The organism is Bifidobacterium choerinum (assembly GCF_000741135.1).
GTDB lineage: Bacteria > Actinomycetota > Actinomycetes > Actinomycetales > Bifidobacteriaceae > Bifidobacterium > Bifidobacterium choerinum.
The window spans coordinates 57,672-157,191 of record NZ_JGYU01000003.1 but is presented as its reverse complement, the minus strand read 5'-3'; the positions used below and the strand labels follow the sequence as shown (position 1 = coordinate 157,191).

Below are 99,520 nucleotides of genomic sequence, written 5' to 3'. Positions count from 1 at the left end.
CCGATCATCACATCGGTGAAATCCAAACGGTCTGTTTCATGTGAAACACGCATGGTATACGGTCCGCTTGCCGGCAGGGATGGCAGGATCGCGAGCCACGGAGCCTCGGTCTCATGCTCACCGCCTGTCTGGGCCGTGGCCATCGTCTGCGCGACGGTCACACCCTGCGCGTCCGTCAGGTCGATCACGACGCGCTCGCCGGCCGGCGCCGTGCCGAACACGGCGATTGGCGTCTCGCGCTGCAGCACCATATGGTCACTGAACACAGCGGCCACGTGCAGCAAGCCATTGTGCGTGCGGTCCGCCGCCCCGGCGAGCGGGCCGCCGCCCGTGACCCCGCTCGCTCCCGGCGCGCTCACTGCTCCCACAGTTCTTCGCCGAACGACTCGAGATACGCGCACAGCTCACGCGCCATCTCCTCGTCCTCGGCGATGCGCGGGTGGCCGGGCGTGCCGGTGCCCGCGCGCGAATACGCGAAATGTGTGACCTGCGGGTCGTTGCACTCCGCCACCACTGCGTCGATCGCGCGGTCCCAGTTCGCGTCATGCTCAAGCACCGTCGTCGGCACCGCGGCGCCGCGCATCACGCGCGGGCTGTGCGACGTCTATCAGGACGCCGACGGCGCCGCCTACGCGATCGTGCGCGACCATCTGCGCGCGCTCGCGCTGCCGTGCTGAACACGGCCCGCACACGTCGGCGCGGACGATGTCCATATTCCCGGCATCGCACGGGACGCACGACCTTCGACTGTCTACAATGTTGCCATGCAACTGCCCGAACTTCATCGTTACGCGACGCGCCCAGGACTGTTCTTCACCGACGACGACGGCGCCGACGGCGCCTGGGACCCGCGCCACGGCCTGCGCTTCAATCCGTACAAGTTCCTGCTCGACCCCTACGCGAAAGGCATCGAAGGCTCGATGACGCTCGACCCGGCCGCCTTCGCCTATGACTGCACGCTGAAGAACGGCCTGATCAAAGGCTCGGCATGGGGCGCGATGAACCGCCTCGACTCGTTGGGCAAAGTGCCGATCTCGGTCGCGATCGACGATCGCGACGTGACGAAGCACGACGCCGATCCGTCGCATCCGCATGTGCCGTGGAGCCGCACCGTCATCTACGAGCCGCACGTCAAAGGCTTCACGGCGTAGGTGCCGCGCAGCTCCTCGGGCAGCCACGGCGCCTACGCGGGACTCGCGCATCCGACGACGCTCGCGTATCTGCAAGGCCTCGGCGTCACGTCGATCGAACTGATGCCGATCATGGCGAAGCAGTCGGAGATCTTCCTGCAGGAACGCGGACGCACGAACTACTGGGGATATTCGACGCTGAGCTTCTTCTCCTCCGAGCCGTCGTACGCGACGCGGGACGCGCAGCGGCGCGGCGCCCATGCGGTGCGCCACGAGGTCATCGAAATGGTGCGCGCACTGCACGGCGCCGGCTCCGAAGTGATCATGGACGTCGTCTTCAACCACACCTGCGAAGGCGGCAACGCCGGGCCGTCGGTATGTTGGCGAGGCCTCGACAACCTCACGTTCTACCGCCAGCAGCAACACGGCGAGCTCGAGGACACGACCGGCTGCGGCAACACGATCGACTTCACCGACACGCATAACATCACCTTCGCCGTCGACGCGCTCAGCTACTGGGCGAAGCGATCGGCATAGACGGCTCCTGCTTCGACCTCGGCGTGAGCCTCGCGCGGCTCAACGGGTCGTTCACACCGTACCATCCGTTCCTGTACGCGCTGCGTTCGGAGCCGCTGCTCGGCAACCTCAAACTTATCATGGAACCGTGGGACCTGGGAGACCAGGGTTGGCGCACCGGCCAGTTCCTCTCCCCCTTCGCCGAATGGAACGACCGCTTCCGCGACGCGGCACGCAGGTTCTGAGTGCACGAAGTCAACGACGGCGTACGCGAAGGCGTCGGCATGCAGGAGATGGCGACGCGGTTGTGCGGATCGGCGGATCTGTTTGCGACCGACCCTGGACGCGGCGCGACGTCATCGATCAACTATGTGACGGCACACGACGGCTTCACGCTCGCCGACCTCACGCAGTACTCGACGAAGCACAACGAGGCGAACGGCGAACACAACAACGACGGCGCGAACATCAACCACTGCGCGAACTTCGGCGTCGAAGGGCCTTGCGACGACCCGCATGTGGCGATGCTGCGCGAACGCGCGCGCATGAACATGCTCGGCACGCTCGTGCTGTCGCTCGGCACGCCGATGATGCTCGCCGGTGACGAATTCAACAATTCGCAAGGCGGCAACAACAACGCGTACTGCCAGGACAACGACATCACATGGCTCGATTGGGATTGGATCCTGCCCGAGACGAAGACGCCCGAATACATGCGCATGGAGTCGATCTCCCGGCTCATCGCGGTGCGCAAATCGCTTGACATCCACAACCACGAGGACTTCTTCACGCGCCTCAGTCAGCTGGGGCTGCTCAAGCCATCGAGTCGCATCCAATGGCTGCTGCCGGACGGCACGACGCCGATGGAACGCGACTGGTTCGACACGTCGATCCGCTCGTTCACGATGCGCCTGCTGAGCAAGGACGAACTCGACGTCGCGATCGTCGTCAACGGCGGCGACAAACCGCTGCACTTCCACATGCTCCCGGACGCGCATTGGGACGTGCTGTGGTCGTCGGCGGAGACGACCGGCGAGCGGCCGTGCCCGGGCATGCATGAGGAACGATTCACAGTCCCGCTCGAGAAGTCTTTCTGGGTCGACCGCGCGATGCGCCGACAATGCGACGCCGACGAGACCTTCACGCAGATGATGGAGCATGCGCAACGCAACGCCGCCGAGCGGGACGGCGCCACCGTGGTGAGCGGCGGGGCCAGGTCGGGCCGCTACGTGCCGAAGTCGACGCGTGCGGGCGCCTCAAGATGGGCGATGTGCGCGACCGAACGCAAGGGCACCGACCTGATGGCGCTCGGGCTGCCACGGATCGAGCAGGCGATCCGCAAGAACGTGGCCGATTCGGCGACGCCTTCATCGCCGATCGACCACGTCATCGAGGCGCCCGCTACGGCGCTCCGATGGCCGCCGACGGCACCGAGCCCCACATCTGGACCTTCCCCGCGCTGAGCATCAGCATCCTGCTGCAGCGTTCCAAGGGCGACGAGGGCTGAGCGCGGGCCTCAACGTGCCGGCGAAAGCCCCTGACGAAACGCACGGGGAAACAGAACAGGCCATCCGCTGCGGCGGATGGCCTGTTCGATGCAGTAAACGAAAATCAGCGCTTCGAGAACTGCGGCGCACGACGAGCCTTGTGCAGACCCGCCTTCTTGCGCTCGACGACGCGCGCGTCGCGCGTCAGGAAGCCGGCCTTCTTCAGGGCCGGACGGTTCGCGTCACGGTCGATCGCGTTGAGCGCGCGTGCGACGCCGAGGCGGATCGCGCCGGCCTGACCGGTGGTGCCGCCGCCGTCGACGAGGACGATGACGTCGAACTTGTTCTCAAGCTTGAGCAGGACGATCGGCGAGTTGACTTCACGCTGCTGCAGCTTCGACGGGAAGTACTCCTCGAGCGTACGGCCGTTGATCGTCCACTTGCCGGTGCCCGGAACCAGACGCACGCGGGCGACGGCTTCCTTGCGACGGCCGGTGCCGTAACCCGGGGCGATCGCGGAGGTGCCGGTGCCGGCGCCGGAGTTGGTCTCGGTCGTGAAGGCGACGGTGTTCTCAGCCTCGGTTTCCTGAACCGGGGAGTTGTTGGTGTTCTCAGCCATGATATCTATCTCCTAACGGTTCACTTTGCCTGCTGCGAGACCTGTTCGATCTCGAAGACCTGCGGCTGCTGGCCGGCGTACGGATGCTCCTCGCCAGCGAAGACGCGCAGACGGGTCAGCTGGACCTTGGCGAGCTTGTTCTTCGGCAGCATGCCCTTGACGGCGTGCATGATGATGCGCTCCGGCTTGTTCTTGAGCAGCTCGGCATAGCTGTCGCGGCGCAGACCGCCGGGACGACCGGAGTGGGAGTAGAGTTCCTTGTCCATCTTGTCACCGGTCAGCGCGATCTTGTCGGCGTTGATGATGATGACGTAGTTGCCGGAATCGGCGTGCGGAGCGAAGGACGGCTTGTTCTTGCCGCGCAGCAGGTTCGCCGCGGCGACGGAGAGACGGCCAAGCACGACGTCGGAGGCGTCGATGATGTACCAGTCATGAGTCAGATCAGCTGGCTTCGGTGTGAAAGTTTTCACGATATACCTTTTCTTTGTATTGTGTTCCGGACTTCCCGGACATGCTTGGTTAGGGCGTCGTCCGTTCGGTCTCATTACCGTGGGCTCCCTGAAAGTCCTTATGGCGAGTGGGAAAGCGCTTTGAAGGACCCCGTAGGGAAACACAACAATCCTCTAGTATATCGGCTGTCTTGACAATGCCGGCCCCGCGACGCGCCGCGGATATGCGACGAAACACCGACGACGGGACAAAACCGCGATGTTGAGTGATCATGGATCTGAACCATGTTGGGGACATCGATCAATGGAGGTCGTCATGAACATAGATTCAACCAGTCTGGCTCTCTCAAAGATTCTGACGATGGAGAGCCGGGAGTACTACCATATTCCGCCATATCAGCGGCCATACTCATGGAAGAAGGAACAGATCGATCAGCTGTTCCAGGATATCTATGAGGAGGCGAGCGGATACTATATCGGCAACGTCCTCGTCACCGAGCATAAGTCAAAGGACGATGCCTCCGAGATAGTCTACGAGGTCATCGATGGGCAACAGCGCCTCACGACCTTGTCCCTGCTCCTGCTGGCGCTCTGGGAGATCTGCATCGAACGCAGGGATGACGCCGAACTTCCGGTAGAGGACCAGCATATCGCATCGGATCTGCTCAACGACATCAAGCGACGTATCATCGTGAACCGCAAGGTATCGGATCCGCGCCTGCAACTGCTCAGCGACGATGCGACGATCTACAAGGAACTCATCCGTGCCATCGACAGCAGCACCTCGGCTAAGAAAGAGGAGCCTCACGTCAAAAAGAACCGCGTATTCGTGAAACGATACAACCATATCCTCGATACGTTGAAGGATGCGGAGACGTTCCCCGACATGCAGTCGTTGTCCGACTTCTACGACAAGCTCATCAACGTGATGATCCTGCGAATCACGGCGGAGAGTATCGGGGACGCCTTCAGCATCTTCTCCTCGCTCAACTCGAAGGGCCTGCCGCTGACGCTCGTGGATCTGCTCAAGAGTGAGTTCCTGAGCATGGACAGCAACCAAAGCGACGCAGCACAGGAATCCACGCTGGGGAACGACTGGGAGAAACTTGCCAAGATCTTCACGAACGCCGACGGCGATGTGGATACGAAGGCGTTTACGCAGTTCTTCCTCAACAATTACGACGCCTTCGAAAGCAGCGCGAGGGGATCGATCACGAAAAGCAAAGCGCTGTACCGGTATCAGGATGTGCTCAAGCGCAAGCAGACCGCATCCCGCTTGGGCGGATACGACTATATGCAGGAGATGATCAACCGTGCATGCGCATACACCGTCATCATCCAACTCTCCAGCAAGTCCGGCGAATCGAGCGGCAACGCGCTGCTCGACGATCAGGAGATCCGTCAGCTACTGCAGGGTCTCAAGCAGCTGGAATCGACGCAGGCCTATCCGCTGCTGCTGTTCCTGTTCGTCAAGGCCGATGAACTGCAGCTCGATAAGGACCAGCTCGCCGAGATCCTGCGCGCGTTCGTGACGTTCTATGTGCGCCGCAACATCGTGGAGTATCCGAAATCGTCGAACATTCGTTCCAGGCTCATCGGCGTCATCCGCACCATCGACGGCACGGACGACGCGTTGCGCGGCGAGGACATCGTGCACACCCTCGTACTCGCGCTGAAGAAGATGAGTGCGGACGACGAGACCTTCGGCAAGGAGATCCTCAAGCGCCCGATCTACGATCAGAACGCGAAGACCACGCGTTTCGTGCTCATCGATCTGGAACTCGGACTGCAGCAGCGCAACCACGCCAGCTTCTCCACGAAGGCACGGCCCCTCGATCTCGACGACAGGCTCGACAATGGCAAGCCTCGCTGGACGATCGAGCACATTCTCCCCGAAGGCAAAAACCTGCCCGAATATTGGAAGAAGCAGATCTCTCCGAACAATCCGTCCGCCGCAGGCGAGCTCCAGACAGAGTACATGCACCGTTTCGGCAACCTGACGCTTACGCCGTACAACGAGAATCTGCAGCAGAAGCCCTTCGCCGTCCCCGAACATCCGGTCTCCGACAACGACGCGCATTACGACCTGTCGAAGCGCGATTACAAGGACAACGGTGAATTCGTCGGCATACGTCTGCCGCTGCAGATCAACGCGAGCATCCCGGAGGAAGGCGAATCCATCGAGGACAAGGAATCCTGGACGATCGACGATATCAAGCGTCGTTCTGAATGGTTCCGCGACGAAATGCTCAAGCGCTACCAGTTCCCAGACGTCCCAGACGCCAACTGAGCATCGCCTGAGTCATAACGACGCGACGCGTCCCGCCTACTCGGCAGGGCGCGTCGCGTCGTATCAGCGTTCCTCCAGCATGATCCCGATCCGATCGCAGCGGCGGCCGCTTAGCTGACCACGACGGACGACATATGGACGGGAACGAAAAAAATGTTCGGCGAACTCGACGAAATCGAATTCGGCGTCATCATCCGGCACATACTGCGCATCGCACGCGGCAGCGAAAGCCACACATGGTTCGTCGAGAAGGACGATTTCGCGTCGGACGCGTTCGACGACGGCGACTGGGTGCAGCTGCTGCACGACGTGGCACGGATGGCCACGCGACATCATGTGGCGAATCTCGGTCATCTCATCGAGATTCCAGCACTCGACTGGCGCGACTCCCCGGACTATGCGGCCGCATTCTACGGCGATTTCGTGCTGCTGTTCGACCTACTGACGCCAATCGACCCGTTCAATGACGAGGACGGCGATGACTTGTCATGGGCACAGCGCGCGCGTCATCATCAGCTGGTCGTGCCGCAGACGGCGGTCACACTGACGTATCAGCAGCGGAGGGAGCACTGAGACCGCCGTAAATCGAATCAACGACGAGACGGCGCTCCTCTACGGCAAGGGGCCCGACGCTTGTATCAAGCGTCGGGCCCCTATGCACGCAACGGCGGAAATCAGGCATTCATGATCTTCGTGATGCTCTGCAGCAGGTCGCCGCGGAACAGATCCTCGAGCATGACCGCATCGCCGGCCGCGTCAGCGAGCGGAACGCGCCAGTTCGGATACTCGTTGTCGGTGCCCGGCTGGTTCTGTGCGCGCTTCTCGCCGACGGCGTCGACGATGGACGCGGCGAGCAGCTTGCACGGCGATCCCTTGAGGCCGCGGTACAGCGCCTCGACGATCTCGGTCTCGTGCGCGGTTTCGTCCTGCAGCACCGACGGATCCAGATACCCCTCGTCGGTGAGCATCTGCAGCATCGCGTTGTGCTCCGCGCGGGCGCTCGCCTCGAAGGCCTCGGCACCCTCCTCGAGCAGGCCGAGACGTTCGCGGATCTTGACGTGCTCGTACTCGAGGTAGCCGGCCGCCGGCGGCATGTCGTGCGTGTTGACCGACGCGAGCGCGTACGGACGCCAATGCTTCGGCGGCGTGAAGACGCCGTCCATCTGCTCGAACCATTCGACGGCGCATCCGAGGATGCCGTGGTCGGACAGCGACTTCTGCACATAGTCGGGCACGACGCCGAGGTCCTCGCCGACGATGATGCCGCCGACGCGGCTCGCCTCAATCGCGAGGATGCCGAGCATGACGTCGTGGTCGTAGTAGACGTAGGTGCCGTCGACGGCCGTGTGGCCCTCCGGGATCCACCACAGACGGAACAGGCCGAGGATGTGGTCGATGCGCACGGCGCCTGCGCAGTCGAACATGCCGCGCACCATCTCACGGTAGGACAGGTACCCGGTGTTCCTGAGCGCGAGCGGGCTGAGCGGCGGCTGGCTCCAGTTCTGGCCCTGCTGGTTGAACATGTCCGGCGGCGCGCCGACGGTGGCGCCCTTCGCAAAGCGCTCCGGGTTCCACCACACCTCGGAGCCGAGCGGATGCACGCCCACGGCCATGTCGGACATGATGCCGATCTTCATGCCGGCGGTGCGCGCCGCCTCCTGGGCGAGGTGCAGCTGCTGCGTCGCCGTCCACTCGAGCCAACGGTAGAACTCGAGCACGTCGGCGTGCTTCTCGCGCAGTTCGATGACCTCCGGCGACTGCTTGTCCATCGCACGCACCCAGTTGTCCGGCTTGTCCTCCGGCGCGCCCCACATCTCGTAGCACAGGCACCAGGTGGCGTAGGCCTCGAGGTCCTCGCCGCAGCGGGCCTTGTACTCGTCGAACTCACGCTGGCGTTCCTGGGACAGGCCCGCATTGAAGATCTCGCGCAGCGCCGACTTCTTCTCGAGCCACATCGCGTCACGGTCGATGAGCTTCGGATCGTTGTTGAACCCCTCTACCTTCGCGTGCGCGGCCTTGACGGCCGCCTTCGCGTCGTCGTCGAGCGTGTTGTATTCGGGGATGTCCTCGGGACGGATGTAGGTGAAGTTCACGAAGCGGCGCGACACCGGCAGATACGGCGACGGCGTGAGCGGCACGACCGGCTCGGCGGCGTGCAGCGGATTCACGAGCAGGAAATCGGCGTCCGTGTAGCGCTTGCCGTCGGTGAGCAGCGTGCGCAGGTCGGTGTAGTCGCCGACGCCCCACGAATCGGCCGAACGGATCGAGTACAGCTGCGCCATCCAGCCCCACAGCGATCCGTTCTTCATCGGATCGAGCATCTCGATGCGTTCCGGCGCGCTGATCAGCGTCGCGTCCTCGGAACGCTCGCCGCTCTCGACGTGCAGCGTGTGGTAGCCGACCGGGAGCTCGGCGGGGAGGACGAGTTCGGATTCGGCGATGAACTTGCCGTCGATCTCATGCACCTTGGCTTCCGGCATCGCGTTGAGCCTGAGCTCGCCTTCGAAATGCTCGCCGTTCTCGAGGATCAGCGTGACCTGCGCCGGCTCGGTGATGCCGGTGCGCAGCGTGACATGCGTCTCCTTGCCGACCGTGTGCAGCACGGTCGGATCGATGAGACGCAGATGGCGCTCACGCGTGATGTCGGCGATCGCCTTCTCAATCGCCTCGTCGGAGGTCGCGTCGATGCCGAGCGCACCAAGGATCGCGACGAGCGTCTCGTCGGAGATCTCATGGAAATCGCGCGACAGACCGGTGTAACTAGTTGCAACGCCCATCATGGACGCCAGACACACGAGAGGGCGTGCGAGGCGCTCCGGGCTTTCTTCCATTTGCTCTGCCATAGTTCCCTAGTGTAGGGCAACAAACGTTGTCAAAACACCGCGACGCGCGCATTTCCCACAGTTTTGCCACAGAACGCGGATTCATTGGCCGAGGCGGCGACGCGCGGCATGCACGACCTCGTCGCTCGAATCGGCGCTCAGTCTTTCGAGAATCTCCTGTGACGCGTTAGGGTTAAGCGCTACAGCGCGGCGCACCATCGACGACAATACAACGTTCGCATCCGGCTCGAGCTCCGCACCGAGACGGGAGAGGAAATCGAGCGTCTCGACATCCATATCCGGGTCCTGCGCACCCTCGAGACGCATCTTCCACGACGTGCGCTTGTTGTGCAGCGCCTTGTCGCGCACGGCGGGCACGTCGTCCTTCGTGAGCCTGCCGACGAGCCAGTTCTTGTCGTCGGCGTTCGCGGCGACGGCCTCGCGCACCGTCGGCGACGCATCCTCGGACAGCTTGACGAGCACGTTCGGGAACGGCATCGTGCTCGCGAGGAACACACGGTCCTCCTCGGGCGTGTGCGGATTGCCGGCGACCGCCTCGAGCAACGCCGTCGCTCGCGAGAACGCCGCCTGCTCGCCGCGGTCCGGCAGCGGACGGCGCGCGAACTCGTGCAGCTCGGCCGCGTCCGTCGAATGCCGCAGCCGCTCGTAGGTCGCCGTCAGCGGCTCGATATGGGGCGCGTCGGCGCCGTCGGACTCGTCTGTATCGTTGGTGTCGATTGCGTCGGCGGCTTCCGTTGCCGCCGCATGCGCCGCGGCGTCGGCGTCCGCCGGCATGGTCGCGTCCGTCGCATCCCCCATGTTCGCGACGTTCGTCGCGTTCTGAGCATCCGTCTGCGCGTCCGCCACAGGCTGGTCGTTCGTCGTCGACGTGGCGTCGTCGCCCATCGTTCCGCCATTCATCGTCTCATCGGTCATCGTCCCACCTCTGTCCGTAGATCGCTCCGCCGCATATGTGCGCGGTCGCATGCACATGCCCGTCCACTCTAGCAACGGCCGTTGCGCGCGACGTCCGCCGCGCACGCCGCGGCCGCGCGTCGGCGCGCGTGTCGCCGCGCGTCGCGCATACGCCACGGCCGGCGCTCGTACGCGCCCGGCTATCGTTCCTCGACGGGCCGTGCGACGAGGCCGAGCGGTTCCGGCACGACGGTCGCGTTGAAGGTCTCGCGCACGCGGTCGGCGAATCGGCCCTCCATATCGGTCGGCACGGCGCAGTCGACCTCGACGTGGTCGGTGAACGCGGCGTCGAGCTGCGCGCCGTCGACGGTCGCGAGCAGCTGCTGGAAGCCGCCGAGCTGCGCGTAGTCGAGGCGGACGTGGAAGCGTCGGCACTGCACGATGCGCGCCTTGCGCGCCGCCTTCACGGCGAGCGACGCGCCGGTCGAATACGCGCGGATCAGACCGCCCGAACCAAGCAGGATGCCGCCGAAGTATCTGGTGACGGCGACGACGCAGTCGGTCAGGTCGTTCGCGCGCAGCACATCGAGGATCGGTTTGCCGGCGGTGCCCGACGGTTCGCCGTCGTCGCTCATGCGTTCCATGACGCGCCCCGTCCCGTCGGTGACGATCGCCGCGTATGCGACGTGCCGCGACTTCGGATGCATCTCGCGGATCGTCTCGACGAAGGCGAGCGCGGCGTCGAGGTCGTCGATGTGGCACGCGTCGCCGATGAACTCGGATTTCTTCTCGACGAACGCGTCATGCGCCGGGTTCGCGGCGTCGGCGAGGATCGTGCGCGTCGTCATTTCGTCTCCGGATCGACGACGACGTTCATCTTGCCGCCGGAGAGGAAGGCGACGACGTCTTCGACGCATTGCCGTGTGAGATTGCGGTTCGCGCCGTCGGAGCGCCATGCGACGTGCGGCGTGAGCACGAGGCCGTCGATCGCGAGCAGCGGACTGTCCATAGGCAGCGGCTCCTGGTAGTAGACGTCGAGCGCCGCCGGGATGTCGCCGCGTTCGAGACGCCTGACGAGCGCGCCGGGGGCGATGATCTCCGCGCGCGCCGTGTTGATGAACATCGTACCCGGGCGCAGCGCATCGAGTTCGGCATCGCCGATCATGCCGCGCGTGCCATCGACGAGCGGCATGTGGATCGACACGACATCGGCGCCGGCGAACAGCGCCTTCATGTCCGCGACCGGCGTCACACCATGTTCGGCATAGCGTTCGCGCGGACCACGTCCCGAATCCCAGACGGTCACCTGCATACCGAAGCCGTGGGCGATGCGCGCGACCGTCTGTCCGATGCCGCCGAAACCGACGATCGCGAGCGTCTTGCCGGCGAGTTCGACGCTGCTCATGCCGTCCCAATCGCCGGCGCGCAGTTCGCGGTCGAGCTCGCCGACGCGGCGGGCGAGCTCCAGAATCAACGCGAAGGTGAACTCGGCGACGGCCGCGTCGCCGTAGTGGCGCACGTTGCAGATGCGCACGCCGAGTTCGCGCGCCAGATCGAAGTTCACGTAGCTCGCGACGCCGGTGCCGCCGAATGCGAGGCAGCGCGCCGTCTTCGCAAGGCGACGCAGCATGTCGTCGGAGATGTGCACGCCGATGACGATGACGGCGTCGGCACCCTGCGCGCGCTCGACGAAGAGGTCCTCGTCGAACGTGTAGTCCTCGAACAGACGCACCCGCGCGATGCCGTCAAGCATCGGCAGCGCGGCCTTGAGCGGGGCGATCATGTCCTCGAACACGCATGGGATGGCCACGAGCGGAAGATCGGCGCGGTCGGGCTGGGGGTGGGAGGAGTGCGGTCGGGAGGAGTGCGGTCGGGAAGAGTGCGGTCGGGAAGAGTGCGGTCGGGAAGAGTGAGCGGAGGTGGGGATGACGGGAGTCGCGTCCGCCCGGGTGACTTCGTCCGCAGGTGTCGTGTCTGCGGGTGTGGTGGGTGCAGGCGTGGTGGGTGCGGACGGGGTGGGTGTGGTTGGTGCAGGCGTCGTGTCTGCAGGCGTGGTGGAAGCTGATGTGAAGCTCATGGAAGCGGCAACGGTCGGGCTGGCCGGAGTGGTCGGGATGGCCGAGTGGTTTGGACTGGCCGGGCTGGCTGAACTGGTCGAGTGGGACGGGATAGCCAAGTTGGTCGGATCAAAGGGGCCGGCGGGCAGCGTTTCGGGCGTGCGCATGGTCGCCGGTTCACCGTGTGAGACAGTCGTCGCCGGTTCCGTAGGTTCGATGTGTTCCGTCATGGGTTCCACTGTAGCGCCGCTTCTGTTTCCACCGCACATCGAGCGTCCTGCGTCCCCATCCATCGACCAGTTCGACGGAACGGGACGCAACAAGGCCGGTCTCCGGGTGGGCTCATCGAACCGGCCGACGGGTTGGGACGAAGCGGGCGAGACCATCGACCAGTTCGACGGAACGGGACGCAACGGGACCGGTTTCCGGGAGCTTCCATCGACAGGCCCGACGGGTCGGGACGCAACCGGGCCTATCCGCGGGTGCTTTCATCGACAGGCCCGACGGAACGGGACGAAGCGGGCGGTTCTGTCGACCGGCCCGACGGGTCGGGACGCAACCGGACCCGTCCGCGGGCGCTTCCATCGACAGGCCCGACGAAACGGGATGCCAGCAGGCTGGTTTCCGGGCGGAACCATCAGCCAGTCCGACGGAACGGGACACAACCGGACCCGTCCGCGGGCGCCTCCATCGACCGGCCCGGCAAAACGGGACGCAACCGGCGGATACGTCAATCGCCCGATATGAAGCCATATCAGGCGACACATCAGACTTGGATCAGCCGATGAACATGCTTGCAGGCATGTGAGCGAATCGTTGCATACATGTCTCATCAATGCATACATGTCTCATGAAACTGTCCATGAAAACGTTTCATGATTTGCAGGGATTTGCAGAACGTACTACAGTGATGCATCGAGGCTGTGGACAAAGGCGTACCGCGGCTTCACCTTTCAGCAAACCAACCATTCGCCCCAATCCAGCAATCCGCGGCAATGAGAAAGCCGGAACCGCAATGCGATTCCGTCTTAAGCTGGCGGAGTCAGAGGGATTCGAACCCTCGAGCCGCTAACGCGACTAACACCTTAGCAGGGTGCCCCTTTCGGCCACTCAGGCATGACTCCACGCCGCACTTCATAAGTGCAACAGGTTGTAAGCATAGCAGCCATCCCCGACCAGCACAAATCGTCATCACCGTGCGTGTCCCGCACCCTCCCGAATCCCCTACGCGCCACCCATTCGTCAGCTTTCATGCCCCTACCCTCAGATAAGCTCCCATTGCGTCCCGATTCGTCGGCCGGTTCGACAATCCCACCCGCTCCGTCCCGCCTCATCGACCAGTCCGACGAAACCACCCGCAGACAGGCCCCATTGCGTCCCATTCCATCGACCGGTTCGACAATCCCACCCGCTCCGTCCCGTTTCATCGGGCCGGCCGACGAAACCACCCGCAGACAGGCCCCATTGCGTCCCATTCCATCGACCATGCCGACGAATCGGGACGCGGATCAGGCCACCAGCGGCCCGTTCCATCGAACCAGTCGATGCCCTACCCGTAAACAGCCCCCAGCCGCGCCCAGATCCACCGCACCCACTTCCATTCGAACAAATGTTCCACTAGACTATCGGTTATGAGCACCGCACCACGCATCGCCGCCGCCAAACGCGACTGGGGCCACGACGAACGTGGCTGCACGGTGCTGCACATCGACATGGACGCGTTCTTCGCGTCACTCGAAATCGCGCGGCATCCCGAACTCGCGAACAAGCCGGTCATCATCGGCACCGGCAACCGCGCCGTCGTGTCGGCGGCGAACTACGAGGCACGCAAATACGGCATCAACTCGGCGATGCCGGCGTCACGCGCGCATCAGCTATGCCCGGGCGGCGTCTTCCTGCCCGTCGACCACCACTACTACAGCCAAATCTCGCGTGACATCTTCGGCACGATCTTCAGTCGCGTGACCGACCAGATCGAACAGGTCTCGGTCGACGAATGCTATATGGACGTCGCCGGCGCGCTGCTCGAATGGGGTTCGCCGCTGCGCATCGGCGCATGGCTGCGCGAACAGGTCCGTGCACGCCACGGCATCACCTGCTCAGTCGGCATTGCCTCGAACAAGCTCGTCGCGAAGATGGCGTCGACGAACGCGAAACCCGACGGCATGCTGCTCATCCCGGTCGCCAGACAGGCCGAATTCGTGCAGATGATGCCGTTGCGCGGCATCCCCGGCATCGGTCCGGCGCTCGAACGCCGTCTGGACGAGCACGGCATCGACTCGGTGAAGGCGCTCGCCGAGATCGATCTGCCGCTGCTCGAAAGCATCGCGGGCTCACGCATCACCGCCGAACGCCTCTACAATGTGGCGCGCGGACTCGACGCACGGCCAATCGTCACGCATGCGCCGGAGAAGTCGATCGGCGCCGAGCACACGTTCCCGCAGGACGTAAGCGACGCGGCGAGCGTGTGCGGACTGTTGCGGCGCTGCTGCGACGACGTCGCGTCGACGCTGCGACGCAAAGGGTTCGTCGCGCGCACCGTCACCGTGAAACTGCGATTCCCCGACCTGAGCGTCACGACGAAATCGCTGACGATCGAACAGCCGGCCGATTCCGCGAGCGCACTGCTGCCGGTGACGCTCCGACTGCTGCGCGCGATGCTCGACATTCCGGCCGACGCGACGCCGGCGCGACTGCCGCGCGCGATCCGCCTCGCCGGCATGTCGGTGAGCGGCCTGAGCGACCGTGCGACGACGGTCATCCAGCCGACGCTCGACGACGTGCTCGCCGAAAGCGGCGCCGACGGACACGTCTCGACGACGCAGACGCGGCTGCGCGGCGCCGAGGAGGCGCTCGACGCGATCCGCGGCCGTTTCGGTTCCGGCAGCGCGCAGCTCGGCATCTGAATAATTGCGCGGATGCTCATGCGTGCCCGCGCGACGGCGCGCATACGACGGCTATGCGATTACGAAACCGCGGCCGCCGCATCATCGCATCCGACCATCGCCGCACGATGCACCATGCGGCCGTGCACTCGCTGCGCGCATCGAAGGGTGTCACCGCATTCGGCCATCGCCGCGCGACGCGCCGCCGTGGCCGCGGCGCGTCGCAACCGCAGCCACGGCGGCACGCACACTCATACAGTCACCGTCGCACAACCGTCACGCAGTCGTCACTCGCCGACCGCGGCCGCCGCGCGCAGTCGGCCGACGGCGGCCGCGATGTCCTCGTCGCTCACCGTCGACGAGAAGCGCAGATGGGAGCCGTCGCCGTAGAACTCGCCGGGGCTCGCGATGACGCCGATCGACGCGAGATCTTCCATGTCCTGCCAGCAGTCGCCGGACTTCGCCTTCACCCACACGTACAGCGCGCCCTGCGGCATCGACGCGTTGTATCCATAGGCGCGCAGTCCTTCGACGAGCGCCTTGAGCCGCGCATGGTAGCGGTTGTGCTGCAGGCGCACCACGTCGGTCGAGCGCAGTCCCGCCGTCATCGCCGCCTGCACCGGACCGGGGACGATGAGACCGAGCTGCTTGCGCAGGTTCGTCATGTCGTGCACGATCGCGGCGTCGCCGGCGATGCACGCGGTGCGGTAGCCGGCCATGTTCGACTGTTTGCTCAGCGAGTACAGCACGAGGATGCCGCGGGCGTCGCCGTCGCAGACGTCGGCACGCAGCATGCACGGCGATCCCTCGAGATCCTGCTCGAGCATGCCTTCGCCGTCGTTGTCGTCGTTCCACGCCATCATCGCGTAGCATTCGTCGGACAGCACGACGGCATCGATCGCGCGCGCCGCCTCCACGATGCGCCGCAGCTGCTCCGCGTCGAGCGTCGCGCCGGTCGGATTGTTCGGCGAGTTCACCCACACGGCCTTGACGCCGGGCACGTCCTTCCACGACGCGACGTCGGCGACGTCGTCCACCTTGTGCACGGTGGCGCCGGCGACCTGCGTGCCGATTTCGTAGGTCGGATAGGACACGCGCGGCTGGACAACAACGTCGCCGGCGCCGAGGTGCAGCAGCGACGCCATCATCGCGACGGCCTCCTTCGAGCCGACCGTCGGCACGACGTCGGCGCCGATCTGCGCAAGTTCGACGTCGCGGCAGTCGCGGAACCATTCGTGCAATGCGGCGCGCAGTTCGGCGGTGCCGACCGTCGCCGGATAGCCGTAGCCGTTCGCGGCGCTCGCGGCGTCGGCGAGCGCGACGCGCACGGCCTCGGGCACATCGTCCACCGGCGAGCCGATCGACAGGTCGATCATGCCCCCGGCGAACTCACGCGCGCGATCCTTGTACTGCGCGATGCGCGACCAGTCGTACGGCGACGAAAAATCATGGAATCCCATCTCATGCTCCTTCTGTCTGCACGATGCATGCGTTATGCGATACATGTGCCTTATCCGATGCATTGTTGTTCCTGCTCGGTGACTCGGCTACTGCTGACGATTATCGTTTCCCGCATTGACCGGCGTCGCCCGGCGCGTATGCGTACGCAGCGCGAGACGCCAGAACACGCGCCAGCGTCACAGCCAGCGCATGCATACGCAGTGCGGGACGCCAGATCCTGCCGCAACGTCACAGCCAGCGTACGCATACGCAGTGCGGGACGCCAGATCCTGCCACAGCATCACAACCAGCGCACACATACGCAGTGTGAGACGCCAGAACACGCGCCGGCGTCGCCCGGCGCGTATGCGTACGCAGCGCGAGACGCGCACAGTGCACGGAACAACGCGGATGGCCCGTGCACACCCCGGATAGGGGCATGCACGGGCCATTCCGACGCGGATCGCGCAGACACAATCACACGTGGCAATCACGTGGCGATCACGTGGCGGTCACGCGCCGTTCTGCGGCGGCAGTTCGGCGACGCGCTTCGGGTCCTTGCCGATCGGGCCGGCGGCCTGTGCGCCGCCGAGGTCGCCGACTTCGGCGAAGAATTCGATCGCCGCGTCCTTGTACCACTCCCACTGCGGCGGCAGATCGTCCTCGTAGAAGATCGCCTCGGTCGGGCAGACCGGCTCGCAGGCGCCGCAGTCGACGCACTCGTTCGGGTTGATGTACAGCGAACGCTTGCCTTCGTAGATGCAGTCGACCGGGCATTCGTCGACGCATGCCTTGTCCTTGACGTCCACGCAGGGCTGGGCAATCACATAGGCCATCTGTGTCCTCCTTAAGACTCCGTTCCAGACTACCGCGCGCCCGCCGCCGAGCAAAGTCGACGCGCGCGGCGATGCGGCGTCGAGTCAGCGTTCCTCGCGCCGGCGTTCGTCCTTCGCGGCGGCCTTCGCCTTCGCTTCGGCCGTCTCGCGCGCCGTCTCCTTGAGCTGGCTGATGCGCTGCTCCTTGTCGAACCGCTCGAGTTCGGCGTCGAGCTCGCCGGTGCCGAGCCGCGCATGGTTGTAGCTGTAGGAGAAGTAGATGGCGAAGCCGACGACGAGCCACACGAGGAAGCGAATCCACGTGAGCACGGTCAGGTTGAGCATGAGCCAGAAGTTCGCGAGCGCGACGAGGATCGGCACCCACGGGTTGCCGGGGATGCGGAAGGTGCGCGGCAGGTCGGGGCGCTTCTTGCGCATGATCGGGATCGCGAGCGCGACGAGCGTGAACGCCGAGAGTGTGCCGATGTTCACCATGTCGGACAATACGTCGATGTTGAAGCAGGCGGCGACGAGCGCGACGACGACGCCGACGACGATCTGCAGCCTCGCCGGCGTGCCGTGTTTGCCGGTGCGCGAGATGCCGCGCGGCAGCAGGCCGTCGCGGCTCATCGCGAAGACGACGCGCGTCAGGCCGAGCAGCAGCACCATGACGACGGTCGCGAGTCCGAGCACGATCGCGAAGCTGATGATCTTGGCCGCCCAGTCGGCGCCGACGAGTTCGAACGCGGTCGCGAGCGACGGGCTGTCGACCTGCGCGAGCTTCTTGTAGGAGACCATGCCGGTCGTGACGATCGCGACGAGCACGTACATGACGATGACGAGCAGCATGCCGACGCCGATGCCGAGCGGCACGTTGCGCTTCGGGTTCTTCGTCTCCTCGGAGGCGGTGGCGACGACGTCGAATCCGATGAAAGCGAAGAACACGAGCGCGGCGCCGGAGAGGACGCCCGACCATCCGTAGACGGTCGGCTGCATGTGCGTGAGCCACTGCCACAGCGGCTGCGCCATGCTGCCGCCGAGCTCGCCGTGCCGCACGACGTCCGCCGGTTCGCTCGGCGGCACGAACGGCGTGTAGTTCGCGGCTTTCACGTAGAAGAAGCCGACGACGACGACGAAGACGACGATTGCGATCTTGAGGATCGTCATCGCGCCGTCGACGCGCGCGCCGATCTTCGTGCCGAAGACGAGCAGCACCGTGAAGAATCCGACGATGATGATCGGCGCGATATCGAGGTGGAAGGAGCCGAAGGTGAGGTTCGTATTCCAGTTCAGGCCCATCAGCCGCATGAAGTCGTTGAGGTAGACGCCCCAGTATTTGGAGATGACGGAGCCGGCCATCAGCATCTCGAGGATGAGGTCCCATCCGATGATCCACGCCATGATCTCGCCGATCGTCGCGTAGGTGAAGGTGTATGCGGAGCCGGCGACCGGCATGATCGACGCGAATTCGGCGTAGCACATGACGGCCGCGCCGCAGACGATGCCGGCGATGATGAAGCTGATGATGACGGCGGGGCCGGCGTGGAAGGCCGCCGCCTGCGCGCCCACCGAGAAGATGCCGGCGCCGACGGCCACGGCGACGCCCATGACGGCGAGGTCCCACCATCCGAGGCTGCGTTTGAGTGAATGGCCGGTTTCGTTCGTTTCGGCTATGGTTTGTTCGACTGATTTCGTCCTGAATATCTGCACGTTGCCACCTGGTCCGCGTTCTTACTCTCTTATATGCAGCTGGCGCTCATGAGCTTTTGGCGTGACCTGCGAACAGGCGATGTGCCAGATACGCAGCCCAAGTGTAGGACGTACCCCGGCGCATCGTTCACTGTGAGCAAGATTGCGCCGTCGCGCGCCGCGCATCCCCGTGTTTTTCCGTGCAGATATGCGCGATGTGAGGGAAAAGGATCCGCCGGCCGCGATTGTGCGGCCGGCGGATCGGGGTCGTCTTCTGTGCGACCGTCGTGCGATCGCCGTCAGGACAGCCTCGTGTTGACCATGACCGGCTCGGGCACGAGCGTCACGTTGAACTGCTTGCGCACGCCGTCGCGGATCGCCGACGCGAGCGCGACGATGTCGTCGCAGGCCGCGCCGCCGCGGTTCGTGATCGCGAGCGTGTGCATGTCGGACAGCGCGGCGCGCGCATCCGGCGACACGCGGTAGCCCTTGTGGAAGCCGGCGTGGTCGATGAGCCACGCCGCGGACAGCTTGACGCCGGTCGAGCCGTCGGGCAGCGTCGCCGGGTACTTCGGCGAGTCGTCGGGCAGTGCGGCGGCCACCGTCGAGTCGACGATCGGGTTCATGAAGAAGCTGCCGCAGCTGTGGCGGTTGTAGTCCTCGTTCTCGCCGACCGTCGCCTGTATATGCTCGTCGACGACGTCGGCGGGCGCGTCGTGCCGCGTCACGAAGCGCTGCTGGTCGCGAATCGCACGTTCGACCGCGTCCGGCCGCTTCTCGTCGACCATGACGGGCAGACGGTAGCGCGTCGCGTCCTCGAGCATCGCCTTCGACGCGCGCACGTCGAGCACGGCATCGCGCAGACGGGCGATCGGGATGCGGTCGGAGAGGTTGACGTGCAGCGCCTGCGCGAGCTGCGGATAGTTGACGGTGCCGCTTTCGGTGTGCGTGAGCGCGAAAGTCACCGACAACACGATGTAGCGCGGCGACGGATAGTATTCCTCGTTCGGCACGCCCGGCGCCTTGTACATGCTTGTCTTGAGCAGGCTCGAACGGTAGCCGAACTGCATTTCGACGTTCGACAACGTCTTCGTCTTGCGGTCCTCGCGGTCCCACACCTCGACCGATTCGACGCTCGTCGCGACCTCCTGGCCGTAGGCGCCGATGTTCTGCACGACGCTCGCGCCGACGTTGCCGGGGATGCCGGAGAGCCCCTCGATGCCCTCGAGGCCGCGTTCGACGCAGAACTCGACGAGGTCGTCCCAGTTGCAGCCGGCTTCGGCGGTCACATGCACGGTGTTGTCGCCGTTCTCGACCGGGTCGGCTTCGTCGGGCACGGTGATCAGGCGGCGCGCGTCGCGCAGCACGAGGCCGTGGAAGTCGTCGTCGGAGGCGAGCAGGTTCGAGCCACCGCCGATGACGCACACGGGGATGCCGTGCGTGTCCGCGTGTTCGATCTCTTCGATGATGCTCGCGCGTGTCGTCGGTTCCATGAAATGATCGATATTGCCACCTACGCCGATGGTGGTGAGCTCTGCAAAAGTTGTCATAGCTTCCACAGTAACAAAAATCGTCGGCGCCGGGCCGGGTTCAGCTGCCACAATATCGACTGCGCGCGGACGGAACGATGGATGGCTGGCGTGGCGACGCAGCGGAGGCGGCAGCGACGATAGCGCCGTGGCGGTGCGGCGCGCGTACGTGGCGACGATGCACGGCGGCACGGCGGAAAACGAAAGGAGCCCGACCTTTCGGTCGGGCTCCTGCAAAGAATCTATGCTCAGCGGGTCTCGCGATGAAGCGTCTGCTTGCCGCAGCGCGGGCAGAACTTCTTCAGTTCGAGACGATCGGGCGTGTTACGACGATTCTTCGTCGTGATGTAGTTACGCTCTTTGCACTCGGTGCATGCCAGCGTGATGCCCGGACGAATGTCTGCGCTCTTGCTTGCCATTTGGTTCACCTCTTGTTGTCGAATATGTGGGCCGGTTTCCCGGCCCTTATAGTAGCGAGAAAGAGACTCGAACTCTTGACCTTACGATTATGAGTCGTACGCTCTAGCCAGCTGAGCTATCCCGCCAGAGAGCCTCGAGTGAGAATCGGACTCACGACCTCTTCCTTACCAAGGAAGTGCTCTACCACTGAGCTATCGAGGCGTGGCGGATAGTGGATTCGAACCACTGAAGCACGAAGCGCCTGATTTACAGTCAGGTCCCTTTGACCGCTTGGGAAATCCGCCATCGTTTTCGGTTGAGGTTCAACCGGCAACTTGGCTAGTATGCCACGGGAGGGTAACTTTCCGCAAATCTCGGCGTGTCGCGTTGCCGTTCCTCGATTTTCACCCATCGGCGCAACAGCCTTCTCGCGTGCGGCCGCCGGCCGCACATACGGGTCAACAGCAATCCGCCGCCGCTATTCCCGCCCCACGCACAGGCGTGCCGCGGCGTGCGCGACGCCAGACCGCACTCCGGTCGTAGGCGCTCCGCGACCCATGCACAGCGTCCCGCATTGCGCATCAGCACGCAGATCAGGACGCCTAGCACACTCCACCGGCGTCGCACACTGCGCACCCATACGCCGGATGAGACGCTTAGCACCCCGCCAGCGTCCCGCACCGCGCACGCGTACGCACACCGAGGCGGCCTGCGCCCAGATCACGACCCACGCTGCGCACGCATACGCAGATCGAGACGCTTAGCCCGCCAGCCGCGACCCACACTGCGCGCATATACGCCAGCCACGTCATCCCCGCACGCCGGATATGCGAAGGCCCCGCGTGTCGGGATGACACGCGGGGCCTTCGTCAACGTGTGGTGCGTGATTCACGCGCCGAATCGAGAATCAGGCGAGGATCGCGAGCACGTCGCGCGCGGCCACGATGAGGTAGTCCTCACCCTGGTAGTGCACTTCGGTACCGCCGTACTTCGAGTACAGGATCTTGTCGCCGACCTTGACATCCATCGGGATGCGCTCTCCCTTCTCATCGCGGCGGCCCGGGCCGACGGCGAGGACTTCGCCCTGCTGCGGCTTCTCCTTGGCGTTGTCCGGGATGAACAGGCCCGAAGCGGTCTGCGTCTCGGCCTCAGCCTGCTTGACGATGATCTTGTCTTCCAGTGGAATGAGTGGGAACGACACGACGTACCTCCTCTTTCTGCATTGCTGCATGCGAACAATCGTTACGGTTTCGCTCGGGAACGAATACGTCAGGCGGCTGACGATTCACTTGCCGCACCCTTTCCGTCGCGCTAGTTGCCTATCCTAGCGCGACCGGTAGCACTCTGCCAACTCGAGTGCTAACGCTGTGAGAGAAAACGTTGCGAATCAACGAAAAACGCCGACCGAAAGAATCGGTCGGCGTCTCAAAACGTGGCATGTCGCGGAGCGGAAACGCCCTGCGACGGCGATGGTCAGTTGCCGCGGCGCGCGAGAATCGATTCGAGGTTCGTTCCGAGCGAATCGCTCGTCTCGTCGGGCGCCTCGACAGCGGCGTTCCGTTCGCTCTCGTGGAACGCGACGGAATCGTTGATCGGCGACGGAGCGGCGGTCTCCGCGTTCGGCGTATCGTCCGCGGAGGATTCGGCGTCCGCAGGCGCGTCACCGGATGCATCCGCTGCGGCGGAGTCGTCGGCGACTGCCTTCGGCTCGGCCTTCGCGACCTGCTTCGTCGACTTGATCTCACGGCTTTCGGGAGCCTGCTGCGGATGGTCGACGCCGTTGCGCGGCGCACCGAGCGAGAAGGAGATCAGATCCTGGTTGATCGCCATGTCGAAGGCGTCGACGGCGGACGCCGGCGAGATCTCGGACAGTTCGTTCGTCTCGTCCGGCGGATAGGCGTTCGCCTCCTCGCGTACGACGAGCTGTGCGTGCACACGCTCGTCCTCGCCGGACGCGGCCGCCTCGATCTGCTCTGCAGCCTCCCCCGGCTGCGGCTCGGCCGTCTCTTGCTGCGCGGCCTGACGGCGCGCGAGCGCCTGCGCCTGCTCGACGCGCGCCTGATGCAGCGCTCGGCGAATCTCACGCTGTTCCATGACGTCGGTGCGCGTCTCCTCGGGCGCCTGCTGCGCCGCGTCGGCGTGCGTCGACGGGGACTGTGCGGCGGCGACGGCCGCGTCGGCCTGACGCTTGACGACCTTCGGGCGCATCCGCTGCCTGCGACGATGCTCCTGTTCCTTCGCGGCGACCTTCGCCTCCCATGCGCGCGCCTGCTTGGACGCGTGGATGCCGAGGCCGCAGACGAGCGCGAGCAGTCCCGCCGGGATGAGCGTGTACCACGGGCTGAAGTGCAGCACGAAGGCGAGGACGAGGACGACGACGGTCGCGGTGAGCAGCGCGCCGGCGATCAGCTTGCGGCGATGCGCGGCGGCACGGCGAAGCTTACGTACGTTGGCCACATACTCGCGGTATTCGCGGTACGCACCGTGTTCCTTCTGCGTCGCTGGCATTATCGCCCCTTTCGTCTTCGGCGAATCGACATCGTTGAACGTCGTGCCGCTTTGCTCATCCACCAGATGCAGCGAAGTGGAGTATCGGTCCGAACGATGCTTCATCACTGTTTTCATGCCGTCGACCGTCTTGCGTGGCAGCCATATCGCCATGATGATTCCGACCATCACCAAGACCACGATCGTGCTCAGTGATTCGTAACCCATAGTTCCTAAGAATAAAAGAATTTAGGACAATGAGGAAACGCGTTCGCCGGGCGTGTCGCCAATCAGACGGCGGGTGAAGCCGTCGGGGGCGTCCTCGGCGAGCAGGCTGTACGATTCGTGGTCGCGCCAGTGCCCATTAATGTACATATATTTTCGTCGGATTCCCTCATATTTCGCACCGATCTTCTGCACGACGCGCCGCGAACGCTCGTTCTGCGGCACGAGGTCGATCTCCACGCGATGCAGCCGCGGTCCGTCCGGATCGAGCATCGCCCAGTCGGCGAGCATCGTCACGGCGAGCGGCGTGAATCCCCTGCCAGCGTAATCCTGATCGATCCAATAGCCGATGATGCCGCTGCGCATCGCCCCGAACATGACCGCGCCGAGCGAGATCTGCCCGACGATGCGGCCGTCGTATTCGATGACGAAGACGATCGCCGACCCCGAGCGTTCGTCACGCCGCTGCATATGTATCCATTGCGGGAACGTGACCGAGCGATGACGCTCGGGGTCGTTGGAATCCCACGGTTCGAGCCATGCCGCGTTGCGTATGCGCACCTGATCCCATTCGTCCTCGTCGGCCGCCGTCATCGTGCGCAGACGGATCGCCGGCGCATCCGCGGGCGCGAGCAGCGTCAGCGGCGTATGGAAGGCGTTCGGGTCGTCGCGTCGCATCCGGTCGCGCAGGGTTCGCAAAATCGTCACGCCCCCATTGTTGCACGCAGCGGCGCGCACGCCGTCTGCATGCAGCCCACGCACGGCCCGCACGGCACATGACGATCTCCATGCCCGGATCATATGCATCCCGCCGAAACCATGGGCAGCTCGCATGCGGTCAGACGCATCCCGCGCACAATCCACATGCAGCCCATACGCAACGCGACCACGCGCGCGATCCATATGCAGTCATACGCGTCCCGTGGGCCATCGCGCAACCGCGCGCCGTCCATCCAAGACCGTATGCAAGCATGTGCAGATCCGCACGCCGTCCCATCCCGCGGTCGGCGCAGCGCCGCCGAGGCCGCGGCGTGGTAGAACCGTGACCATGTCTACGAACCAGCCGAATCCGAACCCGCCGATCGATGCACGCAAACGCGAGCTCCGCCATGAGCTGCTCGCGCAGCGCCGCCACACGACGGACGCCGAACGCGCCGCCGCCGGCGAACGCTGCGCCGCCTCGCTGTTCGCGCTTCCGCTGTTCTCCAAACCGCGCACGACGCCGCTGACGATGGCCTGCCATGTGTCGATGGGCACCGAGATCAGCACATTGCCGATCCTCAACGAGGCGGCGTCGCGCGGCATCGAACTGCTCGTGCCGCGGCTCGGTTCGGGCAGGGAGATCGGCTGGTCCCGGCTGACGTCGCCCGACGAGGTCACCGCGCTGCACCACGAACATGCCGCCGGCGACGGGCATATGCCGCGTCCCGACGAGCCCGACACCGGGACGCTGCCGGCCGAGGCGCTCGCCGACGCCGACATCATCGTGCTGCCGGCGCTCGCCGTCGACCACGGCGGCGGCCGACTCGGACGCGGCGCCGGATGGTACGACCACGCGCTCGAATACGCACGTCCCGCCGCGCCGCGCATCGCGATGTGCTGGAGCTGCGAATTCGTCGTCACGCCGCTGCCGACGCAGCCGCACGACATGCCGGTCGACGCCGTGCTCACGCCGCAACATCTCGTCTTCATCCAGTGACTGCGGCAGTCACCCAGTGACCGCCGCAACCATCCGGCCGCCGCCGCATGATCTTCGCGATCCGACGACGCGCATGCGACGATGCCCAGACCGCGGCGCCGTCACGGCGCGACCGCACCGCGACCACATCGCCGACGGCCTACGCCCACGGTGGATGACCGTAGCCGCTCATGCACACATGTGAGTAGTCTCTGGGGATTAGAACAAGTATGCGCTCGCGCGAACGCGCCCACCCGAAAGGAGCATCATGCCCGTCTACCATTACCGCTGCAAGAACTGCGGCTACGACTTCACCGAACACCAGTCCTTCGACGACGAACCGATCACCGTCTGCCCCAAGTGCGGCGAGCCGACCGTCCACAAGGTGTATTCGGCCGTCCCGATCACCTTCAAGGGCAGCGGCTTCTACCGCACCGACAAAGGCTCGAAGTAAGAGGTTTCCGCGTTCTCCGCATCGGCAAAGGCCACCGCGCGGCCCATCAGGGTCCGGTGGCCTTTGCGCTGTCCACAGTCGTCTGATGGACGTTGTGGATAGGCTATTCGTTCATCCACATCGATGTGGATACGATGTGGACTGAGAGCGAACAATCTTCACAATCCACAGCTTTTCACGGCGTGTCGTCCACATTTGGCCGACGACACACCCTTCCGGTCACATACCCCGCCCGGGCTGGACTCAGCCGACCGCCGGGACGCATTATGCTGCCATGATGCATTTGTTCGACTTTGGTTCCCGCTCCAGACGCGGCGACTCGGCACAGTCCGGCCATCCGCGCACGCCGTGCGGCCGCCGGCTCGACCGCCGCGCGCGCAAATTGCTCGCGGCCTGCTGTGCCGCGCTCGCCGTGCTGTGCACGCTCGAATGCGTCGTCACGGCGACGGCGACGCGCAGAGTGCTCACCGCCGCGCATCAGATCCAGGCCGGCGACGCCGTCGTCACCGCCGATTTCACGATGACGGCGCTGCCGGCGAGCGATGCGTTGTCCGACGCCGTCGACGCGCTCGATGACGAGACGGCCTACGCGCTCATCGACATCCGCGAAGGCGACGTGCTGCTGCCGACGATGCTCGGCCGCGTACCGGCCGTCGCGCCGGGGCACACCGTCATCGACGTGCGTCTCGGCGAGCTCAGCCGCCCCTTCTCCCCCGGCACGCATATCAGACTGACGGCGGCGACCGGCTGCTCCCCTCCTGCAGCGGAGACGGCCGGCAACGGTGACGCCGCCGATGCGGCAGGTGCGGCAAACGAGTCGGGTGCGGACGATGCAGCCGGCACGGACAGCGGAGGTGCATCCGGCAGAGGTGCAGCCAGCAAAGATGCAGCCGGCAGAACGGACACTGGCGGCAGAACGGACACGGTCAGCAGAACGACGGACGCAGACGGCAGATCAGGTGCAGTCGGCAAACAGGCAGGTGCACACGGCAAGCCGGACACGGACGGCACCGACGACGCAACAGCCGTCGGCGCAACGGCGGATGTGAATGCCGGAGCAGCCGTCGGCGCAAACGCACGCGCAGCAGCCGACACCAATCCGGAAGCCGATGCGGCCGCCGATGCCACGATCGTCGCGGACGGGCTGTGCACGGTCAGCGACGACGCGATCATCATGGGGCCGCCGCGCGACGACGTGGCGGGTGACGGCCATCTGACGCCGGTCGCGATGAGCGCGGCCGACGCGATGCGCACGTTGCAGGCGCAGACGAACGGGCCGATCCTCGCCGTACGCGCCGACGACTAGCGGCCGCGCTCCTGGAAGACGCCCCAATGCGGCGGCAGCTCGCCGAGGATGCGGCGGTCGTCGTCGGCCGCCTGCTGCTCGCGCGTGCGCATGTCGCCGGCCTCAAGCTTGACGCCGTCGGCGTCGAAACGCTCGGTGCCCTTCATGACGACGCGACGATGGCGCCGCGGCGTGCGTCGCTCGGCGCTGTACGCCGGCGCATGTGCAGCATTCGCGGCGGGCGCATCGTCCACGGCGGCGGCGTCCGCGCCGGCATTGCCGGCAGCGTCCACGGAGGCATCGCCGGCAGCGGCGGCGGCAGAGCTATCGACGGCAGTGACGTCGGCAGCGGCGACGGCGACCGTGTCATCGGCGCCGTCGCCGCTGCCGTCGAAGACGCGGATGACGGCGGCGCTCATCGCTGCGACTCCCGGTACAGCGAGTCGAGCTGCGCGACGACGCGGTCGACCTCCTTGTCCGGATTGACGAAGGCGGCGACGCTCCAGATCGTCATGACCGACCAGCCGAGGCCCTCGGTGTCCTGTTCGAGGATGCGATGGCGCTCGCGCGTCGACTGGATGCCCATGAACTGGGCGTCGTCGGTGAACACGGCGAGTGCATACGGCTTGTCCTTGCGACCGACGACCATCGGCAGCCGCACGCCGCCGTCATAGCCGTAGTCGACGGCCACGTCGAGACCGCGCTCGCGGATGCGGGCGGCCAGATCGGTGAGCAGCACATTGTCTGCGTCGGGCCTACCGGCCGCCTCGACCGGCGTCTCGTTGCCAAGCCGCTGCGCCCAGACAAGCAGCGTCTTGAGCATCTTCGGGCCGGCGTGGTGCAGACGGTCGTCCTCGAGGTCGTCGGCGTTGAACGCGCTGACGATGTCGATGTTGTGGTCGGCGAGCGCGAGCGCATCGAGCAGCATGCCCCTGCCGCCGTCGCTCTCGAGCGCGCCGAACTGCTGCAGCAGACGGCCGTGCGACGTCTTCGCGTAGCTCATCGACAGGATGACGTCGGTCGCGTGCGCGCCGGCGACGTCGGTGATGTCGATGATACGCACGTGCCGCAGGAAGCGTCCCATCGGCTCGTTGCGCGTCGCGAGCGCCTTGAGTTCGGCGCCCAGACGGGTGCGGAAGGTCGGCGTCATGCACACGACGGTCAGGATGTAGCTCGCCGGCACGGCGGTGAAGGTCTGCGCGCGGCGGGTGATGAGGGAGACGATCTCGTCGATCTCGCCCTGGCTGCTTTCGACGAGGCCGCTTGCCATGATCGGCACGCCGGTCGCTTCGATCTGGTGGAAGACGAGGTTCCCCTGCACGCCGTCGCGCGCCACGTCGTGGCTGACCTTGCCGTAGCCCTGCGCTTCGAGGAAGCGGTTGACGCGCGGGTCGCGGCGAGTCGGATGCGGCGCGACGGTGACGTGCGGTAGCAGCGAGACGAGCGTGCGCACGCTGTCGGAGGTGATCGTCTGCTCGTGGGCGAGGACGACGACCTGACGGGCGCGGCACAGGATGTTGAGCAGCAGGATCGACGGCAGATGCGCGGCCGCGTCGACGATGACGACGTCGGCGATCGGCGTCGGCTTCGTGACCGACGCGAGCGTCGCCGGCGTGCTCATGATGACCGGCTTCGCGGCGGCGAGGATCTCGGGATGGTCATGGTGGATGCGGCTCAGCGAGATGCCGTTCGAGCCGGCGAGCACCGTGTGCAGCATGTTCGCCTCCTGCGTGCGGGCGAACAGCAGGTCGCACAGCCGGTGCATCGACTCCTGCATGATCATCGGGCCGACCGAGCGCACATGCTCGGTGTCGACCTGCACGAAGCGGTCGGAGGCGCTCTGCAGCGCCGAGCCGTCCTGATTCGAGATGATCGCCGACGAATGCACGATGTCGTCGAAGACGGTCGTCCACCAGGCGAGGCGCAGCTCGTCGCACACGGCGTCGACGGCCACGTGGCGGTTGTGCAGGTCTTCGACGAGCTCGCTCAGGCCGGCGGCGTCGAGCTCACGTTCGAGCGTAGCGCGTTCGGGCAATGTGTCGAGCGCCTTGCGGTCGTCGAGCAGCGCCTTGAGCCGCTCCTCGACGGCGTTGAAGTCGGTCGACTGCAGGTCGCCTCCGTCGGGCGTCGTCGCGAGCACCGTGCCAAGCGCCGTCATGTTGGAGACGAGTTCGTCCTGCGTCGTGATGATGTCGTCGAGCTTCGGCGGCAGCACCGGCCAGCCGCCGTGCGGCACGAACAGGCGCCACTGTTCGGCCTGACGCTGCACGACGCATAGCGCGTCGTGCAGGTTCTCGACCTGCGCGCCGACGCGCAGCAGGCTCTTCGCCTCCTTGACGTGACGGCGGCGTTCCCAGAAGCCCATCGTCGAGCCGTCGGACTTACGGTCCTGCTTCGGCTTCGTCGCCTCGATCATCAGGTCGATGTCGCGTTCGAAGATCTCCGGCTGGAACACGTCGAGTACGCGCCGCAGGTTCTTGAGCACGGTGACCTGGCGTCCCCATTCCTGCGCCGTCGTCGGCACCGAGAATCCGCAGGTCTTCACGGTGTTCGTCACCTGCTCTCGTGTCGCCGGCAGCAACGTGCGCAGCATCGTGACGACGCGCTGGTAGGCGCCGATCGCCTCGTCCTCGCTGTAGAGGGAGGCCTTGTACCACGCGGTGTCCTTCGCGTCGATCGTGTATTCGCCGAGTTCGCCGGCGCGGTCGAGCTTGGCCGCCCAGTCGTCGAGTGACGGGCCGATCGCCTGCGCGACCTCCTTCGACAGGCGCACATGCGTCGACGGATGCGTCGGCAGTTCGGCGATGCTCGCGAGATTCTGGATCGTCTGGTAGGCGGAGACGCCCCACGTCTTGTTGACGCCGTGCAGGTCGCCGAGGTAGCGTGTCAGCCTTGAGCGCACGCCGACGAGTTCGTCGGCGAGCTGTTCGAAGCGCGACGTCGCGACGCCCTGCTGGTATCCGACGGCGCGGATGAGCTGATGGTCGATTGCCGCGTTCGCGTTCGGGTCGGCCACGTCGAGCACCTGGCCGCCGAGTTCGTTCGCGCGCATGATCGACAGGAAACGACGCTTCTGATCGGTCACGCACGGCACATACAGCACGGAACGACCAGCCATGATGCAGCGCGAGGCGATCGCCGCGGCCTGTTCGGCCGTGTCGGTGTCCTCGGTGCCGTCGACGAACAGCGAATGCCCAGCGGCGGCCATGTTCGCGGCGTAGCGCACGGTGTTGTCGACGTCGCCGATCTCGTATTCGGAATGCGGGTCGCCGTCGAACGGGCTGAAGGCGGGCATCTGCTCGTTGCTCAGCGATCCGCGCGCCTCCGGGTAGCCAGCGAGCGCGTCGAGCATGACATTGCCGCTCGGCCCCTTCGCGAGGTGGTCGATGATCATCTGGCTTTCGACGAGGATCTGCGTCGACGGGTCCATGAAGCAGCCGAGGATGATCTGACGCTCGATCAAGAAGTCGGGGAAGACCTGCTGCGCGGCCTTCGAGATCGCGGCGAAGACGGCGGCCGTCTCCGGCGTGCCGGACGCGTAGTTCGAGCCGTCGAACAGCTGGCGTTCATCGAGGCGCACGCCGTGTTCGCGCATCGCGGCGAGGAAGGACGCGTTGAGCCGCACATGGCCGGTGAAGCTGATCGTCGTGTGGTGTTCGACCGGATTGCCGTCGCGCACCACCTCGACCGGGTAGAGCAGCACCGGCATCATGTTGCCCTTCCATGTGGCCACGCCGACGACGAGCGACAGTTCGGCGACGCCGCTGATGCGCCGCTTCGCGCCCTGGTCGTCGAGCACGCGTTCGACGCGGCGCGCGGCCGTGCGCAGCATGCCGCTGTCGCGGAACAGCGAATGCAGCGGCGCGCTGCCGCGGGCGAACAGCTGGGAGATGCCCGACGGGTGCGCGTGCGTGAGGTCGACCTGCGCGGTCAGCTGCGCCACGTCCTCGAGCGGCGAAGGCACAAGGTTCGCCTTGAACTCCTCTCGCCACCGGCGCAACTCGTTGAGCGCACCGCTCGTCTGGGTGGAATTGTCCGTCATCTGCTCGCTCACTTTCCTACTGCCTTGCGGTAGTCCTCATATCCCGGATTGCGGCTCAGCGCCTCGTCGATGTCCGCGTTCGACTGCGCGGCGAGCCATTCGTACAGGTCATCGTACAGCGTCGGGTTCATCGCGAGGAACGGCAGCAGCTCCGCATGGCGCGCCATCTCGAACTGTTCGGTGAAGTCGTCGGAACGGCGTGCGTCGTCGGAGGTGTAGCCGCCGACCTCGATGATTTCCTTCGGCTTGTCGAAGTCGCCGTTCGCGACGCGTTCGAACACCGATCCCGGCTCGAACGCCGGCGTGAAGGTCTGCGTCGCATCGAGCGGCTGCTCGTCGTCGTCATCGTGACGGCGGAAGCGGCTGTAGTCGTCGTCCTCGCGCTGTGCGGCGGCATCGGTAGGCGACGCCGATGCGGCGTCCTGCCCGGCCGGCTGCGCTGTCGTCTGACCGACCGTCGATTCGGTCGTTTCGGCGACGAAGTTCGTCTGATGGGTCGGCGCGGCGACCTCGATCGGCACGGTCGTGTCGGCCGTCGCATGCGCCGCCGCGTCCGGTCCCTGCAGCGTCGATTCGATGACGTCGAAATGCAGCGCGTTGCGCTGTTCGGCGAAGGCATCGGAAGACGTCGGCTGCTGCATCGCCGGCTGCGGCTGCATCGGCTGCTGCGACGGCGACGCGCCACGTGGCATCTCGACGTTGGCGAGCGGCTGCTGCGCCGCAGCCGACTGCACGGCCGGCTGCGGCGACTGCGTGTTCATCGGCTGCCGCATATTCGGCTGCTGCATCGCCGGCTGCGACGACTGCGCCGCCGCATCGTACTGCGCGCCGACGCTCGGCTGCATCGGCTGCTGCATGTCCTGCATCGACGGCTGCTGCATGTTCGGCTGCATCGGCTGTGCCGACGCATCGTACTGCGGCTGCGCCATCGGCTGCCGCACCGGCTGTGCGGACTGCTCGGATGGCTGCTGCTCGGCCGGCTTCGGCTGCATCGCGACGCCCGTATGCATCGACGTCTGCCACACGCTCGGCTGCTTCGGACGCGACGGCTGCGTCGGATTCTGCGCCGACGCATCGGCGTTCTGCTGCGGGCGCATCGTCGTCGAGATCGACGGCTCGCCGTTTGCGGACGACGTCGGCGATATGGTCGGCGAAATCGGCTCGCGCGTCGCGCCGACGACCGGCTCCTGCGCGACGTTGAGGGATGGGATCGGACGATGCTGCTGCGCGAGTTCGGAGACGCTGACGAGACTGTCGGCGTTGCGATGGTCGGCGTGACGCGGACCGTCGTGCATGCGCGGCACGAACTCCTCCTTCTTCGCGGCCGGTTCGTCGATCTTGCCGGCGGCGACGTCGTGCGCGTCGGCGAACAGGTCGCGCGGCGCCGCGTCCTGCGCGTCATCGTCGTTCGCGTCGTTCACGGCGAGCGGATTGAGCGGCGACGAGAACGGCGCGAAGGTCTGCCGTTCCGCCTGACGTAGCTCCTTCGCGCGCGAGCGCACCTGACCGGCGTTGAAGATGTCGGTCGGCTCGCCGGCGCGCAGGTTGAGGATGTCGTCGATCGACATGTCGGCGACCTCCGGTTCGCTCGGCTGGTTGTCGAGCGCGTAGTCGAAGAGGTTGGCGACGTCATCGTCGTCCTTCGTCGTCGTATCGTCGTCGATGAAGCGCACGAAATCGACGGGCACGTCGCCGAACTGCAGACGCACCGTATCATCGTTCATCGCGAAGTCGGAGCCGCCAGGCAGACGCACGAGTTCGTTGCCGGGACGCACGAGAAAGGTGCCGTTCGTCGAGTTGAGGTCGCGCAGGATCGCATTGCCGTCCGACTTCACCGAGAATTCCGCATGCCGCTTCGACATCGAACGGGTGTCGTCGAGGATCTCGATGCGGCGCATGCCTCCGCTCGGCACCGGACGCAGCGGCTTGCGGCCGATTTCCACGGTTTGCCCTGCTTCGACGCTGGCCAGATCCGAACCATCAACACGTATCATCCATTTCGTTGTCGTTCGTTGATCTCCGCTCACCGTGGGACCTTCCTTTCGCCGTTGTCCGCTCGATGCGCCGCGCGCGCGACGGTGCTTCACCGAGAAGTACGCATACTGAACAACATTTTACGCGGTAGTTCAACAAATCGCCCGATTCCCGCCCAACTCGCCACCATTATCGCACAGAGCTGCAACCGCATCCCGTCTATCTGACTCGCAGCGTCCCATTCCATCGGCCAACTCGACAACCCCACCCGCAAACCAGCCCGTTTGCGTCCCGATTCATCGAACCCGCCGACGATCCCACCCGCAGCGTCCCAATCCATCGCCCAGCTCGACAACCCCACCCGCAAACCGGACCGTTTACGTCCCACCCCATCGAACCCGCCGACAATCCCACCCGCAAGCACCCGTATCCAGTCCGCACAGCCGTACTCCTACGCGGCCGGCTGCATCATCGGCACGCCGGCGTCGGCGAGCTTCTGCGTCAGCGCCCAGCGATCGGCGAGGTCCTCCATCCTGATACGGATCACCGTCGTCACCCCCGCGCGCAGCAATCCTTCCGTTCGTTCGCGCTCATCGTCGATGACACCGGCCAGCGTACGCCCCAGCATCATCGCCGGATCCGTATACTTCACCAACCCGTCGAGCTCTACGACGATGAGCCTGCCGTCGGCCGTCCGCCACAGATAATCGACGCGATATCGGCGCCCCGTCTGCGGATCGACGAACTCCACCTGCTGCGCAGGCGGCACGAACCCGCATTCGATGAACACCGCCAGGGTCTTCGCCTCCCCTCCGTTCTCCGCATTCGCGTTCGCATACTGCAGCACCTTGCGCAGGACGTCGTTCATCAGGCTGTTCTCCACCGCGCACATCATGATCATCTCCGCGCGTATTCCTTTGCGCAGTGCGCAGCATGCCAGCGTCATGCCGTCGACGAACGACATCGAGGCGGTGCATTCGGCGACCGTCTGCGCAAGCGACGTCACCCGAACGCCGTCGACGACCACGCTGTGTACTCCCGAACGACATCGCCTATCGATATAGGTACTGCTGCAATGGGTGCCCTCCGGCTTGCTGATGACGGTGACCGAAAGCGCATGCAACGCCTGACGTACAACCCGGTATTCGATCCACAATCCATGCATGCATGCCGCGGCCACGCCGCCAAAGACCCAATCCGGATGCCAATGTGCAAGTGCGCGCACTATATATTTGAACTGGTCGACCAGACCGAGCGATCTCCATAATTGAGCGCGAATGAACAACCCTGGCATCGGCGTTTCGATTTCACCTGTTCGTACTCGTCGCAGCAACGCCTTGCGCACGGGATCGCCCGACGGATGCAGGCATCGGCGTTCCCGTTCGGCTTCATCCAGTTGACGGCTCATTTCGGCGTGATCTCGCATGGGCCAACTCCTTTGTTTGTCTTGTAACGATTCCCGACCCAACCCACGCTACATATGTCGTCTGCGCCTGCACCAGCCTTGATGACCTCTGTGTACGGACGCCCCGGTTATCCACATTTCGCAGTCAGCCGACATTGGCCACTGCCTTGTGGCGTCATAGCAGGCGAAATCCGCCATCCCCCAGTGCCTTGCACCCTGATTCGTTACTCCCGCCGCTGAAATTCCCCATACGCATCGGCGTTTCCGTCCCAATCCGTCGATCATTTCGACGATCCCACCCGCATCTGCCCATGTTTGCGTCCCGACCCATCGACACCACCGACAACCCCACCCGCTACGTCCCAACCCATCGGGCGACTCGACGAACCCACCCGCAAACCGACCCATTTGCGTCCCGAACCATCGACACCACCGATGAGCCCACCCGCAAGCGGGTACTTCCGCGCGCAATCTGGCAGGCCGCCGGCCTGCCCGCCCGCCCAGCCAACCCCCGCCTACAGCCAGCCACGGGTTAGACCTGCGGTCCATCCCTCCAGTCCATCATCCCCGACCATCCCTCGAACGCAGGAATCCCCTGCAGTCCGCGGACTGCAGGGGATTCCCACAAAGCGTTCGTGATGTACGGCTTGAAGCCGCGCGAATCACTTGAGCTCGACGGTGGCGCCAGCTTCTTCGAGCTGAGCCTTGGCCTTCTCGGCATCTTCCTTCTTGGCGTGCTCGAGAACCGGCTTCGGAGCGCCGTCAACGAGAGCCTTCGCCTCAGCCAGGCCGAGGTTGGTGATGGCGCGGACAGCCTTGATGACCTGGATCTTCTTGTCGCCAACGGCGGAGAGGATGACGTCGAACTCATCCTTCTCTTCCTCGGCCGGGGCAGCGCCCGGAGCGGCGGCGGCAGCAACGGCGACCGGAGCGGTGGCTTCGACGTCGAACTTCTCTTCGAAGGCCTTGACGAACTCGGAGAGCTCGACGAGGGTCATTTCACCGAAAGCTTCGAGGAGCTCATCCTGGGTGAACTTAGCCATTATGGCTTCCTTTCAATCGTGGCACGCAGTGTTGTTGGTCGTGTTCCGCGCACCTGAAATTTATTGTTTTCCGTTTTTCCGAACCGATTGCTATGCGGCGAACCGCAGGGCGATCAGGCGGCCTTCTCCTGCTTCTCGCGCAGGGCGTCGATCGTACGAACGACCTTCGTCGGCAGCGCGTTGAACAGGCGGGCGGCCTTGGACATCGTGCCCTTGAGCGCGCCGGCCATTTCGGCAAGCAGTTCCGGACGAGACTTGAGGTCTGCGAGCTGCTTGGCACCCTCGGCGTCGTACACGGTTCCGTCTGCGTAACCGCCCTTGACGATGAGGGCCTTGTTGGTCTTGGCGAAGTCACGCAGCGTCTTCGCAGCCTCGATGAAGTCTCCCTGAACGAAGACAACCGCGGAAGGACCCTTGAGCATCTCGTCGAGACCCTCAATGCCCGCTTCCTTGGCGGCGATGCGGAACAGCGTGTTCTTAGCCACAGTGTAGGAAGTATCGCGGCCTAGCTTTTCGCGCAGATCGGAGATCTGCGGAACGGTAAGCCCGCGGTACTCGGTCAGGTAGACCGCGTCAGCGTTACGGAAAGCTTCCGTAAGCTCGGCGACCACCACTTCCTTTTCGGGCCTCTTCATGGCGTTCCTTCCTAAGTCGGCCGTCGATTGTGAGGCGGAATGCCAAGTCGGGCAATAAAAAAGCCCTGCACACAGGCAGAGCAGCATCCATCCTTGAATACTCAAGGAACTATGTTTCTCAACCTGCGCTGGCCTGGCGAACCAAACTTCGTGAAGCCGTGAACGACTTCCAACCAACGGTCTGTGGTTTACAAGAGCGATAATCTACCGACCCCTCGCGACACGCCCCTCCCTCCGGCGTGTCGCAATCATCCCAACCCATCGACCACGCCGACAACCCCGCCCGCAAACAGGCCCGCCTCCGTCCCGAACCATCGACCACGCCGACAACCCCACCCGCTCCGGCCCAACCCATCGACCAACACGACGAATCCACCCGCAAAACAGCCCGTTTCCGGCCCATCCCATCGACCACGCCGACAACCCCACCCGCGTTCGCCAGCGCGCGTTCGCGCGCCACACCGAACAGACCCCTTATTGCGAATGATTCTCAATTGATGCTACAGTGGACACCAACCAACCATCAATCCGGCCGTTAATGTACGCCGGCGCCCATGTCCGTCATAGGCCTCCGCGGTCTTGGCCCCGGCCGGTCCCGGCCGGCACCAGCGGCAACCAGCGTCATCCGACGCCAGCCGCAGCCAACGGCACAGCGGACGGCAAGTAAAGCCCCGGCGCGACCGAGGGCAACCACACCGACCAACAGAAACGAGGACCCATATGAAGAAACTGATGCGCGCCGTGATCGCGACGTTCGCCGGCGTCATGACCATCGCCGCCGTGAGCGCCTGCTCGACCACCGGCGGCGCGAACGCCGACAATGCCAACAGCGAAGGCGGCAACGGCAGCGCCGTCATCACCGTCATCGCGTCGAGCAACCAGTGGGGTTCGCTCGCGAAGGACCTCGGCGGCAAATACGTCGACGTGACGAGCATCCTCAACAACACCGGCACCGACGCGCACGACTACGAGCCGACGACGAACGACATCTCGAAGATCCAGAACGCGCAGATCGCGATCGTCAACGGCGCCGGATACGACGACTGGGCGCTCAAGGCCGCGCAGCAGTCGTCGAAGACGCTCGTCGTCGACGCCGCCGACGCCAGCGGCGCCAAGACCGGCGACAATCCGCATATCTGGTTCTCCGCGAACGCGCGCATCAAAACAGCCGACGCGATCACGAAGGACTACATCAAGCTGCAGCCGGAGCACAAGGCGCAGTTCGAGCAGCTGCACAAGACGTGGCTCGAAGAGGAGCAGCAGCTCGACAAGGACCTCAAGGAACTCGCGAAGGACAAGGGCAGCAAGAACTACGCGGCCGTCGAATCGGTCGCGCAGTACCTCGCCGAGGACATGGGACTGACCGACGTGACGCCGAAGGGCTACAAGCAGGCGGCGGCGAACGAGTCGGAGCCGACTCCGGCGGACATCAAGGCCTTCACCGACCTGCTCAAGAAGGGCGACATGCGCATGCTCATCACGAATTCGCAGGAGCCGAGCAAGATGAACGACCAGCTCGTCGCCGCCGCCGATTCCGGCAATGTGCCGGTCGTCGACGTGACCGAGCAGATGCCCGAGCAGTACAAGTCGCTGCACGAGTGGATGCGTGCGCTCGCCAAGCAGATCCAGGAGACGGACGGCGGCTCGAAGAGCGATAAGTAGTCGCCGTCGCGATCATCGCGAGAATTCCTGATGATCGTGCGGATCGACGGCATCGCATACGGCAGGGCCCGCGCCACCGAACAACGGTGGCGCGGGCGGCCTGCCGTATGTAATTCATATGTGTGACTGTGTGTGCGAACCTGTCCGCGCGACTGCGCGTCCAGCCGCGTATGCGATGCTGCGATTCCGCGCACATGCGGCATCCGCACACGCGCGTGCCGTACGCATCCGCGCGATGCATACGCGACCGCGGCTCACGCGGTCATCGCGCTACAGGATCGCCATGCATGCGAAGTCGAGGATGAACAGCGCGGAGACGATCCAGACGATCGGATGGACCTCGGACGCCTTCTTCTTGCAGACCTTGACGATGCAGTAGGTGATGAAGCCCGCGGCGATGCCGTAGGAGATCGAGTACGCGAAGGCCATGAACACCGACGCGAAGAACGCCGGGATCGCCTCGGAGATGTCGTCCCAGCGCACCTCCTTGAGGGAGGCCGCCATCATGCAGCCGACGATGACGAGGACGCCCGCCGTCGCCGCGCTCGGCACGGCCGAGATGACCGGCGCGAAGAAGATCGACAGCGCGAAGCAGCAGGCGACGACGACCGAGGTCAGGCCGGTGCGGCCGCCCGCGGCGATGCCGGCCGAGGATTCGACGTAGGTCGTCGTGTTCGACGTGCCGAAGATCGAGCCGATCGACGTCGCGATCGAATCTGCGAACAGCGCCTTGTCCATCTTCGACGAGAAGCCGTGGCCGTTCTCGAGCGATTCTTCGTCGGCCTTCGAGAAGATGCCGGTGCGGCGGCCGGTGCCGATGAAGGTGCCGAGCGTGTCGAAGGTGTCGGACATCGAGAACGCGAAGATCGTCACGAGGACTAGCGGCAGCTTCGCCGGGTCGGAGAACAATGTGCCGAAGCCCTCATGGGAGAACAGCGCGCCGAAGGTCTGCGGAAGCTGACCGAAGGCGTCACCGATCGAAATGCTGTTGTTCATCGTCGTCAGTCCCATCGGGATGCCGATGACGGCGGTCAGCACGATCGCAAGCAGCATGCCTCCCTTGACCTTGAGGATCGTGAAGACGATGACGAGCAGCAGACCGATCAGGAACAGCCACAGCGTCGGCGTGTTGAGCGTCGCCATGCCCGGCACGGCGGAGACGGCGCCGCCCTGCGCGGCTGCCTTCGGGTCGTTTGGCGTGAACGTGACGGCGGCCACGTTGAGCAGGCCGACGTAGGCGACGAACAGGCCGATGCCGCCGCCGATCGCATGCTGCAGCGATTCCGGGATCGCCTTGATGATCATCTTGCGCACCTTGGTGACGGTGATCAGGATGTTGATCAGGCCGCACAGGAAGACCATGCACAGCGCCTGCTGCCAGGTGAAGCCGAGGCCGAAGCACACGGTGTAGGTGAAGAACGCGTTGAGGCCCATGCCCGGCGCCTGCGCGTACGGGACGTTCGCGAACAGGCCCATGACGAGCGTGCCGATGATCGCGGCGATGATCGTCGCGAGGAAGACGCCGCCCCATGGCATGCCGGTCTGCTGCAGGATCTGCGGATTGACGATGATGATATAGGACATTGCGAAGAACGTCGTCAGACCGGCCATGCATTCCCTGCCGACCGTCGTGCCGCTCTCCTTGAGGTGGAAGAACTTCTCCATGTAATACCCTGATTCTTCTCGTGGACTCTTGACTGCCGCCCCGTCCCGAAAGACAGGACAGCCCTCAAGCTAGCACGGCCATGTAAAACCGTTCCGTTACATGGCGTTCGCCCACCGAGGAATCGTGCGGGAAACGTCCGGGAATCGCCGACGCCTTCCGCTCCCCCGTTTCCGCATGCTCCCGCGTGCTCCCCGCTCAGCCGAAGCGGCCGGAGACGTAGCGTTCCGCCTCCTCGTTCTGCGGGTTGTTGAACATCGTCGACGTGTCGGCGAAATACTCGAGATGCCCCGGCTGGCCGACGGCCTTGAGGTTGAAGAACGCCGTGTAGTCCGCCACGCGCGCCGCCTGCTGCATGTTGTGCGTGACGATGACGATCGTGTAGTCGCTCTTGAGCTCCTCGATGAGGTCCTCGACGGCGAGCGTCGAGATCGGGTCGAGCGCCGAGCACGGCTCGTCCATCAGCAGCACCTGCGGATGCACGGCGACGGTGCGCGCGATGCACAGACGCTGCTGCTGACCGCCCGACAGGCCGATGCCGGGGTTGTCGAGGCGGTCCTTGACCTCGTTCCACAGATTCGCGCCGCGCAACGCCCACTCCACCAGATCGTCGGCGTCCGACTTCGCAATCTTCTTGTTGTTGAGCCGCACGCCGGCGAGCACGTTCTGCCGGATCGACATCGTCGGGAACGGGTTCGGCCGCTGGAACACCATGCCCACATCGCGACGCACGGCGACCGGGTCGACGTCCTTCGCATAGAGGTTCTTGCCTTCGAGCAGGACCTCGCCGGTCACATGCGCGCCCGGCGTGATCTCGTGCATGCGGTCGAGTGTGCGCAGCACCGTCGACTTGCCGCAGCCCGACGGCCCGATGAACGCCGTGACCTTGTTCGCCGCGATGTGCAGGTTGACGTCCTCGACGGCGAGGAAGCTGCCGTAGTAGATGTTGAGATGGTTGACGTCGATTTGCTGTCCCATGCGTTCCTTCCTTAGCTGTACGTACGTTGCCGAGCGCACCCGCGGCGCGCGCCGGGTCATTTCTTCTTCGGAGCGAAGACCTTCGCGACGATCCTGCCGATGAGATTGAGGATGAGCACGACGATGATGAGCACGAGCGCCGCCGACCACGCGCGCTCCATCGGGATGCCGGTGACGCAGCCGCTGCCGGCGTCGGCCGGACAGTTCGCATGGTACTTCGAGTACTCCTGGTAGACGTACACCGGCAGCGTCGTCATCTCGCCCGAGAATAGGTTCGCGTTCGTCGAGACGATGTAGCCGGCCGTCATCAGCAGCGGCGCCGTCTCACCGATGACGCGCGCGATCGCGAGGATCGACCCCGACACGATGCCGGAGAGCGCCGTGCGCAGTACGACCTTCGTGATCGTGCGCTGCTTCGTGACGCCGAGCGCGAGCGACGCCTCGCGCAGGTCGTTCGGCACGATCTTGAGCATTTCCTCGGTCGTCTTGACGACGGTCGGGATCATCAGCAGCGACAATGCGACCGAGCCTTCGAAGCCGCTGAGCGTGCCGGGGCCGACGAGGATCGCGAACATCGAATAGGCGAACAGGCCGGCGACGATCGACGGGATGCCGCTCATGACGTCGACGAGCAGATGGATCGTGCGCGCGAGCTTCGAACCGCCGGCGTATTCGATCAGATAGACGGCGCACATGATGCCGATCGGAATCGAGATGACCATCGCGCCGAGCGTGATCTCCAACGTGCCGATGATTGCGTGCAGGATGCCGCCGTAGCCGCCCGACGGCGTCTGGTTGCCGCCGATGACGTTCGTCATGTTGTGCGACAGGAAGTCCCAGTTGAGGCGGCGCGCGCCGTGCACGAGCGTCGTCCACAGCACCGAGATCAGCGGGATCAATGCGACGACGAAGGCGAGGATGATGAGCACGCGCATCGCGATGTCCTTGCGCTTGCGCGCCGCCGTGTACGAACGGGTCGGGCTGAACTTGTCGAAATCGATGGCCGGCGCCTGGTCGGCCTTCGGCGAGGACTGCGGTTGGTCCATCACTTGCTCGCTTTCTCGGTGATGCGGCGCGCCAGCAGGTTCACGAGGAACGTGATGACGAACAGCACGAGGCCGGTGCCGATGAGCACCGAGACGCCGATGCTGTCCGCCTCCGGATACTGGGCGGCGATGTTCGCGGCGATCGTCTGGTTCTGCGACGCCTGCAGCAGGCGGAACGAGTACTTGAGTCCGGGCGACAGGATCATCAGCACGGCCATCGTCTCGCCGAGCGCGCGGCCCAGGCCGAGCATCGACGCCGAGATGATGCCCGAACGCGCGAAGGGCAGCACCGACAGCCTGATCATCTCCCATTTCGTCGCGCCGAGGCCGAGCGCGGCCTCCTCGAGCAGCTTCGGCGTCTGCAGGAAGATGTCGCGCGTGATCGACGTGATGATCGGCAGGATCATGATCGCGAGCACGAGCGCGACGGTCGCGACGGTGCGCGGCGGGTTCGCGGCGGGGCCTGCGAACAGCGGGATCCAGCCCAGATGCTCGGCGACCCAGTTCCAGAACGGGTAGATCGCCGGCACGAGCACGAGGCCGCCCCACAGGCCGTAGATGACCGACGGGATCGCGGCGAGAATGTCGACGATGTAGCTGAGCACGGCGGCGAGGCGCTTGGGCGCGTAATGCGAGATGAACAGCGCGATGCCGATCGAGACGAAGAACGCGATGACGAGCGCGAGCGCGGCGACGAGCACGGTGCCGAACAGCAGCGGGCCGACGTAGCTCCAGAAGTTCGTCGCCTTGCCGCCGGTGAAGTTCGCGATGATCGCGTTGTTCGCCTGCTGGTTGCCGCCGATGAGCGGCCATGCGCGGAACAGCAGGAACAGCGCGACGGCGGCGAGGACGACGAGGATCAGGATGCCGCAGGCGTAGGCGACGCCGCGGAAGACGCGGTCGGCCTTCTCGCCGCTGACCGGCTTCGTCAGCGACGAAGCGGAGGTTGAGGAGGGTTTCGATGCCGATGTCATGGGACTCATTTCACTTCCATCGCGTCCACGGAGGCGCGCACGTATGCGGCGATGTTGTCGGGCAGCGGCGCCGAGCCGGTCGCCTTCATCGCCTGGTCCTGGCCCTTCGCGCTCGTGACGTAGCCGAGCCACGACTTCGCGAAGCGAGCCGTGTTCTCGTCGCGGTAGGCGGGGCAGGCGATGTCATAGGAGACGAGCACGATCGGGTACGCCCCTTCGGCGCTCGTCGTGTGGTTGATGTCGAGGACGACGCGGTGCTCGCCGGCGGCGGATTCGTCGAGCGCCGAGTCGGCGACGGCCTTCGAGGCCGCCTCTGCCGAGATCTCGGTGTAGCCGTCGCCGACCTTGATCGCGACGGTGCCCATGCCGCCGGCCTGCGAGAAGTCGGCGTAGCCGATCGTGCCGTTCGCCTGGTCGATCGTCGAGATGACGCCCGACGTGCCCTTGGCGCCCTGGCCGACGTCGTTCGGCCAGTTCTCGGAAAGCTCGTACTTCCAGTCCTTCGGCGCGGCCGCCTTGACGTATTCGAGGAAGTTGAGCGTCGTGCCGGACTTGTCGGAGCGGTGCACGACGGTGATCGGCAGGTCGGGCAGCTCGAGGTCCGGGTTCTGCCGGGCAAGCGCGGCGTCGTTCCAGCGCGTGATCTTCCCGTCGAAGATCCTTGCGACCGTCGCCGCATCCATGTTGATGTGCTTGCCGGCGTCGGAGACGCCGTGCAGGTTGAAGACGATCGCCAGCGGCGAGATGTACACCGGCACGTCGAAGGCCGTCTGCCCGGCGCACACCTGCTTCGACTCCTCGATCTGGCGGTCGTCGAGCGGCTTGTCGGAGCCGGCCCAGACGGTCGCGCCGGTCAGGAAGGTGACGACGCCCGCGCCGGAGCCGGACGGGTTGTAGGAGATCTTCGCGTCCGGATTCGTCTTCTGGTAGCCGGCGATCCACGCCTCGACGGCGGTCTGCTGCGAGGACGCGCCGGCGCCGGCGAAGCTGCCCGAGATCGATGCGGCGTTCGTCGACGGACGATGTCCCGGATCGACGTTGTCGCCGCACGCCGCGCCTGCGACGACGACGATGATGCCGCACAACGCCGCGAGCGCGCGCCGGGCAAGATTGCTACGCATGTGGTGTCCTTTGGTCACGATGCCATTCTATCCAACCAATCCAGTGTAGGTGACGGCGCCGATGCGCCGGCGCCGGAAAAGTGAATTTAGCGTGAACGATCATGCGCCGATGCGGTAGCCGACGCCGCGCACCGTCGTCAGCAGCGTCGGATGCGCCGGGTCGTCCTCGATCTTCGCGCGGATGCGTTTGACATGCACGTCGAGCGTCTTCGTGTCGCCGACGTAGTCGCTGCCCCAGACGCGCGCGATGAGCTGATGGCGCGTGAGCACATGCCCCTTGTTGCGCAGCAGGTATTCGAGGACCTCGAACTCCTTGAGCGGGAACGCCGTCAGCTCGCCGTGCACATGCACCTCGTGCGCGGCGACCGACATCTCGACCGGGCCGCAGCTGAGCGTGCGGACGGCGTCGGCGCGCGCGCCCGCGTCCTGGCCTTCGAGGCTGCGGCGCAGCACCGCGTGGATGCGCGCGAGCAGCTCGCGGAACGAATACGGCTTCGTCACATAGTCGTCGGCGCCGATCTCGAGTCCGACGATGACGTCGTTCTCGGTCGACTTCGCCGTCACCATGATGATCGGCACGCGGCGCAGCTCGCGCATGCGCCGGCACAGCGTCATCCCGGAGACGCCGGGCAGCATCAGGTCGAGCAGCACGAGGTCGAACTCCATCTCCTCGTAGATCGACCACGCCTCCTCGCCGGTCGCCGCACCGTAGGCCTCATAGCCTTCGCGCGTGAGCTGGTAGAGCAGCGGGTCGAGATACGACGGCTCGTCCTCGACGATCAGTATGCGGGTCATCGCCCGTCCTCCTTCCTGTTGCCGGTCGAAACGTCCGCATCGACGCCAGCGGTGGCCGGCGATGCGAGCGGCAGCGTCACCGTGAACGTCGACCCCTCCCCCGGTCGCGACCACAGATCGATATGCCCATGATTGGCCCGCACATGGTGGTTCGCGATCGACAGGCCGAGGCCGGTGCCGCCGGTCAGCCGCGAACGCGCCGGGTCGACGCGGTAGAAGCGTTCGAAGACGCGCCCCTGCAGCGGTTGCGGGATGCCGACGCCGTGGTCGACGACGCGGATGCGCGCCTCGTCGCCGGCGCGCGCGAGCTCGACGGCGACGACGGCGCCCTCGGGCGAATAGTTGATCGCGTTCTCGACGATGTTCTTGAGCGCGATGTGCACGCCGACGGCGTCGACCTCGACCGGCAGCGGCATGCCGTCGGCGTCGTCGCGCAGCTGCACGTCGGCGTGGCGCGCCGCCGCCGTGACCTCGGTGTCGGCGATTGCGTGCGCGACGAGGTCATGCACGTCGACGACCCGCACCGTCCGCTCGCCGCCGGCGCCCATGCGTCCCAGTTCGATGAGGCGGCGCACAAGCCCGTCGAGCCGCTTCGCCTCGACGCCGATGCGCACGGCGAAATGGCGGATCATGTCGACGTCGTCTCCGGCATCGTCAATCGTCTCGGCGAGCAGCATGATCGCGCCGACCGGCGTCTTGAGCTCATGGGAGACGTTCGTCACGAAGTCGCGGCGTACACGGTCGACGCTGCGCCGGTAGTCGGTGTCGGCGCACACGAGCGCGATCCGCCCCGGCGCGAGCGGCTGCGCATGCGCGGCGACATGCGCGCGCCGCCCGTCGCGGTCGAGCGTCAGCTCGCGGTCGATGGGACGCTGCGACGCCTCATGCACAAGCGCGCGCACGGCGTCGTCGGCGAGCATGCCGTCGTGGACGAGGCCGTGTTCGCGCGCCTCTTCGTTCGCGACGAGCACGGTGCCGGCGGCATCGACGATGACGACGGCCTCCTCGAGCATCGCGAGCATGCGGCGCTCGGCGTCGACGGCGGCGACGTCGGCGAGGCCGCCGAACAGCGCGCGCGTCCGCGGAGCGCGGTCGCGTGCATGCGCCGCGCCCGCACGGTAGGCGACGACGGCCACGGCGGCGATGACGAGCACGGCGGCGACGGCGAGCGTCGCCGCGAGCGACGGCGTCGTCATCTCACATCCTGCACAGGATCTCGACGGCGAGCTTCGCGGCCGTGTCCGCGTAGGCGCTCACGTCGAAGGTCCTGAAGTCCTCGTAGTCGGTGTCGGCGTTGTCGCTCATCGCGCGGATGACGAGCGCGGGCACATCGTTGCGGGCGGCGACATGCGCGACGGCGGCGCCCTCCATCTCGACGGCGTCGGCGTGCGTCTCGCGGATGACGCGTTCGACCTGTTCGGGCGAGTCGACGAAGTAGTTGCCGGAGGCGATGACGCCGTTGACGTGGTGGATGCCCATGTCGTCGAGCGCAGACTCGGCGAGCGCGATGAGCCTGGGGTCGGAGTGGAACTCCTCGGTCTGCGGCTTCCACTGGCCGACGAGGCGCATGTCGGTGTCGAGGTAGCGCAGCGTCTCACCGAGGACGATGTCGTTGATGTGCAGGTCGGGGTTGAGGTTGCCGGCGATGCCGGAGAACAGCACGGCGTCGGGCTGCGCGACGTCGATGAGGCACTGCGTCGTCGCGGCCGCGTTGACGAGTCCCATGCCGCCGACGGTCACCGAGACGGCGAGTTCGCGTCCGTCGTGCGTCGGCAATGTGCCGTGCGTGATCGTCAGGCTCGCGCGTCGCTCCTCGGTGACGTCGTTGAGCGACGCGGCGATGTGCGCGGCCTCCTCCTCGAGCGCGCTGATGATGGCGACGGTGCTGAAGCTGGCCATGGCTGTCCTTCCGGTTGTTCGATTGATGTTGGCGCGCGCGTTCAGCGCCAGCGGCGGGCGCTGACGGCGTCGGCGAGTTCGTGCAGCAGACGGTCGGTCTCGGGCCAGCCGATGCAGCGGTCGGTGATCGACTGTCCGTAGACGAGTTGGTCGAGCGGCGCCTCCGGCTGGTTGCCGCCGACGAGGAAGCTTTCCATCATGACGCCGGTGATGCCCTGCTCGCCGTCGGCGATGCGCGCGGCGATGTCGCGTACGACGGCGGCCTGACGCACCTCGTCCTTGCCGGAGTTGCCGTGCGAGCAGTCGATGATCAGACCGTGCGCGGCGGCCGTGTCGGCGCCCATCAACGAGCGGATCATCGCCATCGCGTCGGCCACCGACGCGGCGTCGTAGTTCGGGCCGTGGCTCGAGCCGCGCAGCACGACGTGACAGTCGGGGTTGCCGAGCGTCTCGACGGCGCAGGCGCGCCCCATATGGTCGATGCCGAAGAAGGTGTGCTGCCCGGCGGCCGTGATGCAGCTGTTCATCGCCGCCTTGACCGAGCCGTCGGTCGCGTTCTTGAAGCCGATCGGCATGCTCAGGCCGCTCGCGAGCTGGCGGTGGACCTGGCTTTCGGTGTTGCGCGCGCCGATCGCGCCCCAGCTGATCGCGTCGGCGATGTACTGCGGGCTTGTCGGTTCGAGGAATTCGGTCGCGGCGGCGAGGCCGGCGCCGAGCACGTCGAGCAGCGTTTTGCGGGCGAGCAGCAGGCCCTTCTGGATGTTGTGGCTGCCATCGATGTCCGGATCGTTGATCAGGCCCTTCCAGCCGACGGTGCTGCGCGGCTTCTCGAAGTAGACGCGCATGACGATGAGCAGCTCACCCTCGAGCTCCTGCTTGACCTCATGGAGCCGGCGCGCATAGTCGAGCGCGGCCTTCGGATCGTGCACCGAGCACGGGCCGACGATGACGAGCAGACGGTCGTCCTGACCATACAGGCAGGCGCGAATCTCGTCGCGCGAATAGGCGACGATGTCCTGCGCGGCCGTGCCGAGCGGCAGCGCGGACAGCACCTGCGCCGGCGTCGGCAGCGGATCGAGTTCCATGACGCGGCGGTTGATGATGCGGTCGATGCCGACGGCGTCCTCCCAATGCGGCAGGTCGGGGATCGCCGTGAGCGGATTGCCGCCGGCGGCCATGACGGCGTGCACCTCGTCGAGCTTGGCCGACGTGTAGGTCATCGGCTCGCCGTTCTCGATCGCACGGCGATGGTCCTCGGAGAACGTATGCCTGGGCGTGTCGCCGTGGCGCGGATCCTGATCACTGATGGCCATGATGCTCCTTCTTGTTCCGGCCTCAGCTTAGCAAGGGGCGCCGCACGACGCGACCATCCGTATCGTCCCCGCGCATCACTGCGGGCAGACGGCGCGCATCAGCATCTGCTCGTAGGCCTGCGTGCCCAGTTCGTTCGGATGCGTGCCGTCGTCGTACAGGTATTCGGGATGCGCGCCGGAGAGCGCCGACCAGTCGATGACGCCGACGTTCGGATGCGCCTTCGCGGCGTCGACGAACAGCTGGTTCGTCTGGTCGATCCACGCGACGGGCGCCCGCGTCGTCAGGAAGTACAGCGGCCTTCCGTTCGCCAGACGGATGACCTCGTCGACGCTCTCCTGCGTCGGCGGACCGTTCGTGCCGAGCGCGAAGACGATGAGCTGCGGATCCTCGCTCGTCAGGTACTGGCGCAGCAGGTCGACGCCGGTGCCGAACTGGCGGCTGACCTTGCCGTCGACGTGCGCGTTCGGGAAATACTGCATGAGCGCCGGCGCGACGCCTTCGGTCACCGAATCGCCGACGACGAGCATGCGCACGTCGCAGGTCCCGGCGGCCCTGTCGCAGTGCCAGCGCGACGGGTCGAGGTTGTCGGGGGCCTTGAGTGCCTCGACCTTCGGCTTCGGCGGCGCGGGTTTCGAGGTCGGTGTCGCCGGAGCGGCCGGCGTCGACGCGGTCGGCGACGGTTTCGGTCGGCGTTGCGCGTCGAGCTCCTTCCTCGCCTGCTCGGCCGTCATGCCGAGCTCGGGGCGCAGCGCGACGGCGCGTTCGTGCGTGAGCTGACGCCACGGCAGCGGCAGCAGCAGGATGACGATGATGACGACGCCGGTCACCGCGCCGATGAAGGCGCCTGGACGCTGCGTGCGCTCCGGGTTGTCACGCCGGCGGCGCGTCCACGGCAGCCACGGTGCGCCGCGCAGCGCCTCGACGCACTGGTAGAAGACCTCGCCGACGGCGAGGATGACGAGGAACTGCCCGACCACGAGCCACCACGGCGTATGCGCGCGCGTCGCCGGATTCATGACGAGCAGCAGCGGATAGTGCACGAGGTACAGCGAGAACGAGCGTGAACTCAGATAGGCGAGCGCCTTGACGCCCATCGCATGGCCGAAGACGCCGGGCAGCATGCCCGCCCACAGCATCGTCGCCGTCAGCAGCGCGTAGAGCAGGAAGCCGCCGCGGTACAGCCACGAGGCCGAGGCGTCGACGACGAACATCGAGACGACGAGCACGGCCAGGCACAGGAACACGCCGCCGGCAACGATGCGCCGCATGGTGACCGGCAGCACGTACGAGCCGATATGCAGGTCGCGGCGCCAGCCGTCCCACGGCACGAGCGTCGGCATGTCGTCGCCGTCGGCGCGGTGCACGAGGACGGCGAGCAGCGCGCCGACGAGCAGCTCGGCGGCGCGCGTGTCGAGGCCGTAGTACATGCGCGACGTGTCATGCCCCGGCATGTACAGCATCGCCATTTCTATGCTCGACGCGGCGATGAGCGCGGCGATCGCGCATGCTCGCGCCCATCTGCGGCGCATGAGGCGCACGATGAGCGCGAGCAGCAGCGGCCACAGCAGATAGAACTGCATGATCAGGCTCGTGTACCACAGATGCGTCAGCGGCGACGGCAGACCGGCGGCGTCGAAATACGAGACGTGGCGGAAGATGTACGACCAGTTGCTGTAGAACAGCGCGCTCGGCACGGCGTCGGCGCGCAGCTTGAGCAGCAGCGACGGCGCCCACAGATAGACGACGACGGCTGCGAACGCGATTGTCGTGAGCACCGGCGGCCAGATGCGGCGCGCGCGGCGCACGACGAACTTCGGATACGAGCAGCGTCCCGACTCGAGCAGCCCGAGCAGGCCGCGCGTGATCAGGAAACCGGACAGCACGAGGAAGACGGTGACGCCGAGGAAGCCGCCGACGGCGAGCGACGGGCGCGCGTGGTAGAGCAGCACGCCGCCGATCGCGAGCGCGCGCAGACCGTCGATGACGCGGATGTGACCGCGCGGCGCCGATTCGCGGCGCGCGATGGGACGCGGTGGTGTCGACTCGGCAGGTGCGGCAGGCGTGGGGGCGCCGTCACGCAGCTGCGACGCATTGCTGCTGGCGATGATGCGTTGCATCGTGCGATGCGCCCGCTCAGTTGCCGCGCCGTGCGGCGACGGCGTCGGCGAGTTCACGCAGCACCTGCTCGGTGCGGCCCCACGGCACGCAGGCGTCGGTTACCGACTGGCCGTAGACGAGCTGGTCGAGCGGCGCCGGCTTCTGGTGGCCGCCCTTGAGGAAGCTTTCCATCATGATGCCGAGGATGCCGCGTTCGCCGGCGGCGATGCGCGACGCGATGTCCTCGACGACGCGCGCCTCGACGACCTCGTCCTTGCCGCAGTTGCCGTGCGCGGCGTCGATGACGAGGCCGTGGTCGCTCGGGCCGCTCGCCTTCGACGCCCTGAGCGCCGCGAGCGCGCCGGCCACGGAGACCGGGTCGTAGTTCGGGCCGCTGCTCGAACCGCGCAGCACGAGATGGCAGTCGGGGTTGCCCTTCGTCTCGGCGGAGATGACCTGGCCGTCGAGGTTGACGGACAGGAAGTGGTGTTCGAAGGCGGCCGTGTAGCACGAGTCGGCGGCCGGCTTGATCGAGCCGTCGGTCGCGTTCTTGAAGCCGATCGGCATGCTCATGCCGCTCGCCAGTTCGCGGTGCACCTGGCTTTCGGTGTTGCGCGCGCCGATCGCGCCCCAGCTGACGAGGTCGCACAGATACTGCGGCGTGATCGGGTCGAGCCATTCGGTCGCCGCCGGCAGGCCGAGCGACAGGACGTCGGTGAGCACCTTGCGCGCGAGCCACATGCCCTTGCGGATGTCGAAGCGGCCGTTGAGGTCGGGGTCGTTGATCAGGCCCTTCCAGCCGATCGTCGTGCGCGGCTTCTCGAAGTAGACGCGCATGACGATCATCAGGCGGTCCTTGAGCTCCTCGTTGAGCGCGGCGAGCCTCGTCGCATACTCGTGCGCGGCCTTCGGATCGTGGATCGAGCAGGGGCCGACGATCGCGAGGACACGGTCGTCGCGGCCGTGCAGGATGTCGCGGATCTGACGGCGCGAGGACAGGACGAGCTCGCTCATCGCGTCGGTGAGCGGCAGCTCCTTGATGAAGTAGCGCGGGGCCGGAATCGGGTCGAGCTGACGGATGTTGACGTCGACGGTCTCGGGGACCACGGCGCGCGCGTCGAGCACATTGTCCTGCGAACTGTCCGGACCACGAAGGGCTGCCATCGTTCGTTCCTCTTCCTCTCATCGATCCTTGTGCATGTTCTTGAACGTTCCCGAGCGGGAAATCGGATACCCATACTAGGACACATCCCCTGACGTATCGCCGGCATGTATCGCAAAGCGGCGCGCAGGCCGTAAAGCCTGCGCGCCGCATGACAGGAATCAGCGGGAATCGTCCGGCGTGCCGTTCGCGCCGAGCGGACGCGGACGTGCCGGACGCGTCTTACGCGAGCGCACCCATCGGGTCCCATGCCGGCAGCATCGTCGCCGGCTCGTCGAGCGCCTTGAGGTACTCGTCGGGCAGCATCGCCTTCGGCACGGCCACCTCGAAGACGTACTGGTCGAACCAGTCGTCGCCCATCGTGAAGTAGCCCTTGTCGGCGATCTTCGTGCCCCACGAGTTCTCGACGCGCCAGCGGCGGGTCGTCTTGCCGTCGTCCTCGACGTCGACGCCGACGAAGGCCATCGCGTGGTTCATCGCCGAGTCGCCGAAGCGCACGCGCTGCTCCTTTGTCATGTCGAAGTCGACACGGTACACCTTGTCGTACTCGAATAGGTCGGTCGCCCATGCGCCGTCGGTGCGGTCCATCATCGGATGGCAGTCGGCGCCGAACCACACCGGGATGCCCTGCTCGACGAGGATGTCGCGCACGCAGTCCTTCATGAACCGCACCGGCACGTTGAGGTATTCGGTCGGGTCGCCGCCGGCCACATTGCCCAGATGCTCGATGCCGATCTTCCGGCCCTTCGCGTGCTCATGGCGCGGGTCGTCGACGAGGCAGACGTAGCTTTCGAGGTCGGCGGAGCCGACGTACTTGTTCCAGAACTCCTGCGGCGTGATCTCGCCGTCGCGGTGGAAGATGCCGTCAGCGTCGGTCCACTCCCAGTGGAAGCGCTTCGGCGGCTCGCCCAGATGAATCGTGAGCATGCGGTGGCCGGCCTCGACGGTGCGGCGCACGATGTCGTCGATCCGGCTCGGATCGTCGACCATATGCGCGACGGCCGTGTGCAGCAGGCGGCGCAGCTGCGTGTTCATCTCGCCGGTGTTCTTCGACGACTCGGTCTCCGGATACAGGTCCTTCGGCACGGCGCCGTACTTCTTGTAGACGTTGAGCGCCATCGTCCACTGGCCGCCGTCGCCCATGACGTCGGCGAGCATGTGCTGGAACAGGCGCGAGTCGACCGGCTCGCCGCCGCGGATCAGGTCGGCCATGTCGCCCATGAAGTAGTTGATGCGCTCGAGCTTGTCGTAGTACATCGCGTAGTTCTGCGAGAACTCGAACTCCTTGAGGTTCATGTTCTTCTTCGCGACGAAGCGCGCCACGTTGAGCGAGCTGAACAGCCAGCAGCGGCCGGAACGGTCCTGATGGGTCGCCTCGCCGTTGTCGACGACCGTCGAGAAGCGGCGCTGCAGCAGGCGCGCGCGGTCGTAGTTGCGCGCGACCTTGTCGATGCCGGCGCTCGTGACGGCGTTCATCGCCATGCGGTTGACGGGGTCGGAGTCGAAGTCGGCGGTCAGCTGGTTGAGTTCGTCGGCGGACAATGGGGTGATTGCGGTCAAGGTCTCTCCTTGCTCCTTTGTTGTTCTGTTGTTCTCTGATTGTTGGTTGGTCGGCACGTGGTACGTCCGGTGGTATGTGAACGCTCGGAACGCGTGTGGGCACGGCCGTTCCGGGCGGTCGCGGGATGCGGCGTCAGTCGGTCAGCTGCGTGGCGTCGGGGTCGTTGTCGCTCGCGTCGAAGGCCGTCGTCGGCGCATCGTCGCGTCGTCGGCCGTGTCGGTCTCGGTCACGTCGATGACCTCGGTCGCGCTCTCCTCGGCGTGCGGCGCGGCGGCATCGGCGGCGTCGTCATGCTCGGACATCGTCGGCGCCGGCGGCACGGTCGGCGCGTGCTGCGCGTGGTCGTCGATGAGCACCGTCGAATCGGCGTCGTCGACGTCGGTGTCGGCGTCGGCGTCGTTGTCGGATTCGACGAAGGCGTTGACGACGGACATGTTGTCGGTCGAATGCGCGTTGTCGACGCCGAGGCCGAAGCCGGCGAAGGCGTTCGCGAACATCGAACGCAGCTCGGAGACGCGCTGCGTGATGTCGGCCTCGCGGCGCTGCAGGTCGCCGATGCGCTTCGTCAGGCCGTCGAGTTCGGACTGCGCGGCGCGGCGGCGCTGCTCGATCTGGTTGCTCGCCTCCTCGCTCGCCTTGCGCACGATCTTCGCGGACTCCTCATCCGCCTCCTTGCGCTTGTGCGCGGCATAGGCGTCAGCCTCCTCGCGGATCTGCTTCGCCTCGGCGATCTGCGTCTCGGCCTCCTCCTTCGCCTGCTGGCGGCGCTCCTCGAGGCTCTTGAGCAGCTCGGCGACCTTCTTCGTCGCCTCGTCCTGCTGCGCGGCGATGTCGGCGCGGATCTGCTCGACCTCGGCGTTGACCTGGCTCATCGTCTTCGTGCGGTTGACCTCGGCCGTGTCGGTGATCTCCTGCGCGTGCGACTTCGCGGAGTCGGTGATCTCGCCGGCCTTGCGCTGCGCCTCGGTCATCAGCTTCGACACCTGCTCGCGCACGTCGGCGAGCTTCTTGTTCGCGTCAGCGAGCGCCGTCTCGATCTGGTCGTTCGTCTCGCTCTTGAGGCGCGCGATCTCCTCGTTCGCGCTGCGGCGCTGGTCGCTGATCTGCTGCGTCGCCTGCGCGCGCAGCTCGGCGAGTTCGCGCTCCTGCGACGCCTTCTCGGCCTCGAGGCGCTTGACGTGCTCCTCGCGCGAGTTCGTCAGCTCGAGGTCGAGAGTCTGACGCTGCTCGCTGACGGTCTTCGCCGTCTGCGCCTTGAGCTGGCTCGCCTCCTGCTGCGCGTTCGTGATGATCGTCGTCGCCTCGTTCTGCGCGTTCTTGAGCATCGTGTCCGCCTTGGCCTGGGCGTCGTCGACGAGATGCTGCGCATCGAGCTTCGCGTTGTTGATCAATGTCTGCGACTGCGACTGCGCTTCGACGCGCGCGCTCGCCGCATCCTTCTTCGCGCGTTCGAGCAGCTCGGTGCTCGTCTGTTCGGCGGAGGCGAGCATCTGCTGCGCGTTCGCGCCGAGCGATGCGAAGGAGTTGTCCGAGGTGGCCTTGCGGTTCTTCTCCTCCTGCAGCTGCGCCTGCAGCTGCAGCACGGTGTCGTCCCCGGCCTTCACCTGTTCGCGCAGACGGTCGATCGTCGTCTGCGCCGCAATCATCGCCTCATCCACACGTTCTTTGTCGTAGCCACGCAGCACGACCGGGAATCGCTCAACCATTAGTCATTCCTTTCGCGAAAGGGTGTTCGCAGGACCTTCGCGTGCGTCCGCGACGCACATCTACAGCTTGCACTCTAGTCTATGCATATCGCCGGCCGCTGTCGCAACACGCGGAAACTCACATTGAGCGCAAAACACGCCCCGCGGCGTCTTCGCCGCGGACCGGCGCGCAGCCGTCTACAGCAGGATGTCCTCGCTCGTCGGCTGCAGATAGTAGCGCGCGCAGGCGCGCACGACGTCCTTGCCGGCCTGGATCTGCTGGCGCAGCGACAGGCCGTGCTGCGGATGCGGCTGCTCGTTGACGAGCGGCAGGTTGACGAAGCCGCCCATCGTGTCGCCGCGCTGCGCCGCCCACTCCTGCAGATGATAGAACAGCGCGTTGCAGACGAAGGTGCCGGCGTCCGAGCTCAGCGTCGCCGGGATGTCGTCCTTCGCGAAGGCGTTGAGGATCGCGCGCAGCGGCAGTCCGGTCCAGTAGGCCGCCGGGCCGTGTTCGTTGATGACACGGTGGCCGGGGATGACGTTCTCGGCATCGGGACGCGTCGTGTCCTTGAGGTTGATCGCGCAACGTTCGAGCAGGATGCCGCGCGCCGCCCGCTTGAGGCCGGTCGCGATGACGATGTTCGGCTGCACCTGCTCGAGCGTGTCGTGCAGCTTCGCCCAGCCGTTGCGGAAGCTGACCGGCACATGCACGGCGTGCACATCGATCGCGACATCGTGCAGCGGGTCCTCGATGTTGTTCCGGTCGACGTCGACGCCTTCGTTCGCGAGCGCGTCCGGCACGACAAGCGACGGGTTCACGCTGACGCCCTCATAGGGGTCGAATCCAGAAATCACGACGGTAAGTTGCTCCATGCCTCCCCAGTGTAGACGCGCGACGCCACCGTGGCGGGAATCGGCGGCGGCGCGCGTGCAATATAATCGTCATACCGACGCATCAGCGGGCATGGGCGCGGATGGCGTGCGCACGCAGGCCGCGCGATGTTCTCCGAGCGCCGAATGCGCGACGGCGCATCAATGACGGATGGGACGGAACGCCCGCACGACGTACGCGGCACCGGCGGGGCTCCACGACGGAGGCGGACACGATGACGAACTCAATACCCCAACAGTATCTCCATTTCCTCTATCTGATCATCGGCGTCATCGTCGCGGCCGCATTGGTGGCGCTGCTCGTCAAGCTGGTGCAGCTGCTCGTGCAGGAGGTCCGGCGCGACCGTTTCTTCAAGGAATACGGCGTGGCCGTGCCGAAATCCATACGGATGCGCAAGGCGAAGCATCCGCATGCGACGGGATCGTTCGCTCTGGGATATCCGGCATGGGCGGCGGCCAAACGTGACGGCACCCGCGACCGCCGTTCCAACAACACGGCCGTCATCCATCGTCTGAGCGTCATATTCGTCGGCCGATGGAAGATGCTGGGCAGCGACCCCTTCGCCGCCTACGCCTTCGTGCAGCAGCTGCGCGCCGCCGGGATACCGGTCGACTACTGCGCGGAGGAGCGGGCCAAGCGGGACGCCGTCCTCGGGCAGCTGCGCGCGCGGCGCACCGCCACGAGCATCGACGCCATCATCCAGAGCTTCAGCGGCAATCCGACGGATTTCGAAGGCTTCTGCGCCGACCTGCTGCGTCAGTTCGGATGGCAGGCGCAGGTGACGCCGCCGAGCCGGGACGGCGGCTTCGACCTCAGGCTCCACGGCCCGACCGGGACGAGCTACATCGCCGAATGCAAATGCTACAGCCGCAATCACCATATCGGCCGCCCGATGCTGCAGAAGCTGCAGGGCGCCAACATGACGGAACACGCGCAGGGTCTGCTCTTCATCACGACGAGCCGGTTCACGTCCGACGCGCTCGAGTACGCGCGACAGGTCGGCATGCAGCTCATCGACGGCGCGCAGCTCGTGCGCCTCTGCCAGGAGGCGGCGCAGTCGCAGGGCGATGTGCAGCCGCCCGAATCGGCCTTCGCCCTCACCCGGGCGGACCTCATGCAGCACATCCCCGCCGACATGCGCGGACAGGCTTGGTGATGCCCCTGAACGGCGCCGCGTCCACACCGGCGTCGGCGTCCTCCACCGCCCCCGTCCCGCAGCGTTCGTCTGAACTGGTTCCGGCGTGGATACCGGCGGGAACGCCGGAAAATGCTCCTCCTCAGCCCAGATGCATCCGGATGAACCCCGGAGACACACAGACCGGCAAGGGCGCGCCCATGCAAACGCGGCGCACGGGGCCGTAACCCCGTGCATCGCGTTTCGTGTTGCGCCGACGGCGCGGACGGTTCAGCTCAGCGCCTGACGGAACATCGCATGCACCTGCTGCTTGGCGGCGGCCTTCGTGATCTCGCCGGCGATGAGCGTCGCGAACGGCATGTCGTCGCGCGTCGTGACCTTCATGTTGAGCGGCGAGCCGCCGACGATCGCCACCGGCGTATCGGGCAGGTAGTCGACGACGACGCGCGTGTCGTCGGTCGGACGGAAGTCGGGGTCGTCGGACGCGAGCTCGTAGGCCTCGTGGATCGTCGCGAAGCGGAAGGCCTGCGGCGTCTGCGCACGGTACGAATGGCGCCGTTCGGGCACCGACTTGACGACCTGACGGTCGCCGAGGTCCTCGGTGAGCAACACCGTGTCCGTCGACGGGCATGCGACGGTGGCCGCGTCGAACTCCTCGAGCGCGTCGATGCAGCCGTCGATCTGCGCCTGCGTGACGAAGGGCCGCACCGAGTCGTGGATGAGGATCTTCGCGCCGCCGGGCACGCCGGCGGCCGACAGCGTCTCGAGCGCCGCGGCCGTGCTGTCCGCGCGTTCGGCGCCGCCGTCGATGACGGCACGCACCTTCGTGTCGCCGCAGTCGGCGATGAGCTGTTCGATCGCGGCACGCACCTGCGCGTTGACGACGACGACGATGTCGCTGACGCGCGCGTTACGCTCGAAGGCGTCGATGCTCCAACCGACGATCGGTTTGCCTCCGACCGTGACGAGCTGCTTGGGGTTGTCCGGGTCGAAGCGCAGCCCCGAGCCAGCGGCGAGCACGACGGCGACGACCGGCACGTCCTTATGTTCCTGCGTCCGCGCGTCGGCGGCCGTGGTCATGTCCTGTTGTTCCATGATTGGTCCTTTGCGAAAAATCCAACGGTGGTCCGGCCGCGTCTCACTGACGCACGATGAGCGCGAGCATGCGACCCTCGCGGCTCTTGTGCGCGAGCTGCGCGCGGCGGTGCGAGAACCACAGCGGGTTCTCGAGCGTGCACATGCTGTGGCGGATGCCCTTGATGCGTTCGTCGAGTTCGGGGTCGCCCTCGTTGTCCTCGCGGCACAGCTGCTGCAGTTCCGCGTCCTGCGACAGGTACTGCGTGGCCGCGTTGACGCGCGGCTGCGACGAGAAGATGTGCTTCGGGGAGACGCCGGCCTCTTCGAGCGACTGCAGCGCCGCCTTGTTGATGTCGATGCCGGGGCCGCCGAAGCGCGTGAGCGTGAAAGTGCCGGGGAAGCGCGCGTCGAAGGCGTCGGCGATCTCGTCGCCGACCTCGTAGCAGTCGCCGCAGATCGCGGGTCCGAGCGTCGCGAGGATGTGCGCGGGGTCGGCGCCCTTGTGCTTCATCATCTCGACCGTCTCGGCGACGACGCCGGCCATCAGGCCCTTGCGTCCGCAGTGCGCGGCGGCGATGACTCCGGCGACCGGGTCGGCGAGCAGCACCGGCAGGCAGTCGGCGGCGAATACGCCGAGCGCGATGCCGGTCTTCGTCGTCACCTGCGCGTCGCCTTCGATGATCTGCACGGCGCCGTCGACCGATTCGACATCGTCGACGCCGTCGCTCGGCCGCTGCACGGCGATCGCGCCGTCCTCCTCGCGCACGGCGGTGCGCTGCGTGCCGGAGGCGTCGAAACCGAAGGTCGCGTTCTCGGTGAACACGTCGTCAGTGTCGATCGCCTTCGCCGAATGCACCTGATTGATGATCGATAGTTTCGCGTGCAGTTCGTTCGCGAGCGCGTCGCGGTTCGCGCGCACATGCGCCGGATCGTCGCCGGACTTGCCGCCGAGGTTGAAGTGCGCCCATTCGTCGGTGCTCACGCCGCCGAGCCGCGTCGTGTAGACGACGTTGATGCCGGGGGCGAGCACGATCGGGATCGTCACCGGGATCGGGTTGCCTTCGTCGTCGGTCGGTTCGATCGCCGAGCTGTCGAGGATCGCGTCGTCGTACTGTTTGCCGTCGGCGTCCTTGGCGTCGTGCTCGCACGCCGCCTTGTCCTGCTCCTCCATCGTCTTCTTGCCGTGCGCCTGCACCGCCTGCAGCAGATCATCGAGGTTGATCTGCTGCAGATGGTGCTGGCGTTCTGCGTGCTGTGCGTCGTGCTGTGCGCTCGTCTCTTCGGGCTGCGCGTCGTGTGCTGTTGCTTCACTCATACCGCTCACTTTAGCGCCTGCCGCACGCCGGTGGCCGCCGTCCTATGCTCACGCAATAACGGATGCGGTCATTCCGCTTTGAGCGTCGGCTTCTTCGTGCGTGAACGCAGCGCCGCGTTGACCGGCACTTCGACGTCGAGCGGCAGCGAGAACACGTGCGCCGGATTGTTGACCATCGGCACGTCGTCGCCGTCGGCGTCGCGGATGCCGTGGTCGGGCACGATGTATTCGAGCGGCGCGCGTCCCGGCAGCAGGAACTCGACGAGCTGTCCCGGCTCGATCTTGTTGCGGCTCATGATCGTCACGCGGCCTCCTTCGTCGGGGCTCCAGCCGAGCGTCTCGCCGACGACGAGCCATTCGCGGAAGTACGCGCTGCGGTCGGTGTTCTGCGTCACCTTCTGCTCCGGGTAGTAGAAGCCGGTGCTGTAGTCGCGGTGCGCGACCTTGTACGGCTCCTCCATCAGCCAGTCGGGCAGTTCGACGTGCGGCGCCGGACGCACGGCGGCGTGCCGCCATCCGTCGGCTGTCTCCTCGGCGTACGCGCGCTGGCGGTCGAGGCCGCTGCGGCGCGCCGCGCGGTTCGAGATCTCGGCGTCGGCGGCTGCGTCGGTCGCGGCGGCGGCCGTCTCCTCGCCTTCGTCGTTCGCGCTGTCCCAGTTCGGCATGCCGCAGAACGCGGCGTCGGCGTTCGCCATGATCGAGTCGACGCCGGCCGCGTCGTCCGCCGTCTCCCCCGCGCGCATGACGCGGTCGCGGAACGGCTTGAGCTCGTTGCCGTCCTCGTCCTCGAAGCCGCGCTGCACCATGTATGCGTTGACGGCGGTCTTGTACGCGTTCGTCATCGCGGCCACGTAGTACGCCGACTTCGAACGCCCCTCGATCTTGAGCGACGTGGCGCCCGAGTCGATCAGATCGTCGATGTGCGCCATCATGTTCATGTCCTGCGAGTTGAACAGATAGGTGCCCTGCGCGGTCTCCTCGACCGGGAACACCTGCCCGGGGCGTTTCTCCTCGACGAGCGAGTACTTCCAGCGGCACGGCTGCGCGCATTCGCCGTGGTTGCCGTCGCGGCCGGTGAGGTAGTTCGAGATGAGGCAGCGTCCGGAGAAGGCCATGCACATCGATCCGTGGACGAAGGTCTCGATGTCGAGGTCGTCGGGGATGTTCGCGCGGATGTCGCGCACGGCCTGCAGATCCATCTCGCGCGCGAGCACGACGCGGCGCGCGCCGAGCTCGTACAATGCGTTCGCGGCGAGGTAGTTCGTGACGCCGGCCTGCGTCGACACATGCAGTTCGAGTTCCGGCGCGATCCTGCGCGCGAGCATCATGACGCCGATGTCGGTGACGATGAGCGCGTCGACGCCGGTCGTCTTCAGGTCGTTGATGTACGCCTCGATCGCCGTGATCTCGTTGTTCCTCGGCAGGATGTTGAGCGTGACGTAGACGCGCGCGCCGCGCTCATGCGCGTAGCGTGCGCCCTCGGCGAAGTCCTCGATGCTCAGGTTGCGCGGCGCCGAGCGCATGCCGAAGGCCTTGCCGCCGCAGTACACGGCGTCGGCGCCGTAGTCGACGGCCGTCTTCAGTCCGCGCAGATTGCCTGCCGGCGCGAGCACCTCTGGTTTCACACGACGTTTCATGCCCGATTCCTCCTGTCGTCGTCACGCCGGACGTTGCTCCGCCATCCGCGCGACCCCGTTTTTGCCGCACCCCAGTCTAGCCGCAACGCCGCCCCGTACCGTGCCCGCCCGATTCCTTCCACATTCCTTCCACGCCCCGGTTCCTCTTCCCCATTCCTTCTCCCTTCCATCCCAGATTTCCTCCCGCATAGCGTCCCGGTCCGTCGATCAGCCCGACGGCCCCACCCGCAAAACGGGCCATTTCCGTCCCGACCCGTCAACCAGCCCGATGAACCCGACCGCTCCGTCCCGATCCATCGATCAGCCCGACGGCCCCACCCGCAAAACGGACCGATTGTGGGACGAACCGTCGAGCCAGTCGATAAAACCGACTGCAATCAGCACCGCGACCGGACCCCGGCCACCTCCTGCGACCAAGCCCCAGCCGTCCACCGGCCCAGTATGTGCGGGGCCGGCCCCGCACATGGCTGAACCATGCGGCGGGACCGGCCCAGACGCAGCTTCCGGAGCGAATCCCGGAGGCAAATCTCCCTCGACAGCCGTCAGCCGAGCGTCGCGAGCTCCTCCGGCGTCAGTTCAAGGTCGCCGGCCTTGAGCGAATCGAGGATCGTCGCCGGACGGTGCGCACCCGGAATGACGAACACGTGGTCGCCCTTGGCGAGCTCCCATGCGAGCACGATCTGCTGGTAGCTGACGCCGCGCCGTTCGGCGATCGCGCGGAACGGATCGAACTTCGATTCGTCCTTCGGTTTGCGGAAGCCGCCGAGCGGACTCCAGCACACGAAGCTGATGCCGATCCTAGCCGCATGCTCGAGCGTGTCCGCCGTCTCGGTGTAGATCGGCGAATACTGGTTCTGCACGGCGATCAGCTTATCGCCGAGGATCTCCTGCGCGATGTCCATCTGTTCGATCGACGCGTTCGACACGCCCGCCTCGCGCGCCACGCCCTCGTCGACGAGCTGCTTGATCGCCTCGATCGACTCGCCGTACGGGATGCTCGGATCCGGCCGGTGGAAGTACAGCAGGTCGATCGTGTCCACGCCGAGCGCGAGCGCGCTTTCCTTCGCGCGTCGTATCAGGTTCTCCGGCGACCCGTCGACGTCCCAGGTCGGCTTGCCGTCGGTGAAGTTGCGGTAGTGCCCGACCTTCGTCGCGATGAGCACCTCGTCCTTCGGACCGTCCCAGCTGGCCATCGCCTCACGCACGAGCTTCTCGCCGGTCTGCTCCTCGCCGCCCGAGCAGTAGTACGCCCACGCCGTGTCGATCTGGCGGCAGCCGGCGTCGAGCGCCGCATGGATCGTCTCGACGCCCATGTTCGGCCCCAGATTGTTCTCAATGGTCAGCGGCATTTCGCCAAGACCGATCGCCGTCGTGTCGAACGGCCCCATGTTCCTGTGCAGTACCATCGCTGCTCCTTCGCGGTTGTTGACGATTCGGCGCGGCGCACCGTGCGGCGCGCCCCGTCACCATCATAGAAATCGCCCGGTAATTCCCGGCGCCGCAAGCGCGGCGCACATGGGGCCAGGCACGCCACGCAACGGCCCCGAGCGTCGCACCGCACGCCGCACGACCGCGCGCCGCACAGCCCCCGCGCGGGGCCCAGCGTCCGCCGCCTCAGCCCGCGCCCGGACGGCTGTTCCAACCGCCCGATCCGCCGCTGAACGCGCCGGACGCCGCCGAGAGCACCTGCGCGACGTCGCCGAAGCCGACCGCGAACCGTGCGCCGAGATCGACGAAATCCCCGACCATCGGCACGCCGTCGCGCAATCCGCCGCCATGCGCGTGTCCGCGGCGGAACGAACGGTCCATCCAGTAGACGAGCGAGTAGTCGTCGCCGCCGGCGGACGCCCATGCGGGGTCGGTCAGCTGCGCCATCGCCTTGTCGGCGATGCCGAACGCGGTCGCGTACACCATGTAGCGTCCCCACAGTTTCACGTCAAGCACACCGCGGTCGGCGAAATGGCTGAAGTCCTCGAGATATCTGCCGAGGCCGCGCACCTGCGCCGCGAGCCGCATGCCTCGCTCGTCGACGTCGTACTGCGTCTGCCTCATCAGCTGCACGCCGGCGACGGCGGCGGCCACGACGACGATGACGATCGGCAGCAGCGCGCCTCCGGCCCTCCACAGCCATATCAGCGCCGCGAGGAACGCGCAGGCGTAGGAGAGGATGGCAGACGCGCGCACCCATCGCCCGCTTCGGGCACACGCCGAGCTCGCCCATCTCGGCGATGCAGCGTTCGTGGAACGAGCGCGACAGCTCGCGCGCGTCGTCGCCGTCGCCGAGACACTGCGCGCACTGCCGCGTGTCGAAGACGACCGATCCTAGCCGCTGGCCGGTCGCGCGCAGCATGTCGCGCGCCGCGCGTTCCGACATGCACAGCTGCCGTTGGCACGACGCCATGTCGAAGGCGCGCGGCAGCAGCACGATCGTGCTCGTCGTATCGTCGTCGCCCGCGCCGCGCGCCGAGGCCATCCGCGCGAGCGTCGTCGCGTCGGTCCTGAGCATGTCGATGCCGCGGTACCGCTCACCGGCCCGGATACATGCGCGCGAATCCCTTCGTCACGAGCGACAGCATCGTCGCGCCCAGCTGGCGGCCGCCGAGCCGCTTGTCGGCGGTCACGCCGTTGGCGATGTCGTAGACGAGCGCCGCCGCGCCCGGACTGATCGGCGGCAGGCCGCGCCAGTACGGCATGATCGCCTCGAGCCGTCCGCGCAGCCGACGCTGTCCGAGCACGAGACGCATGCCGATCGCGGCGATGACGGCGGCGATGAGCAGCAGCAGGCCGCTGACGACGAGCAGTCCGCGCGCCGACGACTGCTGCTCGTACCGCCATCGCGCCTCGCGTTGCCGTTCCTCGTCGTTGAGCTGCCGTCCGCTCACTGTGTCCGTCCACGCCGGCCGTGCCACGCTGCCCTCCGGCAGCATCGCCGTCAGCTGGACGTATGATCGCGCGCGCACGTCGTCGATGCCGAACGTGAACATGCCGTCGCGGTACGCCGTCGTCGACGTGCCGTCGTAGTGCACCCACATCGTCGAGTTCGCCTCGTCGACGGCCTGCGGGAAGCGCACCGTCGCCGAGAACCTGCGGATCGGCGACTCATTCGTCTCGTCGACCGGCTGCCAGTTGAAGACGTCGTTGCCCGGGCAGGCGGTGACCATGCCGGCGAGCGTCATCGTTACCTCGAAGCGCATGCTCTTCGCCGTCTTCGTCGGCGGGATGTTCCAGCCGATCTCGACGTTCTTCACGATCGACTGCGATGAGCCAGCGCGGATGCCGTTGGTGTGCGGATCGTATGGGCGCAGCATGTCGCCCTGCGTCGCGATGTACCACTGCCGCGCGTGCCGGATGTCCCAGCCGCCGTCATCGTACAGGCTCGCGTCCACCGGGTCGCCCTGCCGGTACGTCTCGCCGGTGCTCAGATTGCGCACCTGTTCGACGGCGACGTTCGTCACGCCGGACGCGGACAGCGGAATCGTGCGGTGCAACTGCTTCCATGACTTCGACGAGTCGCGTCTGCCCAGCCGGTAGTCGAGCGTCATCGTCACGCGCGTGTTGCCGTTGTCGAGCACCTCGATGTCGTAGGACGTCTCGTTGTACGACAGCGGCGCGAACGGCTGCCCGCGCACGGCGACGGCGAGCACGAGCAGCACGCCAGGCGCCACGAGCAGCACGCTCGCCAGCACGATGTTCTTCGTCCGTTTGGTCATCCGTGTCCCCCGCCATGTCGACTATGCCGTTGCGCCGTCGTGTCGCCTGCGCCGGCCGCCGCATATGCGCCGCCGAACCGTCAACGGCCGCCGAAGGAGCCGCCGCCGGAACCGCCCGACGAGCCGCCGAACCCGCCGCCGGAGAACGAGCCGCCGGAACCGCCCGACGACGAGGACGACGGCGCCGCCGCCGAGATCGTCGACTGCACCGACGCCATGCCCGAACTCAGCTGTGTGCCGAAGTCGACGAAGCCGCCGGAGAACGCGCCGAAGCTGCCGCCGGCGAGCGCCGAACCGAGCGACGCGCCGACGATCGTGCTCGGCCTGGCCGACCAGAACAGCACGCCGGAGGCGGCTGCGTTGTCGTCGAGCCATGCGGCGTCGTTGACCTGCGGATAGGCGGCGGCGAGCTGCTGCAGCACCTTACGCGACACGCCGAGCGCGGCCGCGTACACGAGATACCGGCCCCACAGCGTCACATCGAGCACCTCACGGTCGGAGAACTCGCTGAAGTCCTCGAGGTAGCGGTCGAAGCCGACGAGTTCGCCGATCGTGCGCTGCCCGGATTCGGTGATGCGGAAGTCCTTGTTCGCGATGCATGCGAACAAGCCGCAGAAGACGGCGGGCAGGCTCAGACAGCAGGTGAGCAGCACGTTGCCGTCGGACGCCATGAAGTAGATGCCGGCGAGCACGCCGACGAGGATGTCGAGGATGCCGAGCGTGACGGCGGCCGGCGACGCGTGCTGCGTCGCGCCGAGCGCGGCGCATTCGTCATCGCAGGCGTCGGTGAACAGCTCGACCGACAGATGACCGTCCTCCCACTGGCGGAACGCCTTGTTCATCTGTTTGATGTCGAACACCGGCGTGTGCAGCCGTTCGTACGCCTCGCGCAGGATGCTCAACAGCCGCTGCTCCGAGCGGCACAGTTCAGGCGCCGCGCCGCCGCCGTCGACGACCATCGTGCCGAACACGCGCGGCAGCAGCACGATCGTGCTCGTCTTGCCGAGCTTCTTCGGATTCGTCTCGCCCGACGCGATCAGCCGCGCGACGTCGGCGGAGGTGACGCGGCTCAGGTCGATGCCGGCGTAGCGTTTCGCCTCCCCCGGATACACGGCGATGTACTTCTTGTCGATCAGCGACATCATCGTCGCCGCCATCTCGCGCGACGTGCGCGTCGCGGCCGGCGCGCGGCCGATCTTCGTCCACAGCACGGCGGCCGCGCCCGGCGTCATCGCCGGCACATCGCGCCAGTAGTCGATGTCGCTTGTCAGACGTGCGGCGCGCCGCGAGCGCAGCGCCGCGCGGATGCCGAAGAAGCTCAGCAGCACGACGGTGATCGCGACGGCGATCCAGATGCACAGCCGGATAACGGCGCGGCGGTGCTGCTGGTCGTGCCATGCGCGCTCCTGACGCGTCTCGTCGTCGATCGTCCACTGCTTCGCGTCGCCGTCGACGTGGCGTTCGACGCCGGCGACGTGCGCGTTCGTCATCATCGCGACGAGGTCGAGGTGCTGCCTGGAGCGCACGTTGTAGGCGGTGAATTCGAGGCCGCCGGGGACGCGCTTCGTGAGCGAGTTGCCCGCGTAGTGCAGCCATGCCCACGAATCGCGTTCACCGGTGCCCTTCGGGAAGGTCACCGTGCCGCGTACGACGCCGATCGGCACCATGTTCTCCGGGCCGAAGGGCTCCCATTGGAACTTCGTGACGTCGTTGTACTCGGTCGCGACGCCCTCCCACGTCATCGCGATCTCGAAGCGCATGCTTTTCGCCGCGTTCGTCGCCGGGATGTTCCAGCCGATTTCGATGTCCTTGTCGCGCGGCCATTCGGGGCTTTCGTCGGCGTCGGCGTCGCTGTCGGCGTCCGTCGTCTTCGAGGCCATCGTGGCCTGCTCGTCAAGCCCCATCTGCGCGCGCGTGCGCGATTCGAGGCCGTCCACGGCAGGATCGTAGGCCTTGGGCGACGACGCGCCGGAGGTTACGTCGGCGATGTACCAGTGCCTCGCATATTCCCGGTTCCATGCGCTCGTCGACAGGTATTTCGGGTTCTTCGGTTCGGTCTGCGCGTACTCCTCGCCGGTGTCGAGGTTCTTCACGCTGACGTCGGTGATGTTCGTCAGCTGCGACGCCTTGAGCGTGTAGGTCTGGTACAGCTGCTTCCACGGGATCACGTCGTCGTCCGAGTCCTCGCGTTCGTGCAGTCGCACGTCGACGATCTGCCTGATGCGCAGGTCGCCGTCGTCGAGCACCTGCACGTCGTAGTCGAGCGAGTTGTATTCGAGGTCGGACGAATCCGACTCCTTCGCGATCAGGAATCCGATGCCGAACACGAGCGCGCAGATGACGACGGTCCAGATCACCGAGCTCAGCATCGAAAGCCATACACGTTTCTTCATGATTCTCCCTGCACGTGAGTTTTCCTCCGATCCCTTCGATTATCCCGGCCGTAGCGCCCCGCCCGCTCGCTTTTCTCAAAATCGGCTCCGTCGCCGGCATGACGGCCGTCGACCCGTCGCGCCGTCAGGCCTTTGCCAGGTCGCGCCGGTGGCCCGTAAGAAGCTCCCGACACGGCATCCCCCACCGTATCCGCGCTGAGGAGGAGCATTTTCTTCGCCCACCCCGGGTATCCGCGCCGGAAATCGCATGCTGCCGGACCGAATACCGGCGCCTATCCGAGAAAATGCTCCTCCTCAGCGCAGATACCCTCGCACGCCGTGCGATTTTGCCCCTTTGGCCTCCCACCGCGCCCCTCCCGGCTCGATGTCCGCGCCCCATTCTCCTCTCATGTGCGCCATACGGATCCGAAAACGACGGGGCGGTGGCGGCGCGCATCGTGCACGCTGCCACCGCCCCGAAGATGCGGACCGGATTGTCCGGTCAGTACTGCGGATAGCCGCCCGTCTGCGAGCCGTCCGCGGTCGGATACTGCGGATATCCGTTGTTCGCCGGCGGCTGCTGCACCGGCTGGGTCGGCATCGTCGGCTGCTGCACCGGCTGGGTCGGCATCGTCGGCTGCGGCTGCGCCGGCATGCCCGGCTGCGTCGGCTGGGTCGGCTGGGTCGGCGCCGGCGAAGGCATCGGCATGCCCGGCTGCGCCGTCGGCGGCTGCTGCGGCTGCGCGAAGTTCACCTGCGGCACCTGGCGGTCGGCGTCGTCGACGTTGAAGTACGCGGCTTCGACGAAGTGGCACATGCCGGCGACGATGTTCGACGGGATCGTCTGGATCTTGTTGTTGTACTTGAGCACGACGTCGTTGTAGAACTGGCGTCCGTAGGCGATCTGCTCCTCGATCTGCGCGAGCTGCCGCTGCAGATCCATGAAGTTGACGTTCGCCTTGAGGTCGGGGTAGGCCTCGACGACGGCGCGGAGGTTGAACATCGCGCGCGACAGCTGGTTCTCGGCGTTGATGCGGGTCGCGAGCGACGCGTTCGGCTGGCTCGCGGCGCTCACGGCGTTGGCGCGCGCCTGCGTGACCTGCGTGAGCACGGCGTTCTCGTGCCCGGCGTATCCCTTGACCGTTTCGACGATGTTCGGGATGAGGTCGGCGCGTTTCTTGAGCAGCACGTCGACCTGCGCCCAGCCGTTCGTCACGCGGTTGCGCAGCTGCACGAGCGAGTTGTAGGTCGTGACGAACCAGACCACGAGCACGAGGATGACCGCCAGGATGACGATCAACGCGATGACGGGGCCGTTCATAAGCGGTTCTCCTTGATTGGCTGAGGGTGTGACGGCTTCATGCATCGCCGTCCGCCGTCCCGGTATTGTCCCGATTATCGCACGGTCAGCCAACAATGCCGGCCCGCATCCCAGATCCGTGGGCACGCCCGCACGTCCGGGGCGTCCCACCCGACGCGCCCGTCGGGCGTATCCCCGTCCGCCGACGGCGCGGCGGCGCGCCCGTCGGCGGCATGTCCTGTGAACAACGTCACAGCCTCTGCCGTCGCCGTCGTCCGCACGTCGCCGACGCGACCCATACGGACGTCTGCCGACATGCGGATACTGTGGCCTTCCTCACATCCGCAACCACTACATCTAGTGTTTAACAACCACTAGAAACACCATGTATTGTTGTTCGGGCAGCGGCGCCACGCCCGCCGGCGACGGCCCCGCATATGCCGCCCGACCGGGATGCACGTCGCAGCGCGCCGCACCGAACCGCCAACCGCATACGACCGTCCGGAACCATGCCGGCCACGGCCGCCGGACGAAAGGAGCACTGATGTCCACCACGATCTACACGAAGCCGGGATGCCCGCAATGCACGGCGACGCGCCGCGCCTTCGACCGTCTCGGCCTTGACTACCGCACCGTCGACATCACGCACGACCCGACGGCGGCGCAGACGCTGCGCGACGCCGGGTTCCTGCAGGCACCGGTCGTCGTCACCGACGCCGGCTCCTGGTCCGGCTACCGTCCCGACCGCATCCGCCTCCTCCTCCGGCAGGGCGACGCGTCATGACCGGCACCATCGTCTACTTCTCGTCGGCGTCGCGCAACACCGAACGCTTCGTCGAACGCTGCGACTTCCCATCGCGCGGCATCGACGTGCGGCGCATCCCGCTCGCGCCGGCGGACGGCGCGCTGCACGTCGACGCCCCGTACATCCTGATCGTGCCGACCTACGGCGGCGGCGACGCGCGCAAGGCCGTGCCGCCCCAGGTGAAGCGCTTCCTCAACGACCCCGCGAACCGTTCGTGGATCCGCGGCGTCATCGCCTCGGGCAACACGAACTTCGGCGAGGCGTATGCGGCCGCCGGCCCGATCATCGCCGGCAAATGCCATGTCCCGCTGATGTACCGCTTCGAACTGATGGGCACGGCGCGCGACGTCGCGACGGTGACCGACGGCGTGACGCGCTTCTTCGGCGCCCTGCCGCACTGACCCGTCCGCGCTCCATAACCCCGACCATTGCAGACCAACCGTTTCCAGGACCACCGATGACCCAGACCACACAGACCGCACAGCCCACCCACTCCCCCATCGTCGATCCGGGCGCCGACCCCCATGCGCTCAACGCGATGCTCAACCTCTACGACGAGGACGGCCGTATCCAGTTCGACAAGGACCACGAGGCCGTCGACGCCTTCCTCGACGGCCATGTACGCCCGCGCATGCGCCGCTTCGCGAGCACCGCCGCACGCCTTGACTATCTGATCGCCCACGATTACTACGACCCGGCCGTCTTCGCCGCCTACACGCCGGCCTTCCTCGACGAGATCCACATGCGCGCCGCGAACGCCGGCCACCGTTTCGAGACCTTCCTCGGCGCGTTCAAGTTCTACCGTTCGTATGCGCTGAAGAGCTTCGACGGCGAGGAGTACCTCGAGGACTTCCCGCAACGCGCCGCCGCCGTCGCGCTCGCGCTCGCCGACGGTGACGAGGACGCGGCGCGCGACGTCCTCGACGAGATCGTCTCCGGCCGCTTCCAGCCGGCGACGCCGACCTTCCTCAACCTCGGTAAGGCGCAGCGCGGCGAGCCGGTCAGCTGCTTCCTCGTACGCATCGAGGACAACATGGAATCGATCTCGCGCGGCATCAACGCGGCGCTGCAGCTGAGCAAACGCGGCGGAGGCGTCGCGCTGCTGCTGAGCAACCTGCGCGAGGCGGGCGCGCCGATCAAGCACATCGAACATCAGTCGAGCGGCGTCGTGCCGGTCATGAAGCTGCTCGAGGACTCGTTCAGCTACGCGAACCAGCTCGGCGCCAGGCAGGGCGCCGGCGCCGTCTATCTGCACGCCCACCATCCGGACATCATGCGTTTCCTCGACACGAAACGCGAGAACGCCGACGAGAAGATCCGCATCAAGTCGCTCGCGCTCGGCGTCGTCATCCCGGACATCACCTTCGAACTGGCGAAACGGCGAGAGCCGATGGCGCTGTTCAGCCCCTACGACGTGGAACGCGAATACGGCGTGCCGTTCGCCGACCTCGGCATCAGCGCGCACTACGACGAACTGCTCGCGAATCCGAGGATCCGGCGCACCGAGATCGACGCGCGCGGGTTCTTCACGACGCTCGCGCAGATCCAGTTCGAATCCGGCTACCCGTACATCCTGTTCGAGGACACGGCGAACCGCGCGAACCCGATCGCCGGCCATATCACGATGAGCAACCTGTGCTCGGAGATCCTGCAGGTGCAGGAGCCGAGCACCTACCGCGAGGACCTCGCCTACGACCACGTCGGGCGCGACGTCAGCTGCAACCTCGGCTCGCTCAACATCGCGCGCGCGATGGACGCGGGGCTCGCGCGTCCGGTGCGCACGGCGATCCGCGCGCTCACCGCCGTCGCCGAACACACGCGCATCGACGCGGTGCCGTCGATCCGCCGCGCGAACGACGAAGGCCACGCGATCGGACTGGGGCAGATGAACCTGCACGGCTTCCTTGCGCGCGAAGGCATCCGCTACGGCTCGCCGGAGGCGCTCGACTTCACGAACCTGTACTTCATGACGGTCGCCTACCACGCCTACACGGCCTCACACGAGCTCGCCGTCGAACACGGCCGCGCATTCGCCGGCTTCGAGGATTCCGCCTATGCGAAGCCGGCCGGCGCCGGCAACCATTTCGACAAGTATCTCGACGGATCGGTCGACATCGCGCCGCGCACCGAACGTGTGGCCGAGCTGTTCGCCGGCTGCGGCGTGGAGGTTCCGACCGCCGACGACTGGCGCGCGCTGCAGCGCGCGATCATGCGCGACGGCATCTACAACCAGTATCTGCAGGCGGTGCCGCCGACCGGCTCGATCTCGTACATCAACCACGCCACGAGCTCGATCCACCCGATCGCCGCAAAGATCGAGATACGCAAGGAGGGCAAGACCGGCCGCATGTACTACCCGGCCCCGTACATGACGAACGACAACCTCGAACTGTACGCCGACGCCTACGAGATCGGCTGGAAGGCAATCGTCGACACCTATGCCGAGGCGACGCGGCACATCGACCAGGGACTCTCGCTGACGCTGTTCTTCCCGGACACGGCGACGACGCGAGAGCTCAACCAGGCGCAGATCTACGCGTGGCGCAAAGGCATCAAGACGCTCTACTACATCCGCATCCGCCAGCGTGCGCTCGAAGGCACCGCCGTCGACGGCTGCGTCAGCTGCACGTTGTGAGCGCACGCCACAACCGGCCGATCCGTCCGATGCGACCGACCCAACCAATCCGACCAACACCAACCGAACCATCCGATTCCGAAGGAGCATCCATGGCACCGCACACCGCACTCATCGACCGCGTCACCGCAATCAACTGGAACCGTCTCGAGGACGACAAGGACCTCGAGGTCTGGGACCGTCTCACCGGCAACTTCTGGCTGCCGGAGAAGGTGCCGGTCTCGAACGACATCCCCGATTGGCGCACGATGAGCGATGCCGAACGCACGCTGACGATGCGCGTGTTCACCGGACTCACGTTGCTCGACACGATCCAGGGCACCGTCGGCGCCGTCAGCCTGATCCCGGACGCGCTCACGCCGCACGAGGAGGCCGTGTACACGAACATCGCGTTCATGGAAAGCGTGCATGCGAAAAGCTATTCGTCGATCTTCTCGACGCTGTGCTCGACGGCGCAGATCGACGAGGCCTTCTCATGGAGCGAACGCAACCCGCATCTGCAGCGCAAGGCGCAAATCGTGCTCGACTATTACGAGGGCGACGACCCGCTCAAGCGCAAGGTCGCCTCGACGCTGCTCGAATCGTTCCTGTTCTATTCGGGCTTCTATCTGCCGATGTACTTCTCGGCGCACGCGAAGCTGACGAACACGGCCGACGTGATCCGTCTGATCATCCGCGACGAGGCCGTGCACGGCTACTACATCGGCTACAAGTACCAGCGGGGCCTCGAACTGGCCGACGACGCGAAGCGCGCCGAAATGGAACGCTACACCTACGATCTGCTCGACGAGCTCTACGAGAACGAGGTCGCGTACACGCATTCGCTGTACGACGAGGTCGGTCTGGCGGACGACGTCGAGAAGTTCCTGCACTACAACGCGAACAAGGCGCTGATGAACCTCGGCTACCCGGCGCTGTTCCCCGCCGAGATCTGCGACGTGAACCCGGCGATCCTCGCCGCGCTCGCACCCGACGCCGACGAGAACCACGATTTCTTCTCCGGTTCCGGCAGCTCCTATGTGATGGGCAAGGCCGAGCAGACCGACGACGACGATTGGGATTTCTGATTCCGGGCCGCCGCGGGCAACGGCAACGATGAGGGCCCCGCCGTCCATCAGGACGGCGGGGCCCTCATCGTTCAGCGGCCGGACTCAGCCGGCGCCCATCGATCAGTCCTCGAAGGGATCGAAATCGCGACGCACACGGCGGCGCGGACGCTCGTGACGCTCCTCGCGTCCCGCACGGTACTCGTCGTAGTTCTCGTCGGCGGCGTAGCGCGGGTTGCGGTCGTCGGAACGGCGGCGGCGCGGACGATCATCGCGGTCGCGATCGTCGTCATGGCGGCGAGAACGGCGCGGACGGTCGTCATAGTCGCGGTCACGGTCGTCGGAACGGCGGCCGGCGCGGGACGGTCGTCAATAGTCATCGTCGTCATAGTCGCGGCGGCGCGGACGGTCGTCATAGTCACGGTCGGCACGGCGGTCGTCGCGGTCATCGCGGCGGCGGCGCGGACGATCGTCACGATCGTCGTCGTCACGGCGGCGCGGACGGCGCGGACGGTCGTCGCGGTCGTCGCGGCGGCGGTCGTCGCGGCGGGCGGCGCCGGCGTTGCTCTCCTGGTTCTCATACCCCGGGATCGCGAGCGAGATCTTGCCGCGGTCGTCGACGCCCTGGACGACGACCTCGACGGTGTCGCCCTCCTTGAGCACATCCTCGACCGAGTCGATGCGCTCGCCGTCGGCGAGGTTGCGGATCTGCGAGATGTGCAGCAGGCCGTCAGTGCCCGGCGTCAGGTTGACGAAGGCGCCGAAGCTCGTCGTCTTGACGACCTTGCCGTTGTAGGTCTCGCCGGCCTGGGGCACGTGCGGGTTGGCGATCTGGTCGATGATCTCCTTCGCCTTCTGCGCGGCCTCGCCGCCTTCGGAGGCGATGTAGACGGTGCCGTCGTCCTCGATCGTGATCTCGGCGCCGGTGTCCTCCTGAATCTGGTTGATCATCTTGCCCTTCGGGCCGATGACCTCGCCGATCTTGTCGACCGGGACCGTCGTCGTGATGATGCGCGGCGCGAACGGGCTCATCTCGGCCGGGCCGTCGATGCACTCGTTGATGACCTCGAGGATCGTCGTGCGCGCCTCGTGCGCCTGCTTGAGCGCGCCGGCGAGCACGTCGGCCGGAATGCCGTCGAGCTTCGTGTCGAGCTGCAGCGCGGTGATGAAGTCGGCGGTGCCGGCGACCTTGAAGTCCATGTCGCCGAAGGCGTCCTCGGCGCCGAGGATGTCGGTGAGCGTCTTGTAGACGTGCTGACCGTCCACGTCACCGGAGACGAGGCCCATTGCGATGCCCGCGACCGGGGCCTTGAGCGGGACGCCTGCGTCAAGCAGCGACAGCGTGCTCGCACACACCGAACCCATCGACGTCGAACCGTTCGAACCGATGGCCTCGGAGACCTGACGGATCGCGTAGGGGAACTCCTCTCGGCTCGGCAGCACCGGCACGATCGCCTTCTCGGCGAGCGCGCCGTGGCCGATCTCGCGGCGCTTCGGCGAACCGACGCGACCGGTTTCGCCGGTCGAATACGGCGGCATCTCGTAGTTGTGCATGTAGCGCTTCGTCTGCGGGCCGCTCAGCGCGTCGATCTGCTGCTCCATCTTGAGCATGTTGAGCGTCGTGACGCCGAGGATCTGCGTCTCGCCACGCTGGAACAGCGCCGAGCCGTGCACGCGCGGCACGATGCCCACTTCGGCGGACAGCGTGCGGATGTCGCGCAGGCCACGGCCGTCGATGCGGTAGTCCTGCGTGAGGATGCGGCGGCGCACGATCTGGCGCTGCAGCTCCTTGAACGCGTTGCCGAGTTCCTTTTCCTTCTCGGCGTCGTCCATGTCGGTGAACTCAAGCGCGAGCGTGTCGCGGACCTTCTGCTTGATCTCGGAGATACGCTCCTGACGCGGCAGCTTCTCGGCGATCGACAGGGCCTCGTCGAGGTCGGCGTGCGCGATCTCGACGATGCGGTTGTAGAGCTCCTCGGTGTACTCCGGGAAGAGCGGGAAGTCGCGCGTCTCCTTCGCGGCGATCTTCTTGAGCTCGTTCTGCGCATCGCACAGAACCTTGATGAACGGCTTGGCGGCCTCGAGGCCACCGGCGACGACCTCCTCGTCCGGCTTCGTCTGGCCCTCGTCGTAGATGAGGTTCCATGCGTTCTTGCCGGCACCCGCCTCGATCATCGCGATCGCGACGTCGCCGTTGTCGACGACACGGCCGGCGACGACGATCTCGAAGACGGCGCGCTCGCGTTCGCTCCAGCGCGGGAACGCGACCCACTGGCCGTCGATGAGCGCGAGGCGCACGCCGCCGACCGGGCCTTCGAACGGCAGGCCGGAGATCAGCGTCGACGCCGATGCGGCGTTGAGCGCGATCATGTCATACGAATCCTCCGGGTTCACCGCGAGGATCGTCTCGACGACCTGCACCTCGTTGCGCAGCGTGTGCGGGAACAACGGGCGCAGCGGGCGGTCGATGATGCGGCACGCCAGGATCGCCTCGGAGCTCGGGCGGCCTTCGCGACGGAAGAACGAGCCCGGGATCTTGCCCGCGGCGTACATCTTCTCCTCAACGTCAACGGTGAGCGGGAAGAAGTCGTAGTTCTCCTTCGGGCTGCTGCCCGCGGTGGTGGTGGACAGGACCATCGAATCGTCGTCCAGATACGCGGCGACGGCGCCGTCCGCCTGCTGGGCGAGACGGCCGGTTTCGAAGCGCACCGTGCGCTTGCCATACGAACCGTTGTCGATGACGGCTTCTACCGCCTTGATTTCGGGACCCTCCATAGGGTTCCTCCTTTTTCTTTTCTGTTGTTACTACTGTTCTGCAAACATCCTCGTCGGGCCATCGATGGCTTCCGATGACCGTGATTGATTATGTTGTCCGCGGGTGTTTCGTCCCACGCGCCCCGCGATTCATCAGCCTGACGAATCCCCCGGGCCTCTTTGGGATCCGGACCTCTCCTGGTCCGGTCTCCGCCAGTGTCTCATTGTAATACCGCCGGCCTGTGCTCATCCCTCTATGCCACCGGCTATATCGTCGCGCGCCTGCATCGGCTCCCGTCACGCGCGCCATACAAAAAACCCGAGCCGGTCTTGGACCGGACTCGGGCGGACGCTTGGATTATCGGCGCAGACCCAGACGCTCGATGAGCGAGCGGTAGCGGTTGATGTCCACGTTCTTGAGATAGTCAAGCAGACGACGACGGTCACCGACCATCAGCAGCAGACCACGACGGGAGTGGTGATCGTGCTTGTGCTCCTTGAGGTGCTCGGTCAGATCGGCGATGCGCTTGGTGAGCAGTGCGATCTGGACCTCCGGAGAGCCGGTGTCACCTTCATGGGTAGCGTACTTAGCGATGATGTCCTGCTTTTCTTCAGCCGTCAGTGCCACGGCATCCTCCTTGTAGACTGCGCGGTGCTGCCGGCCCGATGCCGGTGCGCTCTCTATCCGCGGGCGAAACACGCCAATCGGCAACTATACAGGCTCCCCGCGACGGCGTGTCGTCCCCGTGTCCGAGCACCCGCGCGCCGTATGTGCCCCACACAGCGCACGCATACGCAATACGAGTCGCACACTGCTCCGTCAGCGTCCCATACCGCGCACGCATACGCGCCCCGAGTCGCCGCGCCCCATCCCAGCGTTCCGAACAGCGTACGCATACGCACCACAAGTCGCCCGCGTCCACGATGCGACCCTTTTGTTCGCCCAACGTGGAAGCGAACCGACTCATCAACGGCGGCGCAACAACGGCGCCCCACAATGTTCGGCGAACGACAGCGCAACAGGCGCGGACAGACGCGGACACAGGGAGGAAGCAGATATGGGCACGGTCACGAAGGTCGGCATCATCGGCATGGGACATGTGGGCGCGCACGTCGCGAACAGCCTCGTGCTGCAGGGCATCGCCGACGAGCTGTATATGACGGAGCAATGCTCCGGCGACGAGGACCGCAGCGCCAAACTCGCCGCGGAGGTCCAGGACCTCGGCGACTCGCTCGCGTTCTGCCCGCACAACGTCGCCCTCTTCAACTGCGGCGACGACTATGCGCGGCTCGCCGACTGCGACGTCATCGTCAACGCGGCCGGCAAGGTCAGCCTCGCGAGCAAGGATCGCGACGGCGAACTGTTCTACACGACCGACACGGCGAAGAAGTTCATCAAGCCGATCGCCGACGCCGGATTCGACGGTGTGTGGGTGACGATCGCCAATCCGTGCGACGTCGTCGCCACCGAGATCTGGAAACTCTCCGGCATCGACCCGCGCCACGTCATCGGCACCGGCACCGCACTCGACTCAAGCCGTCTCAAATACGCGCTGTCGCGCGCGACCGGCTATGACCAGCATTCGATCTGCGCCTACATGCTCGGCGAGCACGGCAGCAGCATGTTCGCGGCGTGGAGCGCCGTGAACTTCGGCGGCAAACCGCTCGCCCAGCTCAGACGGGAACAGCCGGAACGCTTCGGCTTCGACGAGCGCGAAATCGAAGAGGAGGCACGGCACGGCGGCTACGTGACCTACGCCGGCAAGCAATGCACCGAGTTCGCCGTCGCCGACGCCGCATGCCGCCTCGTGCGCGCCGTCGTCTCAAACGAGCATTACATCACGCCGTGCTCGACGCTGATGACCGGCGACTACGGCGAGGAGGGATTCTTCACGTCACTGCCGTGCGTCGTCGGCGCCGACGGCGTCGAGGAGGTCATGCACTTCGATCTGTCGGACGCCGAGCTCGCCGAGTTCCACGCGAGCTGCGCGCACGTCAAGGAGAACCTCGAGCGCATCGGCCTGCGCTGAACTGAGCGTTCACGCAGTCGCACGTGCGAAAAAACGGCCGTCTCCGCCATGTGCGGCGGGGACGGCCGTTTGTTGCTTATGCGGATGACTGATTGCGGTCAGACGATCGTCAGCATGCCGCCGAACAGCACGATGAGCAGTGCGACCACTTCGAAGACGAACCACAGCAGCAGCGACGTCCACACATGCGTGAGCACGTTGAGCGGCGAATCCTTCCTGATGATGACGAGCAGCCCCACCCAGACGACGGCGAAGACGGCGAGCGCAAGCGACGCGGCGATGATGCCGAGGTTCGCGGCGTTCGCGATGCGCGCGGAGTCGCCGTACATGACGTAGGTCGAATGCCAGAAATCGAACCTGAGCAGCGACACGCCCGAAATGAACTGTTCGGCGCACAGGAAGACGAGGAAAGACGTGAACCACGGGATCTTGCGTCGGTCGACGATCATCATCGCGAGTGAGACGAACGCGAATACGGTGACCGCCCAGGCCACAAGCGCGATGCCGCGCGGGTCGACGTTCGCGAAACGGTGCACGATCTGCGCCGTGTGCCGCACCGCGAGCGAACGGCCGGCCCAATACGGGAACACGAGCGCGGCGAGTGCGAGGATGCAGCCGAATGCCCAGCGCACCGGATGCGAGCGGCTGCGTTCGATGTCGGCGAGTGACACGTCCGATTCGGGGATCGTGGCCTCGGGGTGCTTCGAGACGAGGTTCTCCTCCATCTCCTGACCGCTTTCCGGCTCGGTGGGTGTCGGGCGCGGCTCGGCCTCGAGCTTCGCGACCTCACGTTCGTCGGCGTCCGCCATCGGTGACCTCCCTTACGATGCCCGCGCCCGAAACGCGCGCCGTCCTGTTATGCGTATGCTGCGTATGCGTGACGCGTGTTGCGCACCCGACGCGGATCCGCACGTGTGACGCGTGTTACGCATATACGCCTGCCAGCTTCAGCATACGAACCGCGCCCTACCGTCCCAGGCTGAACCGTCGACCACGGCGACCAGTCGACGCGCAACGTCCCATTCCGTCGACCACGCCGACGAACCGACCCGCTCACCGGCCTCTTTCCGTCCCACTTCGTCAGCCACATCGACGAACCAACCCGCTGAGCGGTCTCGTCAGAGGTCGCGGTGTAGCATCCGCGGTATGCAGACGTTGTATCACACGCTCGCCGCCCTGCACATCGACACCGACGAGGTCGAGCATGATCCGGTGACGACGGTCGAGGCCGCACAGTTCGTCAAAACGCTCATCGATGGCTTCGGCGTCAAGAACCTGTTGTTGCGCAACTCGCGCGACGACTACTATCTCGCCATGCTCGACGAGAGCAAACGCGCCGATCTCAAGGAGCTCGCACGCATCCTGCGCAGCGGGCGACTGAGTTTCGCAAACGCCGAACAACTGCATGACACGCTTGGACTCGAACCTGGCAGCGTCACGCCGCTCGCCGTCATCAACGACGCCGACCACGCGGTGACCGTCCTCATCGACCGCACGCTCATCGGCAAGCGTCTACTCGTGCACCCACTGACGAATACGAAGACGATGGCGATCAACTATGACGATCTGATCCGTTTCCTCGACGCCACCAACCACCCGCCAACCCTGTTCTGACCCATTCCGTCGCCCCCATCGACGAACCGACCCGCAAGCAGGCCTGTTTCCGATACAACCGGTCGACCACGGCGACGAACCGCCCCGCTAACAGGCTCCATTCCGTCCCGAACCGTTGACCTCATCGACGAACCAACCCGCAACGGAATCGCTACGGGCAGTCAGCCTCCCCTGTACCGCTCTTGTACCTTCTCACCCCCGCCAACGATATGCGAAAGGCCGCGGATTCGTTGGAATCCACGGCCTTTCTGATGGAGCGGATGACGGGAATCGAACCCGCGTAATCAGTTTGGAAGACTGAGGCTCTACCATTGAGCTACATCCGCGTGCCGTCTGGAACAGCGTTCCGGACAACGTGTGCCATTATACACAACGCCGTGCCAACCGCAAATCCGCAGCCGCACAACCCACACAGACCAGCCCGCGCGACCTCCCTACTGCGCGCAGAGCATGACGACGGCCGAAGCGATCCCGCCGTCGTGAGAGATCGACACGAACCAATGCAGATCCGGCTCCGGCTCGGCGTCGCTGAACACGTGTGCACCGACCGATTTGCGCAGTCGGCTTTCCACATCGCCGCCAAGCACGATGCGCGGGCAGCCGTCGGCCTCGCTGAGCACCTCGATGGCCGCCCACGGCGTATCGTCGAGCGTGTAGGGGCTCGTCGCCGTCCCGAGCGCCTCGCACCACGCCTTGATGACCGATTCCTTGGCCGCCCACCGCCCGGCGAGGTGCACGGCCTGCCCGTCGTGCTTCTGCTCGGCGCGCAGCCGTGCCTGCCGCAGCTCGCGCGCCGAGAACAGCGCGCGCATATGCGACCCGGGCGCCTCAAGCTGTTCCTCGAACGCGCGCACGTCCACCACATCATGTCCGACACCGAGCATCGTCATCGCCGCAACCTCCCTACGCCAACGTTTGCCGTCATCCCCACGATAGCCGCCGCACCCGCGTCCTCCCCACGGCGCAACGCAATCGACACGCGCACCCTCCGCAAAAACGCGCGCAGGGCGCGCCGAACGCCGTATGCCTTACGCATACGCCATCCCACGCGCCCCACACAACGCCCGCACAAATCTCAGCGAGCGCACGCCGCGAAGAACCCGTCCGCGCCGAGTCGCGCATCCGGATCGAGCAGCATCGCCTTCTCGACCTCATGTGCGTCGTAGCCGTGGCCGTCCTCGTGGAAACGACGGTTGTCGATCGGCTCGTAGAGTGCCGCGCGCCCCATCATGCCTTCCTCGAGCCTGCGCCGTCCGGCCGCGAGCCGCTCGTTCGCACGTGCACGCCATGCATCAAGCGCGTCGGCGCCATGCGTATGCTCGACGGCCGCCTCGAAGGCGCCCGGATGCACGATCGCCGCGAATCCGGAGACGTGACCGAAGCCGAGCGATGTCGCGAGCGCCGCCTTCACCGTCCGCCGCGTACCGATTGCGAGCGGCCGGCGCAGCCACACCATGTAGTCGTCGCGCGCGAGCTTCGGGTCGACGCATTCGAGCGCCGCGTTCGCCGGCACGATGCCGGAGCGGAACAGCTGCGTGATGCCGTTGATCTGGAACACGCACGCGCCGCCCTTCGCATGTCCGGTGAGCGATTTCTGCGAGATCACGAACAGCGGGTTGCCTTCTTCGCGTCCGATCGCGTGGGCGAGCGTGTTGTGCAGTTCCGACTCGTTCGGGTCGTTCGCGTTCGTCGACGTGTCGTGCTTGGAGACCACGGCGATGTCGTCCGGCGTGACGCCGAGCGTCGCGAGGTCGCGCACGAGCTTCGACGAGCGGCCGCCGAGCCCTGCGGCGAGTGCGCCGAGGCCGGGCGCCGGGATCGACGTGTGTGCGCCGTCGGCGTAGGAGTGCACGAAGCCGATGACGCCGGCGACCGGAAGGCCGAGGCGCAGCGCGATGTCGCCGCGAGTGAGCAGCACGGTGCCGCCGCCCTGCGATTCGACGAAGCCTCCGCGGCGGCGGTCATTCGCGCGTGAGAAGAACCGCGCTTCGATGCCCTTGTCGTACATCTCCTGCGAGTTCGCGGTCGCGTTCATGTTGCCGAATCCGATAACCGATTCGACGCCGATGTCGTCGATGGCGCCAGTGACGACGAAGTCGGCTTTGCCGAGCGCGATCTTGTCGGCGCCTTCCTCGAGCGAGACGGCGGCCGTCGCGCATGCGGACACCGGCTGCACCATGTTGCCGTAGCCGCCGATGTAGCTTTGCATGACGTGCGCGGCGACGACGTTCGGCAGCGCCTCCTGCAGGATGTCGGTCGGGATTTCGTGGCCGAGGAAGCGGTCGAGGTACAGCTTGCGCATCGAGGCCATGCCGCCGAAGCCGGTTCCCTGCGTGCTTGCGACCATCGACGGATGCACGGCCGTGAGGATCTCGGTCGGCGTGAAGCCGGCGGACAGGTACGCGTCGACGGTCGTCACGATGTTCCACAGTGCGATCGGGTCGACGTCGCCGACCATCGAGGCGGGGATGCCCCACTTCGTCGGGTCGAAGCCGTCGGGGAACTGGCCGCCGACGGTGCGTGTCATCGTCGCGCGCCGCGGCACGCGGATCATCGATCCGGCGTGGCGCGTCACGATCCATTCGCCGCTGTCGTCGTCGGGCATGATTGACGTGTGCTCGGCGTCCATTGCGATGTATTCGTCGGCGATCGCGCGCGTCGGCACGCTGAAGCTCACGTCGTGGTCGAGGTAGACCTCGGCCTCCTCCTCGTCGGTGCCGTCGCGGTAGTCGGAGCCCATGCCGGGCGCGAACGGGCGCACGCCGGATTTGGCGACGACCTCGTCGTGGTAGCGTTCGGCGATGTCCGATTCCGGCACGAGGTTGCCGTCGACGTCGTACCAGCCGGGCTTGGGCGAGTCCGCCCAGCTGAGCAGTCCCATGTTCCACGCGAGTTCGAGCACGGCGCCGGCGGAGAGGTCGACGTCGCCGTCCGCGTGGATGCCGAGTTCGGCTTCGGCGCGCGTGCGTCCCGACCCCCACGGGCCGAGTTCGCCGATCGAGACGATGACGATTTCATCCTCCGGCCGTGCGCTCACCCGTTCCCATTCGGCGAGGTTGACCGCCGCCTGCTTCGGCACGTGCGGGCTCGGCAGTGCCTTGACCTGCATGGCGTCGGCGTCGGCGTCCGCCTCCGCCTCGTCGAGCGCGGCGTCGGCGAGCGCTTCGGCGCGCAATGCGCGGATGTCGATCGGCTCGGCGCCGAGGCCGCCGGTCAGGTCGACGTCGAGCGGCGCGACGGCCGCCCGCTCACGCGCCTCGTCCGTCGTCAGCTTGAGCAGTTCGGCGGCGATCTGTTCGGTGGAGTACGTCGTCAGGCCGTGCTTTTCGACGACGGCGACGAGCGGGTCGTTGCCCCCCATCAGTCCGGTGCCGCGCACCCAGCCGATCTTCGGATGCGCGAAGGTGACGCGGTCCGACCATGCGTGTTCGCTGCGGGCGCGGTTGATGATCGCGTCGAACGCGCTCTTGACTTCGCCGTATGCGCCGTCGCCGCCGAAGACGCCGCGGTTCGGTGAGCCTGGCAGCACGACGTGCAGTTTGTGGCGCACGTCCGTGTCGGCGCCGAGAGCCGCGAACCCGGCGATCGCGCGTTCGACGCCCCACAGCATCAGGCGCGCCTGCGATTCGAACAATGCGCCGGAGTCGGCGAGCGAACCGTGCACCGGCGGCGCCGCGAACGGGAAGAACAGGTCCGGCTCATAGGCCGGCTTGAGCACCGTCGTCGTCGCACCGTTCGTCTTCTTCTGCACATGGCCGACCCAGTCGACGAGCGCGTCGACGTCGCGGTACGACGACAGGTTCGCCGGCATGAGCCACAGTTTCGCGTCGCCGCGCGCGTGTTCGCGGTAGCTGCGCTGCGCCCATGTCTTGACGGACGGCTTGAAGCTGTGCGACGTCGCGATGACGGTCGCGCCGCCTTCGAGCAGTCCGGCGACGATCTGCGCGGCGATCGAGTTCGGCGCGACGCCGGTGACGACGGCCACCTGACCGTCGTAGTCGAGCGTGGCCTCGGTCGTGTCGGCCGCCGCCTGCTCGGCGATCGCTGCGTAGCGTGCGGCGAGCGCGGCGTCGTCGGCGTGCGCCACGTACCATGCGGCCTGCTTGGCGACGGCGTCGCCGGCCGCCGTGAAGTCGCCGGCGATCGCGTCGGCGTCGCCGTTGTAGTAGGCGCGGGCGAGGTCTTCGCGCGCCGACGCCCAACGGTCGTCGAAGAGGATCGCCTGGCGCGCGTCGAAGCGCGGCGCGACCTGCGTCGGCCAGTCGGAGCCGAGTTCGGCCTCGACGGCGGCGACGACGGCCGTGTTCTCGGCGTCGTCGCCGGGCTGCGGCGCCGGCGTGTCGACGCCGAGCTGGCCGAGAACGAATCTGGCCGTCGCGGCGAGGACGCCGCCGGAGCCGGTGACCGACGCCGCGTAGGCGTCCAATGCGGCCGAGTCGACGACGCCGCCCGAGGCGGCGGACGCGCTCGGCATCGCGACCTGCACGCCGTGCGCGGCGGCGACGGCCTGCACGGCCGCGTCGATCATCGCGTTCGCGGCGTTCATGTTCGCCGCCGACGTCGCGGCGAGCGTCGCGAGGTCGCCGCCGCGCGCGGAGGCGCCGTCGCGCGAGCCGAGCACGAGTTCGGCGACGACGTGACTCGCCCAGCCTTCGCCGAGTCCCCACGTCTCGCGCACGCGCTTGTCGATCTGCGGCAGCTTGATGCCGGCCGCGCCGAAGAGCGCGCGCACGCGGTCGCGCACGATGTCGGCGAGCACGGGACCGAAGGCCTTGTAGTTCGGGGCGACCTTGTCGACGAGCGCGCCGAGGTCGCGGATCGACGCTTCGGCGGCGCCGTCGACGCTCGCGACGCCGAGTTCGGCGCTGATGTCCATCAGCAGCTGGTTGCGGCGCGACGAGACGCCGTTCGTCAACGTGTCGGTCGTGTCATCGTCGCCGATCTGCTCGGGGCGGATCTTCGCGGCGTACGCGAGCAGCATCGTGATGCCGTCGTGCGCGCGGAACGCGAGGTCCGGCACGTCTGCTCCGGAGACGCCCGCCGCCGGCGCGGCCGGCACTTCGGGCACCGCGGCGGCCGGTGCGACGGGCTGCGGCGCCGCCGGGGCGGCCGCGGCCGGCGCGCTTTCGGTCGTCGTCTCCTCGATGTCGGCGTCCTCGACGAGCGGATCCGCATCGGTCATGTAGACTCGGCCCTCGTCGCGGCCGACGTTGTACACGGCGACCTGACGGCGCGAGAACTCCGGCAGCCGCAGCGTCTTCGCGGCGAGGTTCGCGAGCGTCGGCGCGTTGCCGAGACCGACCTCGACGAGCTGTTCGACGCCGAGTCCGCCCTGTTCGCGCGCGCCGAACAGCAGCGCCTGCGTTTCGATCCAGCGCACCGGCGACGCGAACTGCCACGACAGCAGCTCGGTGAGCAGCAGTCGGCCGAGTTTCTGATCGTCGGCGGCGTAGGAGTCCCAGACGGCGTCGTCGGCGAGCGCGGCGGCGATGCGTTCGCTCGGCACGACGTCGAGGATCCGCTGCGCGAACTCCTTCGTCATCGCGAACGGCGCGGCGACGAGGTTCGGGATGTACAGTCCCTCGAGCGCGCCGCGGTAGTCGATTTCGGCCGGCAGCAGCGCATCGAGCTTGTCGCGGAACTCGGGGACGCCCTTGCGCAGCAGCGATGAATGGAACGGCACGTCGATGCCCGGCACGAGCATGAACGCCGGCTTGCCGCCGAATTCCGCCACGCGGCGTGCGGCGTCGGCGGCGAGCGCCTTGAGTCCGGCGATCGTGCCGGCGACCGCGTACTGCTGGCCGGCGAGATTGTAATTGACGATTTCGAGGAACTCGCCGCTCGCCTGCGCGACCGACTCCACATATTCGCGCACGTGCGCGTCGTCGACGCCGAACTGATTCGGACGCAGCGCGCCCATGCGGTAGTTCGATCGGCCCTGCGCGTCGCGGTCGATGAGATGATGCATCGTCGAGCCGCGGTGGAAGACGAGTTCGAGCACTGTCTCCAGCGGGATGACATGCGCGAAGGAGCTCAGCGCGTTGTATTCGCCGAGCGAATGGCCGGCGAAGTACGACGGGCGGATGTCGGCGCCTGCCTCCTGCATACGCGCCGTCTGCGCAAACGCGACGGTCGCGAGCGCGACCTGCGTGAACTGCGTGAGGTTGAGCAGACCTTCCGGATGGCGGTAGGTGACACCGTTCGCCGTCAGCTCCTTCGGGTTGTCGCGCACGACGGCGAGGATCGAGAACCCGAGCCGTTCGCGCGTGAGACGGTCGGCGCGTTCCCACACGTCGCGCGCCGCCGGCGACTTCATACGTTCGTCGAGCACCATCCCCTGGCTCTGGATGCCCTGGCCGGGGTAGACGAAGGCGGTGATCGGCGCGCGCGTGACCGCAGTCGCACGGCTGACGAGCTGCCCACCGATGCGGCACGTCACCTCAAGCGCGAGGCCGGCGTGCGCGACACGTCCGACGCGTTCGACGCTAATCTCCACGTCGTCGTCGAGCTGCACCATGCCGTACATGTTGTAGGTCCAGCCGGCGATCTCGTAGTGCGCGCCGCGTTCGTCGAGCGACTGCACGGCGTGCTGCGCCGTCGCCGACAGCCACATGCCGTGCACGAGCGGCTGCGACAGTCCGCTGATCGCGGCGCCGCGGCGCGACGTGTGGATCGGGTTGAAATCGCCCGATGTGCGCGCGAACGCCGTCATCTCGTGCGGCGCGCGGACGGTGACGCGGCGCAGCAGACGGCGCGGCGTCGCGACGACGTGGGCGTCGAGCCCGCCGTCGTCGGCGGCCGGCGCCGGCAGTTCGTCGCTGTAGGCGCGGCCGCGGATCGCGAATCGTTCGCTCTCTTCGGCGAGCACGGTGCCGTCGGCGGCCGTGTGGCGCACATGGATCGTCACGACGCGTCCCGACGCCGATTCGAAGTACGGCTCTGCCCAGCTCGTGAGCGTCACCTGTTCTCCGACGTGCGCCAGCAGCGTCTCCTCATCGACGCCCAGCGCGATCAGATGGTCGAGATGGACGGCGTTGAGCAGGCCTTCGATGACCGGGTATCCGTCGACGCTGACCGAGCCGAGTGCCGCATAGATCGCCGGCCATGCGGGGCCGACGAGCGCATCGGGCGCGATCGGCGCGGGCACGAGGTCGACCGGCAGCGCCCCGCCGGTGGCCGCCTCATGGTCGGCACCGAGATTCGCCGACAGCGTGTATGCGGCATGCGCGACACCGAAGGGTGCGGCCGTCTCATCCACGCCGTCCGCCGCGGCGTCGGCGGCTTCGATCGACGGCATCGTCGTCAGTTCGTCGCCGGTGATCGCCGTGTTGCCGATGCCGGCCGTCGCGGCGAGCATGCGGTAGACGTGTTCGGGCAGGCGCTCGCGGTCGACGACCGGGATCATGCCGGTTGCGTCGAGCTGCACGTTGAGCGGGATGACGATGTCGCGCACCGCGTGCTTGTCGAGTCCGCCGTCCGGTTCGTCGTCCCAGAACGTGTCGAGATGGATGTCGAGGTCGAACTGTTCGACGCCGGCCTGCTCGTCGCGGCCGAGATGAATCAATTCGTAGGTCTTGTCGCCGCGCGCGGTGCCGTAGGCCGGGTTGGCGCTCTGGTGGCCGACCCACGAGAGGTTCGGACTGCGGCGGATGAAGTCCTCAGCATCGGTGGCGCCGGCGAGCAGCGCGAAGCGCTCGGCGGCGGCCGCGTCGACATCCGCGGCACCCGTTTCGCCTGCCACGCGCGCCGTCATCGCGTCGTTGAAGCGGCCGAGGATGTCGGCGACCGGCTCGTCGACCGTCGTGATGCCGGCCACCGAGATCGGGCCGGGGATGATGCGCACCGAATCGGCCGGGTAGCGCGGGTCCTCGGACTGCCACAGCTGGTCCTGTCCCCACCAGCGCAGCAGGTCGTGGTCGATCGCCGGCACGAAGGGCATCGGCTTGGGGTATTCGCGCACGAGTTCGGTGAACCACGCCTCGTCGGTCGGCGTCACCGTGAGTTCCTGCATCGCCGGATATGCTTCGACGAGCGCGGCGAGCGCGGCGAAGGGGTCGGCTTCGACGTCGGCGCGGGACGTGAACATCGGCGTGAACGCGCCCTGTTCGAGGTCGATGACGCGCGCCTCGATGCGCTGCAGCAGATGCAGGTAGCGGTCGGCGTAGGTGCCGTCGGCCCACGGGAACGCGAGTTCGGCGAATCGGCGAGCCCAATCCTCGTAGCTCATCGTCTCAAGGTCACCGAAGTACGGCTTCGCGGTCTGGTCGAGTGCTTCGATGATCTCCTCGCGGCGCGACTCGAGCTCCTCGGGGTGTTTCATGATGTGCACGAGCAGGCGGCCGCAGCGCGCGGAGGCGTTCTCGAGTTCGTAGATGTCGGCATGCAGATGGCTCAGGCCGCTCGTCACGCCGCCGACGGCCTTGCCGCTCGGTACCCACTGTTCGCCGAGCGGCGCGAACACGTCGTCCGCATCGGCGTCGGCCGCCGTGATGCCCGGCGTCTTGACGAGCAGTCGCTTGACCTCGGGCGAGGTGTGCGCCTCCTTCGCCGTCATGACGGCGGTGCCGACGAGCACGCCGTCGACGGGCATCGCCGGACGGCCGTAGCGCGTCGCCCATGCGCCGGTGATGTAGTCGGCGCCGCGTTCCGGCGTGCCGATGCCGCCGCCGACGACGAGCACGAGGTTGTCCTGACCGCGCACCTGCGCGTAGGTGGCGAGCAGCAGGTCGTCGAGCGATTCCCAGCTGTGGTGGCCGCCCGCAGAGCCGCCTTCGACCTGCACGATGATCTTCGCCGGCACGACGGCCTTCGCGATGCGCACAACCTGGCGGATCTGCTCGACGGTGCCCGGCTTGAAGCATACGTAGGGGAAGCCGTCGGCGTTGAGCGACGCGACCAACGCGACCGCCTCGTCGAGTTCGGGGATGCCGGCGGAGACGACGACGCCGTCGATCGGCGCGCCGGACGCGCGCTTCTTCGGCACGATGCGCGACGAGCCGAACTGCAGGTTCCACAGATAGCGATCCATGAACATCGCGTTGAATTCGACGGTACGTCCCTCGTCGAGCCGTTCGCCGAGTTCGGCCATATGACGATCGAAGACCTCGGCCGTCACCTGGCCGCCGCCGGCGAGCTCCGCCCAGTATCCGGCGTTCGCGGCCGCGGCGACGATCTCGGGGTCGACGGTCGTCGGCGTCATGCCGGCGAGCAGCACCGGCGGCTTGCCGGTCAGTCGCGTGAACGCCGTCTCGATACGCTCACCCTGTGGCGTGCACACGAGCCGCGGCGCGTACTTCGTCCAGTCCTGCAGGCGCGCCGGGTCGTCGACGGCCGTCGCGAGCGCCGCGCGCGAGGCGACGTCCGACGCTTCGACGACGCCGACGCCGGTGCCTTCAGCGACGGCCGCGCACAGCTTGCCGAGCGTCATACCCGGCCCGAGGTCGATCGTCCACAATGTGCGAGGATCGTGTTCCTTGAGCAGTTCGCCGATCTGCATGTTCCAGTCGACCTGGTTGACGAGCACCTCCTCGGCGAGCGTGCGCGCGCGTGCCTCGTCGATGCCGCATACGGCCGCCCATGTGACGGTCGTCTCGACGGCCTGCGCCATCAGCGGCGAATGGAACGGCAGCGTCACCTCGAGGTATTCGAGCACCGGGTCGAAGACGTCGCCGCCGCGCACCTTGTCGGCGCGCAGCCGCGCCTGACGGCGGTGTTCGCGCGCCGCCTCGTCGGCGAATGCGGCGAGGTCCTGCGGGTGGCCGGAGAGGACGACGTGGTTCGCCGAGTTGATGACGGCGACGCTGATCGGGCCGAGCGCGTCGGCGACGCGTGCGATCAACGCGTCCGCCTGCGCCGGCAGGATTCCCTTGACCGACAGCATCGGCGTCGCCTCGCCGAACTTGCGCACGATGCGTCGTGCGCGTGCCTCGCGCGTGCCGGCGGCGCCGATCAACGCGGCGATCGCGAGGATCTCGTCGATGCGCGGGCGCGCCGCCTCGATCGAGCCGGCGTCGGCGATTGCCTGCGCCATATGCACGGCGAGGATGCCCTGCGAGTGGCCGAGCAGCGCGACCGGCTTCGCGTCGGCGATCGCATAGCCGAGCTGTTCGAGGTCGATCAGGGCGCCGAGCTGGGCGAGCGCGATGCCTTCGATGCTCGCTGTCGCGTCCGCGGCCGCGCTGAGCATCGCCGGGTTCGCGTCGAAGTCGAACAGGTCGACGTCTTGTCCGCTCGTCGCGAGCAGCTGCGCGGCGACCGGCGTGAGCAGATCGTGTGCGCGGCGCGCGGCCGCCCTGAGCGCGTCGGCGGTCATCGGCTCGTCCATCAGCTCGGCGAGCGCCGTCGTCCACGGCGTGGACTGCCCGGCGAACATCAGGGCGTGGGCTTCGTGCTGGAGTCGTTCCATGAATGATGCGGTACTCATCGGTATCGGTGATGCTTTCTCTTCGGTGTTCTTCGGTGGTCTTGAGTTGATTTGATTGCGTTTGCAGTTGATTGAGTTTGCAGTTGATGAAGCGGTTAAGTCGGCCGCCGTCACAGCGGTTGGTTGCCGTGGTGTCTGCCGGCGCGGCGCGCGCGTCGTTTACCGCGCAGCAGCCGCAGTCCCTCGATCAAGGTGTCGCGCGTCTGTTCGGGGTCGATCATCGCGTCGATCTGCCCGGTTTCCATCGACAGGTTCGCGTTGACGGTCGTACGTTCGTATTCGGCCGCGTACTTCGCGCGCACGGCGTCGACGTCGGCTCCGGCGTCCTTCGCCTTCTGCAGGTCCTTGCGATGGATGATGTTGACGGCGCCGGTCGCGCCGAGCACGGCGATCTGCGCCGCGGGCCACGCATAGTTGAGGTCGGCGCCGATCGACTTCGAGCCCATGACGATGTATGCGCCGCCGTAGGCCTTGCGCAGCACGATCGTGACGAGCGGCACCTGCGCGTTCGCGTACGCGTAGATGACCTTCGCGCCGCGGCGGATGATGCCGGCGTGCTCCTGCTCGGCGCCCGGCTTGTATCCGGGCGTGTCGACGAGCGTGACGACCGGCAGGTTGAAGGCGTCGCACAGCCGCACGAAGCGTGCGACCTTTTCCGACGAGTCGACATCGAGGCCGCCGGCGTTGACGTTCGGCTGGTTCGCGACGATGCCGACCGGATGGCCGTCGATGCAGGCGAAGCCGACGACTGCGGACGGCGCGAACAGTTCGTGCACCTGCACGAACTCGCCGTAGTCGACGACGCAGCGGATGACGTCGAGCACGTCGTAGGGCTGGCGGTCGTTGTCGGGCACGATCGAGGCCAGCCGGCGCGCGACCTCGCGGTCGGCGCGCGTCGCCATGTACATGTAGGTCGGCGGCTGCTCGTCCGCATTCGACGGCAGATAGGCGAGCACGGTGCGCGCGTAGTCGATCGCATCCGCCTCGTCGGCGCCCAGATAGTGCGCGACGCCGGACATCGTGCTGTGCACGGCGCCGCCGCCGAGGTCGTCCATGCTGATTGATTCGCCGGTCGCCGCCTTGATGACGTCCGGCCCGGTGACGAACATGTTCGAATTCTCACGCGTCATGACGATCAGGTCGGTCAGCGCCGGGCAGTAGACGGCACCTCCCGCGCACGGCCCGAGGATCAGCGAGATCTGCGGGACGGCGCCGCTCGCGTCGCAGGTCTTGCGGAAGATGCGCCCGTACTGCGTCAGCGCGGCGACGCCCTCCTGGATGCGCGCGCCGCCCGAATCGATCAATGCGACGATCGGGATGCGCAAGGTGAGCGCCTGGTCCATCAGCCGGCAGATCTTGCGTCCTTCAGCAACACCGAGCGTGCCGCCGCGCACCGAGAAGTCCTGCGCGTAGACGGCGACGCGGCGCCCGTGGACCTCGCCGAACCCGGTGATGACGGCCGCTCCGGCATGTCCTGCGTTGATATCGCCGCCGCTGAATCGTCCGATTTCCTCGAAGGTGCCGGTATCGAGCAGCAGATCGAGCCGTTCGCGCGCCGTCAGCTTACCTTTGACGTGCTGACGGTCGCGCGCGTGCGCCTCGGCGTCGCGCGCCAGCTGTGCCGCCTTGAGCACAGACGGCCGGATCGGCTGACGTTCGCCGCCCATCGCGTCGCCCTCCGTTGCTGCGCGCGGCGTATCGACGGCCGCGGCGACGGCGTCGTCGAGCGTGCCGTCGGCGACGAGCGCCTGCAGCGCCGGTGATTCGGTGATGTCGCTCATGCCTGCTCCCCCTTGCCGGTGTTGGCAGCCGCGTTCTCGGCAGCTGTAGATTCCTCGTTGCGATGCGCGCCTTCGACGTCGAGCGTCAGCAGCGTCTCGCCGCCGTCGACGGAGGACGCGGCGGTCGCGAAGATCTCGTTGACGACACCGTCGACCGGCGCATAGACGTAGTTCTCCATCTTCATCGACTCGAGCACAACGAGCAGGTCGCCCTTGGCCACCTGCTGCCCCGGCGCCACGGTGATGCGGGTGACAATCGCTTGCATCGGCGACGCGATGACGCCGGAGCGTTCGTCGTGCCGCTGCCGGCCGCGCTCGACGTGGTGCATGCCCTGGCCGCGCAGCGGCTGCGTCGGCCGTTCTGCCGCACGCGAGCGCGCGCCGCCGGTGAGCGTCGCGACGACGTCGCTCGGCACGGTGAGCACGACGCGCCGATGGTTCATCTCGATGACGATTTCCTCGCTCGGCGCGCATGCGTCGGCGTCCTGCGCGTCGGCGCTCAGCGACGCCGGCTGTCCGGCGCGCGTCGACGCCGGCTCGCGGTTGAGGTATTTGCGTTCGAGCCATTTCGTGCTCACGGCGAATCCGGCGCCGTGTTCGGCCGTGAATTCGTCGTCGGCGAAGACGGTGCGGTACAGCTCGACCGGGGTCGGCACTCCGGCGATCTCGATCTCGTCGAGTGCGCGGCGCACGCGTGCGACGGCCGCCGCGCGATCGGACGCGGTGACGATGAGCTTGCCCATCATCGAATCGAATTTCGGCGAGATCGTGTCGCCTTCGAGGACGCCGGAGTCGACGCGCACGCCCGGGCCGCTCGGCCAACGCACCGTCTCGAGCGTGCCTGCGGACGGCGTCAGGTTCGACTTCGGATCCTCGCTCGTGATGCGCAGCTCGAAGCTGTGGCCGCGCGGCGCCGGCGCCGGCGTGAGCGCGCCGCCGACGGCGATTGTCAGCTGTTCGCGTACAAGGTCGACGCCGCTGACCTCCTCGCTGACCGTGTGCTCCACTTGGAGTCGCGGATTGACTTCGAGGAAGTACGCCTTGTCGGCAGGCGTCACGATGAACTCGCAGGTGCCGAGCCCCACATAGCCGACCGCTTCGAACAGCCTGCGCGAATAGTTCTCGAGCTGTGCGAGGACGTCGTCGGACAGGAACGGCGCAGGCGCCTCCTCGATGAGTTTCTGGTTGCGCCGCTGCACCGAGCAGTCGCGGGTCGAATAGACGGTGAAATCGCCGTGCATGTCGCGGCCGCACTGGGTTTCGACGTGGCGGCCGTTGTCGATGAACCGTTCGACGAAGTAGTCGGCGAGGTCGCCGCCCTGCGCGGCGTTGTGGTTGAGGTAGAAGCCGCGCAGCTCGTCGTCGCTGCGCACGAGCGTGATGCCGCGGCCGCCGCCGCCGTCGGTGCGCTTGAGCATCAGCGGATAGCCGTGCGTGTGCGCGAAGTCGAGCAGCGGACGCATGTCGACGATGGCATGGGAGATGCCCGGCACCGGAGGCACCTGCGCCTTCTCGGCCACCTGGCGCGCGCTGATCTTGTCGCCGAGCGCGTCGAGCGCCTGAGGCGACGGGCCGATCCAGACGGCGCCTTCGGCAAGCACCTTGCGCGCGAAGGAGCTCACTTCGGACAGGAAGCCATAGCCGGGATGGACGGCGTTCGCGCCCGAACGACGCAGGATCTCGACGAGCAGGTCCTCGTTGAGATAGGTGTCCGCATAGGTGTCGCCGGACAGCAGGAACGCCTCGTCGGCCATCCGCACATACTGGCAGTGGCGGTCCTGTTCGGCGTAGACGACGACGGTCGGGATGCCCATCTCCCGCGCCGTGCGCACGACGCGCAGCGCGATCTCGCCACGGTTCGCGACGAGCAGCTTCATCGGCGCGGTCGGCGGCGTCGAATCGGTCGACTGCGGCGTCGGCGCGGCGGTCGCGGAACATGCGGCGGACGAAGCCGCGGACGGCGGCATGGTCGGTGCGGCGTCCGCATCGGATGGCACGCCGACGGCGGTCGGCGGCACGTGCCGGGCGGACGCACGCGAAGTTGGATCTTGGTCAAACATGCGTTTCAGCATCCTCCGTTTCGCGGGTCGCCGACACTTGCGTTCCCACAAGAATCGCCATCGACTTTTGTGGACGTGAACAAACCACCCGCCGGTGCGCACTCAGTATCGTTGCCGGCGAACCCCATCATGGCGGCGTCCCGCTCGCCGCGGGCGCCACCAGCCGGTGTCGCCCGACGCGGCCTGCAAGCGGCAGCTCCCGCGGCAGCCGCCTGCAGCTACAGGCTCCGGCAGTCCGACGCGGCCTACGGGCGGCAGCTCCCGCGGCAGCCGCCTGCCACGTGCGGCAAGACCGACTTACCGGCGGCGACACGCGCAATCCGCGAAAGACAGCGTCCGTTACGGGCGGCGGCCCGACATGCTTTGCCGGCCATGACCGGCATCCGCCCAGCTCGGCTTATCGGCGGCAGCTGTCTGCCACGGGCAGCAGCCGGGAGTCGTTGCAATTGGTTGCCGCGACGAACTTGGCATGGTGCGCGGTGCACACAACCGAACACAGCACACGGACACAGCTCACAACAGCTCACAAAGGAACGACGATGAATCAGCAATCAAATCACGGCAGCAGTCTCAGCATCCGGACTTCGGAAGTCACGATACGGCGTGCCGTCGGCGGTGCGCTGCCGGTCATGCTCACGACGGGCGCGCTGTGCGCGGCGGCGGCGATCGGTCGCATCGCGATCCCCGGCACGCCGGTGCCGATCACGTTGCAGACGCTCGTGCTGATGATCGCGGCCGTGACGCTGCGCTGGCGGCAGGTCGCGGGCGCCGTCGCGCTGTATCTGGCGATGGGACTGTGCGGACTGCCGGTCTTCTCGGGCGGCATGTCAACGGCCGCGCTAGTCGGCCCGACCTGCGGGTTCCTCTACGCGTTCCTGCCGGCCGGCATCGTCACGTCGCTGCTCGCCGCGCTCGTCATGCGGTTCGCGTCGCGATGGGCGCCGCGCGGCGAGGCTGGTCTCGGCGGGGCGGCCGGTCGCGGCGGTCGCATCGGCGACATGTGTGTCCGCCGCGCCGACGACGCTGCCCGTTTCGGCATCGCGCATGTTGGCCGCGCCGGTCACATCGGCCACGTCGGACGCATCGGCGATGCGCACAGCAGCGCGGCGTCCGCACTGCTGTCGATTGCGGTGTTCCTCGGCTATTTCCTCGCATGCGCAATCGGATGCGTGCTGCTGCAGGACGGCGTCGGAGTACTCGTGCAGGCCGCGACGACGCATATGCCGCTGAAGCCGCTCGCGATGGCGTCGGCGGCCTTCATCCCCGGCGATCTGGTGAAAGCGGCGCTCGCCGCATCGCTCGCGACGCCGGTCACGCTCGCGAAGCTGCAGTAGCAGCCGGTTGCGATCGCTTCGGACGCATCTCGCACCTGTGACGGTCGCAACCTCCCCAATCAGCGACCGTCACAGCCACACAAGTCCCCCGAAACGGTCGCAACCTCACCATCCAGCGACCGCCACGGCCACATCTCGCACCCGAAACGGTCGCGACCTCCCCGCTCAGCGACCGCCACGGCCGCAACCAACCTCCGAAACAATCGCGACGGCTGCTCCACAATCACCGCGACCTGACCGGCGTCCCAATCCGTCAGACACGTCGACGATTCAGGACGCAACCATCCCGCGTCACGTCCCAACCTGCCATCCGTGCCGGCGACTCCGGACGCAAGACGCCGCGAGTCGGTCGCGCGGACGCCTGCGCAGCCGTTCGCGCGACCGAAATCGACTCACCCCATCGGCAGGATCGGCTATCTCGGCTGAAAAGGAGCATTTTCCCTGCCATAGGCGAGTATCGGGCCCGCCGACCCCGGCTATTTCAGCCATTTCGGCGCGCATACTCGCAGGTCCCGCAGAAAATGCTCCTTTCCAGCCGAGATACCGCCGCCGGCACGCCGTATCCGGACACGCAGTCGCTGAACGCGTGATTTTCCGGGCCTCCAACCTCACCGACGGCGGCCGCTCACTGCGCCACGTTCGGCAGCACGCCCACGTCGGCCGTGCGCACGATCCGCTCCTCGCCTTCGTAGGTCGTCATCGCGAGCGACGCATCGGCGTTGATGCCGTGCGCGATGCCATGCTCCGTTGTCCCATTCGTATAGTGGACTTCGATCGGATGCCCGAGCGTCCAGCTTTCCTGCACGAGCCTGCGCCGCAGATGCTGCGCGCTCACTGCCGGATTGAGTCCCAGGTTCCACAGCCGTTCCTCGATATGCTTCACCGTGTGCGACGCGATGAGATCCATCACCGCCGCCGTGCCCGGTCGTTCACCTTCATGCTCGGGCTGCGTGATGAGCTGCCACGACGTCGCGTCGTCGGTCGGCAGTTCGTCGAGCGGCATGTCGAGGTTGAGCCCGATGCCGTAGACCACGGCCACGATATCCGGATCGGGCACCGCGACGATCTGCGAAAGGATGCCGCCGAGCTTATGCCCGTGGTAGACGATGTCGTTCGGCCATTTGACCATGACGTCGTCGCGTGCATCGTCGATGTTCGCCGGATCGTGGATGAGCATCATGTCCGTTTCACTCAGCGTTTCACGCAGCGCGTCGAGCACGGACAGACCGGCGATCATCTGCAGCCAGCCGTTGATCTGCGGATCGCACGCCACGTTCTTGCCCACCGCGGAAATGAACGACATCATGAACGATTTCCCCGGCGAGCTGAACCATGTGTGGTCGAGCCGGCCGCGCCCTGCCGTCTGCTCCCGCGCGCTGACAATCGTCATGCCGTTGCGATTCCACCGCCCGCTTGTGATGTATGTTTCAGCGACCGTGTTCGTCGACCCGACCGATTTGAGCGACACGACATTCGCCACCGCCCGCGTCAGCGGCAGGTCGCCGGTGACGACATTGTCATCGCGGAACGGATTCTGCTGCGCGCTCGATGCGGCCACCGACCCAGACATCGACGCAGCCGCAGCACCGCCATCGTTGTTGTTGCCGTTGCCGCTCATGTTTCCTTCCGCCATGCGATGCTCCTCTGTTGATGTTTCGATTCCCTATCCATCATGCACCTGAACTCCGATGCCCGCACCCGACCACCCATGCTCCTCCCCACCGACAACGACCCCCGCACATCCCGCCACCGCCCACTGCGCCGACGGCTAACCCCGCATGAGCCGTCCATTCTGCCGCCGATTGTACAATCGCGTCTATGGCACGTGAGCATCCCACCGATTCCGACACCCCGACGACCGCGTCGTCCACCAATGCCGAATCCTCCGCGACCACAACCCCCGCTTTCCGCGTGACGCCGCCAACGTTCGCCGACCGCTGCGGCGCGTTCTTCCGTTGGCTGATCGCCGCGCTCGCCTGCGTTTGGATCTCCTGGTGCACGTCGATCGGTCCGCTGATGCGCTCCGACGTCGGTCTCGCCGGCTTCGGATGGACGAACGCGCTGCTGTTCCTCGTCATGTTCAGCTGCACCTTCGGTTTTGTGCTGCTGCTTGTTTTCACCGCCTACCGCCGCGAAGGCATGTGCAAACCCCGCAACCTCACCCGAGTCCGCCCCCACACCCCGACCTCCGCCACTGTCTGTGATTCCCCTTCCGCTACCACATCTGATTCCCCTTCCACCCCAACCGATTCCGTCTCCGGTCCCACGACCTCCGTATCCACCACCGGCTCAATCCACATCGCTGTGGATACTGATGTGGACGTTCGCAACGACTCTTCCACAATCGCGGTGCATTCTACATCCCCTCTGTCCACATCCTCCTCCATCCACACCCGCGCGAACTCTCACGCTCCCGAAAACGCCCACACATCCGACATCCCCGCGAACCCCACCAAGCACACCTTCGCCTTCCGCCTCCGCCCCCACTGCTCCCGCATCACCGCCGCCGTCTCGCGCGCGATCATCGCGGCGACTTCCGACTGGAAACGCATCTGGCTCGTCCTCGCCATCTGCTGGCTGTGGGTTCCGGCGACGCTCCTCGCAGCCTTCGGCGCCGACATCTATTCGCAAGCCCGCGAATTCGCCTGGGCGTGGAATCAATGGACCGGCGTCGACCAGCCCTACATCGGCTTCTTCTCCTTCGTCCCGATGGACATCTACCCGACCGCCCACTACATGTGGCCCGACCAGCCGACCTACCTGACTGACCAGCACAACATCGTCCTCACCGTCTTCTACGGCGGCGCCCTCGCCATCTCCCGCTACCTGACCGGCTCGAACGACGCCGGCCTCGTCGTCCTCGCCTTCCTCCAATGGTTGTTCGCCGGTTTCTGCTGTGCATCCGCCGCGAATCGTTTCTTCAATCTGCCGTGGCTCACCCGCCGTTCGCGCAGCAAGGACCACCGCAGCATGCCCGCTGATTCCTCACTGATCACCTCGACCGCGACGACGATCTCCACGCGCATCACCCCTTACGCGGGCACTCCCGCCGGTGCCTGCGCCCGCGCGCTCATCATGCTCGTCTTCATCTGCTGCCCGCTCGTGCTGTTCGCGACGATTTCCCTGACGAAATCCCCACTGTTCGCGTTCGCATTCACCTGGTGGTTCGGCCTGATGTACGAGCTCTACATGACTTACGCCCCGCGCGTGAAGACCTCCCCCATCCTGCGCACCGAGGTCCTCCCCACGCGCCATATCACGATTGCCGCGCTCGTCGTCTCGGTGAGCGTCATGCTGATCAGCGCGAAGTACGCGTGGTATATCCTTCTCGCGCAGGTCGTTTTTTCGTTGCTCGCCGACCGTCGCCGCTGGAAGCTCTACCTCGGCACGCTGCTGCTGCCGACGATCCTGATCCACGGTTCGATCGCCGCGCTGATCGCCTCCGGCACGATCATCAGCGGCGACCCGATCGAATCCCGCGGCATCCAGATTCAGATGATCGCGCGCGTCGCCCACGAGAATCCGAACGCGATCCCGCAGGACGCGCGAGACAAGCTCGCCCCGATTTTCAACCTCGACCAGACCGCGCAGGCCTACCGTCCCCAGGACGCCGACCCGGTCAAATCCTCCGGTATCCAGTCGAAGAAGGTCAGCTATCGTTGGCGTTCCGTCACACCAGAGGACATGGACAACTTCAACAAGGCGTGGCGTGAGATCGTTCGCGCCGACCCGCGCACCGCCTTCGACGGCCTGTTCGCCAAGAGCTACGGCTACTTCGACATCTTCGATCCGCCCTACGTCCCGATGAGCTATTACATCGACAACGACTATGTCCAGCAGACGAACACCTGGATCAAGTACTACGACCACGGCTGGCGCACGAAGGTCGCCGATTCCGCCCGCGGCTGGAGCAGCATCCCCGTGCTTGGCTGGTTCACCCATGGCAACTGCTATGTCATCTTCACATTGCTCATCGGCGCCGGCGAACTCGTGCTCAGACGTTGGCGCGCCCTGTCGTGGCACATGCCGTTGCTGCTGCTGATGGGCGTCATGATCACGGCGCCGGCGAACAACTTCGAGCGCCACATGCTGCCGATCGTCTTCGTCTTCGGCTTCCTGTGCCTCATGTTCCACCGCGACACTCTCCGCCGTCTCGACCTCCCGGCCATCCCAACATCACAGCACTGATTCCGCGCTGGGTGTGCCGGTCACACGGCCGGCACACCTCAATCCCACTCGGATTCCAGCCATTCCACGGCTTCAGACCGCCCGGTTCGCTCAGAACGCCCCACATCCGCACACAACCGCACTCCAAAACAACCGCGCAGCCAGCTCCGAAACCATATCTGCGCTGAGGGAGAGCATCTTCCCGGCATTCGCCAAGTAGCCCCATCCAAAACCGCATATTTCCGCCACCACGCAAGCCCGCTAGGCGCCCTATCCGACGAAGTTGCTCTCCCTCAGCGCAGATACCAATCAGACTGTTGCCCGAATCCCGACCAACCACCGATTAGCCATCAACTAGCCCCGCCCTGGTCGCCGCCATCACCGCCTTCTAGGCCCGTAGCCCCTTACCAACGCCCCATCGCCCTCACCGGTCCCGAATCCGACCGATGGCGATCGCCGTATTGAGCACGAAGGCATCCCGCGGGTCGGTCGCATCCCACCCGGTCGTCTCCGCCGCGCGCTTGAGCCGGTAGCGGACCGTGTTCGGATGGATGTTGAGCTCCTTCGCCGTCGCCTCAAGCGACCCGCCGTGCCGCAGGAACGTGGACACCGTCACGAAGGTCGGATCGTCCTCACTGCTGCCGTGCAATACCTGATAGACGTTGCGGTACAGCTCCTCGCGCGCCATGTCGTCACCGATGAGCGCGCGCTCCGGCAGCAGATCGTCGGCGCGCAGCGGCCGCGCCGGTTCGACGATCGACGGCGCCGCCTGCAACGAGAACAGCGTTTCGCGCACGGCATGGCTCGCCCCTTCGACGCCTTCCCGCATCGGACTGACGTACACGGCTGCCCCTTCGCTGAACGCCGGCAGCATATTCGTGCTCGCGATGCCCGGCGACACGGCCGCCTGCGCCCGCGCGCATACGATGACGAAGGCGCCATAGACGCCGATGAGCGGCGACGCGCCGCCGAGATCCGTGATGACCTGTCCGATTTTCGCCACCGTCGCCGCCATGCTTTCGGCCGGTTCTCCCCCGACGGCGAAGCATTCGAACTGTCCTCGCCATCCGATGACGTTGAGCAGTGCCGTGACGCGCTCATCGCGCAGTCCGCTGATCAGGCATTCGAACGCGAGCGCCCGAATCGTGCCATCGTCCGTGTGTCCCGCCAACAGTTCCAGGATATCCGCGTGTTCGTCGCCCA

The 99,520-nt window shown here is 66.4% G+C and carries 66 protein-coding genes, 5 tRNA genes and 5 pseudogenes (1 of these 76 running past the window's edge); 18 read left to right on the top strand and 58 right to left on the bottom strand.

What is annotated here, in order from left to right; genetic code table 11:
* Nucleotides 1-359 (bottom strand): annotated as a pseudogene (locus BCHO_RS03665) (sialate O-acetylesterase); the annotation flags it as partial.
* The gene (locus tag BCHO_RS09015) at nt 356-511 is read right to left on the bottom strand and encodes a hypothetical protein (protein ID WP_237743030.1); all 156 of its coding nucleotides are present in this window, start codon (nt 509-511) and stop codon (nt 356-358) included. The gene BCHO_RS09015 and the pseudogene BCHO_RS03665, both read right to left, overlap by 4 nt.
* Here BCHO_RS09015 and BCHO_RS09375 point away from each other — a divergent pair.
* Both BCHO_RS09375 and BCHO_RS09010 read left to right on the top strand, forming a co-directional pair.
* Nucleotides 498-677, top strand: coding sequence for a hypothetical protein (locus BCHO_RS09375; protein ID WP_034256174.1), 180 nt, complete (start codon nt 498-500; stop codon nt 675-677). The genes BCHO_RS09015 and BCHO_RS09375 overlap by 14 nt on opposite strands.
* 87 nt (nt 678-764) lie before the next feature.
* Nucleotides 765-2,698 (top strand): annotated as a pseudogene (locus tag BCHO_RS09010) (glycogen debranching protein); the annotation flags it as partial.
* 559 nt (nt 2,699-3,257) lie between these two features.
* Here BCHO_RS09010 and rpsI read toward each other — a convergent pair.
* Nucleotides 3,258-3,752: a 30S ribosomal protein S9 gene (gene rpsI / locus BCHO_RS03650; protein ID WP_024540977.1), complete on the bottom strand. Its 495-nt coding sequence runs from the start codon at nt 3,750-3,752 to the stop codon at nt 3,258-3,260.
* Nucleotides 3,753-3,772: 20 nt separating this feature from the next.
* Entirely contained in the window at nt 3,773-4,222 is a 450-nt protein-coding gene (gene rplM, locus BCHO_RS03645) for a 50S ribosomal protein L13 (protein ID WP_024540978.1), read from the bottom strand.
* Between the two features lie 295 nt (nt 4,223-4,517).
* On the opposite strand from rplM, the gene BCHO_RS03640 reads away from it, so the two are divergent.
* Together BCHO_RS03640 and BCHO_RS03635 are read left to right on the top strand one after the other, a co-directional pair.
* Nucleotides 4,518-6,491 (top strand): GmrSD restriction endonuclease domain-containing protein, encoded by a 1,974-nt coding sequence (locus tag BCHO_RS03640; RefSeq protein WP_024540979.1) that lies wholly within the window; start codon nt 4,518-4,520, stop codon nt 6,489-6,491.
* 153 nt (nt 6,492-6,644) lie between these two features.
* Nucleotides 6,645-7,064 carry a hypothetical protein gene (locus BCHO_RS03635; RefSeq protein ID WP_024540980.1) on the top strand — a complete coding sequence of 140 codons (420 nt, stop codon included), beginning with the start codon at nt 6,645-6,647 and terminating at the stop codon, nt 7,062-7,064.
* Between the two features lie 101 nt (nt 7,065-7,165).
* Here the strand turns inward: BCHO_RS03635 and malQ are convergent, their stop codons facing one another.
* The 5 genes from malQ to BCHO_RS03610 form a co-directional block, all read right to left on the bottom strand.
* Complete coding sequence (gene malQ / locus BCHO_RS03630) at nt 7,166-9,334, bottom strand: 4-alpha-glucanotransferase (RefSeq protein WP_024540981.1); 2,169 nt, start codon at nt 9,332-9,334, stop codon at nt 7,166-7,168.
* An 81-nt stretch (nt 9,335-9,415) separates the two neighbouring features.
* Nucleotides 9,416-10,249 carry an AbrB family transcriptional regulator gene (locus BCHO_RS03625; protein WP_024540982.1) on the bottom strand — a complete coding sequence of 278 codons (834 nt, stop codon included), beginning with the start codon at nt 10,247-10,249 and terminating at the stop codon, nt 9,416-9,418.
* A 179-nt stretch (nt 10,250-10,428) separates the two neighbouring features.
* Entirely contained in the window at nt 10,429-11,076 is a 648-nt protein-coding gene (locus tag BCHO_RS03620; protein WP_029675476.1) for an IMPACT family protein, read from the bottom strand.
* On the bottom strand, nt 11,073-12,011 hold the full coding sequence (locus tag BCHO_RS03615; protein ID WP_081707960.1) for a D-2-hydroxyacid dehydrogenase family protein: 939 nt from the start codon (nt 12,009-12,011) through the stop codon (nt 11,073-11,075). Before BCHO_RS03615 ends, BCHO_RS03620 begins: the two co-directional genes overlap by 4 nt.
* Nucleotides 12,012-13,319: 1,308 nt before the next feature.
* Nucleotides 13,320-13,409: transfer RNA gene (locus BCHO_RS03610), tRNA-Ser, on the bottom strand.
* Between the two features lie 507 nt (nt 13,410-13,916).
* Between BCHO_RS03610 and dinB the strand changes: the two genes are divergently transcribed.
* Nucleotides 13,917-15,191: a DNA polymerase IV gene (gene dinB, locus BCHO_RS03605; protein WP_024540985.1), complete on the top strand. Its 1,275-nt coding sequence runs from the start codon at nt 13,917-13,919 to the stop codon at nt 15,189-15,191.
* Nucleotides 15,192-15,457: 266 nt separating this feature from the next.
* Here the strand turns inward: dinB and dapC are convergent, their stop codons facing one another.
* The 11 genes from dapC to BCHO_RS03550 all read right to left on the bottom strand — a co-directional run bounded on the left by dapC (nt 15,458) and on the right by BCHO_RS03550 (nt 24,462).
* A complete protein-coding gene (dapC, locus tag BCHO_RS03600; protein ID WP_024540986.1) occupies nt 15,458-16,630 on the bottom strand; it encodes a succinyldiaminopimelate transaminase in 1,173 nt (390 codons plus the stop codon).
* A gap of 492 nt (nt 16,631-17,122) precedes the next feature.
* Nucleotides 17,123-17,446, bottom strand: a complete 324-nt coding sequence (fdxA, locus tag BCHO_RS03595; RefSeq protein WP_024540987.1) for a ferredoxin — start codon at nt 17,444-17,446, stop codon at nt 17,123-17,125.
* Nucleotides 17,447-17,530: 84 nt separating this feature from the next.
* The gene (locus tag BCHO_RS03590) at nt 17,531-19,135 is read right to left on the bottom strand and encodes an amino acid permease (protein WP_024540988.1); all 1,605 of its coding nucleotides are present in this window, start codon (nt 19,133-19,135) and stop codon (nt 17,531-17,533) included.
* A 278-nt stretch (nt 19,136-19,413) separates the two neighbouring features.
* Nucleotides 19,414-20,664 carry an FAD-binding protein gene (locus BCHO_RS03585; RefSeq protein ID WP_024540989.1) on the bottom strand — a complete coding sequence of 417 codons (1,251 nt, stop codon included), beginning with the start codon at nt 20,662-20,664 and terminating at the stop codon, nt 19,414-19,416.
* A 227-nt stretch (nt 20,665-20,891) separates the two neighbouring features.
* Nucleotides 20,892-21,062: a 50S ribosomal protein L33 gene (gene rpmG / locus BCHO_RS03580; RefSeq protein WP_022858912.1), complete on the bottom strand. Its 171-nt coding sequence runs from the start codon at nt 21,060-21,062 to the stop codon at nt 20,892-20,894.
* Nucleotides 21,063-21,114: 52 nt separating this feature from the next.
* Nucleotides 21,115-21,188: transfer RNA gene (locus BCHO_RS03575), tRNA-Met, on the bottom strand.
* 4 nt (nt 21,189-21,192) lie between these two features.
* Nucleotides 21,193-21,264: transfer RNA gene (locus BCHO_RS03570), tRNA-Thr, on the bottom strand.
* 1 nt (nt 21,265) lies between these two features.
* A tRNA-Tyr gene (locus tag BCHO_RS03565) sits at nt 21,266-21,347 on the bottom strand.
* Between the two features lie 602 nt (nt 21,348-21,949).
* Nucleotides 21,950-22,243 (bottom strand): co-chaperone GroES, encoded by a 294-nt coding sequence (gene groES, locus BCHO_RS03560; protein WP_024540990.1) that lies wholly within the window; start codon nt 22,241-22,243, stop codon nt 21,950-21,952.
* Nucleotides 22,244-22,515: 272 nt separating this feature from the next.
* A complete protein-coding gene (locus tag BCHO_RS03555) occupies nt 22,516-23,718 on the bottom strand; it encodes a hypothetical protein (RefSeq protein ID WP_420306424.1) in 1,203 nt (400 codons plus the stop codon).
* A gap of 60 nt (nt 23,719-23,778) precedes the next feature.
* On the bottom strand, nt 23,779-24,462 hold the full coding sequence (locus tag BCHO_RS03550; RefSeq protein WP_024540992.1) for a GNAT family N-acetyltransferase: 684 nt from the start codon (nt 24,460-24,462) through the stop codon (nt 23,779-23,781).
* Between the two features lie 340 nt (nt 24,463-24,802).
* Here BCHO_RS03550 and BCHO_RS03545 point away from each other — a divergent pair, with 340 nt between their 5' ends.
* The 3 genes from BCHO_RS03545 to BCHO_RS08760 all read left to right on the top strand — a co-directional run bounded on the left by BCHO_RS03545 (nt 24,803) and on the right by BCHO_RS08760 (nt 27,192).
* Nucleotides 24,803-25,453, top strand: a complete 651-nt coding sequence (locus BCHO_RS03545; protein WP_051354874.1) for a 5-formyltetrahydrofolate cyclo-ligase — start codon at nt 24,803-24,805, stop codon at nt 25,451-25,453.
* 247 nt (nt 25,454-25,700) lie between these two features.
* Nucleotides 25,701-25,886: an FmdB family zinc ribbon protein gene (locus tag BCHO_RS03540; RefSeq protein WP_024540994.1), complete on the top strand. Its 186-nt coding sequence runs from the start codon at nt 25,701-25,703 to the stop codon at nt 25,884-25,886.
* Between the two features lie 274 nt (nt 25,887-26,160).
* Nucleotides 26,161-27,192: an SAF domain-containing protein gene (locus tag BCHO_RS08760; RefSeq protein ID WP_024540995.1), complete on the top strand. Its 1,032-nt coding sequence runs from the start codon at nt 26,161-26,163 to the stop codon at nt 27,190-27,192.
* Here the strand turns inward: BCHO_RS08760 and BCHO_RS09725 are convergent.
* The 6 genes from BCHO_RS09725 to rplJ form a co-directional block, all read right to left on the bottom strand.
* Nucleotides 27,189-27,338, bottom strand: coding sequence for a BAG family molecular chaperone regulator 5 (locus BCHO_RS09725; RefSeq protein ID WP_099721723.1), 150 nt, complete (start codon nt 27,336-27,338; stop codon nt 27,189-27,191). The genes BCHO_RS08760 and BCHO_RS09725 overlap by 4 nt on opposite strands.
* 248 nt (nt 27,339-27,586) lie before the next feature.
* Nucleotides 27,587-31,213, bottom strand: a complete 3,627-nt coding sequence (locus tag BCHO_RS03525; RefSeq protein WP_024540997.1) for a helicase — start codon at nt 31,211-31,213, stop codon at nt 27,587-27,589.
* A gap of 8 nt (nt 31,214-31,221) precedes the next feature.
* Nucleotides 31,222-33,207 (bottom strand): FHA domain-containing protein, encoded by a 1,986-nt coding sequence (locus tag BCHO_RS09530; RefSeq protein ID WP_237743029.1) that lies wholly within the window; start codon nt 33,205-33,207, stop codon nt 31,222-31,224.
* 431 nt (nt 33,208-33,638) lie between these two features.
* Complete coding sequence (locus BCHO_RS09185; RefSeq protein WP_152595867.1) at nt 33,639-34,613, bottom strand: hypothetical protein; 975 nt, start codon at nt 34,611-34,613, stop codon at nt 33,639-33,641.
* A gap of 641 nt (nt 34,614-35,254) precedes the next feature.
* Nucleotides 35,255-35,635 carry a 50S ribosomal protein L7/L12 gene (gene rplL / locus BCHO_RS03505; protein ID WP_024541000.1) on the bottom strand — a complete coding sequence of 127 codons (381 nt, stop codon included), beginning with the start codon at nt 35,633-35,635 and terminating at the stop codon, nt 35,255-35,257.
* Between the two features lie 113 nt (nt 35,636-35,748).
* Nucleotides 35,749-36,270: a 50S ribosomal protein L10 gene (gene rplJ / locus BCHO_RS03500; RefSeq protein ID WP_024541001.1), complete on the bottom strand. Its 522-nt coding sequence runs from the start codon at nt 36,268-36,270 to the stop codon at nt 35,749-35,751.
* Nucleotides 36,271-36,990: 720 nt separating this feature from the next.
* Between rplJ and BCHO_RS03495 the strand changes: the two genes are divergently transcribed.
* The gene (locus BCHO_RS03495) at nt 36,991-37,932 is read left to right on the top strand and encodes a metal ABC transporter solute-binding protein, Zn/Mn family (RefSeq protein WP_024541002.1); all 942 of its coding nucleotides are present in this window, start codon (nt 36,991-36,993) and stop codon (nt 37,930-37,932) included.
* Between the two features lie 270 nt (nt 37,933-38,202).
* Here the strand turns inward: BCHO_RS03495 and BCHO_RS03490 are convergent, their stop codons facing one another.
* The 14 genes from BCHO_RS03490 to BCHO_RS03425 form a co-directional block, all read right to left on the bottom strand.
* Nucleotides 38,203-39,597, bottom strand: a complete 1,395-nt coding sequence (locus tag BCHO_RS03490) for an NCS2 family permease (RefSeq protein ID WP_024541003.1) — start codon at nt 39,595-39,597, stop codon at nt 38,203-38,205.
* A gap of 196 nt (nt 39,598-39,793) precedes the next feature.
* On the bottom strand, nt 39,794-40,573 hold the full coding sequence (gene pstB / locus BCHO_RS03485; RefSeq protein WP_024541004.1) for a phosphate ABC transporter ATP-binding protein PstB: 780 nt from the start codon (nt 40,571-40,573) through the stop codon (nt 39,794-39,796).
* A 56-nt stretch (nt 40,574-40,629) separates the two neighbouring features.
* Nucleotides 40,630-41,619, bottom strand: a complete 990-nt coding sequence (gene pstA / locus BCHO_RS03480; protein ID WP_029675485.1) for a phosphate ABC transporter permease PstA — start codon at nt 41,617-41,619, stop codon at nt 40,630-40,632.
* Entirely contained in the window at nt 41,619-42,593 is a 975-nt protein-coding gene (gene pstC / locus BCHO_RS03475) for a phosphate ABC transporter permease subunit PstC (protein ID WP_024541006.1), read from the bottom strand. Before pstC ends, pstA begins: the two co-directional genes overlap by 1 nt.
* Before the next feature lie 5 nt (nt 42,594-42,598).
* The gene (locus BCHO_RS03470) at nt 42,599-43,714 is read right to left on the bottom strand and encodes a phosphate ABC transporter substrate-binding protein PstS (RefSeq protein ID WP_024541007.1); all 1,116 of its coding nucleotides are present in this window, start codon (nt 43,712-43,714) and stop codon (nt 42,599-42,601) included.
* Nucleotides 43,715-43,813: 99 nt separating this feature from the next.
* A complete protein-coding gene (locus BCHO_RS03465; RefSeq protein ID WP_024541008.1) occupies nt 43,814-44,509 on the bottom strand; it encodes a response regulator transcription factor in 696 nt (231 codons plus the stop codon).
* Nucleotides 44,506-45,705: a sensor histidine kinase gene (locus BCHO_RS03460; protein ID WP_024541009.1), complete on the bottom strand. Its 1,200-nt coding sequence runs from the start codon at nt 45,703-45,705 to the stop codon at nt 44,506-44,508. Before BCHO_RS03460 ends, BCHO_RS03465 begins: the two co-directional genes overlap by 4 nt.
* A 1-nt stretch (nt 45,706) precedes the next feature.
* Nucleotides 45,707-46,408, bottom strand: coding sequence for a 5'-methylthioadenosine/S-adenosylhomocysteine nucleosidase (gene mtnN, locus BCHO_RS03455; RefSeq protein ID WP_024541010.1), 702 nt, complete (start codon nt 46,406-46,408; stop codon nt 45,707-45,709).
* A gap of 41 nt (nt 46,409-46,449) precedes the next feature.
* Nucleotides 46,450-47,628 (bottom strand): 3-deoxy-7-phosphoheptulonate synthase, encoded by a 1,179-nt coding sequence (locus BCHO_RS03450; RefSeq protein WP_051354885.1) that lies wholly within the window; start codon nt 47,626-47,628, stop codon nt 46,450-46,452.
* A gap of 168 nt (nt 47,629-47,796) precedes the next feature.
* Nucleotides 47,797-49,839, bottom strand: a complete 2,043-nt coding sequence (locus tag BCHO_RS03445; protein WP_081707968.1) for an acyltransferase family protein — start codon at nt 49,837-49,839, stop codon at nt 47,797-47,799.
* A gap of 16 nt (nt 49,840-49,855) precedes the next feature.
* Nucleotides 49,856-50,983 (bottom strand): 3-deoxy-7-phosphoheptulonate synthase, encoded by a 1,128-nt coding sequence (locus tag BCHO_RS03440; RefSeq protein WP_024541013.1) that lies wholly within the window; start codon nt 50,981-50,983, stop codon nt 49,856-49,858.
* 220 nt (nt 50,984-51,203) lie between these two features.
* Nucleotides 51,204-52,541: a C1 family peptidase gene (locus tag BCHO_RS03435; RefSeq protein WP_024541014.1), complete on the bottom strand. Its 1,338-nt coding sequence runs from the start codon at nt 52,539-52,541 to the stop codon at nt 51,204-51,206.
* 141 nt (nt 52,542-52,682) lie between these two features.
* Nucleotides 52,683-54,248, bottom strand: a complete 1,566-nt coding sequence (locus BCHO_RS03430) for a cell division protein (protein WP_237743028.1) — start codon at nt 54,246-54,248, stop codon at nt 52,683-52,685.
* 177 nt (nt 54,249-54,425) lie between these two features.
* Nucleotides 54,426-55,103 carry a pyroglutamyl-peptidase I gene (locus tag BCHO_RS03425; RefSeq protein WP_024541016.1) on the bottom strand — a complete coding sequence of 226 codons (678 nt, stop codon included), beginning with the start codon at nt 55,101-55,103 and terminating at the stop codon, nt 54,426-54,428.
* Nucleotides 55,104-55,336: 233 nt separating this feature from the next.
* Here BCHO_RS03425 and BCHO_RS08750 point away from each other — a divergent pair, with 233 nt between their 5' ends.
* Entirely contained in the window at nt 55,337-56,278 is a 942-nt protein-coding gene (locus tag BCHO_RS08750) for a restriction endonuclease (RefSeq protein ID WP_024541017.1), read from the top strand.
* A gap of 249 nt (nt 56,279-56,527) precedes the next feature.
* Here BCHO_RS08750 and BCHO_RS03415 read toward each other — a convergent pair whose 3' ends face one another.
* The 8 genes and pseudogenes from BCHO_RS03415 to BCHO_RS03380 form a co-directional block, all read right to left on the bottom strand.
* Nucleotides 56,528-57,352, bottom strand: coding sequence for an IspD/TarI family cytidylyltransferase (locus BCHO_RS03415; protein ID WP_024541018.1), 825 nt, complete (start codon nt 57,350-57,352; stop codon nt 56,528-56,530).
* A 43-nt stretch (nt 57,353-57,395) separates the two neighbouring features.
* Nucleotides 57,396-58,649, bottom strand: coding sequence for a purine nucleoside phosphorylase YfiH/LACC1 family protein (locus BCHO_RS03410; RefSeq protein ID WP_024541019.1), 1,254 nt, complete (start codon nt 58,647-58,649; stop codon nt 57,396-57,398).
* 68 nt (nt 58,650-58,717) lie between these two features.
* On the bottom strand, nt 58,718-60,286 hold the full coding sequence (locus BCHO_RS03405; protein WP_024541020.1) for a peptidase U32 family protein: 1,569 nt from the start codon (nt 60,284-60,286) through the stop codon (nt 58,718-58,720).
* 542 nt (nt 60,287-60,828) lie between these two features.
* Nucleotides 60,829-61,692: an aldo/keto reductase gene (locus BCHO_RS03400; RefSeq protein ID WP_024541021.1), complete on the bottom strand. Its 864-nt coding sequence runs from the start codon at nt 61,690-61,692 to the stop codon at nt 60,829-60,831.
* A 208-nt stretch (nt 61,693-61,900) separates the two neighbouring features.
* A pseudogene (locus BCHO_RS03395) lies at nt 61,901-62,485 on the bottom strand (DUF2207 family protein); the annotation flags it as partial.
* A gap of 326 nt (nt 62,486-62,811) precedes the next feature.
* Complete coding sequence (locus BCHO_RS03390) at nt 62,812-63,996, bottom strand: DUF2207 domain-containing protein (protein ID WP_034256172.1); 1,185 nt, start codon at nt 63,994-63,996, stop codon at nt 62,812-62,814.
* Nucleotides 63,997-64,076: 80 nt separating this feature from the next.
* Nucleotides 64,077-66,389 (bottom strand): DUF2207 domain-containing protein, encoded by a 2,313-nt coding sequence (locus BCHO_RS03385; protein ID WP_024541024.1) that lies wholly within the window; start codon nt 66,387-66,389, stop codon nt 64,077-64,079.
* Between the two features lie 724 nt (nt 66,390-67,113).
* Nucleotides 67,114-67,689, bottom strand: a pseudogene (locus tag BCHO_RS03380) (LemA family protein); the annotation flags it as partial.
* Nucleotides 67,690-68,212: 523 nt separating this feature from the next.
* Between BCHO_RS03380 and BCHO_RS03370 the strand changes: the two are divergent.
* The 4 genes from BCHO_RS03370 to nrdF all read left to right on the top strand — a co-directional run bounded on the left by BCHO_RS03370 (nt 68,213) and on the right by nrdF (nt 72,175).
* Nucleotides 68,213-68,452 (top strand): glutaredoxin family protein, encoded by a 240-nt coding sequence (locus tag BCHO_RS03370; RefSeq protein WP_024541027.1) that lies wholly within the window; start codon nt 68,213-68,215, stop codon nt 68,450-68,452.
* The gene (gene nrdI, locus BCHO_RS03365; protein WP_024541028.1) at nt 68,449-68,874 is read left to right on the top strand and encodes a class Ib ribonucleoside-diphosphate reductase assembly flavoprotein NrdI; all 426 of its coding nucleotides are present in this window, start codon (nt 68,449-68,451) and stop codon (nt 68,872-68,874) included. Before BCHO_RS03370 ends, nrdI begins: the two co-directional genes overlap by 4 nt.
* A gap of 56 nt (nt 68,875-68,930) precedes the next feature.
* Nucleotides 68,931-71,108 (top strand): class 1b ribonucleoside-diphosphate reductase subunit alpha, encoded by a 2,178-nt coding sequence (gene nrdE, locus BCHO_RS03360; protein WP_051354876.1) that lies wholly within the window; start codon nt 68,931-68,933, stop codon nt 71,106-71,108.
* A 92-nt stretch (nt 71,109-71,200) separates the two neighbouring features.
* Nucleotides 71,201-72,175: a class 1b ribonucleoside-diphosphate reductase subunit beta gene (gene nrdF / locus BCHO_RS03355; protein WP_024541030.1), complete on the top strand. Its 975-nt coding sequence runs from the start codon at nt 71,201-71,203 to the stop codon at nt 72,173-72,175.
* A 102-nt stretch (nt 72,176-72,277) separates the two neighbouring features.
* Here the strand turns inward: nrdF and BCHO_RS03350 are convergent.
* Nucleotides 72,278-74,929 (bottom strand): annotated as a pseudogene (locus tag BCHO_RS03350) (polyribonucleotide nucleotidyltransferase).
* 337 nt (nt 74,930-75,266) lie between these two features.
* Complete coding sequence (gene rpsO / locus BCHO_RS03345; RefSeq protein ID WP_024541032.1) at nt 75,267-75,536, bottom strand: 30S ribosomal protein S15; 270 nt, start codon at nt 75,534-75,536, stop codon at nt 75,267-75,269.
* A gap of 430 nt (nt 75,537-75,966) precedes the next feature.
* Between rpsO and BCHO_RS03340 the strand changes: the two genes are divergently transcribed.
* On the top strand, nt 75,967-76,938 hold the full coding sequence (locus tag BCHO_RS03340; protein ID WP_024541033.1) for a lactate/malate family dehydrogenase: 972 nt from the start codon (nt 75,967-75,969) through the stop codon (nt 76,936-76,938).
* 98 nt (nt 76,939-77,036) lie between these two features.
* On the opposite strand, the gene BCHO_RS03335 is transcribed toward BCHO_RS03340, so the two are convergent.
* Entirely contained in the window at nt 77,037-77,747 is a 711-nt protein-coding gene (locus BCHO_RS03335) for a hypothetical protein (RefSeq protein WP_024541034.1), read from the bottom strand.
* Between the two features lie 337 nt (nt 77,748-78,084).
* Between BCHO_RS03335 and BCHO_RS03330 the strand changes: the two genes are divergently transcribed.
* Nucleotides 78,085-78,552 carry a prolyl-tRNA synthetase associated domain-containing protein gene (locus tag BCHO_RS03330; RefSeq protein WP_029675497.1) on the top strand — a complete coding sequence of 156 codons (468 nt, stop codon included), beginning with the start codon at nt 78,085-78,087 and terminating at the stop codon, nt 78,550-78,552.
* Nucleotides 78,553-78,804: 252 nt separating this feature from the next.
* Here the strand turns inward: BCHO_RS03330 and BCHO_RS03325 are convergent.
* The 5 genes from BCHO_RS03325 to BCHO_RS03305 form a co-directional block, all read right to left on the bottom strand.
* Nucleotides 78,805-78,878, bottom strand: a tRNA-Gly gene (locus BCHO_RS03325).
* A gap of 108 nt (nt 78,879-78,986) precedes the next feature.
* Nucleotides 78,987-79,436, bottom strand: a complete 450-nt coding sequence (locus BCHO_RS03320; RefSeq protein WP_024541036.1) for a holo-ACP synthase — start codon at nt 79,434-79,436, stop codon at nt 78,987-78,989.
* A gap of 191 nt (nt 79,437-79,627) precedes the next feature.
* Nucleotides 79,628-88,975 carry a type I polyketide synthase gene (locus BCHO_RS03315; protein WP_024541037.1) on the bottom strand — a complete coding sequence of 3,116 codons (9,348 nt, stop codon included), beginning with the start codon at nt 88,973-88,975 and terminating at the stop codon, nt 79,628-79,630.
* A 110-nt stretch (nt 88,976-89,085) separates the two neighbouring features.
* Nucleotides 89,086-90,756 carry an acyl-CoA carboxylase subunit beta gene (locus BCHO_RS03310; RefSeq protein WP_024541038.1) on the bottom strand — a complete coding sequence of 557 codons (1,671 nt, stop codon included), beginning with the start codon at nt 90,754-90,756 and terminating at the stop codon, nt 89,086-89,088.
* Complete coding sequence (locus BCHO_RS03305; protein WP_029675502.1) at nt 90,753-92,633, bottom strand: ATP-binding protein; 1,881 nt, start codon at nt 92,631-92,633, stop codon at nt 90,753-90,755. Before BCHO_RS03305 ends, BCHO_RS03310 begins: the two co-directional genes overlap by 4 nt.
* A gap of 812 nt (nt 92,634-93,445) precedes the next feature.
* Here BCHO_RS03305 and BCHO_RS09365 point away from each other — a divergent pair.
* Complete coding sequence (locus tag BCHO_RS09365) at nt 93,446-94,150, top strand: biotin transporter BioY (protein ID WP_081707969.1); 705 nt, start codon at nt 93,446-93,448, stop codon at nt 94,148-94,150.
* A 625-nt stretch (nt 94,151-94,775) separates the two neighbouring features.
* Here BCHO_RS09365 and BCHO_RS03295 read toward each other — a convergent pair.
* Nucleotides 94,776-95,783: a biotin--[acetyl-CoA-carboxylase] ligase gene (locus BCHO_RS03295; protein ID WP_232513879.1), complete on the bottom strand. Its 1,008-nt coding sequence runs from the start codon at nt 95,781-95,783 to the stop codon at nt 94,776-94,778.
* Between the two features lie 185 nt (nt 95,784-95,968).
* On the opposite strand from BCHO_RS03295, the gene BCHO_RS03290 reads away from it, so the two are divergent.
* Complete coding sequence (locus BCHO_RS03290; protein ID WP_152595870.1) at nt 95,969-98,338, top strand: DUF6020 family protein; 2,370 nt, start codon at nt 95,969-95,971, stop codon at nt 98,336-98,338.
* Nucleotides 98,339-98,741: 403 nt separating this feature from the next.
* On the opposite strand, the gene BCHO_RS03285 is transcribed toward BCHO_RS03290, so the two are convergent.
* Nucleotides 98,742-99,520 carry the 3' portion of a PucR family transcriptional regulator gene (locus tag BCHO_RS03285; RefSeq protein ID WP_024541043.1) on the bottom strand. The gene runs 4 nt beyond the window's last position, so the window shows 779 of its 783 coding nt (coding positions 5-783); its start codon lies beyond the right edge, outside the window — the gene reads right to left on this strand; its stop codon occupies nt 98,742-98,744.

Bases quoted from the DNA above. Each gene is read 5' to 3' on its own strand.
- pstC (WP_024541006.1), bottom strand. From the start codon at position 42,593: ATGACATCGGCATCGAAACCCTCCTCAACCTCCGCTTCGTCGCTGACG.
- rpmG (WP_022858912.1), bottom strand. From the start codon at position 21,062: ATGGCAAGCAAGAGCGCAGACATTCGTCCGGGCATCACGCTGGCATGC.
- rplL (WP_024541000.1), bottom strand. From the start codon at position 35,635: ATGGCTAAGTTCACCCAGGATGAGCTCCTCGAAGCTTTCGGTGAAATG.
- BCHO_RS03555 (WP_420306424.1), bottom strand. From the start codon at position 23,718: ATGGTCGGAATCATCATGGCGATATGGCTGCCACGCAAGACGGTCGAC.
- BCHO_RS03430 (WP_237743028.1), bottom strand. From the start codon at position 54,248: ATGGTTGAGCGATTCCCGGTCGTGCTGCGTGGCTACGACAAAGAACGT.
- BCHO_RS03635 (WP_024540980.1), top strand. From the start codon at position 6,645: ATGTTCGGCGAACTCGACGAAATCGAATTCGGCGTCATCATCCGGCAC.
- mtnN (WP_024541010.1), bottom strand. From the start codon at position 46,408: ATGGCCAGCTTCAGCACCGTCGCCATCATCAGCGCGCTCGAGGAGGAG.
- BCHO_RS03525 (WP_024540997.1), bottom strand. From the start codon at position 31,213: ATGACGGACAATTCCACCCAGACGAGCGGTGCGCTCAACGAGTTGCGC.
- BCHO_RS08750 (WP_024541017.1), top strand. From the start codon at position 55,337: ATGACGAACTCAATACCCCAACAGTATCTCCATTTCCTCTATCTGATC.
- BCHO_RS03615 (WP_081707960.1), bottom strand. From the start codon at position 12,011: ATGATCGCCCCGCTCAAGGCCGCGCTGCCGATGCTTGACGGCATCGCG.
- BCHO_RS03320 (WP_024541036.1), bottom strand. From the start codon at position 79,436: ATGCTCGGTGTCGGACATGATGTGGTGGACGTGCGCGCGTTCGAGGAA.
- BCHO_RS03495 (WP_024541002.1), top strand. From the start codon at position 36,991: ATGAAGAAACTGATGCGCGCCGTGATCGCGACGTTCGCCGGCGTCATG.
- BCHO_RS03315 (WP_024541037.1), bottom strand. From the start codon at position 88,975: ATGAGTACCGCATCATTCATGGAACGACTCCAGCACGAAGCCCACGCC.
- BCHO_RS03415 (WP_024541018.1), bottom strand. From the start codon at position 57,352: ATGGAACAACAGGACATGACCACGGCCGCCGACGCGCGGACGCAGGAA.
- BCHO_RS09185 (WP_152595867.1), bottom strand. From the start codon at position 34,613: ATGCGAGATCACGCCGAAATGAGCCGTCAACTGGATGAAGCCGAACGG.
- BCHO_RS03400 (WP_024541021.1), bottom strand. From the start codon at position 61,692: ATGGTACTGCACAGGAACATGGGGCCGTTCGACACGACGGCGATCGGT.
- BCHO_RS03390 (WP_034256172.1), bottom strand. From the start codon at position 63,996: ATGACCAAACGGACGAAGAACATCGTGCTGGCGAGCGTGCTGCTCGTG.
- BCHO_RS03290 (WP_152595870.1), top strand. From the start codon at position 95,969: ATGGCACGTGAGCATCCCACCGATTCCGACACCCCGACGACCGCGTCG.
- pstA (WP_029675485.1), bottom strand. From the start codon at position 41,619: ATGGACCAACCGCAGTCCTCGCCGAAGGCCGACCAGGCGCCGGCCATC.
- BCHO_RS03295 (WP_232513879.1), bottom strand. From the start codon at position 95,783: ATGGCGGAAGGAAACATGAGCGGCAACGGCAACAACAACGATGGCGGT.
- BCHO_RS03625 (WP_024540982.1), bottom strand. From the start codon at position 10,249: ATGACCGATGAGACGATGAATGGCGGAACGATGGGCGACGACGCCACG.
- fdxA (WP_024540987.1), bottom strand. From the start codon at position 17,446: ATGGCCTATGTGATTGCCCAGCCCTGCGTGGACGTCAAGGACAAGGCA.
- BCHO_RS03460 (WP_024541009.1), bottom strand. From the start codon at position 45,705: ATGACGACGCCGTCGCTCGCGGCGACGCTCGCCGTCGCCGCCGTGCTC.
- BCHO_RS03640 (WP_024540979.1), top strand. From the start codon at position 4,518: ATGAACATAGATTCAACCAGTCTGGCTCTCTCAAAGATTCTGACGATG.
- BCHO_RS03465 (WP_024541008.1), bottom strand. From the start codon at position 44,509: ATGACCCGCATACTGATCGTCGAGGACGAGCCGTCGTATCTCGACCCG.
- nrdF (WP_024541030.1), top strand. From the start codon at position 71,201: ATGGCACCGCACACCGCACTCATCGACCGCGTCACCGCAATCAACTGG.
- dinB (WP_024540985.1), top strand. From the start codon at position 13,917: ATGAGCACCGCACCACGCATCGCCGCCGCCAAACGCGACTGGGGCCAC.
- BCHO_RS03585 (WP_024540989.1), bottom strand. From the start codon at position 20,664: ATGACAACTTTTGCAGAGCTCACCACCATCGGCGTAGGTGGCAATATC.
- BCHO_RS08760 (WP_024540995.1), top strand. From the start codon at position 26,161: ATGATGCATTTGTTCGACTTTGGTTCCCGCTCCAGACGCGGCGACTCG.
- BCHO_RS03450 (WP_051354885.1), bottom strand. From the start codon at position 47,628: ATGACCTACACGTCGGCCAAGCTCGACGAGGTGCACGCCGTCATGGCC.
- BCHO_RS03330 (WP_029675497.1), top strand. From the start codon at position 78,085: ATGCAGACGTTGTATCACACGCTCGCCGCCCTGCACATCGACACCGAC.
- nrdE (WP_051354876.1), top strand. From the start codon at position 68,931: ATGACCCAGACCACACAGACCGCACAGCCCACCCACTCCCCCATCGTC.
- rpsI (WP_024540977.1), bottom strand. From the start codon at position 3,752: ATGGCTGAGAACACCAACAACTCCCCGGTTCAGGAAACCGAGGCTGAG.
- BCHO_RS03335 (WP_024541034.1), bottom strand. From the start codon at position 77,747: ATGGCGGACGCCGACGAACGTGAGGTCGCGAAGCTCGAGGCCGAGCCG.
- nrdI (WP_024541028.1), top strand. From the start codon at position 68,449: ATGACCGGCACCATCGTCTACTTCTCGTCGGCGTCGCGCAACACCGAA.
- BCHO_RS09725 (WP_099721723.1), bottom strand. From the start codon at position 27,338: ATGAAGGGCACCGAGCGTTTCGACGCCGACGGCGTCAAGCTTGAGGCC.
- BCHO_RS03540 (WP_024540994.1), top strand. From the start codon at position 25,701: ATGCCCGTCTACCATTACCGCTGCAAGAACTGCGGCTACGACTTCACC.
- BCHO_RS03370 (WP_024541027.1), top strand. From the start codon at position 68,213: ATGTCCACCACGATCTACACGAAGCCGGGATGCCCGCAATGCACGGCG.
- pstB (WP_024541004.1), bottom strand. From the start codon at position 40,573: ATGGGACAGCAAATCGACGTCAACCATCTCAACATCTACTACGGCAGC.
- BCHO_RS03490 (WP_024541003.1), bottom strand. From the start codon at position 39,597: ATGGAGAAGTTCTTCCACCTCAAGGAGAGCGGCACGACGGTCGGCAGG.
- dapC (WP_024540986.1), bottom strand. From the start codon at position 16,630: ATGGGATTCCATGATTTTTCGTCGCCGTACGACTGGTCGCGCATCGCG.
- BCHO_RS03405 (WP_024541020.1), bottom strand. From the start codon at position 60,286: ATGAAACGTCGTGTGAAACCAGAGGTGCTCGCGCCGGCAGGCAATCTG.
- BCHO_RS03310 (WP_024541038.1), bottom strand. From the start codon at position 90,756: ATGAGCGACATCACCGAATCACCGGCGCTGCAGGCGCTCGTCGCCGAC.
- rplJ (WP_024541001.1), bottom strand. From the start codon at position 36,270: ATGAAGAGGCCCGAAAAGGAAGTGGTGGTCGCCGAGCTTACGGAAGCT.
- BCHO_RS03440 (WP_024541013.1), bottom strand. From the start codon at position 50,983: ATGGCAGCCCTTCGTGGTCCGGACAGTTCGCAGGACAATGTGCTCGAC.
- BCHO_RS03545 (WP_051354874.1), top strand. From the start codon at position 24,803: ATGTCTACGAACCAGCCGAATCCGAACCCGCCGATCGATGCACGCAAA.
- BCHO_RS03425 (WP_024541016.1), bottom strand. From the start codon at position 55,103: ATGGAGCAACTTACCGTCGTGATTTCTGGATTCGACCCCTATGAGGGC.
- BCHO_RS09365 (WP_081707969.1), top strand. From the start codon at position 93,446: ATGCTCACGACGGGCGCGCTGTGCGCGGCGGCGGCGATCGGTCGCATC.
- BCHO_RS09530 (WP_237743029.1), bottom strand. From the start codon at position 33,207: ATGATACGTGTTGATGGTTCGGATCTGGCCAGCGTCGAAGCAGGGCAA.
- BCHO_RS03340 (WP_024541033.1), top strand. From the start codon at position 75,967: ATGGGCACGGTCACGAAGGTCGGCATCATCGGCATGGGACATGTGGGC.
- BCHO_RS03620 (WP_029675476.1), bottom strand. From the start codon at position 11,076: ATGACGACGCGCACGATCCTCGCCGACGCCGCGAACCCGGCGCATGAC.
- BCHO_RS03470 (WP_024541007.1), bottom strand. From the start codon at position 43,714: ATGCGTAGCAATCTTGCCCGGCGCGCGCTCGCGGCGTTGTGCGGCATC.
- BCHO_RS03445 (WP_081707968.1), bottom strand. From the start codon at position 49,839: ATGCAACGCATCATCGCCAGCAGCAATGCGTCGCAGCTGCGTGACGGC.
- BCHO_RS03385 (WP_024541024.1), bottom strand. From the start codon at position 66,389: ATGAAGAAACGTGTATGGCTTTCGATGCTGAGCTCGGTGATCTGGACC.
- BCHO_RS03305 (WP_029675502.1), bottom strand. From the start codon at position 92,633: ATGAAGCTGCTCGTCGCGAACCGTGGCGAGATCGCGCTGCGCGTCGTG.
- malQ (WP_024540981.1), bottom strand. From the start codon at position 9,334: ATGGCAGAGCAAATGGAAGAAAGCCCGGAGCGCCTCGCACGCCCTCTC.
- BCHO_RS03410 (WP_024541019.1), bottom strand. From the start codon at position 58,649: ATGAGTGAAGCAACAGCACACGACGCGCAGCCCGAAGAGACGAGCGCA.